This is a genomic window from Rhizobium sp. GCM10022189 (assembly GCF_042656325.1).
In the GTDB taxonomy this organism is placed as follows: Bacteria; Pseudomonadota; Alphaproteobacteria; order Rhizobiales; family Rhizobiaceae; genus Rhizobium.
The window spans coordinates 1-111602 of the sequence record NZ_JBHSOR010000013.1 but is presented as its reverse complement, the minus strand read 5'-3'; the positions used below and the strand labels follow the sequence as shown (position 1 = coordinate 111602).

110 protein-coding genes and 1 pseudogene (1 of these 111 running past the window's edge) are annotated in these 111602 nt (G+C 61.9%); 64 read left to right on the top strand and 47 right to left on the bottom strand.

The genetic code is table 11. The features are described 5' to 3' along the window. The 3 genes in view from ACFPWW_RS10325 to ACFPWW_RS10315 are tightly spaced (at most 25 nt apart) and all read right to left on the bottom strand, a layout consistent with a single transcriptional unit that may run on beyond the window. Nucleotides 1-351, bottom strand: the start of a protein-coding gene (locus tag ACFPWW_RS10325; RefSeq protein WP_377311551.1) for an ATP-binding protein. The gene continues 1026 nt to the left of window position 1, outside the view; only the first 351 of its 1377 coding nucleotides appear in the window; it begins with the start codon at nt 349-351; its stop codon lies off the left edge, out of view. A 25-nt stretch (nt 352-376) separates the two neighbouring features. Next, nucleotides 377-1078, bottom strand: a complete 702-nt coding sequence (locus ACFPWW_RS10320; protein WP_112572572.1) for a response regulator — start codon at nt 1076-1078, stop codon at nt 377-379. Further along, nucleotides 1079-1516: a MarR family winged helix-turn-helix transcriptional regulator gene (locus tag ACFPWW_RS10315; RefSeq protein WP_112572595.1), complete on the bottom strand. Its 438-nt coding sequence runs from the start codon at nt 1514-1516 to the stop codon at nt 1079-1081. It abuts the gene before it with no gap. 255 nt (nt 1517-1771) lie between these two features. Between ACFPWW_RS10315 and ACFPWW_RS10310 the strand changes: the two genes are divergently transcribed. Continuing rightward, nucleotides 1772-2287: a hypothetical protein gene (locus ACFPWW_RS10310; protein WP_377311550.1), complete on the top strand. Its 516-nt coding sequence runs from the start codon at nt 1772-1774 to the stop codon at nt 2285-2287. Here ACFPWW_RS10310 and ACFPWW_RS10305 read toward each other — a convergent pair. Both ACFPWW_RS10305 and ACFPWW_RS10300 read right to left on the bottom strand, forming a co-directional pair. After that, on the bottom strand, nt 2268-2534 hold the full coding sequence (locus ACFPWW_RS10305; protein ID WP_007824354.1) for a hypothetical protein: 267 nt from the start codon (nt 2532-2534) through the stop codon (nt 2268-2270). The two genes, ACFPWW_RS10310 and ACFPWW_RS10305, sit on opposite strands and share 20 nt — an antisense overlap. A 190-nt stretch (nt 2535-2724) precedes the next feature. Further along, on the bottom strand, nt 2725-3342 hold the full coding sequence (locus ACFPWW_RS10300) for a DUF1236 domain-containing protein (RefSeq protein WP_377311549.1): 618 nt from the start codon (nt 3340-3342) through the stop codon (nt 2725-2727). Between the two features lie 277 nt (nt 3343-3619). Here ACFPWW_RS10300 and ACFPWW_RS10295 point away from each other — a divergent pair, with 277 nt between their 5' ends. After that, a complete protein-coding gene (locus ACFPWW_RS10295; RefSeq protein WP_112572568.1) occupies nt 3620-4264 on the top strand; it encodes an MBL fold metallo-hydrolase in 645 nt (214 codons plus the stop codon). Nucleotides 4265-4266: 2 nt separating this feature from the next. Beyond that, on the top strand, nt 4267-4836 hold the full coding sequence (locus tag ACFPWW_RS10290) for a DUF1349 domain-containing protein (protein ID WP_377311548.1): 570 nt from the start codon (nt 4267-4269) through the stop codon (nt 4834-4836). Between the two features lie 45 nt (nt 4837-4881). Here the strand turns inward: ACFPWW_RS10290 and ACFPWW_RS10285 are convergent, their stop codons facing one another. From ACFPWW_RS10285 to ACFPWW_RS10270, 4 genes are all read right to left on the bottom strand, one after another. Beyond that, complete coding sequence (locus tag ACFPWW_RS10285; RefSeq protein WP_112572563.1) at nt 4882-5223, bottom strand: tRNA-binding protein; 342 nt, start codon at nt 5221-5223, stop codon at nt 4882-4884. Nucleotides 5224-5232: 9 nt separating this feature from the next. Further along, a complete protein-coding gene (gene proC / locus ACFPWW_RS10280; RefSeq protein WP_112572561.1) occupies nt 5233-6060 on the bottom strand; it encodes a pyrroline-5-carboxylate reductase in 828 nt (275 codons plus the stop codon). A gap of 1 nt (nt 6061) precedes the next feature. Next, nucleotides 6062-6562, bottom strand: a complete 501-nt coding sequence (locus ACFPWW_RS10275) for a YbjN domain-containing protein (RefSeq protein ID WP_112572559.1) — start codon at nt 6560-6562, stop codon at nt 6062-6064. 401 nt (nt 6563-6963) lie between these two features. After that, complete coding sequence (locus ACFPWW_RS10270; RefSeq protein ID WP_112572557.1) at nt 6964-7224, bottom strand: accessory factor UbiK family protein; 261 nt, start codon at nt 7222-7224, stop codon at nt 6964-6966. A 193-nt stretch (nt 7225-7417) separates the two neighbouring features. Here ACFPWW_RS10270 and lgt point away from each other — a divergent pair, with 193 nt between their 5' ends. The 6 genes from lgt (at nt 7418) to ACFPWW_RS10240 (ending at nt 13429) form a co-directional block, all read left to right on the top strand. Continuing rightward, a complete protein-coding gene (gene lgt / locus ACFPWW_RS10265; RefSeq protein ID WP_112572553.1) occupies nt 7418-8266 on the top strand; it encodes a prolipoprotein diacylglyceryl transferase in 849 nt (282 codons plus the stop codon). A gap of 19 nt (nt 8267-8285) precedes the next feature. Then, a complete protein-coding gene (locus ACFPWW_RS10260) occupies nt 8286-9386 on the top strand; it encodes a class I SAM-dependent methyltransferase (RefSeq protein ID WP_377311547.1) in 1101 nt (366 codons plus the stop codon). Between the two features lie 107 nt (nt 9387-9493). Beyond that, nucleotides 9494-10288: a peptidoglycan editing factor PgeF gene (gene pgeF / locus ACFPWW_RS10255; RefSeq protein WP_377311546.1), complete on the top strand. Its 795-nt coding sequence runs from the start codon at nt 9494-9496 to the stop codon at nt 10286-10288. Between the two features lie 5 nt (nt 10289-10293). Further along, nucleotides 10294-11445, top strand: a complete 1152-nt coding sequence (locus ACFPWW_RS10250; protein ID WP_377311545.1) for a M24 family metallopeptidase — start codon at nt 10294-10296, stop codon at nt 11443-11445. A 103-nt stretch (nt 11446-11548) separates the two neighbouring features. Next, nucleotides 11549-12391 (top strand): hypothetical protein, encoded by an 843-nt coding sequence (locus tag ACFPWW_RS10245; RefSeq protein ID WP_377311544.1) that lies wholly within the window; start codon nt 11549-11551, stop codon nt 12389-12391. A 105-nt stretch (nt 12392-12496) separates the two neighbouring features. Beyond that, the gene (locus tag ACFPWW_RS10240) at nt 12497-13429 is read left to right on the top strand and encodes a ribose-phosphate pyrophosphokinase (protein ID WP_112572543.1); all 933 of its coding nucleotides are present in this window, start codon (nt 12497-12499) and stop codon (nt 13427-13429) included. Nucleotides 13430-13674: 245 nt separating this feature from the next. On the opposite strand, the gene ACFPWW_RS10235 is transcribed toward ACFPWW_RS10240, so the two are convergent. Together ACFPWW_RS10235 and ACFPWW_RS10230 are read right to left on the bottom strand one after the other, a co-directional pair. After that, nucleotides 13675-15168, bottom strand: a complete 1494-nt coding sequence (locus ACFPWW_RS10235; RefSeq protein ID WP_377311543.1) for a hypothetical protein — start codon at nt 15166-15168, stop codon at nt 13675-13677. A gap of 58 nt (nt 15169-15226) precedes the next feature. Further along, on the bottom strand, nt 15227-18013 hold the full coding sequence (locus ACFPWW_RS10230; protein WP_377311542.1) for an EAL domain-containing protein: 2787 nt from the start codon (nt 18011-18013) through the stop codon (nt 15227-15229). Nucleotides 18014-18429: 416 nt separating this feature from the next. On the opposite strand from ACFPWW_RS10230, the gene ACFPWW_RS10225 reads away from it, so the two are divergent. The 5 genes from ACFPWW_RS10225 (at nt 18430) to ACFPWW_RS10205 (ending at nt 23606) form a co-directional block, all read left to right on the top strand. After that, nucleotides 18430-19041, top strand: coding sequence for a 50S ribosomal protein L25/general stress protein Ctc (locus tag ACFPWW_RS10225; protein ID WP_112572537.1), 612 nt, complete (start codon nt 18430-18432; stop codon nt 19039-19041). Nucleotides 19042-19227: 186 nt separating this feature from the next. After that, nucleotides 19228-21585 carry an EAL domain-containing protein gene (locus tag ACFPWW_RS10220; protein ID WP_113412159.1) on the top strand — a complete coding sequence of 786 codons (2358 nt, stop codon included), beginning with the start codon at nt 19228-19230 and terminating at the stop codon, nt 21583-21585. 26 nt (nt 21586-21611) lie between these two features. Then, nucleotides 21612-22334 carry a substrate-binding periplasmic protein gene (locus ACFPWW_RS10215; RefSeq protein WP_377311541.1) on the top strand — a complete coding sequence of 241 codons (723 nt, stop codon included), beginning with the start codon at nt 21612-21614 and terminating at the stop codon, nt 22332-22334. A gap of 94 nt (nt 22335-22428) precedes the next feature. After that, nucleotides 22429-23145: an aminoacyl-tRNA hydrolase gene (pth, locus tag ACFPWW_RS10210; protein WP_112572531.1), complete on the top strand. Its 717-nt coding sequence runs from the start codon at nt 22429-22431 to the stop codon at nt 23143-23145. Nucleotides 23146-23147: 2 nt separating this feature from the next. Further along, nucleotides 23148-23606: a GNAT family N-acetyltransferase gene (locus tag ACFPWW_RS10205; RefSeq protein ID WP_377311540.1), complete on the top strand. Its 459-nt coding sequence runs from the start codon at nt 23148-23150 to the stop codon at nt 23604-23606. Nucleotides 23607-23621: 15 nt separating this feature from the next. Here the strand turns inward: ACFPWW_RS10205 and clpS are convergent, their stop codons facing one another. Further along, complete coding sequence (clpS, locus tag ACFPWW_RS10200; RefSeq protein ID WP_112757023.1) at nt 23622-23933, bottom strand: ATP-dependent Clp protease adapter ClpS; 312 nt, start codon at nt 23931-23933, stop codon at nt 23622-23624. Between the two features lie 224 nt (nt 23934-24157). Here clpS and ychF point away from each other — a divergent pair, with 224 nt between their 5' ends. Further along, nucleotides 24158-25261: a redox-regulated ATPase YchF gene (ychF, locus tag ACFPWW_RS10195; RefSeq protein ID WP_112703935.1), complete on the top strand. Its 1104-nt coding sequence runs from the start codon at nt 24158-24160 to the stop codon at nt 25259-25261. A 77-nt stretch (nt 25262-25338) separates the two neighbouring features. Here the strand turns inward: ychF and ACFPWW_RS10190 are convergent, their stop codons facing one another. Continuing rightward, nucleotides 25339-26409: a hypothetical protein gene (locus ACFPWW_RS10190; protein ID WP_377311539.1), complete on the bottom strand. Its 1071-nt coding sequence runs from the start codon at nt 26407-26409 to the stop codon at nt 25339-25341. A gap of 92 nt (nt 26410-26501) precedes the next feature. On the opposite strand from ACFPWW_RS10190, the gene ACFPWW_RS10185 reads away from it, so the two are divergent. Both ACFPWW_RS10185 and ACFPWW_RS10180 read left to right on the top strand, forming a co-directional pair. After that, a complete protein-coding gene (locus tag ACFPWW_RS10185; protein WP_112572519.1) occupies nt 26502-26972 on the top strand; it encodes a MaoC family dehydratase in 471 nt (156 codons plus the stop codon). Beyond that, the gene (locus ACFPWW_RS10180) at nt 26969-27436 is read left to right on the top strand and encodes a MaoC/PaaZ C-terminal domain-containing protein (protein ID WP_377311538.1); all 468 of its coding nucleotides are present in this window, start codon (nt 26969-26971) and stop codon (nt 27434-27436) included. The genes ACFPWW_RS10185 and ACFPWW_RS10180 overlap by 4 nt, the downstream gene beginning before the upstream one ends. A gap of 45 nt (nt 27437-27481) precedes the next feature. Here the strand turns inward: ACFPWW_RS10180 and ACFPWW_RS10175 are convergent, their stop codons facing one another. From ACFPWW_RS10175 to petA, 4 genes are all read right to left on the bottom strand, one after another. Then, the gene (locus tag ACFPWW_RS10175; RefSeq protein ID WP_112572515.1) at nt 27482-28024 is read right to left on the bottom strand and encodes an adenine phosphoribosyltransferase; all 543 of its coding nucleotides are present in this window, start codon (nt 28022-28024) and stop codon (nt 27482-27484) included. 115 nt (nt 28025-28139) lie between these two features. Beyond that, the gene (locus tag ACFPWW_RS10170) at nt 28140-29012 is read right to left on the bottom strand and encodes a cytochrome c1 (protein ID WP_112572513.1); all 873 of its coding nucleotides are present in this window, start codon (nt 29010-29012) and stop codon (nt 28140-28142) included. Between the two features lie 25 nt (nt 29013-29037). Further along, complete coding sequence (locus tag ACFPWW_RS10165) at nt 29038-30324, bottom strand: cytochrome b (RefSeq protein WP_112572511.1); 1287 nt, start codon at nt 30322-30324, stop codon at nt 29038-29040. Between the two features lie 14 nt (nt 30325-30338). Beyond that, complete coding sequence (petA, locus tag ACFPWW_RS10160; RefSeq protein WP_112572509.1) at nt 30339-30914, bottom strand: ubiquinol-cytochrome c reductase iron-sulfur subunit; 576 nt, start codon at nt 30912-30914, stop codon at nt 30339-30341. 287 nt (nt 30915-31201) lie between these two features. Here petA and ACFPWW_RS10155 point away from each other — a divergent pair, with 287 nt between their 5' ends. Continuing rightward, a complete protein-coding gene (locus tag ACFPWW_RS10155; RefSeq protein WP_377311537.1) occupies nt 31202-32131 on the top strand; it encodes an endonuclease/exonuclease/phosphatase family protein in 930 nt (309 codons plus the stop codon). On the opposite strand, the gene ACFPWW_RS10150 is transcribed toward ACFPWW_RS10155, so the two are convergent. Then, nucleotides 32102-34000, bottom strand: coding sequence for an ABC transporter ATP-binding protein (locus ACFPWW_RS10150; RefSeq protein ID WP_377311558.1), 1899 nt, complete (start codon nt 33998-34000; stop codon nt 32102-32104). The genes ACFPWW_RS10155 and ACFPWW_RS10150 overlap by 30 nt on opposite strands. 162 nt (nt 34001-34162) lie before the next feature. On the opposite strand from ACFPWW_RS10150, the gene ACFPWW_RS10145 reads away from it, so the two are divergent. Continuing rightward, the gene (locus tag ACFPWW_RS10145; RefSeq protein WP_112563230.1) at nt 34163-34414 is read left to right on the top strand and encodes a CopG family ribbon-helix-helix protein; all 252 of its coding nucleotides are present in this window, start codon (nt 34163-34165) and stop codon (nt 34412-34414) included. Between the two features lie 67 nt (nt 34415-34481). Here the strand turns inward: ACFPWW_RS10145 and ACFPWW_RS10140 are convergent, their stop codons facing one another. Continuing rightward, a complete protein-coding gene (locus ACFPWW_RS10140) occupies nt 34482-36338 on the bottom strand; it encodes an ABC transporter ATP-binding protein (RefSeq protein ID WP_112563232.1) in 1857 nt (618 codons plus the stop codon). Nucleotides 36339-36723: 385 nt separating this feature from the next. Between ACFPWW_RS10140 and ACFPWW_RS10135 the strand changes: the two genes are divergently transcribed. Both ACFPWW_RS10135 and ACFPWW_RS10130 read left to right on the top strand, forming a co-directional pair. Then, nucleotides 36724-37185 (top strand): tRNA (cytidine(34)-2'-O)-methyltransferase, encoded by a 462-nt coding sequence (locus ACFPWW_RS10135; protein WP_377311536.1) that lies wholly within the window; start codon nt 36724-36726, stop codon nt 37183-37185. 193 nt (nt 37186-37378) lie between these two features. Further along, a complete protein-coding gene (locus tag ACFPWW_RS10130) occupies nt 37379-39025 on the top strand; it encodes a Na/Pi cotransporter family protein (RefSeq protein ID WP_112756018.1) in 1647 nt (548 codons plus the stop codon). Between the two features lie 2 nt (nt 39026-39027). Here the strand turns inward: ACFPWW_RS10130 and ACFPWW_RS10125 are convergent, their stop codons facing one another. Next, on the bottom strand, nt 39028-39288 hold the full coding sequence (locus tag ACFPWW_RS10125; protein ID WP_112563238.1) for a hypothetical protein: 261 nt from the start codon (nt 39286-39288) through the stop codon (nt 39028-39030). 135 nt (nt 39289-39423) lie between these two features. Between ACFPWW_RS10125 and hemF the strand changes: the two genes are divergently transcribed. The 3 genes from hemF (at nt 39424) to ACFPWW_RS10110 (ending at nt 41043) form a co-directional block, all read left to right on the top strand. After that, nucleotides 39424-40335 (top strand): oxygen-dependent coproporphyrinogen oxidase, encoded by a 912-nt coding sequence (gene hemF / locus ACFPWW_RS10120; protein ID WP_377311535.1) that lies wholly within the window; start codon nt 39424-39426, stop codon nt 40333-40335. Nucleotides 40336-40457: 122 nt separating this feature from the next. After that, the gene (locus tag ACFPWW_RS10115; RefSeq protein ID WP_112563242.1) at nt 40458-40733 is read left to right on the top strand and encodes a hypothetical protein; all 276 of its coding nucleotides are present in this window, start codon (nt 40458-40460) and stop codon (nt 40731-40733) included. A gap of 124 nt (nt 40734-40857) precedes the next feature. Beyond that, on the top strand, nt 40858-41043 hold the full coding sequence (locus ACFPWW_RS10110) for a DUF1059 domain-containing protein (protein ID WP_112563244.1): 186 nt from the start codon (nt 40858-40860) through the stop codon (nt 41041-41043). 2 nt (nt 41044-41045) lie between these two features. Here ACFPWW_RS10110 and ACFPWW_RS10105 read toward each other — a convergent pair whose 3' ends face one another. Genes ACFPWW_RS10105 through ACFPWW_RS10095 form a run of 3 tightly spaced genes read right to left on the bottom strand, consistent with a single transcriptional unit; the run spans nt 41046 to nt 43569 of the window. Beyond that, on the bottom strand, nt 41046-42302 hold the full coding sequence (locus ACFPWW_RS10105) for a CCA tRNA nucleotidyltransferase (protein WP_377311534.1): 1257 nt from the start codon (nt 42300-42302) through the stop codon (nt 41046-41048). After that, nucleotides 42299-42949 (bottom strand): CoA pyrophosphatase, encoded by a 651-nt coding sequence (locus ACFPWW_RS10100; protein WP_112563248.1) that lies wholly within the window; start codon nt 42947-42949, stop codon nt 42299-42301. Before ACFPWW_RS10100 ends, ACFPWW_RS10105 begins: the two co-directional genes overlap by 4 nt. Next, on the bottom strand, nt 42946-43569 hold the full coding sequence (locus tag ACFPWW_RS10095) for a DUF1285 domain-containing protein (protein WP_112563250.1): 624 nt from the start codon (nt 43567-43569) through the stop codon (nt 42946-42948). The genes ACFPWW_RS10100 and ACFPWW_RS10095 overlap by 4 nt, the downstream gene beginning before the upstream one ends. Before the next feature lie 160 nt (nt 43570-43729). Here ACFPWW_RS10095 and ACFPWW_RS10090 point away from each other — a divergent pair, with 160 nt between their 5' ends. Genes ACFPWW_RS10090 through ACFPWW_RS10070 form a run of 5 tightly spaced genes read left to right on the top strand, consistent with a single transcriptional unit; the run spans nt 43730 to nt 50983 of the window. After that, nucleotides 43730-44740, top strand: coding sequence for an AAA family ATPase (locus ACFPWW_RS10090; protein ID WP_112703944.1), 1011 nt, complete (start codon nt 43730-43732; stop codon nt 44738-44740). A gap of 13 nt (nt 44741-44753) precedes the next feature. Next, complete coding sequence (locus ACFPWW_RS10085) at nt 44754-45674, top strand: DUF58 domain-containing protein (protein ID WP_112703945.1); 921 nt, start codon at nt 44754-44756, stop codon at nt 45672-45674. Continuing rightward, nucleotides 45671-48490 (top strand): DUF4159 domain-containing protein, encoded by a 2820-nt coding sequence (locus tag ACFPWW_RS10080; RefSeq protein ID WP_377311533.1) that lies wholly within the window; start codon nt 45671-45673, stop codon nt 48488-48490. Before ACFPWW_RS10085 ends, ACFPWW_RS10080 begins: the two co-directional genes overlap by 4 nt. A 1-nt stretch (nt 48491) precedes the next feature. Continuing rightward, nucleotides 48492-50564 carry a hypothetical protein gene (locus ACFPWW_RS10075; RefSeq protein ID WP_112563258.1) on the top strand — a complete coding sequence of 691 codons (2073 nt, stop codon included), beginning with the start codon at nt 48492-48494 and terminating at the stop codon, nt 50562-50564. A gap of 2 nt (nt 50565-50566) precedes the next feature. Then, nucleotides 50567-50983, top strand: coding sequence for a GNAT family N-acetyltransferase (locus ACFPWW_RS10070; RefSeq protein WP_377311532.1), 417 nt, complete (start codon nt 50567-50569; stop codon nt 50981-50983). Here the strand turns inward: ACFPWW_RS10070 and ACFPWW_RS10065 are convergent. Then, a pseudogene (locus ACFPWW_RS10065) lies at nt 50984-51557 on the bottom strand (GNAT family N-acetyltransferase). It lies immediately after the preceding gene. Between the two features lie 211 nt (nt 51558-51768). On the opposite strand from ACFPWW_RS10065, the gene ACFPWW_RS10060 reads away from it, so the two are divergent. Continuing rightward, on the top strand, nt 51769-52758 hold the full coding sequence (locus ACFPWW_RS10060) for a glutathione S-transferase family protein (protein ID WP_377311531.1): 990 nt from the start codon (nt 51769-51771) through the stop codon (nt 52756-52758). 3 nt (nt 52759-52761) lie between these two features. Here ACFPWW_RS10060 and ACFPWW_RS10055 read toward each other — a convergent pair whose 3' ends face one another. Continuing rightward, nucleotides 52762-53241 carry an NUDIX domain-containing protein gene (locus ACFPWW_RS10055; protein WP_112703949.1) on the bottom strand — a complete coding sequence of 160 codons (480 nt, stop codon included), beginning with the start codon at nt 53239-53241 and terminating at the stop codon, nt 52762-52764. A gap of 68 nt (nt 53242-53309) precedes the next feature. Here ACFPWW_RS10055 and ACFPWW_RS10050 point away from each other — a divergent pair, with 68 nt between their 5' ends. From ACFPWW_RS10050 to ACFPWW_RS10035, 4 genes are all read left to right on the top strand, one after another. Continuing rightward, nucleotides 53310-54218, top strand: a complete 909-nt coding sequence (locus ACFPWW_RS10050) for a metallophosphoesterase family protein (protein ID WP_112563266.1) — start codon at nt 53310-53312, stop codon at nt 54216-54218. A gap of 160 nt (nt 54219-54378) precedes the next feature. Further along, the gene (locus ACFPWW_RS10045; protein ID WP_377311530.1) at nt 54379-54939 is read left to right on the top strand and encodes a hypothetical protein; all 561 of its coding nucleotides are present in this window, start codon (nt 54379-54381) and stop codon (nt 54937-54939) included. Between the two features lie 169 nt (nt 54940-55108). Continuing rightward, on the top strand, nt 55109-55621 hold the full coding sequence (locus tag ACFPWW_RS10040; RefSeq protein ID WP_377311529.1) for an RNA polymerase sigma factor: 513 nt from the start codon (nt 55109-55111) through the stop codon (nt 55619-55621). 5 nt (nt 55622-55626) lie between these two features. Further along, complete coding sequence (locus ACFPWW_RS10035; protein WP_112756000.1) at nt 55627-56466, top strand: anti-sigma factor family protein; 840 nt, start codon at nt 55627-55629, stop codon at nt 56464-56466. Nucleotides 56467-56469: 3 nt separating this feature from the next. On the opposite strand, the gene ACFPWW_RS10030 is transcribed toward ACFPWW_RS10035, so the two are convergent. Continuing rightward, entirely contained in the window at nt 56470-57450 is a 981-nt protein-coding gene (locus tag ACFPWW_RS10030) for a quinone oxidoreductase family protein (RefSeq protein ID WP_112755998.1), read from the bottom strand. A gap of 98 nt (nt 57451-57548) precedes the next feature. Here ACFPWW_RS10030 and ACFPWW_RS10025 point away from each other — a divergent pair, with 98 nt between their 5' ends. Further along, nucleotides 57549-57938: a winged helix-turn-helix transcriptional regulator gene (locus ACFPWW_RS10025; protein WP_112563406.1), complete on the top strand. Its 390-nt coding sequence runs from the start codon at nt 57549-57551 to the stop codon at nt 57936-57938. Nucleotides 57939-57947: 9 nt separating this feature from the next. Here ACFPWW_RS10025 and leuA read toward each other — a convergent pair whose 3' ends face one another. The 3 genes from leuA to ACFPWW_RS10010 form a co-directional block, all read right to left on the bottom strand. After that, nucleotides 57948-59672, bottom strand: a complete 1725-nt coding sequence (gene leuA / locus ACFPWW_RS10020) for a 2-isopropylmalate synthase (RefSeq protein ID WP_112563276.1) — start codon at nt 59670-59672, stop codon at nt 57948-57950. A 327-nt stretch (nt 59673-59999) separates the two neighbouring features. Next, nucleotides 60000-61214, bottom strand: coding sequence for a benzoate/H(+) symporter BenE family transporter (locus tag ACFPWW_RS10015; protein WP_112755996.1), 1215 nt, complete (start codon nt 61212-61214; stop codon nt 60000-60002). 162 nt (nt 61215-61376) lie between these two features. Further along, entirely contained in the window at nt 61377-61964 is a 588-nt protein-coding gene (locus ACFPWW_RS10010; protein WP_377311528.1) for an ATP-dependent Clp protease proteolytic subunit, read from the bottom strand. Nucleotides 61965-62120: 156 nt separating this feature from the next. Between ACFPWW_RS10010 and ACFPWW_RS10005 the strand changes: the two genes are divergently transcribed. Next, nucleotides 62121-62831: a hypothetical protein gene (locus ACFPWW_RS10005; RefSeq protein ID WP_377311527.1), complete on the top strand. Its 711-nt coding sequence runs from the start codon at nt 62121-62123 to the stop codon at nt 62829-62831. Between the two features lie 115 nt (nt 62832-62946). Beyond that, a complete protein-coding gene (locus ACFPWW_RS10000; protein WP_112563286.1) occupies nt 62947-63681 on the top strand; it encodes a DUF2076 domain-containing protein in 735 nt (244 codons plus the stop codon). Nucleotides 63682-63870: 189 nt separating this feature from the next. Here the strand turns inward: ACFPWW_RS10000 and queF are convergent, their stop codons facing one another. Both queF and emfA read right to left on the bottom strand, forming a co-directional pair. Continuing rightward, on the bottom strand, nt 63871-64335 hold the full coding sequence (gene queF / locus ACFPWW_RS09995; RefSeq protein WP_112563288.1) for a preQ(1) synthase: 465 nt from the start codon (nt 64333-64335) through the stop codon (nt 63871-63873). After that, complete coding sequence (emfA, locus tag ACFPWW_RS09990) at nt 64335-65249, bottom strand: CDF family cation efflux transporter EmfA (RefSeq protein ID WP_112563290.1); 915 nt, start codon at nt 65247-65249, stop codon at nt 64335-64337. Before emfA ends, queF begins: the two co-directional genes overlap by 1 nt. A gap of 256 nt (nt 65250-65505) precedes the next feature. On the opposite strand from emfA, the gene ACFPWW_RS09985 reads away from it, so the two are divergent. The 4 genes from ACFPWW_RS09985 (at nt 65506) to ACFPWW_RS09970 (ending at nt 67569) form a co-directional block, all read left to right on the top strand. Then, nucleotides 65506-66000, top strand: a complete 495-nt coding sequence (locus ACFPWW_RS09985) for a MarR family winged helix-turn-helix transcriptional regulator (protein ID WP_112563292.1) — start codon at nt 65506-65508, stop codon at nt 65998-66000. After that, nucleotides 65997-66677, top strand: a complete 681-nt coding sequence (locus tag ACFPWW_RS09980) for a GNAT family N-acetyltransferase (protein ID WP_112703961.1) — start codon at nt 65997-65999, stop codon at nt 66675-66677. Before ACFPWW_RS09985 ends, ACFPWW_RS09980 begins: the two co-directional genes overlap by 4 nt. A gap of 105 nt (nt 66678-66782) precedes the next feature. Continuing rightward, nucleotides 66783-67304: a hypothetical protein gene (locus tag ACFPWW_RS09975; protein WP_112755983.1), complete on the top strand. Its 522-nt coding sequence runs from the start codon at nt 66783-66785 to the stop codon at nt 67302-67304. A gap of 100 nt (nt 67305-67404) precedes the next feature. Beyond that, nucleotides 67405-67569: a DUF1328 domain-containing protein gene (locus ACFPWW_RS09970; RefSeq protein WP_007824505.1), complete on the top strand. Its 165-nt coding sequence runs from the start codon at nt 67405-67407 to the stop codon at nt 67567-67569. Nucleotides 67570-67632: 63 nt separating this feature from the next. Here the strand turns inward: ACFPWW_RS09970 and ACFPWW_RS09965 are convergent, their stop codons facing one another. Both ACFPWW_RS09965 and ACFPWW_RS09960 read right to left on the bottom strand, forming a co-directional pair. After that, complete coding sequence (locus ACFPWW_RS09965) at nt 67633-69822, bottom strand: anthranilate synthase (protein WP_112563297.1); 2190 nt, start codon at nt 69820-69822, stop codon at nt 67633-67635. Nucleotides 69823-70066: 244 nt separating this feature from the next. Next, the gene (locus tag ACFPWW_RS09960) at nt 70067-72295 is read right to left on the bottom strand and encodes a TonB-dependent hemoglobin/transferrin/lactoferrin family receptor (protein ID WP_377311526.1); all 2229 of its coding nucleotides are present in this window, start codon (nt 72293-72295) and stop codon (nt 70067-70069) included. A 280-nt stretch (nt 72296-72575) separates the two neighbouring features. Between ACFPWW_RS09960 and ACFPWW_RS09955 the strand changes: the two genes are divergently transcribed. After that, nucleotides 72576-73493, top strand: coding sequence for an extensin family protein (locus ACFPWW_RS09955; RefSeq protein WP_377311525.1), 918 nt, complete (start codon nt 72576-72578; stop codon nt 73491-73493). A gap of 85 nt (nt 73494-73578) precedes the next feature. Here ACFPWW_RS09955 and ACFPWW_RS09950 read toward each other — a convergent pair whose 3' ends face one another. Continuing rightward, nucleotides 73579-75258 carry a formate--tetrahydrofolate ligase gene (locus ACFPWW_RS09950; protein WP_377311524.1) on the bottom strand — a complete coding sequence of 560 codons (1680 nt, stop codon included), beginning with the start codon at nt 75256-75258 and terminating at the stop codon, nt 73579-73581. A 522-nt stretch (nt 75259-75780) separates the two neighbouring features. Between ACFPWW_RS09950 and ACFPWW_RS09945 the strand changes: the two genes are divergently transcribed. Next, nucleotides 75781-76506, top strand: a complete 726-nt coding sequence (locus ACFPWW_RS09945) for a helix-turn-helix transcriptional regulator (RefSeq protein ID WP_377311523.1) — start codon at nt 75781-75783, stop codon at nt 76504-76506. A 46-nt stretch (nt 76507-76552) separates the two neighbouring features. Continuing rightward, nucleotides 76553-77032 carry a diguanylate cyclase gene (locus ACFPWW_RS09940; protein WP_112563307.1) on the top strand — a complete coding sequence of 160 codons (480 nt, stop codon included), beginning with the start codon at nt 76553-76555 and terminating at the stop codon, nt 77030-77032. Here ACFPWW_RS09940 and ACFPWW_RS09935 read toward each other — a convergent pair. The 3 genes from ACFPWW_RS09935 to ACFPWW_RS09925 all read right to left on the bottom strand — a co-directional run bounded on the left by ACFPWW_RS09935 (nt 77029) and on the right by ACFPWW_RS09925 (nt 80042). After that, entirely contained in the window at nt 77029-78150 is a 1122-nt protein-coding gene (locus ACFPWW_RS09935; RefSeq protein ID WP_377311522.1) for a DUF2333 family protein, read from the bottom strand. The genes ACFPWW_RS09940 and ACFPWW_RS09935 overlap by 4 nt on opposite strands. 142 nt (nt 78151-78292) lie before the next feature. Further along, on the bottom strand, nt 78293-79366 hold the full coding sequence (locus tag ACFPWW_RS09930) for a hypothetical protein (protein WP_112563311.1): 1074 nt from the start codon (nt 79364-79366) through the stop codon (nt 78293-78295). A 64-nt stretch (nt 79367-79430) separates the two neighbouring features. Further along, nucleotides 79431-80042 (bottom strand): thymidine kinase, encoded by a 612-nt coding sequence (locus ACFPWW_RS09925; RefSeq protein ID WP_112563313.1) that lies wholly within the window; start codon nt 80040-80042, stop codon nt 79431-79433. A gap of 235 nt (nt 80043-80277) precedes the next feature. On the opposite strand from ACFPWW_RS09925, the gene ACFPWW_RS09920 reads away from it, so the two are divergent. The 5 genes from ACFPWW_RS09920 (at nt 80278) to ACFPWW_RS09900 (ending at nt 84521) form a co-directional block, all read left to right on the top strand. Further along, nucleotides 80278-81234, top strand: coding sequence for a choline ABC transporter substrate-binding protein (locus ACFPWW_RS09920; protein WP_112563315.1), 957 nt, complete (start codon nt 80278-80280; stop codon nt 81232-81234). 77 nt (nt 81235-81311) lie between these two features. Next, nucleotides 81312-82157 carry a choline ABC transporter permease subunit gene (choW, locus tag ACFPWW_RS09915; RefSeq protein ID WP_112703971.1) on the top strand — a complete coding sequence of 282 codons (846 nt, stop codon included), beginning with the start codon at nt 81312-81314 and terminating at the stop codon, nt 82155-82157. Then, the gene (gene choV, locus ACFPWW_RS09910; protein WP_377311521.1) at nt 82154-83200 is read left to right on the top strand and encodes a choline ABC transporter ATP-binding protein; all 1047 of its coding nucleotides are present in this window, start codon (nt 82154-82156) and stop codon (nt 83198-83200) included. Before choW ends, choV begins: the two co-directional genes overlap by 4 nt. Before the next feature lie 139 nt (nt 83201-83339). After that, nucleotides 83340-84089, top strand: a complete 750-nt coding sequence (locus tag ACFPWW_RS09905) for a HugZ family protein (RefSeq protein WP_112703973.1) — start codon at nt 83340-83342, stop codon at nt 84087-84089. 114 nt (nt 84090-84203) lie between these two features. Further along, on the top strand, nt 84204-84521 hold the full coding sequence (locus tag ACFPWW_RS09900) for an ArsR/SmtB family transcription factor (RefSeq protein WP_112703974.1): 318 nt from the start codon (nt 84204-84206) through the stop codon (nt 84519-84521). Between the two features lie 155 nt (nt 84522-84676). Here the strand turns inward: ACFPWW_RS09900 and ACFPWW_RS09895 are convergent, their stop codons facing one another. Next, nucleotides 84677-86650 carry a PhoX family protein gene (locus ACFPWW_RS09895; protein ID WP_377311520.1) on the bottom strand — a complete coding sequence of 658 codons (1974 nt, stop codon included), beginning with the start codon at nt 86648-86650 and terminating at the stop codon, nt 84677-84679. Nucleotides 86651-86897: 247 nt separating this feature from the next. On the opposite strand from ACFPWW_RS09895, the gene ACFPWW_RS09890 reads away from it, so the two are divergent. Continuing rightward, complete coding sequence (locus ACFPWW_RS09890) at nt 86898-88226, top strand: aspartate aminotransferase family protein (protein WP_112563327.1); 1329 nt, start codon at nt 86898-86900, stop codon at nt 88224-88226. Nucleotides 88227-88464: 238 nt separating this feature from the next. Here ACFPWW_RS09890 and ACFPWW_RS09885 read toward each other — a convergent pair whose 3' ends face one another. Both ACFPWW_RS09885 and ACFPWW_RS09880 read right to left on the bottom strand, forming a co-directional pair. After that, entirely contained in the window at nt 88465-89376 is a 912-nt protein-coding gene (locus ACFPWW_RS09885) for an HD-GYP domain-containing protein (RefSeq protein WP_112563330.1), read from the bottom strand. A 108-nt stretch (nt 89377-89484) separates the two neighbouring features. Continuing rightward, nucleotides 89485-89829 carry a hypothetical protein gene (locus ACFPWW_RS09880; protein WP_377311519.1) on the bottom strand — a complete coding sequence of 115 codons (345 nt, stop codon included), beginning with the start codon at nt 89827-89829 and terminating at the stop codon, nt 89485-89487. 134 nt (nt 89830-89963) lie between these two features. Between ACFPWW_RS09880 and ACFPWW_RS09875 the strand changes: the two genes are divergently transcribed. The 4 genes from ACFPWW_RS09875 (at nt 89964) to ACFPWW_RS09860 (ending at nt 93375) form a co-directional block, all read left to right on the top strand. Beyond that, nucleotides 89964-91067 (top strand): branched-chain amino acid ABC transporter substrate-binding protein, encoded by a 1104-nt coding sequence (locus ACFPWW_RS09875; RefSeq protein ID WP_377311518.1) that lies wholly within the window; start codon nt 89964-89966, stop codon nt 91065-91067. A 117-nt stretch (nt 91068-91184) separates the two neighbouring features. Further along, nucleotides 91185-92882 carry an adenine deaminase gene (gene ade / locus ACFPWW_RS09870; RefSeq protein WP_377311517.1) on the top strand — a complete coding sequence of 566 codons (1698 nt, stop codon included), beginning with the start codon at nt 91185-91187 and terminating at the stop codon, nt 92880-92882. An 18-nt stretch (nt 92883-92900) separates the two neighbouring features. After that, nucleotides 92901-93146: a DUF4160 domain-containing protein gene (locus tag ACFPWW_RS09865; RefSeq protein WP_377311516.1), complete on the top strand. Its 246-nt coding sequence runs from the start codon at nt 92901-92903 to the stop codon at nt 93144-93146. Continuing rightward, a complete protein-coding gene (locus tag ACFPWW_RS09860) occupies nt 93127-93375 on the top strand; it encodes a DUF2442 domain-containing protein (protein ID WP_112563339.1) in 249 nt (82 codons plus the stop codon). Before ACFPWW_RS09865 ends, ACFPWW_RS09860 begins: the two co-directional genes overlap by 20 nt. On the opposite strand, the gene ACFPWW_RS09855 is transcribed toward ACFPWW_RS09860, so the two are convergent. Beyond that, entirely contained in the window at nt 93376-95025 is a 1650-nt protein-coding gene (locus ACFPWW_RS09855) for an alpha-glucosidase family protein (protein WP_377311515.1), read from the bottom strand. 371 nt (nt 95026-95396) lie between these two features. On the opposite strand from ACFPWW_RS09855, the gene ACFPWW_RS09850 reads away from it, so the two are divergent. The 5 genes from ACFPWW_RS09850 to ACFPWW_RS09830 are packed head-to-tail and all read left to right on the top strand — an operon-like array spanning nt 95397 to nt 100851. Then, nucleotides 95397-96977, top strand: coding sequence for a peptide ABC transporter substrate-binding protein (locus ACFPWW_RS09850; RefSeq protein ID WP_377311514.1), 1581 nt, complete (start codon nt 95397-95399; stop codon nt 96975-96977). 48 nt (nt 96978-97025) lie between these two features. Next, a complete protein-coding gene (locus ACFPWW_RS09845) occupies nt 97026-97949 on the top strand; it encodes an ABC transporter permease subunit (RefSeq protein WP_112563345.1) in 924 nt (307 codons plus the stop codon). After that, a complete protein-coding gene (locus tag ACFPWW_RS09840; RefSeq protein WP_112563347.1) occupies nt 97946-98863 on the top strand; it encodes an ABC transporter permease subunit in 918 nt (305 codons plus the stop codon). Before ACFPWW_RS09845 ends, ACFPWW_RS09840 begins: the two co-directional genes overlap by 4 nt. A gap of 1 nt (nt 98864) precedes the next feature. Continuing rightward, nucleotides 98865-99872: an ABC transporter ATP-binding protein gene (locus tag ACFPWW_RS09835; protein ID WP_377311513.1), complete on the top strand. Its 1008-nt coding sequence runs from the start codon at nt 98865-98867 to the stop codon at nt 99870-99872. Then, complete coding sequence (locus ACFPWW_RS09830) at nt 99865-100851, top strand: ABC transporter ATP-binding protein (RefSeq protein ID WP_112563351.1); 987 nt, start codon at nt 99865-99867, stop codon at nt 100849-100851. Before ACFPWW_RS09835 ends, ACFPWW_RS09830 begins: the two co-directional genes overlap by 8 nt. 34 nt (nt 100852-100885) lie before the next feature. On the opposite strand, the gene ACFPWW_RS09825 is transcribed toward ACFPWW_RS09830, so the two are convergent. Next, the gene (locus ACFPWW_RS09825) at nt 100886-101404 is read right to left on the bottom strand and encodes a hypothetical protein (RefSeq protein ID WP_377311512.1); all 519 of its coding nucleotides are present in this window, start codon (nt 101402-101404) and stop codon (nt 100886-100888) included. Between the two features lie 316 nt (nt 101405-101720). Here ACFPWW_RS09825 and ACFPWW_RS09820 point away from each other — a divergent pair, with 316 nt between their 5' ends. Next, nucleotides 101721-102632 carry a sugar kinase gene (locus ACFPWW_RS09820; protein ID WP_113412203.1) on the top strand — a complete coding sequence of 304 codons (912 nt, stop codon included), beginning with the start codon at nt 101721-101723 and terminating at the stop codon, nt 102630-102632. A gap of 89 nt (nt 102633-102721) precedes the next feature. Here ACFPWW_RS09820 and ACFPWW_RS09815 read toward each other — a convergent pair whose 3' ends face one another. After that, nucleotides 102722-102913 carry a DUF2735 domain-containing protein gene (locus tag ACFPWW_RS09815; protein ID WP_112563355.1) on the bottom strand — a complete coding sequence of 64 codons (192 nt, stop codon included), beginning with the start codon at nt 102911-102913 and terminating at the stop codon, nt 102722-102724. A 428-nt stretch (nt 102914-103341) separates the two neighbouring features. Between ACFPWW_RS09815 and ACFPWW_RS09810 the strand changes: the two genes are divergently transcribed. Both ACFPWW_RS09810 and ACFPWW_RS09805 read left to right on the top strand, forming a co-directional pair. After that, on the top strand, nt 103342-104382 hold the full coding sequence (locus ACFPWW_RS09810) for a glutamine synthetase beta-grasp domain-containing protein (RefSeq protein ID WP_112703981.1): 1041 nt from the start codon (nt 103342-103344) through the stop codon (nt 104380-104382). A 241-nt stretch (nt 104383-104623) separates the two neighbouring features. Further along, entirely contained in the window at nt 104624-105805 is a 1182-nt protein-coding gene (locus ACFPWW_RS09805) for a glycosyltransferase family 4 protein (protein WP_377311511.1), read from the top strand. Nucleotides 105806-105808: 3 nt separating this feature from the next. Here the strand turns inward: ACFPWW_RS09805 and ACFPWW_RS09800 are convergent, their stop codons facing one another. After that, the gene (locus tag ACFPWW_RS09800; RefSeq protein WP_377311510.1) at nt 105809-106822 is read right to left on the bottom strand and encodes an alpha/beta hydrolase; all 1014 of its coding nucleotides are present in this window, start codon (nt 106820-106822) and stop codon (nt 105809-105811) included. A gap of 165 nt (nt 106823-106987) precedes the next feature. On the opposite strand from ACFPWW_RS09800, the gene ACFPWW_RS09795 reads away from it, so the two are divergent. Beyond that, entirely contained in the window at nt 106988-107431 is a 444-nt protein-coding gene (locus ACFPWW_RS09795; protein ID WP_377311509.1) for a MarR family winged helix-turn-helix transcriptional regulator, read from the top strand. Between the two features lie 52 nt (nt 107432-107483). Here the strand turns inward: ACFPWW_RS09795 and der are convergent, their stop codons facing one another. The 3 genes from der to ACFPWW_RS09780 form a co-directional block, all read right to left on the bottom strand. Next, complete coding sequence (gene der, locus ACFPWW_RS09790) at nt 107484-108908, bottom strand: ribosome biogenesis GTPase Der (protein ID WP_112563364.1); 1425 nt, start codon at nt 108906-108908, stop codon at nt 107484-107486. Between the two features lie 15 nt (nt 108909-108923). After that, nucleotides 108924-109607, bottom strand: a complete 684-nt coding sequence (locus tag ACFPWW_RS09785; RefSeq protein WP_112703986.1) for a tetratricopeptide repeat protein — start codon at nt 109605-109607, stop codon at nt 108924-108926. Between the two features lie 102 nt (nt 109608-109709). Then, nucleotides 109710-110306 (bottom strand): NnrU family protein, encoded by a 597-nt coding sequence (locus tag ACFPWW_RS09780; RefSeq protein ID WP_377311508.1) that lies wholly within the window; start codon nt 110304-110306, stop codon nt 109710-109712. A gap of 128 nt (nt 110307-110434) precedes the next feature. Between ACFPWW_RS09780 and ACFPWW_RS09775 the strand changes: the two genes are divergently transcribed. Then, nucleotides 110435-111424 carry a polysaccharide deacetylase gene (locus tag ACFPWW_RS09775; protein ID WP_377311557.1) on the top strand — a complete coding sequence of 330 codons (990 nt, stop codon included), beginning with the start codon at nt 110435-110437 and terminating at the stop codon, nt 111422-111424. Nucleotides 111425-111602 lie beyond the last annotated feature (178 nt).

The window sequence follows — 111602 nt, the reverse complement described above, 5'->3', positions numbered from 1 at the left end:
CGGCGGCAGGTCTCCGTCCGGCTCGACCGAAATCTGCAGGTTGAGCTGGTCGCGGGCAATGCGGGTAATTTCGCTATAGTCCGCATCCTGCGGATAGGTGTTGATGACCTCGATGATGGCGGCGATGTCGCGGGTCACGCCGAGCGACAGACGCTCCGTGACCATCTGCCAGTGACGTTCCATGAACACGGCGGCGACGACCGACTGCAGAAGCACCATCGGAATGATGATGATGAGCAGCGAACGCGTATAAAGGCCGGTCGGCAATCGCCGGCGCAGCCAGCGCACCAGGGAGCGCCAGCCGGGTGCAGGAGAGCGGTCTTCCCGCCGCAAGCTGTCGAATGTCACCATTTGCGCCGGTCCCGCACCTGTCGTTTCAGTCGATGCTCAGCCTGTAGCCGATACCGCGCACCGTCTGCAGCCAGACCGGGTTGGCAGGATCGTCCTCGATCTTGCGTCGCAGGCGGTTGATCTGCACGTCGATGGTACGCTCGCCGACTTCGGCATCGTCTCCGATCAGCTCGTGGCGCGGGATCGTATCGCCGGCGCGGCGCGCGAAAAGCAGCATGATTTCCTGCTCGCGATCCGTCAGGCGAATTATTTCGGCCGCCTTCTTCAGCTCCTTGCGCGTCAGCGAGAACGTGTAGGGGCCGAACATGATCTGCTCGATCTTCGGCGTATCGCCGCTGCTGTTGCGCCGCAGGATATTGTTGACGCGCAGCACGAGTTCGCGTGGATCGAAAGGCTTGGAGAGATAGTCGTCGGCCCCGGCCTCGAGACCGGCGATGCGGTTGTCGGATTCGGCAAGCGCCGTCAGCATGATGATCGGCACGTTTTTCACGGCTCTCAGCCCGCGCGTCACGTCGATACCGGATTCGCCCGGCATCATCACGTCCATGATGATGAGGTCGAAATCGAGCCCTGCCAATTTGCGCTGCGCCTCCGCCCCGTCGGAGGCAACGGTCACGCGAAAGCCGTTTTCCGTCAGGTAGCGGTTCAGCAGTGCGCGGATACGCGTATCGTCGTCGACGACGAGAAGATGCGCCGCATCATCGGAAATGCCTGTTTTCACCGCCATTCAATCCGCCTTCTGTCTGTCTCTCATGCCTCGGAGGAATGCCTTTACGCCCTCTCGCGCCTGAGGGGTAGCTCCCTCGAATGCCCGTTCAATACGGCGCGATTGCGGCTCGGCTAGCGCCAGCGCCAGCTCCCTGCCCGATTTGGTGGGATAGAGCTTGCGCTGCCGGCGATCCTCCGGGCCGGCCACCTGCCGAATATAGCCTGAATCGATCAATTGTTTCAGCACTCTTGCAAGGCTTTGCTTGGTGATCTTCAGCGTGTCGAGCAGGTCGGCGACGGTCATGCCGGGATTGCGGTTGACGAAGTGCACGACGCGATGATGCGCGCGCCCAAAGCCGCTCTTTTCCAGAATGGCGTCGGGATCGGAGACGAAATCTCGATAAGCGAAGAAGAACAGCTCGATGATCTCGAAATCGATGATCCCGGCATCCTCCATCGGCGTGGCCAGCGGCTCAGGCTTGCCTGCTTTCGAGCTCATCTGTCGTGGCACCCGGCATTTCCTTTCTCTTGGCGCGAGCCTTGCGAAGCCCCGCGGACCTTATGGGCTTCAATAACCTGTTCTCATGCGCCGTCAGCTTCCCCCGGACATTGCGCAAGCCCGCACGGGCCGTCCCTTCCCCGGAAACTAAGGCCCGTCCGGCAAATCTCCAACGCACGCGCAATTTCCCCTGGCGTCAGTGGATAGAACGTAATGGGGACAACAATCAACAGACATGGTGCAACCGCGCCTGGGCCGCCAAGACTGGCTTCGATTTTCGAAAGGCTTGACCTGCGGCCGCTCCTTGTGGCGCAACGGCGAGAGGATGGGCGCTTCTCCCGGGCAAACCGCGTTCACGCGGCTGAAATTACGGGATACGCTGCGGCGAAGATGCTCGATCATCGCGGCCAGGTGTCGGGGCAAATGGCGTCGATCTCCTCTTCGCCCCAATATCGCCTTGTCGGGGGTGGCGCCGTTCACGCGCCGATCCCGCATTGCTTCCTGACCGGTTCGGCCGCGGTATTCATTCCCGTATCCGAAACCGGTCCGTATCGCCTCACGCCGGCGACAATCTCCGAAACGCCGGGAAACGAACGAAGGATGGAAATCTCATCGGCCGCGGTGATCGCCGCCGATCAAACCATCCGTCAGTCATGCCGGCCCGAAACATGCGTCTGCCGGGCCGTTTCGTCGCCCAGCGTCCGGGCCTTCAGCGTGCCTTGGCCATGACCAGGCCGGCAACCGTCGAAAGGATGCCGCCGCCGATCAGCCCGCCGATACCATCGGCGATCAGTCCGGTCATTGCCGCTTCCCCGCCAACCATGCTGAGCAGCATGCCGCCGCCAATGCCGCCGATGGCGCCTGCAATCGTGCGCGCAACGACATTGATCGCCTGCTGTTTCAGTGCCGCGCTGGCGACATTGCCGCCGACGGCCCCAGCAACCAGTTGTGTGATGAGCGGAAGTAGCGCTTCCATGTTTTTCTCCTCTGGCGATCTCCCCGATCGCCGACTCATGCCATCACCGGATGGCATGTTAGTATATTATCATATTTGCGAGGAGAAGTAGAGGATTCTGGCAACCCATGCGAGCGCTCGGCGGATCGTCGCGGAAAGGGCAAAGGCGGCCGGACGGCCGCCTTTGCCCTGGCTTTATTGCCCCCTGGCTTTATTGATAGACGTAGACGATGCGGCGCGTGCCCGGATCGACCAGCACCGGCCGGTCGTTGATGCGGACATAGCGATACTCGTAATCCGGAACCTCCTGGAAGGTCACGTCGGCGGGCACTTCGGCACCGACCACCACGTCGCCGCCAAGCTGCACGGCCTGCCCCGGCGTGCTGTCGATATAGGTGCGGACCTCTTCCGGCGGCGTGATCGCCTCGACCGAGCCGACCGGGCCGATCAGTTCGTCGTCGGGTGCGGGCATCGGCTCTGCCGGCAGAACGCCGGAGGTCGTCTCGTAGGTCACGACAGGCACGCCGAGATCGGCGCGATGCTGTTCCACGATGACGGGCGAGCCGCCCTGATCGACCTGCAGATATTCGGCATAGACCCAGCCGCGCACGCCGTTCACATCGACGCGGCACCAGCGGCTGCCTTCGATGCAGCCGTCAAGCACGGCGGTCGAGCCGCGCGTGGCAAGGCCGACGGAAGGATATTGCGGGCCGGGACCGGAGCGAATGTTCAGGTCGTTGATGGAGGTCGCCACCATCTCCGCCTGAGCAAGGCCTGCACTCGCAGCCAGAAAGGCACCGGCCAGCAGAAGGTTTCTCTTCAGGGTCATTGTAAGGTCTCCTGTTGCGATGGGCTGACAACGCACGGGCCACGCGCTTGTTCCGCCGCAAAAGCCACGGCTGAACGATGGCGCAAAGAAGGCGGCGACAAGCATCTGAAATCGCTACGAAATCCCTCCACGGCCAGCGCCACGCCGCGATCCGGAAGCCGATAACTTCCTGTTTCAGCCTGTCGTCTGCGCGTGAACCGGCCGAAAATTCCGGCTGCCTTCGGCCGCGTTTGCGCCTATAGAGACAGGCAATCGAAAGACGTAAAACGAGGCATTCATGGGCATGCTCCAGGCCGGCATCATTCCGGTGACACCCTTCCAGCAGAACTGCACCATCCTCTTCGATCCCGATACGAAGGAGGGCGTGGTGGTCGATCCCGGCGGCGACGTGTCGGTGATTGCAGGCGTGATCGAGGAGAACGGCTTCAAGATCAAGGAAATCTGGCTGACCCACGGCCATCTCGATCACGCGGGCGGCGCGAAGGAGCTCAAGGAAAAGCTCGGTGTCGATATCGTCGGCCCGCATGAGGACGACCTGCCGCTTCTGCAGCGCATCGAAACCCAGGCCGAGAAATATGGCGTGCCGGGCCTGCAGAACGTCACGCCCGACCGCTGGCTGAAGGATGGCGACAAAGTCTCCTTCGGCTCGCACGAATTCGAGGTCTACCACACGCCGGGCCATGCGCCGGGCCACGTCATCTATGTCAACCGCGCCCAGAAATTCGCCCATCTCGGCGACGTGCTCTTCAACGGTTCGATCGGCCGCACCGACCTTCCCGGCGGCAACCATCGCCAGCTTCTCGATTCCATCCGCGACAAGGTCCTGCCGCTCGGCGACGATGTCGGCTTCATCTGCGGCCACGGACCGGGCAGCCGCATCGGCGACGAGCGTCGCGAAAATCCTTTCCTGCGGGAGATCTGAGCATGAGGCACATGAGCTGGCTGAACCCGCCGCCCTTCTTTGAAGAGCGCGACGGCGCGCTCCATGTCCGCTCCGGTGACAGGACCGATTTCTGGCAGGGCACCTATTACGGCTTCCACCGCGACGACGGCCATTTCCTTCACGAAAGCCGCAGGGGCGACTTCACCGCCGAAGTCACCTTCTCGGGCAATTATGAAGCGCTCTACGACCAGGCCGGCCTGATGATCCGCGCCGATGAGGAACACTGGATGAAATGCGGCATCGAATATACCGATGGCGCCAGGCATTTCAGCACCGTCGTCACCAACGGCAATTCCGACTGGTCGGCTTTCCGGATCGGCCATGATTTCGACGCCATTTCGGTTCGCGCCACCCGCAACGGCGACGCGCTCTTCATCCAGTACAGCACGGATACGATGGACGAATGGCGCATGGCCCGCCTCGCCTGGTTCGATCCCGCCTTTGAAGAGGTGCTGGTCGGCCCCGTCTTCTGCTCGCCGCAACGCGCCGGCTTCGAAGCCGTCTTCCACGATTTCCTGCTGAGCGATCCGCTCTCGCGCGACATCCACTGAGGCCAAGCCCGTGGCCCGCGCCGACGATTGCCCGGCCTGAGCGGCCTACATCAGTTTCTGGCCGTTCGGCAGCGGCCGCTCGACTGCTGCAAGCACGATATCGCCCTTCTCGTCGGCAAAACCGAGCGTCAGCACTTCGGACCGGAACGGTCCGATCTGGCGCGGCGGAAAATTGACGACGGCAAGCACCTGCCGTCCGACGAGCCGTTCCGGCGAATAATGGACCGTGATCTGCGCCGAGGATTTCTTGACGCCGATCTCGGGGCCGAAATCGATCACGAGTTTGATCGCGGGCTTGCGCGCTTCCGGAAAGGGATTTGCCTCGATGACGGTGCCGACACGGATATCGACGCGCTCGAAATCGGCAAAGGTAATCTCTTCAGCCATGATCGTCTCTCAGCTGGCGAGTTCTTCAGCGCGCTTGCGGGCCGCCGCGAGCGCCTTGTCGAACAGCGGCTGCATGGCGTCTTCAGCCATCAATACGGAAAGTGCCGCCGCCGTCGTTCCGCCCGGCGAGGTCACGTTCTGGCGCAGGCGCTGAGCGTCGTCGGGGGACTGGTGCAGCAGCTCACCAGCCCCCGCGACAGTTTCCCGCGCAAGACGCATGGCAAGGTCCGCCTGCAGGCCAAGCTTACGGCCCGCTTCTGCCATACACTCGACGAGATAGAACACATAAGCCGGCCCGCTGCCCGAAAGCGCCGTCACGGAATCGATATCGGCTTCGGCAGGCACCCATTCCACAGGGCCGGAGACGCGAAGAAGGGCATTGACGCCATCGCGCTGTTCGGCGCTCACACGCGCATTGGCAAAGGCGCCGGTCACGCCGCGCCCGACCATGGCGGGCGTGTTCGGCATCGCACGCACCATGGCCGCTTCGCCGAGATGTTTTTCGAGGAAGGCCAGCGTCTTGCCGGCTGCGACCGAAACGACGACCGTCTGCGGCCCGACGGCACCCCTGACCGTGGGCAGCACGGCTTCCATGACCTGCGGCTTCACCGCCAGGAACAGGACCCCGGCCTTGAGATTGGCCGGAGCGGACGTGACATGTGTGGCGCCGGCATCGGCAATGGTCGACATCATCGCCGGCGACGGGCCGGGATCGACCACGACGACGGCAGAACCCGGAACTCCGCTCTTCAGCCAGCCGGAGAGCATGGCGCCCCCCATATTGCCGGCACCGACGAGAACGACCGGATTGGCGGCGGAAAAGATGGTTGCAGGCATGTCAGGCCTCGCCAACTGTTTCGAAAAGAACGGCCTCCATCGCCTTGCTGGCCTCCATTCCGGACCAGACGACGAACTGGAACGCCTGATAATAGGCCTCGCAGGTATCGAGTGCACTCGAAAGCAGCACCTCGACCTGGCGGTTTGTCGGCTCGGCGCCGCCGGCCAGCAGCAGCGACTGGCGGAAGATGACGACATCTTCCTGGCGCCACAGGTCGAAATGGCCCATCAGCACCTGTCCGTTGATCGCCGAGAGCAGCTTCACCACCTCGTTGACCCTGATATCGGGAACCTTGATGTCGAAGGCGCAGCCGAGATGCAGCGCTTCGAATTCCTCCATCCAGGAGAAGGAGACGTGATAGTCGGCCCAGCGTCCTTCGACCGTCATCGCGATCTCGTCTTCGCCGGACCGCTCGAATGCCCAGTCATTGCTAGACGCCACGTACTCGATCATGTCGACCGGGTTCGACTGGCGTTCGACTTCCAATTCCATAAGGCTCATGCAGCACCTTCTTGACCGGAATGAATGCGGCCCAACTTCGTGAAAAACACAAAACAAGACACACGCAACACCGGAAACCACCACCTGGGATGATCGCTGAACCGCTGCCAGACTAACGCAGTGAACCTGCCCGGAGCTTACCAATTCGCTTCGAATCATCATTTAAAATCAGTGTATAATGACCCTCGCGGCCTGCCAGCCCCTCTCACGGAAATTTGGCCGGGCCGGTTGTGGAAAGCACTTAGGGAATCAGATTCAGCGGGGGAGGTAAAAGACTCTGCCCATTGGCTTTTTTGGCAGTGTCCACAGGTGGAAAATCGCACCTGATTTTTTTATCGAAGATGCGGCATGTAACATATGGGCCACGCCGCACCTTATACAGCAACTTCTTTCGACGGAGGCTACTTGCCCTTGGCGGCGAGCTTGGCTTCGAGCGCGGCGATGCGGGCGGCCAGCGCCTCGTTTTCGTCACGCGCCTTGATGGCCATTTCGCGCACGGCTTCGAACTCCTCGCGCTTGACGACGTCCATGCTGTTCAGCCAGCGTTCGGCATGAGCGTTGAAGGCCGTTTCGATCTCCTTGCGCACGCCCTGCGCAGCACCCGCAGCATCGGTCATCAGCTTGGCGAATTCATCCATGATGCGGTTCGTTCCGGTCGTCATGGCGTATTTCTCCCTTCGCACGACGTGAATGTCAGGCCTTTCGGCCACTGAAAATGGAGGTAGGGCTTCGCCGTTAAGGATGCAAGCGCTTTGCACGGGATAAGCCCCGGCGCACGGGTCCGTGACGAACAATGCACTTGACCCCCGCAGATCGCGGAGCCATGTTCCGCGCATCTCAACGGGTGGGAAAACCTTGCCGATAGCCGCTGATCTTCTTGCTATAATGCCTTTCCCTAATATCGATCCGATCGCTTTTTCGATCGGCCCGCTGGCGATTCACTGGTACGGCCTGGCCTATGTCGCCGGCATCCTCCTTGGCTGGGCCTACGCCCGCCGCATCGCCGCAAACGATACCCTCTGGCCGAACGATACGTCGCCCATATCGCGGCCCCAGCTCGACGACTTCATCGTCTGGGCCGCCCTCGGCATCGTTCTTGGCGGCCGTATCGGCTATATCCTCTTTTACGATCTCGGCGCCATTATCGAAGACCCGATCCGCGCCGTGCAGATCTGGAACGGCGGCATGTCCTTCCATGGCGGCCTGGCCGGCACGACGATCGCCATGATCCTCTTTGCCCGCCGCAACAGCATCCCGATCTGGAGCCTGTTCGATATCGTCGCCACGGTCGTGCCCTGCGGCCTGTTCTTCGGCCGCATCGCCAATTTCATCAACGGCGAACTCTGGGGCCGGCTGACGGATGTGCCCTGGGCGGTCGTCTTCCCGACCGGCGGCCCCTTCGCACGCCATCCGAGCCAGCTTTACGAAGCGGGCCTCGAAGGCATCGTCCTGCTTCTCGTCCTTGCCGCGCTCGTCTACGGCGTCAAGGCGCTGAAGAGCCCCGGCCTCATTTCCGGCGTCTTCGTCTGCGGCTATGCGCTGTCGCGCATCTTCGTCGAATTCTTCCGCGAGCCGGATGCGCAGCTCGGCTATCTGCTCGGCACCGGCTGGCTGACGATGGGCATGGTTCTGTCCTTCCCGATGATCCTGCTCGGCCTCTGGGCGATCTTCCGCGCCCGCCAGGCAGCTGCCCTGCAGCATTGAAACGACCGGGACGACCGCAATGACCACCGCTTTGGGCGAAAAGATCAAAACGATCATCCAGGCCAACGGGCCGATCAGCGTCACCGACTATTTCTCGCTTTGCCTTGCCGATCCCGAACACGGTTACTACCGCACCCGCGAGCCCTTCGGCCGTTCCGGCGATTTCGTCACAGCGCCTGAGGTCAGCCAGCTTTTCGGCGAAATGATCGGCGTTTTCGTCGTCCACGCCTGGCAGCGCCACGCGACGCCCGCCGGCGTTCGCCTCATCGAGATCGGCCCCGGCCGCGGCACGATGATGGCCGACATGCTGCGGGTGATTTCGCGCATCGCACCGCCGCTCTTCGACAACATGAGCGTCCATCTCGTCGAAACCAGCGAGCGCCTGCGCGATGTCCAGAGCCAGACGCTCGAACCGTATGACGGCAAGATCAGCTGGCACGGCGGCTTCGACGAGGTCCCGCCCGGCTTCACGCTGATCGTCGCCAACGAACTCTTCGACGCGATCCCGATCCGCCAGTTCGTGCGCACGCAGACCGGGTTCCGCGAGCGCATGGTCGGCTTGGATGCAGACGGCGAACTGACCTTTGCGGCCGGCGTTGCCGGCATCGATCCGGCGCTGCTGCCGGAGCCCGCTCAAAGCGTGCCGCTCGGCACCCTGTTTGAGATTTCGCCCGCGCGTCAGGCCGTCATGAGCGCCATCTGCGAAAGGCTGCGCGCCTTCAGCGGTACCGCACTTACGATAGACTACGGGCACCTCGTCACCGGTTTCGGCGACACGCTGCAGGCCGTGCGCATGCACGAGTTCGATCCGCCGCTCGCCCATCCCGGCGAGGCGGACCTGACGAGCCATGTCGATTTCCAGCAGCTTGCGGAAACGGCGGCTTCCGCCGACGTCCACATCAACGGCGCATTGCACCAGGGCGACTTCCTGACCGGCCTCGGCATTCTCGAGCGCGCCGCAGCCCTCGGCCGCGACCGCGAGCCGCGCACGCAACAGATCATCCAGGGCGCCGTCGACCGGCTCGCCGGTGCGGGCGAAGGCCGCATGGGCGAGCTCTTCAAGGTGCTCGCCGTCTCCCATCCGCCGATCGACCTGATGCCGTTCCGCCCGGTGGATTGACAGCCAGCCTTACGCTCGCCAACATCGGCCGCAAAATGACAATGCTTCGCCGGGCGAGAACCGGCGAAGACGACGTCGATCCCTCTCCAAAAGACCCGGAATATCACATGACAGATGCGGCCTCCCCGGCACCGATCGAAAGCGCGCTGCTGAACGAAGCGGCCGGCGGGACGATCCGCCATGGCTATTTCACCCGCGCCGGCGGCGTCTCCGAAGGCATCTATCGCGGCCTCAATGTCGGCCTCGGCTCGCATGACGAGCGCGGCAATGTCGAAGAAAACCGCCGGCGCGTCGCCGCCTGGTTCGATCTGCCGGTCGAGCGGCTGGCGACCGTCCATCAAGTCCACTCCCCCGATGTCGTCACCATCGGCAGGCACTATAACGGCGACAGGCCGCAGGCCGACGCCATGGTCACGGCAACCCCCGGCATCGCGCTTGGCGTGCTGGCGGCCGATTGCGGCCCGATCCTCTTTGCCGACCCGCAAAACCGCGTCATCGGCGCCGCCCACGCCGGTTGGAAGGGCGCGCTGACCGGCGTGCTCGAAAACACCATCGACGCCATGGTGGCCCTTGGCGCCGACAGGAACAATATCGTCGCCTGCCTTGGCCCCTCGATCAGCCAGGCGAATTATGAGGTCGGCCCGGAATTCGTCGAACGTTTCCTTGCCCACGACCCGGCCTACGAACGCTACTTCATCCCCTCGCCGTCGGCAGGCCACGCCATGTTCGACCTGCAGGGACTGACCGTCCGGCGGCTGAAAGACGCCGGGGTGCACGCCGAAAGTCTCGGCATTTGCACCTATCCCGACAGCGAGCGCTTTTTTTCCTATCGCCGGACCACACATAAAAAGGAGCCGGATTACGGCCGCCAGATTTCGGCGATCAGCATCAGGGAGACGTAGGCAGCATGGCACTTCATTTCGAACGGGCTGAATTCGCAAGCCGGCTGACCCGCCTGACCGACAAGATGAAGGAAGAAAAGCTCGACGCGCTGCTGCTTTTTGCGCAGGAGAGCATGTACTGGCTGACCGGCTACGATACGTTCGGCTATTGCTTCTTCCAGACCCTGGTGGTCAAGGCCGACGGCACCATGGCGCTGATTACCCGCTCGGCCGACCTGCGTCAGGCGCGGCACACATCGGTCATCGAGGACATCCATGTCTGGGTCGATCGCGTCAATGCCGATCCGACGATGGACCTCAAGAACCTGCTCGTCGAAATGGACCTGCTCGGCGCCCGCATCGGCGTCGAATACGACACGCATGGCATGACGGGCCGCGTCGCCCGGCTGCTCGACGCGCAACTGACGACCTTCGGCCAGCTCATCGATGCCTCCTACCTCGTCAGCCGCCTGCGCCTCGTCAAGAGCCCGACCGAAATCGCCTATGTCGAACGTGCCGCCGTTCTGGCGGACGACGCGCTGGACGCAGCGGTCCGCCTGACCGGCCCCGGCGCCGACGAAGCCGAAATCCTCGCCGCCATGCAGGGCGCGATCTTCACCGGCGGCGGCGACTATCCGGCCAACGAGTTCATCATCGGCTCGGGCGCGGACGCCCTGCTCTGCCGCTACAAGGCCGGCCGCCGCAAGCTTGACGCCAACGACCAGCTGACGCTCGAATGGGCCGGCGCTTACGCGCATTATCATGCCGCCATGATGCGCACGATCGTCGTCGGCGAGCCGACGCATCGCCACCGCGAACTCTACAATGCCTGCCTGGAAACGATCCAGGCGATCGAGACCGTGCTGAAGCCCGGCCACACTTTCGGCGACGTCTTCGACATGCACGCCAGGATCATGGACGAGCGCGGCCTCGCCCGCCATCGCCTGAATGCCTGCGGCTATTCGCTCGGCGCCCGCTTCTCGCCCTCCTGGATGGAGCACCAGATGTTCCATGCCGGCAATCCGCAGCCGATCGAGCCCGGCATGTCGCTCTTCGTGCACATGATCATCGCCGATTCCGACACGGGCACGGCCATGACCCTCGGCCAGACCTATCTGACGACCGGTGAAGCCCCGCGCGCGCTTTCGCGGCACTCCCTGGACTTCATCGGCGCCTAGGGCGCTGACATCACTGGCAAGAATCCGGAATTGACAGACGGGTCCCCCCACCCGCATAAATTCGCACGGGGCTGATGCGAATGTGGGAAGGACGAACCGAGGGATGACGCGAGTTGCGACTGCGCCCACGCTCCTGATCTGCCTTGCCTTGCTTTCTGCCTGCAACACGACCGACGCGTTGACGCTCACGCCGCCCATGGAGATCGGCGATTCTTCCGTCAATCGTTCGTCTGCCCCGGTCACGCAGAGCGAAGCCGAACGCATGGCCGGAGAACCGCAGCAGACATTCCCGGCAGCCCCTCGCCGCAACGGCTATACGCCGGCCTTTAGCGAACAGGGTTCCCCGACCCAGCCCAACTATTCGGCACAGGCCTACCGGCCCGGCACCGGCGCCCCGCCGACGACGATGCAGGCTCAGGCCGATGCAATCGCCCGCGACGGCTCTTCACCCGCCGCTTCCGGGCCGATCGAAGGCCAGGCCCTGCCCCCGCCCTCCGCCGCCGGACAGCCGACGGCGCCGCAGCAGCAGACGCAGACGGCGGCCCTCGATCCTTCCGTCTCTTCCTCGACCTCGGCACGCGGCAACACGGTGCGGTTCCTGCCGATCATCGGCGCGCCGGTCCAGGCCGTCACCCCGCTGTCGCGCCAGCTTGGCACGGAAGCCCGCGCGCATGGCCTGGCGATCAAGAGCTCGAACGACACCAGCAGCGACTATATCCTCAAAGGCTACCTCTCCGCTTTTGGCGACGCGGGGAAAGTCACCGTGGTCTATGTCTGGGACGTGCTTGACAATGCCGGCGCCCGGCTGCACCGCATTCAGGGACAGGAAAGCGTGCCGACGGCCGCCGCCGATCCCTGGGCCGGCGTGCCCGCCTCGGTCATGCAGCAGATCGCCTCCAAGACGATCAGCGAGTTCACATCCTGGCGGCAGAGCCAGGGCGGTTAGTCACAAGCTTTTTATAAATATAAAAGTATGTGACGCCTTAGCCCTTGCATTCACCGGGAAGCTGGCTAAAAAGCGCGGCTATCAGCGCATAACAGGCGGACCAAGATGAAGGTTTTCGCAGGCAATTCGAACCGGCAACTCGCCGAAGCGATCTGCAACTATCTCAATGTTCCCTTAGGGAAAGCCAGTGTCCGAAGGTTTGCCGACCAGGAAATCTTCGTCGAAATCCAGGAAAACGTGCGCGGCGAGGACGTCTTTCTCGTACAGCCGACCTCCTTTCCTGCCAACGACCATCTGATGGAACTGCTGATCATGATCGACGCCATGCGTCGCTCGTCGGCCCGCCGCATCACGGCCGTGCTCCCCTATTTCGGCTATGCCCGCCAGGATCGCCGCGCCTCCGGCCGCACGCCGATCTCCGCCAAGCTGGTCGCGAACCTGATCACCGAAGCCGGCGCCGACCGCGTCATGACGCTCGATCTCCACGCCGGCCAGATTCAGGGCTTCTTCGACATACCCACGGACAACCTGTTCGCCCTGCCCGTTCTGACGCGCGACATCAAGAGCCACTACGACCTCAGCAACGTCATGGTCGTCTCGCCCGACGTCGGCGGCGTGGTGCGCGCCCGCGCGCTTGCCAAACGGCTGGACTGTCTTCTGGCCATCGTCGACAAGCGTCGCGATCGGCCGGGTGAATCCGAAGTCATGAACATCATCGGCGACGTCACCGGCAAGGATTGCCTGCTGATCGACGATATCGTCGATTCCGGCGGCACGCTCTGCAACGCGGCCGACGCGATGCTGGCCAAGGGCGCGTCCAGCGTGACCGCCTACATCACCCACGGCGTTCTTTCCGGCGGCGCCGTCACCCGCGTCACCTCCTCCAAGCTGCGCGAACTCGTCATCACGGATTCGATCCAGCCGACCACGGCCGTCCTTTCGGCCCACAACATCCGCGTCGTGACGACCGCCCCGCTGATTGGCGAAGCCATCAGCCGCACGGCCCAGGAAGAATCGGTCTCGAGCCTCTTCGACTAAAAAGGAGCCGGCATTCGACCGGCGCTTTTTGATTTTTGAGCAGCCGTTCGCTGCCGTTTGTTGCTGATCCGCACTGTACTGCCCCGCCAGCGGTTGGCTATTGACGGTCACAGCGCCATCTTCGTTCAAAACGATAGCCCGTTCCAACCCGCCGTCTAAACGGCTGGTCTTGGCAAAACCCTTGATGCGGGATGAAAAAAGCCGGCACGAAGCCGGCTTTCACTGCAGCTTGCAATTCCGGGTGTTTATTGCGGCTGAGCCTGCCCCTGATCCGGTTCTGCGGCATCCGGCCCCTTGATCTGCTGGCCGTTGATCGCCACCGACCCGTCGCCGGCAACGCTGATATCCCAACGCGAGCGGCCATCCGGATCGGTCTTGGCAAAGCCCTTGGCCATCATCATGCCGAAGGAGACCTGCTGGAGGTTCGGATCGCTCTTGGCAAGCTCCTGGATGGCGGCGATCGACTTGTCGAGATCGCGCGCCAGGACCGAAGCTTGGAGCGAATAGTCCTTCTGCGTATCGACGCGACCCTGCAGCCTCCCGGTGACGTCGATATCGTAGACATCCGAGACCGCGGTAAACTTCGGCAAGTCGACGACGAGAATGCCGTCATGGAAAAGCTTTTCGGCCGCCTGCTTGCCGCTTTCCTCCGAATTGCTGCCGGCCGAGAAATCGATCTTCATGAACTCGTCGCTGAAAGCGGCAAAATCCATGTCGGGCACGGCGATCTGCATATCGATGCTCTTCGGCAGGAAGGCGTGGTAGCTCGCCGGCACGACAGGGCTATCGAGCGTCACCTCTGCGGCGTTCATGCCGAAGGCAAACCGGACGGTGTCGCTCGGCCCGGCGATCGAGAAATTATAGCCGAAGGCCTTAGCGCCACCGTTACCCGCGGCAGTACCGACCGTCAGGTTGTTGGCGGTGATCGATTCATTGAGCGAGGAAAATAGCGGGAAGGATGCCTTGAGCACCGATTTCAGCTTTTCGCCATCCTCCTTGCTCAGTTCCTTCTCGTCCATATGCTCCAGGATGAAGAATACGATATCGCGGATTTCCTTCGCCGGCAGGCTGGCGACATCGGCGTTGACGTCTATCGAATCCGCCTTGATGTTGACCGGTGGCATCGACGGGTTGGTGACCGTCTCCGACAGCGCGGAAAGCGAGCCATTGGTCTTGAAATCGAGACGACCGTTGCCACTGGCGCTGTCGGTCGAATCGAGCCGATAGTCCATGCCCGCAAACGTCATGTCGACCTGGTCCGTATCGGACTTTGACGTGAGACGGATGTCGGTGGCCTTGAAATTGCCGGAGCGGAGATAAGCGATCGCAGGATCGAAAACGCCGTCATAGACCATCGAGGCTATCGAATAGGTAAAATCCGTGGCCTTGTCATCCGGTCCCTTCAAGCTGCCGGAAATATTGAAGCTGTTATTGCTTTCGAGGTTCCACAGACCGCTGTCGAGCGGCGTGGCAAAAACCGACCATGGGGTCAGGCCGTTCACCACGACCTTGGTCGTGTCGATCTTGCTGAGCAGCTTGGCAAGGTCATATATGATCTCGTAGCGGCTACCTGCCGGGTTGACGGTTACGAAACCGCTCTTTGCAAATTCGTCCGGCAACACGTTCGTCAGGTCGTCGCGAAGCTTGTTCGCCCCATCCTGATTGATCTCCGCCCCCTGCGCTGCCCCGAACAGCGATAGGGCGACAAGGCTCGTCGTCGTGACAAGTTTGAGACGCATCCGTACTCTCCTCAGCCGCTTTTGATGCGGCCATAGGAAGATCGGATAGCTTCCGGTGTCAAGCCGCAGTGTTGAGCGCAGCCGCCTGTTTTTCCATTCGTGCCGGACGGCCGAAGTAGTAGCCCTGGGCCTCGTCGCAGCCTTCGGATGTCAGCAGCTCGAGCTGGCTCAGCGTTTCCACGCCTTCTGCCAGCACGGGGATCGACAGGCCGCGCCCCAGCGCCAGGATCGACCGGATGACCGCCTTTGCTTGCTGGCTGGTCTCGACTTCGTTCATGAAGCTGCGATCGAGCTTGATCTTGTCGAAGGGGAACGAGCGAAGGGTTTCGAGCGACGAATAGCCGGTGCCGAAATCGTCGATGGCGATCGCAACGCCCTGCTGCTTGAGCGCACGCATGGCAACTAGTGCCTTGCTCTTGTCGACGATGATCGACGACTCCGTGATCTCCAGTTCGAGCCGCGATGCCGGCAGGCCGGTTTCCTCAAGGATGGAGCGCACCAGCTCGGCGATATTTGCATGGGCGATCTGGATGGGCGAAATATTGACGGCGATCTTGACGTCGTCCTTCCAGCTGACCGCCTCCCTGCACGCCTCGCGAAGCACCCATTCTCCGATCGGGACGATCGCGCCGCATTCCTCGGCGATCGGAATGAAATCGGCGGGCGGTATGTTTCCGCGTTCGGGATGGTTCCACCTGAGCAGCACTTCGTAGCCGGTCGTCTTGCCGGTCGCGACCGATTTCTGCACCTGATAGTGAAGGTACATCTGGTCGCGTTCGATCGCCGCCCAAAGGTCGCGCGCCAGCCTTCTCCGGTCGCGCGATACTTCGTCCATGGACTCGTCGTAGAAGCAGACATTGTGCCCGACCTCGTGTTTTGCGCGATACATGGCCAGATCGGCATTTGCGAGCAGGGTTTCGGCATCTTCGCCGGCGTCGGGGTAAAGCGCGACGCCAACGCTGGCACCTGGGACGATGTGGTGCTCCTCGAACTCCATCTTTTCCGTAAGCGCGGCCTCCAGCCGGGCAACGAAATCGTCAAGCTCTGCCCGGTCGCCGAAGCGCTTGACGGCCGCGAACTCATCGCCGCCGAGCCGGGCGACCAACTCCTCGTCGCGCAGGATGCCGTTCAACCGCGCGGCCAATGTGCTCAACACGAAATCGCCGGCGACATGGCCCATCTGGTCGTTGATTTCCTTGAATTTATCGAGATCGATGCCGATCACCGCAACCTTGGCCGACAGCCTCTTGGCAATCGTCAGCTGATGCGAGAGATAGTCGTTGAAGGTGGGACGGTTCGGCAGGCCGGTCAAAGCATCGTGCTTGGCCATGAACGCGATCTTCTCTTCGCGCGCCAGCCGTTCGGTAATGTCTTCGAACGTCGTGACCCAGCCGCCATCGGCCAGAACGTTGAACGTCGCCAGAATTGACCGTCCGCCCGTCGTCTGATGCACCAGCGTCTTCTGGCCGGAGCGCATCGTCGCCATATGCCTGCGATAATGGTCGGTCGCCCTCGCCTCTGTGGCCTCTCCGTCGCCGAAGGCGATCTGATAGCCGTTGCGAACGATCTCGTAATAGGCAAGACCCGGGCGAATGAAATTCTCGGGGAAGCCGAAGAGCTGGCTATACCGGGCGTTTGCCAGGATCAGCCGCTCGTTGCGGTCGAACATCGAAATGCCCTGGCTCATGTTCTCCAGCGCCAGATCGAGGTTCCTCGATACTTCCTTGATACGGTCGCCGTCGATCTTGGCTTGCGTAATATCGCGGGTAATCTTCACATAGCCGATGAGGCGACCATCGTCATACACGGGCTGGATGACGACATGCGCCCAGAACGAGGATCCGTCCTTGCGAAAACGCATCCCCTCCGCCTCGTGCCGGCCGTTGGCGAGAGCGGCTTCGAGCGCGCGCTGCGGAAGGCCGTTGCGCTGGTCCTCCTCGGAGTAGAACCGGGCGAAATTCTGCCCGACGATATCGGCGGCGCTATAGCCCTTCGCGCGCTCCGCCCCCACGTTCCAGTTGGTGACGACCCCTGCGGGGTCGAGCATGTAAATGGCGTAGTCCGTCACGCCCTGCAGCAGCAGTTCGAACCTGGTCTCGCTTGCGCTCGCCTGCTTGGCGGCGCGAAAGGCGATGATGGATGCCGACATGCCCGAGGCAAGCATCGAAATCGACACGACGAGAATGGTCACGAGAAGCACCGACTTCGAAAGCGCCTGCGGTTCGATCGTGCCTGGCCCGCCCTCGACAATCGTCAGCGCCCCCATCGCGGTGAAATGCATCAGCACGATGCCGAGCGACAGCACCGACGCCGCAGCAAGAATGCTCCGGTTCGTTCCCTTCCAGTTCCGTGTGAGCGTATATCCCCAGATCGCCATGGCGACCGAGATGACCAGCGCAACAACGACGAGACGCTGATCCCAGACGATGGTTCCGGGAACCTGCAAGCCGGCCATGCCGATGAAATGCATGGCGGCGACGCCGACGCCGAAAGCCAGGCCCGCGGCAATATTGGACTGGGAAGGCGGAAGCGATACGGCGGCAAGGCCGGCCACGAAGGTGGAGGTAAAGGCCGCGCCGAGCGAAATCAGCGTCGGATCGCGACCATAACCGACGACAATGCCCGGATCGTAGGCAAGCATGGCGACGAAATGCGTCGACCAGATGCCGAAACCGCCTGCTGCCCCCGCCACGCAAAGCCAGATCCAGCGCGGCATGCCTTTTGACCGGCCGGCGCTTCTGAGGAACAGGATCGTTCCGAGATTGGATGCGAGGCAGAGGGCGCCAGCCAGAAGAACCAGTGTCCAGTCGTGTTGGTATGTCAGGCAGTATACGATCGCAAACATGAGAAAACCCGTTCTTTTCAGGCCCGACATCGGTCTGGCCGCGTTAAGGAACGGATAATCCGGGGCCTTTGCAGGTAAAGTGGAACCTTCTGTTCGACTCTGTGATTAACGGCCAACCAACGAAGGCTTATCAGCGGTTTTTGCAACCGGCCGCAAAATACCAGGGATTGTATCTTGCGGCCTTTCGGATGTAAGAGCGGCGAGGCGCCGCCGGGCCGATACCGCCAGGGGCATTGCTGATCCCGGCAGGCCCGTCACCGCTTGCGTTTGCGTGACACTTATATTATAGGCCACGCGTCCGCGTAGACACCCTTGGAGGCAACGCGGATGAGGATGGGCTTTGCCCGCCTCCGGTCCGCCGGCACAAGGCTTCAGGCCCGCTGCGGACTCTCCAAATAACCTCGAAAGGACTAGCCATGAGCCACGAAACGTACGAGCTCAAGGCCGAGGCGCGCGAACGGGTTGGTAAGGGGTCCGCCCGTGAACTCCGCCGCAACGGCTTTATTCCCGCTGTCATCTATGGTGACAAGCAGGCCCCCATTTCCATCGCTATCAACACCAATGAGGTGACGAAGCGCATTCATGCCGGTGGCTTCATGACCACCGTTGCGACCATCGACGTCGACGGCAAGAAGTACAAGGTTCTGCCGAAGGACTACCAGCTCGATCCGGTCCGCGACTTCACGATGCACGTCGATTTCCTGCGCGTATCCGGCAACACCCAGGTTACGGTTGAAATCCCGGTTCACTTCGTCAACGAAGAAAAGTCCCCGGGCCTCAAGGTCGGCGGCGTTCTCAACATCGTTCGTCACGAAGTCGAAGTTCACTGCCCGGCCGACGCGATCCCGGAATTCTTCACGGTTGATCTCTCCGGCCACAAGATCGGCGACAGCATTCACATTTCGGAAGTCACGCTGCCGAAGGGTGTCACGCCCGTCATCGCCGATCGCGACTTCACGATCGCCACGATCGTTGCTCCGGCTGCCGGCATCGACGAGACCGCTGCCGAAGGTGAAGCGGAAGCCTGATCGCTTCTACCAATTTGTAAAGCATAAGCCCGTTTTCCGTGAGGAAGACGGGCTTTTTCATTGCCGAAAAAGGCTCATTTCAGCAACATTTAACACATTCATGGAAGCATGCTCCGGCTGGTTGCGAAGTTCCCGCCCTGCTGCGTGACCGCAGAATATTCCGACCCCCGTGGAGCAAACGGAACCATGAATAATTCCGTTGAGAACAGATTTTTTGCGATTGTTTGCGGCGCGCTGCTTGTTTTTGTAGCTCCCCTTTTTGTTCTTTTTCTTTTCCTTTCCTCCGAACGTGCCGACAAGGAAATACGCGACCATATTTCCGTTCTTCTTGTCGCCAATGCCCAGGCGCTCGCCAAGCCGCTTTGGGATCTCGATGCCGACAGCGTCACCCAGATCAGCGCGACGGTCGTTTCGCAGGGCGCCATCGTCAAGGTGGAAGTCCGCGATCAGTCGGGCCAGCTCGACGTCAGCCAGTCGACCATTCCGCGCTCCTTCGACGGCAAGCTGGTTCAGGTTTCCCGCGCCATCATCTACAACACCGTCGACGGTCCGAAGAACCTCGGCAGCATTTCCGTCTTCTATCCGGCGCTCGGCCTGTTTTCCGGCCTGAAGCAGGAAGAGGTCGTCTTCATCTCCATCTTCATTTTCGCGGTGCTGGCCGTTTTTGCGACCGCGCTCATCGGCAACCGCATCTTCGTCATCCAGCCGCTGATGCGCCTGACGGCTGCGATCGAGGCGACCCGCCAGCTCGGCTCGCGCCACCATGTCGACTGGCAGTCGAACGACGAGATGGGCCGCCTCGCCCAGAGCTTCAACGAAATGCAGACGAAGCTCGAAAACGAGGAAACCGAGCTGAAGCTCGCCCATCGCCGCACCACCGACATCTACAACCTGACGCCCGCCATGCTTTTCTCCCTTGACGAGGAAGACCGCATCACGGCCGTCAGCGATTACTGGCTGCTGGCGACCGGTTATCACCGCGCAGCCGTCATCGGCCGGAACTTCTCCGATCTCGTCACCTCCTTCACCCGTGACAAGTTCGTCAAGCGCAAGAGCCAGCGCGAGAACGGCACCGGTGAGGTCACCGTCAAGTTCATCTGCATGGACGGCCGCATCATGGACGTCCTCATCATGGAAACGGCGCTCACGACGCAAGGACAGGAGGGCCAGTCGCTCTCCGTCATGACCGACGTGACGGAACTGAAGGCCTCCGAGGACCGCAACCATCGCCAGGCGATATCGGATCATCTGACCGGCCTGCTGAACCGCCAGGGTTTCGAAGCCGTGCTCGACAGCAAGATCGCGGCCGCCGATGCCGCCGACCAGGAACTCGCCTGCCTCTTCGTCGATCTCGACCGCTTCAAGTGGATCAACGACAATATGGGCCACGCCGCGGGCGACGCCGCCCTCATCGAGCTCGTGGAGCGGCTGAAGACGCTGCTTGCGCCCTCCGACGAGGCGGCCCGTCTCGGCGGCGACGAATTTGCCATCCTGCTGCCGGCCAAGAATGCCGAGAAGCGCGCCCGCGCCATGTGCGACCAGATCGCTTCGATCTTCGAGACGCCCTTCGGCCCGGATATGCATCTCAGCGCCTCCGTCGGGATCGCCATCTATCCTCGCCACGCCGCGACCGCAGCCGAGCTGCTGCAGAAGTCCGACATGGCCATGTATGCCAAGAAGCGCGACGGCAAGAACGGCGCCCAGATCTTCGACAACAGCATGCTCGATCACGCCCGCCGTCGTGCCGAGATCGAAGCCAATATCGAAGCCGGTCTCGCCGACGACTGGTTCGAGGCCTATCTGCAGCCGATCGTCAACCTGAACGGCCGCGGCATTGCCGGTTTCGAGGCGCTGATGCGCCTCAACCATCCGCAGAAGGGCCTCATGCCGCCGGCCGAGATCATCAGCGTGGCCGAGGAGACCGCCAGGATCGTCCGCGTCGGCAATGTCATCATGGAAAAGGCGATCGCCAACCTGGCAAAGATCTCCCGCCTGCCCGGCATGCAGGACACCTATCTCGCCGTCAACTTCTCGCCGCTGCAGTTCGAGCCGGCGCTCGCCGCCCGCCTTGCCGCCATTCTCGGCCGTCACGGCATCCTGCCGGACCGGATCGTCGTGGAGATCACGGAAGCCGTGCTGATGCACGACAACCCGCAGATCCGCACGATCGTGACGGAATTGCGCCGCTTCGGCTGCCGCATCGCGCTTGACGATTTCGGCACCGGCTATTCCTCGCTGAGCTATCTCAACCGCTTCCCGGTCGATATCATCAAGATCGACCAGTCCTTCACCCGCGCCATCAACGATGCCGACGATGACGTGCGCCAGAAGAGCCGCATGCTGATCGAAGGCATCACCACGCTGTCGCACAAGATGAACTGCACCGTCATCGCCGAAGGCATCGAGACGGAGGAAGAGTGCGGAACGCTGCACCAGATGGGCCTCGACTACGGCCAGGGCTACCTGTTCCACCGTCCGCAGAATGCCGCCAGGCTGATCGAAGAATTGAGCAGCTCACCGCCGAACGTGGCGCGCGCTTCATGAACTGACGAGATACGGGAGGTATCGCGATGAAAAGGCTGCTGCTTCTTGCACTTCTTGCCCTACCCTCTTTTGCCGCGCCTGCCTCCGCCCAGACGATAACCTTCGTCACCGAGGAATACGCGCCTTTCAACTACCGCGACGGCAAGCTCATCAAAGGCGCGACCGTCGAGCAGGTCGAAAAGATCATGGCCGATATCGGCGTCGGTTACACGATCGACGTGATGCCCTGGGCGCGCGCCTTCAGCCTTGCCCGCTCCACGCCAATGACCTGCGTATTCGCAACCGCCCATAACGCGGCGCGCGACAGCCTGTTCAAATGGGTCGAGCCGCTTCTCGTCGACCGCAACATCCTGATCGCCCGCCAGGATTCGGACGTCTCCGCCGGCAATCTCGAAGAGGCGAAGAAATACGTCGTCGGCACGCAGCGCGACGACTATACCGAGGTGACGCTGAAGGAAAACGGCTTCACCAAGCTTGACGTCGCCAGCGATTTCAACGCGACGCTGCGCAAGCTGCTCGGCGGCCGCATTGACATGATGCCGATTTCCGAACTCTATTTCGACAAGCTGAAGGCCGACCAGCCGCTGAAAATGGTGACTGTGCTCTCCTCCCAGCCGATGGGCATTGCCTGCGAAAAGAACTTCCCGGACGATCTTCTCGCCCGCATGCAGGCCTCGCTGGACAGGCTGATCGCCAGCGGCGAGCAGAAGCAGATCTTCCTGAAATACGGGCTGCATCTGCTGAAATGATCGGGCGCCTGCCGTTCACGCCCGCCATTGCCCCTTGACTTTGACGGCGTTTCGCGGTGGTGAACGCCAACAGCTCTTGCAAGGAAGACAGGCCATGCTGATCATCGCGGGTCTCGGCAATCCCGGCGCGAAATATGCCGGCAACCGGCACAATATCGGCTTCATGGCGGTGGATGCCATCCATCGCCGCCACAGCTTTTCGCCCTGGTCGAAGAAGTTCAAGGCGGAGATATCGGAAGGTGAGCTGGCCGGTGAGAAGGTGCTGCTGATCAAGCCGCAGACCTTCATGAACCTGTCGGGCGAAGCGGTCGGCGAGGCCATGCGCTTCTACAAGCTGCAGCCTTCCGACCTCGTGGCGATCTACGACGAACTCGACCTGCCGGCCGGCAAGGCGCGGCTGAAGACGGGCGGCGGGCACGGCGGCCACAACGGCATCAAGTCGCTCGACGCCCATTGCGGCAGGGAATACCGCCGCCTGCGCCTTGGCATCGGCCATCCCGGCGTCAAGGATCTGGTGCACAACCATGTGCTCGGTGACTTCGCCAAGGCGGACCAGGCCTGGCTGGAGCCGCTGCTCGACACGCTCGCCGACAATGCCGAGATGCTGGTGCGCAACGAGGATTCCCAGCTGATGAACAAGATCGCGCTGGCGCTCGGCGGCAAGCCGGAAGAGGAAAAGCCGAAACCGGAAAAGAAGCCCGCGGCAAAGTCCCACATTCACCAGGCGCGCAACCATAGCCAGCAGAAACTTCCGGCAACCGGCCCCATGGCCGAAATGCTGAAGAAGATGTTCGGCAACAAGGGGGAGTGAGCGTGGCGGAAAGCGACGCCTTCGCCGTTCGGCCGGCAACCTCCGCCGACCTCGAGGGCCTGCTCGGCCTCTACCGGTATCTCAACTCTACCGACCCGGCCCTCGCAGCCGAGGTGGCGCAGGAACGCTTCTCAGCCATTCTGGCCCAGCCCGGCATGACGGTTTTCATCGGCTTTGCCGGCAAGACGGCAGCCGCGACCGTGACGCTGGTCGTCGTCCCCAACCTGACGCGCAACGGCGCCTCCTATGCGCTCATTGAAAATGTCGTCACCCATGGCGAACACCGCAGGCAGGGTTATGCCGGCAAGCTCATCGGCCATGCGATCGAGCAAGCCTGGAAGGCCGGCTGCTACAAGGTCATGCTGCTGACCGGCTCGAAGGACCCGGCCACGCATCGCTTCTATGAGAGTTGCGGTTTCCTGCAGGACAAGACCGGCTATCAGATCCGCCGGCCTGCCTAGAACCCGTGGCCGGCCCTATTCCTCGGGCTCGGTGGTGAACATCAGCGGAAAGCCCATCTCCTTGGCAAGGTCGATGGCCTCTTTCGCCTTTGTCTCCGCGATATCCTTGGTGCAGACCACGACCACGCAGGAGCCGAGCTTGTGGGCCGTCATCATCACGCGGTAGCCGGCATCCTCGCTCATGCGGAAGACCGCCTTCAGCACGACGATGACGAATTCGCGCGGCGTGTAGTCGTCGTTGACGAGAATGACCTTGTAAAGCTTCGGCCTGTCCAGCTTGGGCTTCGTTCTGGTCTTGGGTTTTAAGGCAATGTCGTTGTCAACCATCGGAAATCCGCCCGTTGATGACATGGGAAGGGGTTTGGATCTGACTAAGCTTTTTCGATTGCAGAATTTCGACACCCGGTATCAGGCAAATCCCGCCACGGCAAGAATAGTGCCACGCGGCTGCGACGGCAAGGGAGCGGCGAGAAAAGCGCTCCAAGACTTGACCGCTCCCCTCCTTTATCCCATAGCCACGGCCAAGGAATTCTAAACAGCAGGTTTCAGCCATGGGCTTCAAATGCGGTATCGTCGGTCTGCCGAATGTGGGCAAATCGACCCTCTTCAATGCGCTCACCAAGACGGCGGCGGCACAGGCGGCGAACTATCCCTTCTGCACGATCGAACCGAACACCGGCGAAGTGGCCGTTCCCGACGCGCGCATGCAGACGCTTGCCAATGTCGCCAAGTCGAAGGAAATCATTCCGACCCGCATCAACTTCGTCGACATTGCCGGCCTCGTGCGCGGCGCCTCGAAGGGTGAAGGTCTCGGCAACCAGTTTCTCGCCAATATCCGCGAAGTCGATGCCATCGTCCATGTGCTGCGCTGCTTCGAAGACGGAGATATCACCCATGTCGAAGGCCGCATCGACCCGGTCGCCGACGCCGATACGATCGAGACCGAGCTGATGCTCGCCGACCTCGACAGCCTGGAACGCCGCACCGAGCAGACCCGCAAGCGCGCCACCGGCAAGGACAAGGAATCCATGGCCATGCTGCCGGTCATGGAAGCCTCGCTGAAACTGCTTCAGGACGGCAAGCCCGTCCGCACGCTGCTGTCCAGGCTCGATGCCGAAGAGACCCGCATCCTCAAGGGCCTGAACCTGTTGACCTCGCATCCGGTCCTCTACGTCTGCAACGTCGCGGAAAGCGATGCCGCAACCGGCAACAAATACACCGAAGCCGTCGCCGCCATGGCGAGAGAACAGGGTGCGGAAACCGTCATCATCTCGGCTGCGATCGAGGCCGAGGTTGCCCAGCTTCCGGACGAGGAAGCCAAGGAATTCCTTTCGGCTCTCGGACTCGACGAAGCCGGCCTCGACCGCCTGATCCGCGCCGGCTACAAGCTGCTGAACCTCATCACCTATTTCACGGTCGGGCCGAAGGAAACGCGCGCCTGGACGATCGAGCGTGGCACCAAGGCGCCGCAGGCGGCCGGTGTGATCCACTCGGATTTCGAGCGCGGTTTCATCCGCGCCAATACCATCGCCTATGACGATTATATCCAGTTCGGCGGCGAAGTCGGCGCCAAGGAGGCCGGCAAGGCGCGCGACGAAGGCAAGGAATATGTCGTCCAGGATGGCGACGTCATCCACTTCCGCTTCAACACCTGACGCACAAGCATGCCGCGCAAAAACGTGCAGCGGTTTTGCGATGACGACATGCGCCAGACAAAAACGAAGGCTGCCGCTCAACCGGGCGGCAGCCGTTCCACCATGCCCGAGGGCAAGGCGCGCAGCACGATGCGCCGGAGCGGCATCCAGCCCGTGCCGATGACAAGCACGATCACGCCGACGACAACAAGCGTCCCGAAGATGTAGGTGTCGACGGTCGCGCTCCCCTGCCGGAAGATTCCGTAGATCGCCAGTCCCAGCGTCAGCAGGCCCGACGTCACGAAAGCGCGCCGGTCGATAACCAGGCCGATCAGCATCAGGAGCGCGACGATGGCAACGACGACAGGCGTCTTGAACGAGTTTGCGTCCATGATATCCAGCCAGCCGCCATCGAGCGAAAGCAAGGCCCGGATGCTGTAAAGCAGGGCCGGTGCCGCCACGAGATGGAGCCAGAAGGCGACATCCGATCGCGTCGTGCGGCGGAACCTGTCGCTGAGATCGAAGCCGAGCGCGGCGGCGAACAGGCCGACAGCGCAGGCAAACAGGATGACCGACACGAGCGTCGGGTGGTTGAGGATAAAGGCATCGTCGCCGCTCGCCCATTGCAGCAGGCGGAAGGCGAGCGCAAGCACAAGGGCAAGGCCGGAGAAAATCGTGAGCGCAAGCGCAAGCGGCACACGGTAGCGCAGATAGAAAAGCCCCATGATGACGGGGAAGGAGACGATGAACGTATCGATGCCGTCACCGGTCAGCCACAGATCGGCATTGGACGGAAAGACCGACAGCATCATCCGGAAGGTCCAGGCAAAGGCCGCCAGCGTCAGCACCACGGCCGGCAGGGCCAGGCGCTGACGTTTCACGAGGATTTCCGCCAGAACCAGGATCGCCGGCAGAACCGCATAAAGCGAGGCGAGCCCCCAGAGGCCGGCAAGCGCAATCAGGATGCCGATGGTAATCAGCACGTCGTGGAAGCCGCGCACGAAGCGCGGCGTCTCCGTATCCGACCAGGCGGCATCGGCGAGCGCGCCGGCACGCGCCTCGACGATCACGCCCCGTGCCTCCAGGAACGGCACGAGCCGCGCCCCGGCCTCCGCGGTAATCAGCCCCTCGCGCGCCGCCTCGTCCAGTATCGATCTCAATTCAGCCATGCCACCGCCCCCATGCAATTGCCCTATGGAATCATTGAGCCCGCGCGAATGCTATTGTAAGCAGAGAACCCTGCCTATGATGGGAGATGGCGATGCCTGCAGAAAAGCTCGCTTATGAAGATTTCCAGCCCGGCCGGCGCTTCCCGCTCGGCCCGAAGGCGGTGACGGCACCCGAAATCATCGAATTTGCCAGGGAATTCGACCCGCAGCCCATGCATCTGGACGAAGAAGCCGGTCGCGCCAGCATCCTCGGCGGACTTGCCGCCTCCGGTTGGCACACGTCGGCGATGTTCATGCGCATGATGGCCGACAGCTACGTGCTCAACTCCCTCTGCGAGGGCGCTCCCGGCGTCGATTTCATGGAGTGGCGCAAGCCCGTGCTCGCCGGCGATACGCTGTCGGGCCATTCGACCGTGCTGGAGGCGCGCGCGATGCGCTCGCGGCCCGGCCTCGGCATCGTCAAATTCCGCCATGAGGTGGAAAACCAGCGCGGCGAACTGGTCTGCCTGACGGAAAATTCCGTGATCTTCGGGATGCGCAATAGCCCGGAGGCCGGCGCATGAGAATGACCGAACTCTACGAGACAGGCGACAGGACCGAGATCGGCTCCTACCTCTTCACCGAGGAAAGGATCCTCCGCTTTGCCCGCAAATACGATCCGCAGCGCTTCCATACCGACAAGGGTGCGGCCAGGAACACCATGTTCGGCGCGCTCTGCGCCTCCGGCTGGCACACGACGGCCGCCTGGATGCAATGTTTCCTCAGATACTGGATGGCGGAGATTGGCCGGCTGAAGAGCGAGGGGCTGGAGCCGCCGAACCTCGGCCCCTCGCCCGGTTTCCAGAAGCTGCAATGGCTGAAGCCGGTCTTCGTCGATGAGACGGTCAGCTATTCCGTGACCTTTCTCTCCGGTCGGCCGCTTGCATCGCGGCCGGGCTGGCATCTCAACACCATCCACTGCGAAGGTGTCAATCAGGACGCTATTGCGGTCATCCGCTTCGAAAGCACGGTGCTGGAATTCGAATAGCCGGCGCTGCGGCGATGCCGCCGCATTTGCCCCGAACGACGATCGTCAGTGGCCGGAAAATTCCACCAGCGTGTGCACATCGACGCCAAGATCCTCCAGCTTCCTGCGGCCGCCGAGATCCGGCAGGTCGATGACGAAGCAGGCGCCGACCACTTCCGCGCCGATCTGGCGCAGAAGCTGTGTCGCGCCGACAGCCGTGCCGCCCGTGGCGATCAGATCGTCGACGAGGATCACTTTCTCGCCCGGCTGGACGGCATCGCGGTGCATCTCCATCTCGTCCACGCCATATTCCAGGCTATAGGCGATGCGCACCGTGTCATGCGGCAGTTTGCCCTTCTTGCGGATCGGCACGAAGCCCGACGAAAGCTGATGCGCAACCGCGCCACCGAGGATGAAACCCCGCGCCTCCATGCCGGCAATCTTGTCGATCTTCAGGCCGGCATAGGGCTGCACGAGCTCGTCCACCGCGCGGCGGAAGGCGCGCGGATTGCCGAGCAGCGTCGTGATGTCGCGAAAGATGATGCCGGGCTTGGGGTAATCCGGAATGGAGCGGATGCTGGCCGCAAGCTCCGAAAGCGTATTGTTCATCGAAAATCCGTATCTGCGAGGGGCATGAAACCCCGGCACACTATCAATTGCGCCGGATCAAACCAAATAAAAAAGGCGGCCGCGAAGCCGCCTCTCCGAAGCAATGAAAGATCGCTTAGTGGTCGATCCGCGAATAGACCGAGCGCTTGGTCAGGTAGATCAGCACGGTGAAGATCAGCAGGAAGACCATAACCATGAAACCGGTGCGCTTGCGCTCTTCCAGATGCGGCTCGGAAGCCCACATCAGGAACGAGGAAACGTCCTTGGCATACTGATCGACCGTCTGCGGCGAACCGTCGTCATAGGTGACCTGGTCGTCGGAGAGCGGCTTCGGCATGGCGAAGGCAGCGGCGGCGTGGAAATACGGGTTATAGTGCGCGCCAGCCGGAACCTGGAAGCCGGCCGGCGGCTCCTCATAGCCGGTCAGCAGCGAGTAGATATAGTCCGGGCCGCTTTCCTGGTACTGGGTGAAAATGTCGAAGACGAACTGCGGGAAACCGCGCTCGACTTCGCGTGCCTTGGCAAGCAGCGACATGTCCGGCGGCGCCGCACCGTTGTTGGCGGCAGCTGCCGCTTCCGCATTCGGATAAGGCGACGGGAAGTGGTCGGACGGAACCGCCTTGCGGGTGAACATTTCGCCGTTGGCGTCCGGGCCGTCCTGGACTTCGTAATTGGCGGCGAAAGCCTTGACCTGCGCGTCCGAATAGCCGAGCTCGCCCAGCATGCGGAAGGGCACGAGGCTCATCGAGTGGCAGGCGGAACAGACTTCCGTATAGACCTTCAGGCCGCGCTGCAGCTGACCCTTGTCATAGTGGCCGAACGGGCCGGCAAAGGTCCAGTCGATCTCCTTGGGCTCCTTCAGCGGGTAGTGCGGGGTGGCGCTTTCCTCGTGATGGGCGGCCGGAGCCGCCGCCTCCTGAGCAAGAGCCATGCCGCCAAGGCCGGCCGCGACAGCCAGCGAGAGAATGCTTGCAACAAGCTTTTTCATATTTCTATCCTTCCCGTCCGCTTGCTCAGGCCTTGGCCGCCGCAGCGGTCTTGGCCGCTGCCGTCTTGTTGCGCTTTTCGAGCACCGCTTCGGTGATCGAATTCGGGATACGGCGCGGTGTTTCCACCAGACCGAGAACCGGCATCGCAACCAGGAAGAAGGCAAAGTAGAGAAGCGTGCAGAACTGCGAGATCATGACGTAGACACCTTCAGCAGGCTGCGAACCGAGCCAGCCGAGGATGATCGCGTTGATCACGAACAGCCAGTAGAACAGCTTGAACCACGGACGGTAGACCGCCGAGCGGACCTTCGACGTATCAAGCCAGGGCAGGAAGAACAGCACGATGATGGCGCCGAACATGACCAGAACGCCGCCGAGTTTGGAGTCGATCGGGCCGACATTGAAGGTGATCGAGCGCAGCATCGCGTAGAACGGCAGGAAGTACCATTCCGGAACGATATGGGCCGGGGTCTTCAGCGGATCGGCCGGAATGTAGTTGTCGGCATGGCCGAGATAGTTCGGCAGGTAGAAGACGAAATAGGCATAGACGATCAGGAAGACCGAGACGCCGAGCGCATCCTTGAGCGTTGCGTAAGGCGTGAAACGAACCGTATCCGTCTTGGTCTTCACCTCGACGCCGGTCGGGTTCGTCTGGCCGGTGACGTGCAGAGCCCAGATATGCAGCACGACGACGCCGGCAATCATGAAGGGCAGCAGGTAATGCAGCGAGAAGAAGCGGTTGAGCGTCGGCTGATCGACGGCGAAGCCGCCGAGCAGGAACTGCTGAACCCACTCGCCGACCAGCGGGAAGGCCGAGAAGAAACCGGTGATGACGGTCGCACCCCAGAAGGACATCTGGCCCCAGGGCAGAACGTAGCCCATGAAGCCGGTTGCCATCATCAGCAGGTAGATGACGACGCCGAGGATCCAGAGGATTTCGCGCGGCGCCTTGTAGGAGCCATAGTAAAGGCCACGGGCGATATGCAGGTAGACGGCGACGAAGAAGAAGGAAGCGCCGTTGGCATGCAGGTAGCGCAACAGCCAGCCATGGTTGACGTCGCGCATGATCTTTTCAACGGAGTTGAAGGCGATCGTGGTGTCGGCGGCATAGTGCATGGCGAGCGTAACACCCGTCAGGATCTGCACGATCAGCATGACCGCGAGCATGGCACCGAACGTATAGGCGTAGTTCAGGTTCCGCGGAACCGGGTAGGCGACGAAGCTGTCATAGACCATGCGCGGCAGCGGAAGGCGCGCATCGACCCACTTTTCCAGGCCGGTTGATGGTTCGTAGCTGGAATGGCCACTCATAAATCAGTCTCCCCTCAACCGATCTTGATCTTGGTGTCGGACACGAATGAAAAGGTCGGGATCGCCAGGTTCTGCGGCGCCGGACCTTTGCGGATGCGGCCGGCCGTGTCGTAGACCGAGCCATGGCAGGGACAGAACCAACCATTGTACTCGCCTGCCTGACCGAGCGGGACGCAGCCGAGATGGGTGCAGGTACCGATCATGACGATCCAGTTTTCCTTGCCCTGACCGCCCGAACGGTCGGCGCCCGTTGCCGGGGCGTCGGCAGGAAGGTTCGCGTTGCGCGCGATCGGATCCTTGAGTTCCGACAGCTGAACGTCGGCTGCGGCCTGCACTTCTTCGGGCGTGCGGTTGCGGATGAAGATCGGCTTGCCGCGCCACTTGACGGTCAGCGACATGCCGGGCTCGAGGCTCGCCACATCGACCTCGATGGAAGCCAGCGCCAGCGTCGACGCGTCCGGACGCATCTGATCGATGAACGGCCAGGCAACCGCAACGGCCCCGACCGCACCAGCCATGCCGGTGGTGAGATAAAGAAAATCACGGCGAGTGGGCTCTGAGGCCTCGCTTGTCGTTACGTGTTCGCTCACGGCTTAACCATCCTCTGCGCAATTGTCGCGGAATTCCGCCCTGCCCCTCCAGAGGCGGCGAATCTATCAGAACATATTTCGGCCATAGATTCCCCACCAATCCGGCGCGTTCTATGCTTGATCGCAAATTATGTCCAGCCTTGACAAGGGGATGGGGGCACAATGTCGCGGGAAATTTCAGTGAATTTTTTAAGGCAATCACTGACTTGCAAGTTGGTTGCGTTGCAACAAAGAAGGGGTCGTGTTAGGCGCTGCTGAGTTTGCCATACGAATCTGGATTTGCGCCGATGAGGCATACCGTTTTCTGCGTATTGAGCGTCCTCATCACCATCGTCCTGGCCCTCGTTTCGCTCCGTTACGTCACCGGTTTCTGGCTGCTGTCCTTCGTCTACAGCTTCCAGATCCATCTGAGCCTCATCTGCGCCGCCGGTGCGGTCGTCGCCCTGTTTTTCAAGCGGCACTGGTACGGCTTCCTGATGCTGGCCGTGGCGACCTTCCTGAATATCCACGGCGTCATCATGCTGCGCGAATTCGTCGGCAGGACGCCGCAGCAGGATGCCCCCCGGCTTTTCCGCCTCATGTCCTTCAACGTCGAGATCGACAACTGGATCAACAACGAAAAGATCGCCGATGCCGTGCTGGCATCGGGTGCCGACGTCGTCGATCTCATGGAGGCAGTGCCGATCTTCCCGCAGCTGCCGCGGCTGCGGCAGATCTATCCCTACCGCATCGGCTGCGACACGATCGAGGTCTGCGATACGCTGATCCTGTCGAAACGCCCGTTCGCTCATTATGAAATTCAGGATCTCGGCAATCTCTGGAAGCGGCGGCTCGTGTCGGCATCGATCGATTTCGACGGAACGCCGGTCGATTTCTTGTTCACGCACCTCACCAAGCCCTATTTCGACGATTTTCAGAACGAAGAGCTGGTCGATCTGAAAACCGCCATGCAGAGCCATACGGGCGCGCTGGTCGTTGCCGGGGATTTCAATTCCTCGATCCTGGCGCCGACGATCCAGGAACTGTTGCGCGGCACCGGGCTCACCACGGCCTTTCCCGAACCGACGACCTGGCCGGTCGTCGCCGGGCCGTTCGGCATCAGCATCGACCACATCTTCGCAAGGCCGCCGCTGCTCATCCGCTCCACGAGCCGGCTGGAGGACAGTCTCGGCTCGAACCACTACGGCCTAATCAGCGATTTCGTTCGCGAATACTGAGCGCGTTTGCTCGTCCCCGGATGCCAGGAAGCCGCCGGACTGGCGCGCCCAGAGTTCGGCATAGAGCCCGCCCTGCCTCAGAAGCGCATCATGCGTGCCTTCCTCGATAATCCTGCCGCGATCGACCACGACAAGCCTGTCGAGTGCGGCGATCGTCGAAAGCCGGTGGGCGATTGCCAGCACCGTCTTGCCTTCCATCACGCGGTTGAGGTTCGACTGGATCGCCTCTTCCACTTCCGAATCGAGCGCCGACGTCGCCTCGTCGAGAACGAGGATCGGCGCGTCCTTGAGCATGACGCGCGCAATGGCGATGCGCTGGCGCTGCCCGCCCGAAAGCTTGACGCCGCGTTCGCCGACATGCGCGTCGAAACCCGCCCGCCCCTGCTGGTCCCGCAGCCGCTCGATGAAGTCGAGCGCCTCGGCGCGTCTGGCGGCTTCGAAAAGACGTTCCTCGCCGGCATCGGGCCGGCCGAACAGAATATTGTCGCGCACGGACCGGTGCAGCAGCGAGGTATCCTGGCTGACCATGCCGATCTGCATGCGCAGCGATTCCTGCGTCACACCGGCAATATCCTGCCCGTCGATGAGGATGCGCCCGCCTTCGAGATCGTAGAGACGCAGAAGAACATTCACGAGCGTCGACTTGCCCGCACCCGAGCGGCCGATGATGCCGACCTTTTCGCCGGGGCGGATCGTCAGCGAGAAATTGTCGATGACCGCATTCTCCTTGCCGTAGTGGAAGGAAACGTTCTCGAAGCGGATCCCCGGCTGCTTGATGACGAGTTCCCTGGCATCGGGACGGTTGACGAGATGCAGCGGCTGGGAAATCAGCTCGGCCGCATTCTGGATGGTGCCGAGATTGCGCATGATGCCGTTGAACTGCGTCATCAGTCGGCCGAGCAGGAAGTTCAGCCTCAGAACCAGCGTCAGCGAAAAGGCAACCCCGCCCGAACTGATCAGCCCGCGCAGCCACAGATCGACGCTGATGCCGGCCATGGTGACGATCATCAGGCCCGACAGCAGCGCCATGGACGCGCGCACCCCGGTGATGAAGCGCGTGAACTGCAGCACCGTGTCCTGATAGGCGTTGAAGCCGTCGAGCATGTAGCGGTCGCTCTCCTCGTCGCGCGCGAAGAGCTTCAGCGTCTGGATATTGCTGTAGGCATCGACGATACGGCCGTTGAGCAGCGAGGCGGCTTCCGCGGTTTCGCGCGAATGGAAGCGAATGCGCGGCACGAAATAGCGGGCAAGCACGCTGAAAGCCGCCAGCCAGAACAGAACCACCGCCGCCAGCGAGAAATCGAGCTGCCCGACCAGAACCAGCGTCGTGACGGCATAGATGCCGACGAACCACACGCTTTCCATCAGCGACGTGACAAGATCGCCCGTCGCCTGCCCCGCCGACCAGACCTTGGTGACGATGCGGCCGGAAAAATCGCTCTGGAAGAAGGCAAGCGACTGGCGCGACACATGCAGATAGGACTGCCAGCGCGCCAGGTTGTAGAAACCCGGCGTGATGACCTGCTGGTCGATCAGCGCGATCAGGAAGGCGACGACGAAACGAACGATGCCGATCAGCGCCAGCATGCCGAAAAGCTCGCCGCCGTGGGCGGCCAGAAGCGTGCTCCAGCCGGCGCCGGGCTTGATCGTGCTGAGAATGTCGACGAGCCGACCGACGAACCAGAAGAGCGCGGCCTCGATCGCCGCCGACATGCCGCCGAGCACCAGCATGGCGAGGAACGGCCATCTGGCCTGGCCGATATAGAACCAGATGAATCCGAACGTATTGCGCGGCGGCTGAAGATTGTCGCGGGCGCGGAAAGGATCTATCCAGGTTTCGAACAGGCGAAGGATCGGAGTGAGCAGCATCACCGCGATATAGGCCCGTTCAGAATTGCGGCAAAGAGAATATAGGCCAGCCGCAACCTTATATTTTCGTAATGAACGGTAATATCGGCGTCATCTGCATTGATACGGGTGGAAGCAGCCACAATCTCATGCCATGATCGCGTCTTACCGGAGACCGCAGATATGGAAACGAAAACGCTCAATGCGCATCTTCCGCTTCCCCTTGCGGAAAAGCTCGATGCCCTGGCGGACGCGCTGGACGTGCCGCGCGACAGCATCGTGACGGAAGCAATCGCAAGCTGGATCGAACGGGAAGAGCGCCAGCGCATCTTCACGCTGCAATCGCTCGCGTCGAATTCGATCATCGTGGTGGAGCATCATCGCGTCATCGACTGGGCCGACAGCCTCTGCGCCGATCGGGTGCGCACGATCTGAACGGCAGATCATCTTTTCAACCGGATGAAAGACAGGCCCTTCCCACTTATGCGGGAAGGGCTGTTTCTTACTCGGCTGCCACTTCCGCCTCTTCCTCGTGGTCGGCAAGGAAGCCACCGGACTGGCGGTTCCACAGGTCGGCATAGATGCCGCCGTGGCTCACCAGCTCGCCATGCGTGCCGCTTTCGATGATGCGGCCCTTGTCGAGCACGATCAGCCGGTCCATTTCCGTCAGCGTCGACAGGCGGTGGGCGATCGCGATGACGGTCTTGCCTTCCATCAGCGCGAAGAGGTTTTCCTGGATCGCCGCTTCCACTTCGGAATCGAGCGCCGAGGTCGCCTCGTCGAGGACCAGGATCGGCGCGTCCTTCAGGAAGACGCGGGCGATGGCGATGCGCTGGCGCTGGCCGCCGGAAAGCTTCACGCCGCGCTCGCCCACCTGTGCGTCGAGCCCCTTGCGGCCCTGCATGTCGACAAGCCCTTCGATGAACTCCCAGGCATTTGCCCGCCTTGCCGCCTCGATCACGTCCTCATCGCTCGCCTCCGGACGCCCATAGGCGATATTGTCGCGGATCGAGCGATGCAGGAGCGACGTATCCTGCGTCACAACGCCGATCAGCGCACGAAGGCTGTCCTGCGACACTTCGGCAATATCCTGCCCGTCGATGGTGATGCGCCCCGCCTCCAGATCGTAGAAACGCAGAAGCAGGTTCATCAGCGTCGTCTTGCCGGCACCCGAGCGGCCGACGAGGCCGACCTTCTCGCCCGCCCTGATATCGAGCGACAGGTTGTCGATGACGCCCTTGCCCTTGCCGTAGTGGAAGCCGATGCGTTCGTAGTGGATCGCACCTTTCTTCGCTGTGAGCTGCGGCGCACCCGGCTTGTCGACGATATCGTGCTGCTTCGACATCATCTCCATGCCGTCATAGACGGTGCCGATGTTCTCGAAGAGGGCCGAGACTTCCCACATGATCCACTGCGACATGCCGTTGACGCGCATGGCAAGGCCGATGGCGATGGAAATCGCGCCGACCGAGATCGTGCCGTTCAGCCAGAGCCAGATCGACAGGCTGGAGATGATGAACAGCGAGACGCAATTGTTCATGTAGACGCTCATATGGAACAGCGTCACCTTGCGCATCTGCTGGTGCACCGTATCCAGGAAGCCGTCCATGCTCTCCTTGGCATAGATCTCTTCGCGCCCCGCATGGGAAAACAGCTTCACGGTGGCAATGTTCGTGTAACTGTCCACCACGCGGCCCGTCATCAGCGAGCGCGCATCCGCCTGCTGTGCCGCAATCTTGCGAAGCCGCGGCACGAAATAGGCGACGATGCCGATATAGACGCCGAGCCACGCGAGGATCGGCAGCATCAGCCGCCAGTCGGCGGCCGCGATGATGACGATCATCGACAGGAAATAGGTCACGACATAGACGAAAACGTCGAGGATCTTCATGACCGTTTCGCGCACCGCAAGCGATGTCTGCATGACCTTGGTGGCAACGCGTCCGGCAAACTCGTTGGCGAAGAAGGACATGCTGTGGCGCAGCAGGAAGCGGTGCATCTGCCAGCGCGCGATCATCGGATAATTGCCGAGCATCATCTGGTGCATGATGAGCGAATCGAGACCGGCGACGAGCGGCAGGCCGATCAGCACCAGGGCACCCATCCAGATGAGCTTGTGGCCCTCGTTCTGCAGGAAGGTCGCGCGGTCGGCATTCGTCAGCCAGTCGACGATATCGCCGAGAAACTGAAAAAGCGCCACTTCGCCGACGGCGATCAGGGCCGTCAGAAAGGCCATGAGCGCAAGCCATCCCGCGGCAGGCTTGGTATAGTGCCAGCAGAAGGCAAAAAGACCCTTCGGGGGAGCAACCGGCTCCGCGCTCGGAAAGGGGTTAAGTCGCTGTTCGAACCAGCCAAACATGAAAATCGCTCCGGAACTTCCGCATCCCGGCCCCGGCTTCGCACCCGCAAGGGCGCATGCAAGCTCATATGGGAACCGGAGGCTCAAGGGGCGAGGCCGTGGCGGCCGCGCAATGAATCAAATGGGCAATGGGGAAAAGAAAAGCGCCTTATACGCGCCAGGTCGCCAAGCGTGGCATCACGGGCGGGAGGCGCATCAGCACAAATGTATCCATGTCGGCGCTCCCTGTTGGCGATTGAAGACATGCACCGATAACGCGAAAATGCCTAAATTTCCAGCCCCGCCTTACGGGAAAATGATGCTTGAACGGTCAAAAAGCGCCTTGTTGCTTCAAAATCACAGTTCGGATAGGCCATTTTCCCATCACGGCAACGGACAACTTCCCATGGCAGACCTCAGACTGGCGCTCTACCAGCCCGATATTCCGGGCAATACCGGCACGATCCTGCGGCTTGCCGCCTGCCTGGGTTTTGCGGTCGATATCATCGAGCCCGCCGGCTTCGACATTTCCGACCGGAACCTGAAGCGCGCGGGCATGGACTATCTGGCCGCAGCAGCCCTCACCCGCCACGTCAATTGGGACCGTTTCGAGGAATGGCGCGCGGGGACCGGCCGCCGCCTGGTCCTCGCCACCACGAAAGCAGCGCAGCGCTACACGGATTTCGCCTTCCGTCCCGACGATATCCTGCTCTTCGGCCGCGAAAGCGCCGGCGCACCCGACCACGTGCATGAACGCGCCGACGGCCGTATCCTGATTCCCATGGTGGAAGGCCAGCGCTCGATCAACCTTGCCGTCTCCGCCGCGATGATAACGGGCGAAGCCATGCGCCAGACCGCCTGGTCCTGAACCGGCGCCGATGCCGATCCCTGGCGGCCCATATGTCGCAAACCGCGCTTTGAATCGACGCAAAAGCGCCTATATTAATTAGCCAGGCAATCAATGAACCTGCGTAAGCAGCGAGATTCCAATGATTTGCTCGACTGCGGAAACGCGGGGGGGGCGAGAAGACCTTCTCAAGAAGAAGAACAAGACCGGGGCCATGGAATCCACGATCGTCATGATCAATCTCTTCGGCGCGATTGCGCTTCTGCTCTTCGGCCTGGCCCAGGTCAAGGACGGCGTCACACGCGCCTTCGGCGCGCGCCTGCGGACTGGACTTGCGACAGGCACGGCAACCGGGCCTCGATCCATCCTGTCGGGTTTTCTCGCCACCGTCGCCCTGCAGAGTTCGACGGCGACGGCCCTGATGACGGCCTCTTTCGTGGAGCGCGACCTCATCAAGCCGCGCATGGCGCAGATCGTGCTGCTCGGCGCAAATGTCGGAACCGCCGTCACCGCCTGGATCGTCGCGACCGGCATCGAATGGCTGTCGCCGCTGCTCATCCTCGGCGGCATCGTGCTTTATCGCGGAAAATCGACCACGCGCCATGGCGGCGGCGCCGCTCTGATCGGCATCGGCCTGATGCTGCTCTCCCTGCATCTGCTCAGCAACGCGACGGAACCCATGCGCACGTCGCCGGCGCTGGCTGCGTTCATCGGCCTGCTCAGCGATGCCTGGCCCGTCGCCCTGGCCTTCTCTGCGGCACTTGCCTTCGTTTCGTCGTCGAGCCTTGCCGTCGTCGTCCTGATCCTGTCGCTTGCCTCGACCGGCATCGTATCGCCGGAACTGATCATCGTTCTCGTGCTCGGCGCCAATCTCGGCGGCGCGATCCCGCCGGTCGTGGCCACGCTCTCCGGTCCGGCTTCGGCAAAGCGGGTGACGCTCGGCAATCTCATCATCCGCGCCGCCGGCTGCCTGGTCGCGCTGCCCCTCGCCGGCTATGCGGCGCCGCTGCTCGAAATGCTGCCCTTCGGCCCGGCCAAGCTGCCGGTCGATGCGCACCTGATCTTCAACCTCCTTCTTGCTGGCGTAGCCTGGCCCTTTTCGCGGATATTGGCCGCCCTGACCGCCCGCCTCGTGCCCGATGACGCGCAGCCGGACCAGAGTCCCAAATTTCTCGACATGCACGAACTGTCGACCCCTGTCGTGGCCCTTGCCAGCGCAACGCGCGAGGTGCTCGGCGTCGGCGATCTGATCGAACGCATGCTGCTGCGCGCCTCGGACGCCTTCGAACACAACGACATGTCCAAGCTCGCCGAAATCCCCGCGCTCGAAAAGCGGGTCGATCTGCTGCAGCAGGAGGTCAAGATCTATCTCTCCAAGCTCGGCCGCAGCGGCCTCAGCGACGAGAACGCGCGCCGTTCCATCGTCATCATCGACTACGCCATCAATCTCGAGCATATCGGCGACATCATCGAAAAGGGCCTGCTGGAACAGGTCGGCAAGAAGGTCTCGCTCGGCCTGAAATTTTCCGAGGACGGCTACAGGGAATTGCGCCGGCTGTTTGACCTGACGATCGACAACCTGCGCGTGGCCCAGACGATCTTCGTCACCCGCGACTTCAACCTCGCCAGACAGATGATGGAAGTGAAGGTCGAAGTGCGCCGCATGGAAAAGCAGTCGGCCGAGCGGCATCTGGAGCGCCTGCGCGACGGGCGCGCCGACAGCCTGCAGACGAGTTCGCTCCATCTCGACATGCTGCGCGACCTGAAGCGCATCAACGCGCACATCGTTTCGGTCGCGCATCCGATCATGGACGAAAGCGGCCTGCTGATCGAAAGCCGCCTGCGCAAGGCGGCGGAATAGGCTCAGTCGGCGGACGGCAGGCGGCGCATGGTGAATTCGATCTGGTCGCCTTCCAGCTGGCGCCAGCTTTCCACCTCGGTCCAATAGGCGGCTTTCGGATATTCGTCGAACCATTCGCGCGCCTTGGCGCGGGCCTCGATAAGTCCCATCCGGTACGTTTCGCGGACGAAATGATCCCTCTCCCGGGCGGACGCTTCTGCCCGATGCCTTGCGATCCTGCGCTTCAAGCCTTCGAAGGGCGGAGGCCCCGGAATTTTTGCCATAAAACCTACCTCTGAACGAAAAGGTAGTATCGAAATTCCCCCTTTGCGAGTCGAATCTTGCAGGTGCTCGCCTCTGCTGGCGGGCAAGTGCTGCACCTGCTAAACCAGAAGCGCAATCAGGAAAGAGCGAATCGCATGGAAAGACCGGAACTGCCGATCGGCCTGCCCGAAGACATCGAGGACAAGAAGGCCGCCGCCCGCGCATGGTTTGAAGGGTTGCGCGACACGATCTGCGCGTCCTTCGAGGCGCTGGAGGATGAACTCGAAGGCCCCCTCTCCGATCAGGAGCCCGGCCGTTTCGTCGCCAAGGACTGGTCGCGGGACAACGGGGCCGGCGGCGGTGGCCGCATGTCGATGATGGAGGGCCGCGTTTTCGAGAAAGTCGGGGTGCACACCTCCACCGTCTTCGGCGAATTCGCACCGGATTTCCGCGGGCAGATCCCCGGCGCCGCCGAGGATCCGCGCTTCTGGGCGTCAGGCATTTCGCTGATCGCCCACCCCGTCAATCCCAACGTGCCTGCCGTTCACATGAACACCCGCATGGTCGTCACCACCAGCCGCTGGTTCGGCGGCGGCGCCGACCTGACCCCGGTGCTCGACCGCCGCCGCACGCAGGAGGACGAGGATACGCAGCTCTTCCACAAGGCCATGGAAATCACCTGCCGCAACCACGCGGTCGCCGATTACGATGCCTACAAGAAATGGTGCGACGACTATTTCTTCCTCAAGCATCGCAACGAGGCGCGCGGCGTCGGCGGCATCTTCTACGACTGGCTGCATTCCAGCGAGGAGGCCGGCGGCTGGAATGCCGATTTCGCCTTCACGCGCGATGTCGGCCGGGCCTTTTCCATGGTCTATCCGAAGATCGTCCGCTCGAACTTCAACAAGGAGTGGACCGAGGCGGACCGTGACGAACAATTGATTCGCCGTGGCCGCTATGTCGAGTTTAATCTGCTCTATGACCGTGGGACGATCTTCGGCCTGAAAACCGGCGGCAATGTCGAATCCATTCTCTCGTCCCTGCCGCCTGTCGTGCGCTGGCCCTGAGCCGCGAGAGCCTGCTGATAAATTTGAAACACTATTCCGGTAAAATCGCGTTGAAAGGCCTTCATCAGAACTGAGTGCGTCCTAAGTCAGAACCTGTGCGTTACAATCGGAGGAGGATTGTCATGACGGTACAAAGCGGCTCGCCTGCTTCTGCAGATATCCAGGAAACGTCCCGCGCGATCGAGGCGCCCGAGTTTCTAACGCGCATCGCCGAAGGCTTGAGAGCGAAAAGCGGCTCCGATCTGCCGCTCTCATGCTTTGTCGAGCAGGTTAAATTGCAGCTTGCGGGCGGCAAGACTCCGGAAGAACTTCAAGAGCAGGCAACAGGTGCTGCCAACAGCAACAGGCCTGCCCAGCTTTCGGACACCTACCTGGCCTGGGCAATGCCCCACCAGTAAACAGAGCCTTTCGGCCGACATCCAGGTCGGCCGAAGCTTTCTCCCCGGAACCTTCTCCATTGCCGCACATTCCTCAATCGCGCGAAAGCGCGATGGTTTTGCATTTCAGAGACAGGAGAAGACCATGCGACTTTTCGAATGCGGTACGCTCGTTCCCGGATGCGATTGGCACACCAGAGCCGACAACGACGCTGAAGTCGTTCGCCGCGCCGTCGAACATATGAGGACTGCCCACGGCGAAACGATCATTCGCGAAAACATGGTGGACAATATCAAGGCCCGCATCCGCGACGAAGCGAACGCGGCCTGATTTCAACCTGCGATCTCCGTAAGCCGGGCGAGCAACGCCGCCCGGTCGGAGACGAAATTCTCTTCCACCCACTGGTTTTCCAGGGTCGACAGGATTTCGCCGACCTTCGGGCCGGCCGGTATGCCTGCGGCCATCACATCGGCGCCGTTCAGCGGAAACTGCGGCTTCTTCCAGAGGCGCGCATGGTCCAGAAGCTTCGAAAGCCGCGCCGAACGGCTCATCTCGTCGAAGCTGCCGCCCTCTGCCTTGCCCCGCGCGACACCGAGCGCCAGCTTCAGCCGCACGACGATGCCCTCGGTGCCGTTTCGATAGAGCAGCCGCTCGAACCCGGCCGCCGAAATCTCGTCATTGACGGGTGCTGCCTTGGCCCAGGCCTTGAAATAGGCCGCTTCCGCATTCGAAAGCTTCAGGCGTGCCGCAAGCGCCTCAAGCCGCGCCGCATCCGGCGGGACGATGGCAGCGACTCGCAGCAGGGGATCGGGCGCCCAGCCGAGCGCCTTCTCGGTGGCGACGAGCGCCGGAATGGCGTCGATGCCCCATTTTTCCGTTTCCGGCAGGATTTCCGTGAGCACCGCGACTTGCCGCATCCATAGCAGCGCCCGGCCGGGATCGTCGGCGGCAAGCAGCTTGCGCAGTTCGGACCAGACCCGTTCGGCCGACAATGTCTTCAGCTTCGACCTTGCTGCCGACGACGCTTTCAGCCCTTCCGCATCGGGCCGGCCGGAACCGTACCAGGCAAAGAAACGGAAGAAGCGCAGGATGCGCAGATAATCTTCAGCGATCCGCGTCGCCGCATCGCCGATAAAGCGGATGTTGCGCTTCTCGATATCGCCAAGCCCGCCGACCAGATCGATCACCTTGCCGCTGGCATCGGCATAGAGCGCATTGATGGTGAGATCGCGCCGTTCCGCATCGGTCTGCCAGTCCGTGCTGAAGGCAACCTTGGCGCGGCGCCCGTCCGTCTCCACGTCGGTGCGCAGCGTCGTCACCTCGAAGGGCCTGCCGTCGATGACGAGGGTCACGGTGCCATGGTCGATGCCTGTCGGGACCGCCTTGATGCCGGCCGCCGCCGCCCGCTCCGTCACCGCGTCGGGCAGAAGCGTGGTGGCGATATCGATATCGGCGACCGCAAGCCCCATCAGGCTGTTGCGCACGGCGCCGCCCACCACGCGCCCCTCCCCGCCATCGGCGTTGAGCAGCGCAAAAACCCGGCCGAGCGCCGGGTCCTGAAACCATGCCTGGTCGGCGACTGAGGTCATGCATAGAGCCTTTCGTAGAGCGTGCGGACGATGCCGGCGGTGATGCCCCAGATCATCCGCGTTTCATAGGGCATGCGGTAGAAATGCCGGTCGATGCCATCGACCATGCGCTTGTCGCGCGTATGGTTGGCGGGGTTCATCAGGAAGGAAAGCGGCACTTCGAACACGTCGTCCACTTCGACTGGATTGAGCTGCAGCGAAAACCCGCGCCGCACGACACCGAGAACCGGCGTAATGCGAAAGCCCGTGGACGAGAGGTAATTCGGCAGCCGCCCGACCGTTTCCACGAACTGGCCGGCAAGTCCGATTTCCTCTTCGGTTTCGCGGATCGCCGCCATCTCCGCAGACAGGTCGTCGGGATCGATCGAGCCGCCCGGAAAGGCGATCTGGCCGGAATGCTTGCGCAGCGTCGATGTCCGCTGGGTGAAGATCACCTTGGCCTCGTCGCCGTCGTCGACCACCGGCACCAGCACCGCCGCGTCCCGCAATTTCAGCGTCTCGACGAAGGCCACGATATCGGGATTGAGCACATGATCGCCATGGTCGCGCCAGGCGTGATCGACGGGCGCACCGACCTGGTGGAGCGCGCGGCGGCGGAACTCGGCTGCCGAAAACGGCGGATAGGTCGTGCTGATCGCGTCACTCATCGGGAAGCTGCTTCCAGTTCGTCGGCCGGCATGATCGGAAAAGTCTCGCCGCCCGAACGGATGACGAACATGTCGCGGCCGGCGATCGCGGCCACCTCGCCGAGTTCGACCAGTTCGTACATCACGGCGCGTGACACCAGGGCTTCAAGCCGGCCCCGCACATGCAGGTAGGGCTTCAGTTCGCTGTCCTTCCCGTGATCGGGAAAGCGCAGCGGATGATCCCTGCCGGCCTCTATGACATCGCCGACATTGGTGCGGAAGGTGAGAACCTGGTGCCCGTCCCGCGTGCTGGCATTCATCTCGACGGCCACAAAAGGCGCGTCGACGACCCGGATGCCGACCTTTTCCACAGGAGTTACGAGATAGGTCCTGCCGTCGTCATCCCTGCGTAAAACGGTGGAAAAGAGCTGGACCAAAGGCATTCGGCCGATCGGCGTGCCCATGTAGAACCATGTGCCGTCCGCCCGGATTTCCATGTCGATGTCGCCGCAAAAGGGCGGATTCCACTTTTCGACAGGCGGCAATCCGCGTTTTTTGCCGGATTTCGCCTCGGAAGCGCGCGAAATCAGCGCGGCAAGCCCCGCTGCATCCGCCATCTGCTTCATTTCCTCGGCTGCCATTCTTCCGTCCCGGTTTGCTTTTAACAAAATCAAGTCACGAGATAGTCATTTGAAACAAACTTGTCAGCCCGCAACATCTTCATAACTGTATCGGGTATGAGGCACGCCTATTAAAGTCAGACGATTCGCAGCCGAATGATTTCAGCCGTTGGAGATGCCCATGGGTATGATCAAGACCGAAGCCAGCCTCGATGAACAGGCGATTGTCGCCGCCGCAGAAAGAGCGCTATCCGATATCGCCGCCATCCGTGCGGAAGTCTCCAAGGTTATCTTCGGTCAGGAAAGCGTGGTTGAAAACACGCTTCTCGCCGTTCTCTCCGGTGGTCATGCCCTGCTCGTCGGTGTTCCCGGCCTCGCCAAGACAAGGCTGGTGACGACGCTCGGCGAAGTTCTCGGCCTTGCCGCCAACCGCATCCAGTTCACCCCCGACCTGATGCCATCGGATATTCTCGGCTCCGAAGTCATGGACCAGGACGAAAGCGGCCGCCGCTCTTTCCGCTTCGTCAAGGGTCCGGTCTTTGCCCAGCTTCTGATGGCCGACGAAATCAACCGCGCCTCCCCGCGCACCCAGTCGGCGCTTCTGCAGGCGATGCAGGAATATCATATCACCATTGCCGGCCAGCATTTTGACCTGCCTTCGCCCTTCCATGTTCTCGCGACACAGAACCCGCTGGAACAGGAAGGCACCTATCCGCTTCCCGAAGCCCAGCTCGACCGCTTCCTGCTGCAGGTCGACGTCCACTATCCCGAGCTTGCCGCCGAGCGCCAGATCCTGCTGGAAACCACGGGCCTGACCGAAGCCCGACCCCAGCCGGTCATCGATGCCGCGCGCCTGTCGGAAATCCAGACGCTCGTGCGCCAGATGCCGGTCAGCGATACTGTCGTCGATGCCATTCTTTCGCTGGTGCGCTCCGCCCGTCCCGGCCAGGGCAACGCCTCCACGGACAAGCATGTCGCCTGGGGTCCCGGCCCGCGCGCCGGCCAGGCGATGATGCTCTGCGCCCGCGCCCGCGCCCTCTACGAAGGCCGTCTGGCGCCCTCGCTCGACGATATCTACGCGCTGGCCGAACCGGTTCTCGAGCACCGCATGGCATTGACCTTCGCCGCCCGCGCCGAGGGCATGTCGGTACGCGACGTGATCGCCGGACTGGTCAGGCAGGCAAAGGGATAAGGAAGCGCAGCGCGTGGCATCCATCGGACAGATCGTCAACCCGACGTCAGGCAATGATGCCCTTTCCCGCGCAAGGCAGCGGGCCGCCCTCGTGCCGGATTGCCTGGTCGAAGCCAGGCGCATCGCCAACACCGTCATTGCCGGCTGGCACGGTCGCCGCAAGCGCGGCATCGGCGAGAATTTCTGGCAGTTCCGTCCCTATAGCGAGGGCGAGAGCCTCTCGCGCATCGACTGGCGCCGCTCCGCCCGCGACGACCATACCTATGTGCGCGACCGCGAGTGGGAAGCCGCCCACACGATCTGGCTCTGGGCCGACATGTCGCCCTCGATGATGTACAAGTCGAGCTATGGCAGCGTGTCGAAGGAAAGCCGGGCGCTGGTCGTCATGCTGGCGCTCGCCGAAATCCTCGCGCGCTCCGGCGAGCGCATCGGCTGCCCCGGCGTGATGGAGCCGATCTCCGCCCGCAACGCGGCCGAAAGGCTCGCAGCCGCCCTGATGCATACGCCGCTCACCGGTGGCCTGCCCGAAACCGTGATGGTGCGCGGCTGGAGCGATCTCATCCTCATCGGTGATTTTCTCGATGACGCCTCTGCCATCATGGCCCGCCTCGGCCCGCTTGCCCGTCGCGGCCTGCGCGGCCACGTGGTCGAGATCGCCGATCCGGCCGAGGAAATCTTCCCCTATAACGGCCGCACCGAATTCACCGACCCGGAAACCGGCGAAAGGCTGACCTCCGGCCGGGCCGAGGCACTGCGCGAAGACTATCGCAACGCCTATCTTGCCCGGCGCGAAAGTCTCGGCCAGTCGCTGCGCCATCTCGGCTGGACCTTCGTCAGCCACCGCACCGATCATCTCGCCTCCGAAGCGCTGGTCGCCGTCCATATGTATCTTTCCGGCATGCCGGCAAAGGCAACACATGGAGGACAGTTTTGAGCGCGCTTCCCTTCGCTTTCGCCTATCCCGCCATCCTCGGCGCGCTGATTGCCCTTCCCGTCATCTGGTGGCTGCTGCGGCTCACCCCGCCGCGCCCGCAGGCGGAGGTCTTCCCGCCGCTGAAAATCCTCGCGACCGTGCTGAAACGCGAGGAAACGCCGGCGCAAAGCCCCTGGTGGCTGACGCTGCTGCGCATGCTGCTTGCGGCCGCCGTCATCCTGGCGATCGCCGATCCTGTCTTCAATCCGCGCACGAGTTCGCTTGCGTCCGGCGGCCCGCTCGTTCTCTTCATCGACAATAGCTGGGCTTCGGCCCCCGATTGGGAGCGCCGCGTTCAGACGGCGGACGCGCTGATCGACGATGCCGAATCCGCAGGCGCCATCGTCTCGATCGCCTTTAGCGCCGATCCGAGCAACGACGCCACACCCGGCACAGCCTCGGCCGCCCGCGAAAAGCTGCGCGCCGCCGAACCCAAGCCGCTCGTGCCGGATCGCCAGCGGGCGTTCGAGGCCCTGCGCGCAGCACTCGACGGCACCCGCCCCGGCACGCTTGCCTTCCTGACCGACGGCGCGGCCAGCAGCGATGCCGACGGCATCGTCCGCCAGCTCTCCGACCTCCAGCCCGCCGAACTGCGCGTGATCGAAGGCGATGCGGCCCAGACGATCGCAATCTCGGGCGCCGCCAATACGGCGGATGCCATGACGGTCAAAGTGACCCGCCTCGGCTCCAGTGGTGCAGCCTCCGTCCCGCTCAACGCGCAGGACGCCCAGGGCCGCGTGATCGCCACCGGCAGGGCCGATTTCGCGCCGGGCCAGACAGCCGTCAATGCCGGCATTTCCGCCCCCTTCGAGATGCGCAACGATTTTGCCCGCGTCAGCATCAATACCGGCGCCACGGCAGGCGCGGTGCATCTGCTCGACGACGCTTTCAAGCGCCGCAGGGTCGTGCTTCTGTCGGGCGAAAGCGGCGACGAGTTCCAGCCGCTTCTGTCCCCGCTCTACTACATCCAGCGGGCGCTCGAGCCCTATGCGGATCTCGTGCGGCCGACCGATGCCAATCTTTCTGTCGCCATCCCGAAGCTGCTCGCCAACAATCCCTCGGTCATCATCATGGCCGATATCGGCCGCCTGCCGGAGGATACCTACGCGCCCTTGCAGCGCTGGATATCGAATGGCGGCATGCTGTTGCGCTTTGCCGGCCCGCGCCTTGCCGCCGCACCGGCCGACGATCCGCTGATCCCGGTCATCCTGCGCCAGGGCGAACGTGCGCTTGGCGGCAGCCTGTCGTGGAGCGAACCGCAGGCGCTCGCCGATTTCCCGGCCTTCGGCCCCTTTGCCGGCATTCCGCGCCCGACCGACGTGACGATCAACCGTCAGGTCCTGGCGGAACCGACGCCCGATCTTGCCGAGCGCACCTGGGCCAGCCTTGCCGACGGCACGCCGCTCGTGACCATGAACAGGATGAATGCCGGCCAGATCGTGCTCTTCCATGTGAGCGCCGAAGCAACCTGGTCGAACCTGCCGATCTCGGGTACCTTCGTCGAAATGCTGCGCCACCTCGTCCAGATCTCGCGTTCCGGCGGTGTGACATCGGAATCGTCGGGCAGTGTGCGCGTTGCCGAAACCCTGCCGCCCTTCCGCATGCTGACGGCCAAGGGCACGCTCATCACCGAGACCGGCAATGCCCGTCCGCTGATCCCGAACGCCAAGGCCGCACCCGTTGCCAATTTCGACAATCCGCCGGGCCTTTACGGCTCCGAGGACGGCTTTGCGGCGCTGAACGTCCTGCCCGACAATGCCGAATTGAAGCCGCTCGACATGACTGGCGTCAATGTCGTGCGCGCCGGCCTCGTCGGTGGTGAAAGCTGGTCGGCCAAGCCGCTGCTCTTCTTCGTCGCCTTCCTGCTGTTGCTGGCCGACAGCCTGATCGTGCTCTTCATGAACGGCGCCTTCTCGCGGATGCGGCCGCGCGCCCGCACCCTGGCAACGATCGCCATTGCGCTTTCGGCAGGCCTCATGCTGCGGCCGGACCTCCTGCATGCCGACGATACCCAGCCCGGTGACGACATCATCATGCAGCGACTGGACAATACCCATCTCGCCTATGTCGTGACCGGCGAGCAGGATGTGGACGATATTTCCGAAGAGGGGCTCAACGGCCTCACGAGGTTCCTGACCTACCGCACGACGCTGGAGCCGGCCCCGCCCGTCGGCCTCGACCTCAACAAGGACGAGCTCTCCTTCTACCCGATCATCTACTGGCCGATTTCTGCGGCCGCACCGATGCCGTCCAACGCCGCCATCAGCCGTATCGACGCCTATATGCGCAATGGCGGAACGGTGCTTTTCGATACGCGCGACCAGATCGACTCGCTCGAAGGCGGCAGCGACACGACCGCCAACGGCCAGCGCCTGCAGCAGATCCTCGCCAATCTGGATATTCCGCCGCTGGAACCCGTCCCGCACGACCATGTGCTGACCAAGTCCTTCTATCTGCTGTCCAGCTTCCCCGGCCGCTACGCCGGCAGCCCGCTCTGGATCGAGGCGCGTCAAGGCAGCCAGAACCAGAACAACGCCAACAGGCCGGCCGCCGCCGCAGACGGCGTCTCGCCGATCCTGATCACCGCAAACGATTTTGCCGGCGCCTGGGCCGTTGACGACAATGACACGCCGCTGCTGCCGACCGTGCCGCCGGACGAAACGCAGCGCGAATATGCCTTCCGCGCCGGTGTCAACATCATGATGTACATGCTGACCGGCAACTACAAGACGGACCAGGTCCACGTGCCCGACCTGCTCGAACGGCTGGGGCAGTGACATGACCCTCGATTATTCGCCCTTCCTGCCCTGGCCCTATCTCGCGGCACTGACCGGCATCGTGCTTCTGATTGCCGCCTTCGCGATCTGGCGCGGCATCCGCGGCGCGTGGGTGCGCACGCTCGCAGCGCTCGCCCTGCTCGCGGCACTCGCCAACCCGGTCCTGCTGCAGGAAGACCGCGACCAGCTTTCGACCATCGTCCCCGTCATCGTCGACCGCAGCCAGAGCCAGCAGACGGCCGATCGCATGACGATGACGGACGAGGCGCTTGCCTCGCTGAAAACGCAGCTTTCGCGTTTCCCGCAGATCGAGCCGCGTTTCGTCGACGTGAACGAAGATCGCAATTCCGACATGCCCTCGACCCGCCTTTTCGAGGCCCTGTCCGCTTCGATCGCCGATGTGCCGCCCTCGCGCGTCGGCGGCGCGATCATGCTGACGGACGGCGAGGTGCATGATGTGCCCGGCGTTAACCAGGCGCTCGGCTTCGACGCGCCGATCCATGGCCTTATCACCGGCAAGCCGAACGAGTTTGACCGCCGCATCGAGGTTATCAAGGCGCCCCGCTTCGGCATCGTCAACGAAGAGCAGCAGCTCGTCCTGCGCGTCTTCGACGACGGCCCGAGCCCCGGCGGCCTGGCAAATGTTACGGTGCGCCTGAACGGCGACGAGATCGCCACCCTGCAGGCGACGCCCGGCCAGGATACGCCCTTCTCCTTCAAGGTGACGCGCGGCGGCCCGAACGTGCTGGAATTTTCCGTCGCCGGCATTTCCGGCGAAGTGACGGATGCCAATAACCGCGCCGTGCACATCATCGACGGCATCCGCCAGAACCTGCGCGTCCTTCTGGTCTCGGGCGAGCCGCATGCCGGCGAGCGTGCCTGGCGCAATCTCCTGAAGTCCGACGCCTCCGTCGATCTCGTGCATTTCACCATCCTGCGGCCACCGGAAAAACAGGACGGCACGCCGATCAACGAACTGTCGCTGATCGCCTTCCCCACTCGTGAGCTCTTCGTCGACAAGATCAAGGATTTCGACCTGATCATCTTCGACCGCTATCAGGACCGCGCCAACGTGCTGCCGATGCTCTACTACGACAACATCGCGCAATATGTGGAAAATGGCGGCGCGCTGCTGATCGCCGCCGGTCCCGAACATGCAAGCCCGGAATCGATCGCCATGACGCCGCTCGCCTCCGTGCTGCCGGCGGAGCCGACCGGCCGGATGATCGAGCAGGCCTTTTATCCCCGTCTTTCCGAACAGGGCCGCAAACACCCCGTCACCCGCGGGCTGGACGGCTCCGGCGACGAACCGCCGCATTGGGGCCGCTGGTTCCGCAGCGTCGATGTCGACCGGCCGCAGGGCCAGACGGTCATGGTCGGCGCCGACAACCATCCGCTGCTGGTATTGAACCGTGCCGGCCAGGGCCGTGTCGCCATGCTGCTCTCCGATCAGGGCTGGCTCTGGGCGCGCGGCTTTGAAGGTGGCGGCCCGCACGTCTCGCTCTATCGCCGCATCGCCCACTGGCTGATGAAGGAGCCGGCGCTGGAGGAAGAGGCCCTGACGGCGCGCACCTCCGGCCGCACGCTGGAAATCACCCGCCAGACCATCGGCGACGCGCCGGGCGACGCAGTCGTGCGCTATCCCTCGGGCAAGACCGAGAACCTGCCGCTGACGCAGACCGAGCCCGGCCTCTACAAGGCCGAAAAGCGGATGGACGAAATCGGCCTCTTCGAAATCCGCAACGGCGACCTGACGACGCTTGCCCATGTCGGCGCCGTCGATGCTCCGGAGTTCAAGGCGATGATTTCGACGACATCGGCACTGAAGCCGATCACCGACAAGACCCGCGGGCTTGTCACCCGTGTCGTCAACAGCGCGGGCGCCATCTCGGTTCCGCCGATCCTGCCGGTGCGCGGCCAGGTGCGCGTGGCCGACACCGACCGCATGGCGATCCGCATGACCAACGAGACCGTATTGAAGGGCATCAACACCTTGCCCCTCTTTGCGGGCTTCGCCGGTGTCGGCATCCTGCTGCTTGCCTTCGGCGCCATGTGGTGGCGTGAAGGACGCTGACGGTGCCTGAGTTCGAGCTCACCGCCTCCCCCTCGCCGGAAGAGCTCGCCGTCATCACCGATGGCCTGACGGCTTTCAACACGGCCGATGTCGGTCCGTCCCAACGCCAGCCGCTTGCCGTGCTGATCCGCGATACCGACGGAAAGGTCTCCGGCGGCCTGTCCGGCTTTACCGCATGGGGCTGGCTCTTCGTCCAGATGCTCTACATTCCCGATATGCTGCGCGGCAGCGGCATGGCCGGCAAGATCCTTGCGAAGGCGGAGGAGGAAGCCGCCGCCCGCGGCTGCCGCGGCGCCTGGATCGATACGTTCAATCCGCACGCGCTCAGCGCCTACCAGCGCCAGGGTTATGAGGTCTTCGGCGAATTGCCGGATTTCCCGGAAGGGCGCACGCGGACTTTTCTCAGGAAGATATTGTGATCATTTCCGCCAGGCGATCTTGCCCTTCAGCCGCGCATGGGCATCTTCCGCGATCGGCACGACAAGCACGCGGCCCGGATCGACGGGACCCGGAAACGTCAGGGCGCCATAGGCGACCTTTTCGAAGCCGAGCGGGCAGTAATAGGGTGGATCGCCGACGAGGATGACGGCTTCCGAACCCTTGCGTCTGGCGGCCTCGACCGCGATGCGCACCAGTTCCCGGCCGATGCCCCTGCTCTTGTGCGATGGCCGCACGGCGAGCGGTCCGAGCAGATGGCCCTTCACCGTTCCCGCCAGAACCGGCGTCATCCTGACCGAAGCGATCGTCTCGCCGTCATCGGCACAGATGAAGGAGAGCGAAAGGTCGTGCGGACCCTGCTCGCGGATACGTGCCGCGGCACGCGTGTGCCGGCCGGGGCCGAATGCTTCTTCGTTGATGAGTTCGATAGCGGCGTCGTGAGACGCATCCTCGGTGAGGTAGACGAGATCGTGCTTGTACATGAGCATGGGAACAGAGACCGGATAGACGCAGATATGTGGGTTCGCGAACACGCCGTCAGGCGTTCGGGAGCATCAGCGTCGTCGCAGGCCTCTGAGAATAGACATCAAGCAGGATTCCAGAATTTTGTGAGGAAGGCGGATAGCAGGAAAAATTTCCGCCGTCCATCGCAAAAATTCGGCCGGAAATGACCCGACCGAGACGCAGTGTTCAATCTTTGCCCGCCTGCAAAAAGTCTCGTCCTGCGATATCTATGCGGCAACGATCAATTTCAGAGGTGAAAAGCATGGGCATGCTGGTGGATGGCGTCTGGCATGACGTCTGGTACGACACGAAGGAAACGAAGGGCCATTTCAAGCGCCAGCCCTCGCAGTTCCGCAACTGGATCACGGCCGACGGCGAGGCCGGCCCGAGCGGCAAAGGCGGCTTCAAGGCAGAAGCCGGCCGCTATCACCTCTATGTCTCTCTCGCCTGCCCCTGGGCACATCGCACGCTGATCTTCCGCAAGCTGAAGAAGCTCGAAGAGCTGATCTCGGTTTCGGTCGTCGATCCGCTGATGGTGGAAAACGGCTGGGAGTTCAAAGTCGGCGACGGCGCCACCGGCGACCCGCTCTTCGGCTCCAGGTTTCTCTGGGAAATCTATGTGAAGGCCGATCCGCACTATTCCGGCCGCGTGACCGTTCCCGTGCTGTGGGACAAGAAGACGAACGCGATCGTCAACAACGAGTCGGCTGAAATCATCCGCATGTTCAACAGCGCCTTCAACCACCTGACGGGCTCGACGGCGGATTACTACCCGGAAGAGCTGCGGGCCGGCATCGATGCGCTGAACGACGTCGTCTACGACACCGTCAACAACGGCGTCTACAAGGCAGGCTTTGCCACCACGCAATCGGCCTACGAGGAAAATGTCGTCAAGCTCTTCGAAACGCTGGACATGCTCGACGACCGTCTGGGCAAGGGCCGCTACCTTTTCGGCGACCGCCAGACCGAGGCCGACTGGCGGCTCTTCACCACGTTGGTGCGTTTCGACCCGGTCTATGTCGGTCACTTCAAATGCAACATCCGCCGCATCGAGGACTACCGCAATCTGCCGGGCTACCTGCGTGACCTCTACCAGACGCCGGGCGTCGCCGAGACGGTAAACCTGCGCCACATCAAGGAGCACTATTACCGCAGCCACAAGACCATCAACCCGACCGGCATCGTGCCCGTCGGTCCGGCGCTCGATCTCGACCGGCCGCACGGCCGCGACAAGCTCGCAGCCGCCGCCTGAGCCTCACCAGTAATGCGCCGGCTCCGCCTCGCCGCGGAGTTCGGCCAGCCTTCGCAGCGTCGCTTCGGTCGTCTCCGCCGGCAGATTGTCGATCTCGAAGAAGCCGCTCTCGGCAATTTCCCAGTCGGGCGGCCGCGGCGCCGTCTGTTCCACGATAGCGCGGTAGAAGACCACATGGTCGCGCCGGGTGATATTGGTGTTGAAATAGACGTGAAAGAGCTGCGGCTTGCCGACGATCCTGAGATTGCCCTCCTCCCGCAATTCCTTGATCAGCGCTTCTTCCGCCGTCTCGTTGCGCTCCAGCCCGCCGCCCGGCATGTGCCAGCCGCCGGTATAGCCGTGCCGAACGAGAAAGAGGCGTCCCTGCCCGTCGAAACAGGCTGCCCGGACCCCGATCGTCATGCCGCGCACGAGGGAAAAATACACATGCAGCAACCGCAACAACACTTTCGTGTGAAGGGGCCATCTTTGTTTGTCTGCCATGGGTTCTTTCAGGTTCTCATCGCGCGGATGTGTTTGAATTGTAAATAAGCTGGTCTATGTGTCGTTGCATGTTCAAGCTCGCGCATATCTCAGACGTCCATCTCGGACCCCTGCCCCGCCTTTCCATTCACGAACTTTTCTCAAAACGTATTACGGGCTTTGTGAACTGGCACCGCAACCGGCGCAAGCATCTTTTCGGCAGCACGCTCGATCTGCTGCTGGACGATATCCGCTCCCATAAGGCCGATCATCTGGCCGTGACCGGCGACCTCGTCAACCTCGCAAGCGGCATCGAGATCCGCACCGCCGCAGCCTGGCTGCGCGAACTCGGCGATCCCGCCGCCACCTCGGTCGTACCCGGCAACCATGACGCCTATGTGCCGGGCGCCTACGAGAAGTCGATGCGCGCCTGGTACGACTACGTGCGCGGCGACCTTGCTCCGCCGGAATGGGAGGAAGACCGGCACATTTTCCCTTACCTTCGCATCCGCGACAAGGTCGCAATCGTCGGCTGCTCGACCGCCGTCGCCACGCCGCCTTTTGCGGCCTCCGGCTTTTTCGGCGCGCGCCAGGCCCGCGAGACGGTCAACATGCTGCGCGCGGCCGGCGAGGCCGGCCTTTTCCGCGTCGTCATGATCCACCATCCGCCGATCCGCGGCGCGACCTCTTTCTACAAGCGCATGATCGGCATCCGCCGTTTCGCCGCCGTCGTTTCGACCGGCGGAGCCGAACTCGTGCTGCACGGCCATACTCATCTCAACACGCTCCACTGGCTGCGCGGACAGACTGGCCCGGTGCCGGTCGTCGGCATCGCCTCGGCCTCGCAGGGGCCGGGCGGCATCAAGCCTCCCGCCGCTTACAATCTCTTCTCCATTTCCGGTTCTCCCGGTGCCTGGGAAGTCAAGGGCGAACGTTTCAGCATCAATGACACTGGCGATGGCATGAAACGGGAAAGCGCAGATATTTTCGCACTTTAGCGGCGGTTTCGGAATCAATTCCGGCAGTCGTTGAATCACTATGTGAGGAGCGTTCGCCAGCCTCGCCGGCATCAGCAATAAAGGCCCGCGGGGCTCTTGGTATTTTTAGGCGTCGGCGTACAATTCAGCAACCACAGCGCTTCAAAACGGAGTACGCCCGATGACTTCTTCTCTTCATCGCCTGTGCAGACTTTCGCTTGTTTCCGTCTTTGCTCTCGGTCTGGCTACGTCCGCCTTCGCGGTCGGAGGCGGGAATGACGACACTTCCCCGCCGCAGAAAACCCAGACGACCAAGACCTGCACCAAGGGCAAGGTGTGGGATGCAAAGAAGAAGGAATGCGTCGACCCGAAGAAGCAGAGCTTCAACGATGACGAGCTCTTCAATTTCGCCCGCGAATTCGCCTATGCCGGGCAGTATGAGAACGCCATCACGGTGCTCAATCTCGCCAGCAACCAGAACGATCCGCGCATCCTGAACTATCTCGGTTACGCCAATCGCAAGGCCGGCCGCATGGAACTCGGCATGTCCTACTACAGGAAGGCCCTGCAGCAGGACGAGAATTACATCCTCGCCCGCTCCTACATGGGCATGGCGCTTGCCGAGCAGGGCGACATTCAGGGCGCCCGCGTCCAGCTCGTCGAGATCCGCGATCGCGGCGGCGAAAATACCTGGGCCTATCGCGCTCTGCTGCAGAGCCTGAACGGCTACAGGACATATTGAGACAAGCTCCGCGGGATATGGTGCGGAAATCCCCTGGGAAGGGATGGATGAATTGAACCCCGCGCTTGCGAAATACAGGCGACTTGCTCCATAAAAGCCGCCTGCATGGCCGGGGTGCATACGAAGCAGCTATGAATTTCGGCCAATGTGAATGCTTCTTGGAAAGACCATGCGCCAACCCGCAGCCACCACCGATATCCGGCGTGATCTCGTCGGTCTCCTGCCCCGCCTCCGCCGCTTTGCCATCACGCTCGCGGGAGAGACGGCTGCGGCCGACGAACTGGTTCAGGCCGTCTGTCTGCGCGCCATTTCCAGGGGCAATCAGTGGAACGGCGAAGGCCGGCTGGAAAGCTGGATCTATACGCTGGCCCGCCAGCAATGGGCGGAAGACAGCCGCAAGCGCAAGCCGCGTCCGGTGGCCCGAGGCAACGTGACCGATATCCGCGACGCCATTCGCGACCGCACGGCAGTCGTCGATACCGACGCCCTGCACCGCATGCTCGCTGAAATGCCCGAGGGCGTCGCCAGCATCTTCCTGCTGATCGACGTGGAAGGCCACAGCTATCAGGCGGCCTCCGAAATCATGGGCATCGCAATCGGCAACATTGCCGGTCAGCTTGCGACGGCGCGACTCCATTTCGCCGCATTGTCCGGCCACAATCCGCCCGTCCACAGGTACTGACTGATTTGCTCGATTTCAAAAAACAGCCGCTCGAAGCCCAGCTCGCCGCCCTCCTCGACGGCGAAACCACGCCGGAACAGAAGCTGGAACTGGAAAGCCGGCTGGCAACGGACGAAAACGCCCGCAAGATCTACGACAAGCTGCGCCACGGCGTCGATTTCGGCCGGCGCAAGCTGGACGACATGCTGAAAGAGCCCGTTCCGCTGGCACTTGTCCGTTCCATCAAGAGCACGCAACCGCCGAAGACGCCGATCGCCCAGCGCAACGCGCGCCCGCAGCTCAAGCTCGCGCCGAACGGCCGCCAGGCGCTTGCGGCGGCCCTCATTCTCTTCGTCGTCGGCGGTGGCATCGGCTATTTCATCGGCAATGCACCTGATGCGGACGAGGCCGCGCCGGTCGCAGCGAGCCCGCAGGTCAACACCAATGACTGGCTGGGGGATGTCACGGCCTTCCAGCGTCTGCTCGTGCGCCAGCCGCGTCACCTTGTCGAGGTGCCGGCCTCGCAGGCCGAAGAAATATCCTCCTGGCTGACGACCGCGATCGGCGTTCCGTTCCGCGTGCCGGATCTTTCCGCCGAATCCTGGACCTTCCAGGGCGCCCGCGTGATCCTTGGCGACAACCGCCCCGTCGGCCAGCTCGTCTATTCCAATACCGATGGTGACATTATCTCGATCTGTTTCCGCAAGGATGCGCAGCCCCCGGAAACGGAGGACTTCAAGGAGACGATCCGTGACGAGATCGGCCTCGTGACCTGGCACAATGCGGGCACGTCCTATGTGCTGGCCGGCCCCTCCGCCGAAGCCACGCTCGGCCAGCTCGCCATGGAAATCGCCGCCGCCATCTGACGGTTAGGGCACCAGAACGACTTTTCCGCTGACCCGCCGCTCCTCGAGCGCACGATGTGCCCTTGCGGCCTCATCAAGCGAAAACCGGCCGCCATGCACGATTTTCAGCGCGCCCGATGCGGCAAGATCGAAGAGGATGCCGAGATCAGCTCTCCATCTGTCCGCCGCAATCAGCGGCAGGAGTGAAAAGCCCTTCAGCGACTGGTTGATATCCAGCATCGAGCGAATCGCGGAAAGCTCCAGCGAGAACCGGCCCATAGCCGCAAACAGCATTTCGCCGGCGGGAGCAAGTGCAGCCACAGACGCCCGCGCGATCTCACCGCCGACCGTCTCGTAGATGACATCGGCTCCCTGCCCTCCAGTCCTCGCCCTGACAGCGCCCGCCCACTCTGCGGCGGTGTAATCGACGGCGAGGTCGGCGCCGAGTGAGAGCGCGGACTGCCGCTTCGCTTCACTGCCGGCTGCGGCAATGACCATGCCAGCCCCCTCGAACCTGGCGAGCTGCAGCAACAGAGACCCAACCCCGCCGGCGGCAGCATTGACAAGCACCACCTTTTCCTTCGGCGGGCTGCGACGCACCATGTGCAGCGCCGTCAGGCCCTGCACCATTAGCGCCGTCGCATCCGCAAAGGAAAGGCCATCCGGCAGACGCATTGCCGCTGCGGCTTCCGCAGCCACATATTCCGCATATCCGCCGAAGCCACGCCCGATTGCAAAGAGCGGCACGGCGACGCGTGCGCCAATCAGCGACGGATCGGTATCCGTCCCCAGTTCCTCCACGATTCCAGCCACTTCCACACCGGGAAAGGCAGGCAACGGCGGAGAGACGGCATAACGATCCGCCCGCATCAGAACCTCGAAGAAATTGACGCCGGCGGCATGGACACGCACAAGCACCTCTCCGCGCCCGGGCCTCGGGATCGGCACTTCTACGGTTTCGAGAACGTCAGGCGGACCGAAGCGGCGGAACTGGACGAGTTTCATTGACAGACCTCACGTTTGATGGCGTGAAGCAGGCTGTAGCACTCGATTTACGGATCAAAATACACACATATCAGTGCCATACCCACCAGGAGGTGACCATGCCCGAGCCCATGAAAAGATTGCCAAGACTGCCTGTGGAACGGGCCTTGAAGGTCATTTCCGGGCGATGGAAGCCCGTGATCCTCTATCATGTCTTCTCAGGACCGAAGCGGCTTTCGCAGCTCAAGCGCATGATGCCCGAGATCACCCAGAAGGTGCTGATCCAGCAATTGCGGGAGATGGAGGAGCACGGGCTCATACGCCGGGAAATCTTTGCGGAAGTGCCGGCACGGGTGGAGTATACGGCAACCGAACTCGGGCTCGGGCTGGAACCGATCCTCCTTGCTCTCTGCCGGTGGGGACAAAACCACGCGCAAGCACAGGGCGAGCTCGATGAACTCGCCGATTGCATTGTCAGGCCGCGCCACCCCGAGGCGATCGCGGCCTGATCAGAATGTTCAGGCCTTGCCGGCCTTCACCTCGAGCACGCGGTTGGCAGCCGACACGATCGCTTCGAGCGATGCGGCGACGATGTTGGTGTTGATGCCCGCACCGAAAAGCTTGCCGCCCGGATAGGATGTCTCGACATAGGAGATGGCGGCGGCATTCGAGCCGTGCTGCAGCGAGTGCTCCGAATAATCCTCGACCGACATCTCGATGCCGAGATAGTGCGACAGCGCATTGATGAAGCCGTCGATCGGGCCGTTGCCGCGGCCTTCGATACGCTTGATCTCGCCCCTGTCGGTAATCTCGGCCGCCACGATCCGCTGCCCCTTGTGCTCCGTATCGGGATAGGTGTGGTGGTCGACGAACTTGAGGCGGGCGCCCGGCTGGGTCACGTAACGCTCGATGAAACGGTCGTGGATACGCTTGGAGGGAAGCTCCTTGCCCTCTTCGTCGGTGATGCGCTGGATGTCCTCGCGGAATTCGACCTGCAGGTTGCGCGGCAGGTTGAGCCCGTAATCCTGCTGCAGGATATAGGCGATGCCGCCCTTGCCCGACTGCGAATTGATGCGGATGATCGCCTCGTAGGAACGGCCGACATCGCGCGGGTCGATCGGCAGGTAGGGCACTTCCCAGACCGGATGGTTGGCGACCTGCGCCGCCTTCATGCCCTTGTTGATCGCGTCCTGGTGCGAGCCGGAGAAAGCCGTATAGACCAGTTCGCCCACATAGGGGTGACGCTCGGCGATCGCCATCTGGTTGGAATATTCGAAGACTTCCTTGATGCGCTCGATGTTGGAGCAGTCGATTTCCGGATCGACGCCCTGCGTGAACATGTTGAGCGCCATGGTGACGACATCGACATTGCCGGTGCGCTCGCCATTGCCGAAGAGCGTACCTTCGACACGGTCGGCGCCGGCCAGCAGCGCCAGCTCGGCCGCGGCAATACCGGTGCCGCGGTCATTATGCGGATGCAGCGAGATGATCAGGTTTTCCCTGTTGTCGAGGTTGCGGCACATCCATTCGATCTGGTCGGCATAGACGTTCGGCGTCGCCATTTCGACGGTCGAGGGCAGGTTGATGATGAGCTTGTTGTCGGGCGTCGGCTTTACGACCTCGATGACGGCATTGCAGATTTCCAGCGCCACATCCAGCTCGGTGCCGGTAAAGCTTTCCGGCGAATATTCGAAACGGTAGCCGCCGCCGGCCTTGGCCGCCATGTCGGTAATCATCTTGGCGGCATCGACGGCGATCTGCTTGATGCCCTGCACATCCTTGCCGAAGACCACGCGGCGCTGCAGTTCGCTGGTGGAATTGTAGAAATGCACGATCGGCCGGTTGGCGCCCTGCAATGCCTCGAAGGTGCGCGTGATCAGCTCGGGGCGGCACTGCACCAGCACCTGCAACGATACGTCGTCGGGCACGTTGCCCTCTTCCACGCACCAGCGGGCAAAATCGAAATCGGTCTGCGAGGCCGACGGGAAACCGATCTCGATTTCCTTGAAGCCCATTTCCAAGAGCAGGTGGAACATGCGCGCCTTGCGGTCATGGCCCATCGGATCGACGAGCGCTTGGTTGCCGTCGCGCAGATCGACGGAGCACCAGATCGGTGCCTTGGTGATGGTCTTGGTCGGCCAGGTGCGGTCAGGGATATTCACCTGCGGATAGGGCCGGTATTTGACGGCGGCGTCGGGCATGCCCTTGGCGCCTGCGGAGGATCGGCTGGTGTTCGTGTCCATTGTCTTGTCTCCTCGTCCCGGCATTTGCCCCGCCTCTTAGCCGATCATATCTGGCTTGGCGACAGCAAATGCGGACCTTTGATCGGTCGTTTGGTCAATTTTGAAAGTGAGTCGCGAGGAGCGATGGCCGGGCGGGCTTTCGGCCGCCGGGCGCTCCTCAAAGGACCCGGCAACCGCGCGTAAGGCCGAGGAGAAGAAGCGAGGTAAGGGCGCGCGTATTGTCACGCAGGGCCGTGCGGCCGCGTGCAATCGTCTCGGAAATCCGTGCGCCTGTATTCTTCATGACCGCGCTTATAGCCTCCGCCGGAAATTCCGGCAACCCCTCGCCTATATTTTCCTCGCCTGCACGATCCGGGACAGAGCGAGCATCAGCCCGCCCGCGACCAGCCCCCAGAAAGCGCCGGAAATGCCGCCGAAGGAAACGCCCGATGCCGTCACGAGGAAAGTGATCGCCGCCGCCTCGCGCGATTCCGGTGCCTGGAACGCCGCCATCGCCGAACCCGAGAATGCGCCGACAAGTGCAAGACCGGCCACGGCTTCGATCAGGATGGGCGGCGCCAATGCGACAAAGGCAGTCACCGCCCCCGCAAGCAAACCGAGGACGACATAACCCACGCCCGAAATCAGCGCTGCCCAATAGCGCCGCGAAGGATCGGCATGCGCGTCCTGCCCGGCGCACATCGCCGCCGTGATCGCCGCGAGATTAACCGCATGTCCGCCGAAAGGGGCCGCCAGCAGCGAGAAGACGCCGGTCACGGCAAAGAGCGGCCCAGGCTTCGGATCATAGTGATTGACCTTCAGCACCGCGATGCCGGGAATATTCTGCGAGGCCATCGTCACGATGAAGAGCGGCAGGGCGATCGATACGAAACCGGCAAGATTGAAGACCGGGTGGACAATGTCGATAACCGGCACCAGCGACTGCTTGAGCGAGGCAAGCGCGCCTTCCGGAATATCGACGCCGAAGGCGAGCACCAGCGCGAAGGCAACCAGGGCCGCCGGCACTGCCCAGAGGCGCTTGAAGGCGCCAACCACGATCCAGGTCAGAATAATCGGCAGACCAAGCAGCGGATTGAAGGCAATCGCCTTGACCGGGGCAAAGCAGAGGCCGAGCAGAACGCCTGAGAGCATGGCATTGGCAAGCGGCGCCGGGATGGCGGCCACCGCCCGCCCAAGCGGCTTGAACAGCCCGGCAATGACGATCAGCAGGCCGCAGAGGATGAAGGCCCCGACAGCCGCGTTGAAACCGCCATCGATCGTGCCGATGCTCGCCAGCAGCGCCGCCCCCGGCGTCGACCAGGCGATGCTGACCGGCAGGCGCGTAACGGCGCTGAGCACGACGGCACAAAGCCCCATGGAGACCGACAGCGCCATCAGCCCCGAAGCGGCCTGCACATCGGTGGCGCCGACTGCCTGCAGCCCGTGCAGCACGACGGCAAAAGAACTGGTGAACCCGACAAAAGCCGTCAATAGGCCCATAAAGAGGCTTTGAACGGAAAAGTCCTTGAGCATGATGCGACTCCGGCTGCGAAGAGTGCGCATGGAGCAGCATAAGCCGGAAGCGCGCAAGCCGGATTGCCGCCGGAAATGTTCGCTGAGCCGGCAATCCCCCAAGGATTGCACGGGCGCTACGCCAGCAGATATGGAAACGCCCCGCCTGCAACTGACAGACGGGGCGTGGATTTGGTCCTTATCGGCGAAAAATCAGATTTCGCTCTGCGACGTGACGATGCGCGAAACGAGGCCGTAGGAAACGGCATCTTCGGCTGACAGCCAGTAGTCGCGATCGATGTCCTTGGCGATCTTTTCTTCCGACTGGCCGGTGGCCTTCGAGAAGATCTTGATCAGGCGCTCGTTCATCTTGATGATTTCGCGTGCCTGGATCTCGATATCCGAAGCCATGCCGCGCGTGCCGCCGGAGGGCTGGTGCAGCAGGAAGCGGGTGTTCGGCAGGCAGATGCGGCGTTCCTTCGGAGCGGCGGCATAGATGAGCGCGCCGGCCGAGGCGACCCAGCCCGTGCCGATCATCCAGACCTTCGGCTTGATGAACTTGATCATGTCGTGGATGGAATCGCCAGACTCGACGTGGCCGCCGGGCGAATTGACGTAGATGCGGATATCGTCGTCATTGGCGGCGGCAAGCGCCACGAGCTGGGTGCAGACCTTCTGCGCCAGTTCCTGCGTGATCGGCCCATAGATGAAGATCGAACGCGACTTGAAAAGGTTCGCCTCCGTTTCCTTGCCGAGCGGCAGTTCCTTCGTCTTGTCGTCCTGTTCTTCTTCGTCGTTCATTCGAACCTCTCTCACGTCCAATGCGGTTCCTCGCAGATAGTGCGACTCAATGCGTAAAACAATGCGGGAAAAAGGGGAAGCAGGAAGCGGTGAAGATATTCTTATGACAAACGGACGATATGATCGCATCCTGAGAAAAGACCGGGAGAACGCAAAATGACCTCCTCTCTCCTGCGTGCGGCGGTGCGCAACAATGCTTTCTGGTGCGACGCCGTCTGCAAGGCGCTGGGTTTGCCCGGTGAATTCACGGCGACGGTCTGGTTCCACCGCCGCGGCACGCCGCCCTTCTATCCCGATGTCGTGACCCTGACCGAGGCGGATGGCGAAACGACCGAAGCGATTGCGACGCTTGTCAACGACGATACGCGCGATTGGGCGGTCAAGGACAGCTACGCCGCTCTTGATCTTGCGCCGCTCGGCTTCAGGATGCTTTTCGAAGCGGAATGGATCGGCATCCGCAATCCGGTCTCCGCCCCCTCGCCGATCACCTGGCAGCGCGTGAGGAACGCCGCCGATTTTTCACGCTGGGAGCAGGAATGGGAAAAGGCGAACGGGCCGGTGACGCAGAAGATCTTCGCCGAACCCCTGCTCGCCGACCCCGAAATCGCCTTCCTGCTCGCCTTCGAAAACGGCAGGCCGCTCGGCGGCGGCATCCTCAACCATCACGCCGGCGCTGTGGGGCTTTCCAACCTGTTTGCGGAAGGCGGGCGCGGCGAAGACATTCGCCGCGGGCTGATTGCGCAGGCCGCCGCGCTCTATCCGCGAGAGCCGCTTGTCGGTTACGAACATGGCGACGATCTGGACGAGGCACTGCGCACCGGCTTCGAGCTTCTGGGCACGCTGCGCGTCTGGCTGAGGGAGGCCTGAACTTACGAAAATGTAAGTTGCCCAGGCTTTGAAATGCCCCAATCGCTTCCTAACTCAGCCTTATGCGGCCCTCCCGCCGAAGCTCGAAGCCGCGGAACTTTAGAGGAGACATGACATGTCACCGGAAGAACGCCAATTGCTGACCGCCCTCTTCGATCGCGTCCGCACCGCAGGCGCAACGCCGCGCGATCCGGAAGCCGAAGCGCTGATATCGGAAGCGACCCGCGCGCAGCCCTCCGCCGCCTACTATCTGGCGCAGGCCGTCATCGTGCAGGAAAAGGGCCTGGAGGCCGCCGCCAACCACATCAAGGAGCTTGAAGAGCGCGTCCGCCAGCTCGAAGCGGGCGAAGGCGATCGCCGCCAGGCCGAACAGGGCGGCTTCCTGAGCTCCATTTTCGGCAGCACCCAGACCCAGCAGCCGGCACCCGCCCCCGGTCCGTGGGGTGGCGCGCCAAGAGAGGGCTACGAGCAGCCTCGCGGCTACGACAATAGCCGCCAGATGGCGCAGCAGCCCTCCGGCCCCTGGAGCCAGCAGGCCTATGCGCCCTCCGCCGGCGGCAGTTTCCTGCGTGGCGCACTCGGCACGGCGGCCGGCGTCGCCGGCGGCATGCTGCTTGCCAATTCGCTCTCCGGCATCTTCGGCAACCACATGTCCTCGCTCGGCTGGGGCTCGCCGTTCGCCGGCGCCAATCCGTTCGGCAATGCCGGCGGCCCGGTCGAGGAAACCGTCATCAACAATTATTACGGCGACAACAGCCAGGCCGACGATAACGACAATATCCAGCAGGCCGATTACGACGACAACGACGATTCCATGGATGATTCCGGCGACGACACGATGGACGTTTGAGGCTGATGGCTGAGCCTGGGTGACGGGGGAGGTATTGAACCGCCGCACCGTTGCCCGGCCCCTCCCTTTCAGGGCGTTCGCCGCCGCAATCGATCAACAGCAATTCCAGAAAAAGTGCCCTGCGGTTTTTCCTCCGCAAGCGCGCTCAAGAAGGAGCCATCGATTGCTCGGGCGGCACCCGGCCGCGGCTCACCCACGTCCGCGATAGGTCGCAACGCCCTGATCCGGCAGCCATACGCCTTCCGGCGGCTTGCCGGTCTGCCAGAAGACGTCGATCGGAATGCCGCCGCGCGGATACCAGTAGGCGCCGATGCGCAGCCATTTCGGGTCCAGAAGCTCGACGATGCGCTTGGCGATATAGATCGAGCAATCCTCGTGGAAGGCGCCGTGGTTACGGAAGGAATGCAGGAACAACTTCAGCGACTTCGATTCCACCAGAAATTCGTTCGGGATGTAATCAATGACGATATGGGCGAAATCCGGCTGTCCGGTCATCGGGCAGAGCGAGGTGAATTCCGGTGCGGTGAAACGCACGACATAGTCGGTGCCGGCATGGCTGGCCGGCACTTTTTCCAGAACCGCCTCTTCGGGGCTCTTTGCGGTTTCCGTCTGCTGGCCCAGCATCGAAAGGCTGGAAACGTCTGTCGTGGGCATTATGCCTCCTTGATCACTTTGACGCGGATGCCATGGGCCTTTTCGCCCTCCGGCTCCACATGAATGGCAATGGTCGCGCCCGCATGCGCCGCGCGGATGGCATCTTCAAGGCGGTCGCAAATATCATGCGCTTCGCGAACCGTCATCCTGGCCGGCACGACAAGATGAAAATCGACGAAAGTCACCGAACCGGCGCGTCTGGTCTTCAGGTCATGCACGCCGATCGAGCCGGCCGCATGGGTGGCGATCGCCTGCTTGATCGCCTCCTCCTCCTGCTGATCGACCGCCTGGTCCATCAGGCCGCCGATCGATTGCGAGATCACCTTCCAGCCCTGATAGAGAATGTTGAGCGCCACGAGAATGGCGAGGACGGGGTCGAAGATCGCATATCCGGTGGCGAGCGCCAGAAGCAGGCCAACAAGAACGCCGACGGAAGTCAGCACGTCCGACATGATGTGCTGCCCGTCCGCCGTCAAAGCCGCGGAGCGATGCTTCCGCCCGGTACGGATCAACAGCTGCGCCCAGACGGCATTGACGACGCCGGCGGCAAAGTTGATCGCAAGGCCGAGCACCGGTGCGGCGAGCATGCGCGGGTCGGCGAGATGGCCGACCGCCTCCTGAACGATCAGCAGCGCGGCGACGACGATCATCACGCCCTCGGTCACGGCCGAGAGATATTCCGCCTTGTGATGGCCGAACGGATGGTCGTGATCGGCCGGCTTCTGCGCATAACGGATCACGAAGAAGGCGATGAAGGCCGCCACCACGTTGACGAAGGATTCCAGCCCGTCCGACAGCAGCGCCACCGAACCCGTAACCCACCAGGCGACCATCTTCAGCCCCATGACGCCGAGCGACAGGGGAATGCCCCAGAACGCCAGTTTCCGAACCGTGAGATTGCCTTCTTCGTTCATGTCGTCCCCCTGCGGATGCGAATGAATTGCAGCATTTAAGCCATTGAAACGCAAAACCGCCCGCGCGGGAATCGCGCAGGCGGCCAATGCCGGTGATATGGGCAATCAGGCCCGAAAAGTCAAAGCCTTTGCCACATGTCGCACAAAAGGCAGGCCCGTCCCGTGCGAATGGCAAGAACCGGCCCGCCTGCATGATTGACGGCAACTCCATAAGCATTTATATAACCTGTTATGTAACTGACGTGAGGAACCCGCCTTGGTCGAGGATGTCGTGAAATCGCTGGGCTATTTGTGCCTTGGCAGCCGCTTCCGCCGGATCGGCGAACGCCTGCAGGCCGACACGCAGCAGGTCATCGAGGAACTGGGCGTCTCCATCCAGGCCGCGCAATATCCTTTCCTCGGCGCCATCGATAGGCTCGGCCCGCTGACGATCGGCGAACTGGCCCAGGCCGTGGGCATTACCCAGCCCGGCGCCACACGCACCGCCGCCCAGCTGATGGAACTCGGCTTCCTCGACATGCAGTCCTCCGCCGAGGATCAGCGGCGCAGGGTCGTTTCGCTGACCGCCAAAGGCCAGGAACTCGTCGATTATTCCAGGCAGAAGGTCTGGCCGCGTATCGCAGCCGCCGTCGCCGATCTCTGCCGGGATCTCGACGGCCCGCTGCTGGAACAGCTTGCCGCGATCGAGGACGGCCTTGCCGAAGCGCCGCTCACCCGCCGCGCGGGCGCCGTACAGGAGAAAACCCCATGAGCCATATTCTCGACCGACCGATCTGGAACGCGCTGCATACGGCGCATGCCGATCTCGCTGAGGGCGGCGAACGCGCCAGGCGCTATCCGCCCTCCATCGTGCCTTTCGCGGCTGCCGCCGACGATACGCGCGAAAGCCTCGAAGCGCTGGAAAACCTGCCCGCGGCGGACGAGGTCATGGCCATCGTCGAAGCCGGCCCCATCACCGTGCCGCAGGGCCTGACGGTCCTCACGGACGGAAAGCTGGTGCAGATGATCGCCGAGCGTCCCTACGAGCGCATTTCCGACAGCCGCCTGCAGCCGTTGACCCCTGACGATGCGGAGGAAATGCTGGCGCTCGCGACGCTGACCAGGCCCGGCCCCTTCACGCTCGGCGCCCAGAAACTCGGAACCTTCTGGGGCGTCAAGATCGACGGCCGCCTCGTCGCCATGGCCGGTCAGCGTCTGCGGCTTCCCGGACATGGCGAGCTCAGCGGTCTCTGCACCCACCCCGATTTTCAGGGGAAGGGTCTCGGCACCCTGCTCTTCCGCTATGTCGCCGGCGAGATTTCCGCCAGGGGCGATACCGTGTTCCTGCATGCCTATTACACCAACACGTCCGCCATCGCGCTCTACAAGACGCTCGGCTTCAAGCTGCGGTCGGAGCTGAACTTCCGCGTCGTCAGGCGCAGCGCCTAGCCCGGCCAAAAGGTCACAGCCGCCTGCTTTCGCCATCTGCGCCATGATAGCGACCCAATTGCATGGTGTTGACGGCCTGGCAGTCAACTGGGGACCGCATGAGACATGCATTGGATCAATCGCTACATCGACCAGCCGTTGCTTGACGGTGCGGCCCGTTTCTTGCGGGCCTGGCACATCCGCACCGGCCTGTCGCCGGAACGGCTGGAGCCGCTCTGGAATATTGCCGTGACGGGCCTGCTGATCTTCGCAGCCAGCCGTTTTCTCGCCGGCCCGGCGCTGCTTCTGTGCTATGGCGGCCTCGTCATGCTGGCCCTCCCCTCCGCCTGGACGCTGTTCACCGGCCGCGATGCCGACGGCTACGATGTCGCCGCTTACAAGCGGCTGAGGACCAAGGCCTTCATGAAACGCGAGGCGGAATGGGCCGTCAGGCTCGCCATCCTTTTCACCGCCGCGTGCCTTCCCTTCGTCACGCGTTCCAGCGACCCGTCGGCCGCCTGTTTCATGATCGGCGCCAGCCTCTGGTTCGTGCTGACGGGGCCGGCAAGATCCTATCTTGCCGCAGCAGAACCGCCCATGCCGCGCGATGGCGACCGGTCTTTCAAGGCCGATCTGCAGTTCGGTTGAGAAGATTTAAATCGGCGCGAAATCCAATTGTCGCAGCGACAATGGAACGAACGGCTCACGCTTCCGTTATCCTTGCCAGCAACCGCTTAAGGAGATCGCGATGCTGTATTATGCTCTGGTATTTCTCGTCGTAGCCCTGATTGCAGGCGTCCTTGGATTTGGCGGCATTGCCGGCGCATCCGCTTCGATCGCCCAGGTCCTGTTCTTCATCTTCCTGGTGCTGTTCGTCGTATCCATCGTCGCCCGGCTCATGCGGCGCGTCTAGACGAACATTTCCAACGCAAAACCCGCCGTTTCCGGCGGGTTTTGCCCATTCTGGAGACCGGCGTCAGGCGGCCTTGGTCTTGGCCCGCCGCGCCAGGTGCGCCACCACATTCTCGATCATCCGCATGCCGGCATCGCCGCCGAGCGTCATGATCGATTCCGGATGGAACTGCACGGCCGCGATCGGCTCCTTGGCATGTTCGATGCCCATGATCGTGCCGTCTTCGCTCTCGGCGGTAATGATGAACTCCCGCGGCAGCGTCGAGGGATCGGCAAAGATCGAGTGATAGCGGCCGACCGTCACTTCCTTGGCAAGGCCCGAGAAGACGATGCCCGGCTCCAGCACGCGGATGCGCGACGGCTTGCCATGCATCGGCAGCGCCAGATGGCGAAGCTCGCCGCCATAGGCTTCGGCCAGCGCCTGCAGGCCGAGGCAGACACCGAAGATCGGCAGGTTGCGGGCGCGGGCCTTCTTGATCGTCGCCTTGCAATCGAAATCCTTCGGATTGCCGGGACCGGGCGACAGGACCACGAGATCCGGGTTCAGCCTGTCGAAGACTTCCTCCGGCACCGGCGTGCGCACGGTCGAGACGGTGGCGCCCGTCTGGCGGAAATAGTTCGCCAGCGTATGCACGAAACTGTCTTCATGGTCGATCAGCAGGATGTTGACGCCCTTGCCGACGGAGGCGACGTCGCGCTGGGTCTTGCCGGAATTGCCCGTCTTGGCATCGCGGATTGCGGAAAGCATGGCAGAGGCCTTCAGTTCGGTTTCGGCTTCTTCTTCCTCGGGGATGGAATCGTTCAGCAGCGTCGCGCCGGCGCGCACTTCGGCAATACCGTCCTTGATGCGCACGGTGCGCAGCGTCAGGCCGGTATTCATGTCGCCGTTGAAGCCGACCATGCCGATCGCCCCACCATACCACGCGCGCGGGCTCTTCTCATGCGATTCGATGAAGCGCATCGCCCAGAGCTTCGGCGCGCCCGTCACGGTCACGGCCCAGGCGTGGCTGAGGAAGCCGTCGAAGGCATCCATGTCGTCGCGAAGACGGCCTTCGATATGGTCCACCGTATGGATGAGCCGCGAATACATCTCGATCTGCCGGCGGCCGATGACCTTGACCGAACCCGGCTCGCAGACGCGGCTCTTGTCGTTTCGGTCGACATCCGAGCACATGGTGAGTTCGGACTCGTCCTTCTTGGAGTTCAGGAGCTTCAGGATCTGCTCGCTGTCGGCGATCGGATCGTCGCCGCGCTTGATCGTGCCCGAGATCGGGCAGGTCTCGATGCGGCGGCCCGAAACGCGCACGAACATCTCGGGCGAGGCCCCGACCAGATATTCCTGGTTTCCGAGATTGATGAAGAAGGAATAGGGCGACGGATTGATCGCCTTCAACCGCTTGGAAATGTCGGAAGGCTTGCTTTCGCAGCGCTCCATGAACTTCTGCCCCGGCACGACTTCGAAGAGATCGCCCTTGCGGAAGCTCTCCTTCGCCTTGACGACCAGTTCGGCATATTCCCCCGGCCGATGATCGCTCTTCGGCGGAATGGCATCCGTGCGGACAAACGGCTCGGCGGCAATGTCCCCCGCCTTGCCCTCGGTCGTCTTGCCGTCCTTGGCGAAATCGTAGCGGTCGATCCAGGCCTTGGCGGCGTAGTTGTCGACGACGAGGATTTCGTCCGGCAGGTAGAGAACCATGTCGCGCTGGTCGGCGGGCCGCTCCAGTTTCAGGTTGATCGCGTCGAACTGGAAGGCAAGGTCGTAGCCGAAGGCGCCGTAGAAGCCGATGCTGGCATCGGCCTGCGAATGGAAGAGATCGGTGATGGCGCGAAGCACGGTAAAGACCGTCGGCATCTTGGAGCGCTCTTCCTCGGTGAAGACGCGGTCCGGCATCTTCACCGTCAGGTCGAGCCGGCGCGCGGTCGATGCGCCAGTTTCCAGCTCGCTGACAGTTTTCAGCCGCTCGGCAATGAAGCCGAGGATGACTTCGCCGCGCTCGTTATAGGCCTCGATCCAGACATTGCGGCCGAAAGAGGAAATGCCGAGCGGCGGATCGACGACGGCCGTATCCCAGCGCGTATAGCGGCCCGGATATTCGTAGTTCGAGGAAAAGACCGCGCCGCGCCGCTCGTCGAGCTTGTCGACATAGGACGAAACCGCGTCGGCATAGGGAATGGCCCGCCTCTGCCGGGTGACGGTGATGCCGCCCTTGGTCTCGTAGATTTCCGCACCATCATCCCGCAGGATCGTTACCATAGTTCCACTCCGTTCTCGGCCCGGACGAAAGGCGGCCTTTGAAACAAAAAAGCCGCCTCGAAGTTTCGGGCGGCTCGTTCGTCGTCTTTGGACACGATTGGTCGAGGCCGCCTCAGCGAGCCCACCACCAAACTGCAATGTTCAAGGACTTCTTCATGAGCGAAATTGTTAGCCTGAGATGGAGCCAAGCGCAAGAGGCGATCACCTCACGAAAAAGGGCGGCCCGAAAGCCGCCCTCGGGATGTTAGAAGCGTTGGGTCAACGTGACCTTGAAGGTTCGTCCCGCCTCCGAATAATATTCGATCGGTTGCGCAGGCGAGTCAGAAAGCGTCTGGGTATTTACCGCTTCGTAATACGTCTTGTCGAAGACGTTGTAGACACCGGCCCGAAGCGTCATACCCTTTATCTGTTCGGGCTCCCACCATGCAGTCAGATCGACAACGCCATAGCCCGGCGCATCGAACGTATCCGGGTCGCCGTCATCCTTTGCTCCGGTCGAAGCGTTGAGCGTGACATCCGTACCCCAGGTTTCTGTTGCATAGCCGGCACTGGCAATGGCCTTGAACGGCGTGACCGAGCGAATGACTTCGTTTGTCTGCGTGTCGATACCGTTCATGTAGCTGATGCCGGCAGAGACATGAAAACCGTTGTCGAAGGTCTTATGCGCATTGGCTTCGATACCGTAGATGCGCACACGGTCGCGGTTGAAATACGACGTGATGCCGAGCGGATATGTCCCGGTCGTGTCTGTGAAGGTCTCTGTATCGATGAAGTTGCGGTACTTGTTGTAGAAGAGACCGACGTGACCACCGAGATCGCTGTCGCCGAAATTCGCACCGACTTCGATGCCCTGACTGGTTTCCGGCTTCAGGTCAGGATTTCCGAGGCTGAGGTAACTGCCCGGCGCACCGTAGTCGAGATAAAGTTCCTCAACATCAGGCGCGCGGAAGCCCATCGACCACTGCGCATAGATCTCGACGTCCGGACGCGGCTCGAAGGCAGCACGGAGCTTGGGCGAGAACTGGCTATCGCTCTGACCTGCCGGCAAACCGCTGTAAGCCGGGTTTTCTTCATAGGCTGTCGTCTGCTTCGGGCTGTAATCGTACCAATCGAAACGGACACCGGGGGTCAGCGAGAACGGGCTGTCTCCGACAGAGATCTTGTCGTCAATGAAAAAGCCGACCTTGCTTCCATCGACGTCAGGCATGTCCGATTGGTTCGTATGCAGGAAGTTGCAGGTATTGAATGGCGGGAATGGCCCGGGACCGCAACTGTCCACGCCGGAGGAATACTGGTTTGCCTTGGAGAAGGAAATATCCAGACCCGCGGTCACCTTGTGATCGAACCCGCCAGCTTCAAAGCTCTTCTCGGCATTTCCCGCAAAACCGATCGCCCGCTGTTCGAATTCGTTGTCACGCTTGTAGACGCCAATCGGCGTCGAGCTGCGAATACTGTCGTCGCCGACATTCTTGACGATATCCTGCCAATAGAAGACCGCGTTGGCCCGATCGATCAGGCTGTCGGCATCAGTCGCTTCATATTTATAGTCCAGCGAAACGCGATCGCGCCTGGCGTCATTGAACGTATTACGGTTGCCCGGACGATAGGTGCCGGTCAACGTCTGTCCCGTCATAAGATCGATATCGCGATCCTTGTCATAATGTTCGGCTGTCAGCCCGAACGTGTGGCCACTATCCGTATACTGGCGAACCTTGAAGAGAAAATTCTTCGAGCGGTAGTCTTCCGGGTTCTCTTCGCTACGCGTTGCGCCATAGCCGCCAACGTCCCCGTTGTTTTCGGATTCATGCCCCTTCCGATAGTCGCCCTGGAACAGCACGGCAGTGTTGTCGATGCGCTTTGCAACAGCGGCGGAGCCGCCGAAACTGCGATCCTTGCTGTCATAGCCGAACTTGAAAATACCGCCCCACGTCGCGTTCGGATCGATGAGATCTTCCGGCTCCAACGTACGCAGGATCAGTGCGCCGCCGAGAGCGCCCGAACCCGCGCGGCTTGAATCGCCTCCCCTCAAGACATCCACAGTGGATAGCGAATCGAAATTGAACGTGTTGATTCCTCCTTCAGCACCGCGCGCGCCGTCGTCGATATACGGGATCGGAATACCATCGATTGTCGTCAGGACACGGCTCTGTTCGAGGCCGCGGATGTTTACGCTTTCGTTATTGACGTTGAAGAAAACGCCCGGTTCTGTCGTGCGGCCGAGATCCTCGATGCTGGTGATCTGCTTCTCGTCGATCTGTTCGGCGGTCGTCTCCGAGACGACCGGGCTGTCTGCCGGACTACCGGCATCCTTCGTGGCCCGCTTGCCTTTCAGGACGATGGGCGCCAGCACCGTGGGCTTTTCGCCCGTTGTGGCGGCCGGCGTGGTGCTCTGCGCGAAGACCTGTGAAATCGGAAAAGTGAATACGGCTGCTGTGCAGACCAACAGCGCGGAACGCCAACGTCCAAGAACCATGAAACCAACCCTTGAGTGATTAATAACCGGGCTGGCTGGTCGGCATCAAATGCGCGAGGGGCTGGCTAGGCACGTGGAACGGCCCCAACGGCCGCCTTCTTTTTGCCGCATAAAAAACATGACTTTTATTGTCAATATATTCCGCCGTCTTATGTTGAATATTACCGTCAAGTTTTAACGATCTATGCAAACGTTGCGCAATTGCAACGAATCCGCCGCTCTTGCGTTTCCTCTCCGCTCGATCAACGACGGGAAACGACGTGTGAGAGAATTTCGGAAGATGGCGGTTCTTCTCGCCGCACTCGCCCTGCTCCCCGGTGCAAGACTGCCGCGAACCGGGCCGGTGCCACAGGCAAAACCGGAAGCGGCAACCGAAGCGCCGGCGGTCCCGCTACCGGAAGAGAAGCCGGAAACCGGGAAGGCTCCCGCGCCTCAGCCGGAGGAATCCGGGCAGAAGCCCGAAACGCAGCCGTCAGCATCCGACGTGCCGACGCCGCAGCCCAAACCCGGCCAAGCCCCTGCCGCCCCGCCCGCCGGAAAGGACGCGTTACCGGCTGCCGCCCCGCCGCAATATCAGGGACCGCCAAGACCGGGGGAACAGACGCTTGAGGAGCAGCATCTGACCATCGAACCCGAAAGCGATGCGGACCATGCCGAATGTACCAAAGACCTGCAGAGCCTCGGCGTCGTCTTCCGGGAAACGCCGCGCATCGACGGCGGCAACGGTTGCGGCATCGACAGGCCGATCATCGTCTCCGAGGCCCTGCCCGGCATCACGCTGAAGCCCGAAGCAACGCTGCGCTGCCCGACGGCTCTCGCGCTTGCGCGATGGATGAAGGGAAACGTCATTCCCGCAGCATCCGTCGCGCTGCCGGAAAGCGGCCGTATCATTACCGTCAATCAGGCCTCCGCCTATATCTGCCGGCTGAGGAACGGCGCCGACACCGGCAAGATTTCCGAACATGCCCGCGGCAACGCCATCGATATCGCAAGCTTCGGCTTCGAAAAGGGCGAACCTGTCGCAGTGCGCTCACGCCGTGAGGACTCGACGCTCACAGGCGCCTTCCAGCGCACCGTCAGCGCCGCCGGCTGCCTCTATTTCACGACGGTGCTCGATCCGGAAAGCGATGCTGCCCACGAGACCCATTTCCATCTCGACGTGATCGAGAGAAAGGGAGGCTTTCGCTATTGCCACTGAAATTCGGCAGGAAGGTCAAAGACCTGGCCGCAAAATCGCAACCCCGCTGCGAAAGCCTTGAACCGGATCGTGAGACGGCTGCCGATCAGAACAGCCCTTCGATATAACCCTGGTCGTTGAGGTAAATCCGCTCCGCCGCCGGTGATTTCGGCAGGCCGGGCATGGTCATGATCTCGCCGGTAATGACCACGACGAAGCCGGCCCCCGCCGACAGGCGCACCTCGCGCACCGGCACGATATGTCCTTCGGGTGCGCCGCGCAGGTTTGGATCGGTGGAGAAGGAATATTGCGTCTTCGCCATGCAGACCGGCAGCTTGCCGTATCCCTGCTCCTCCCAGGCGGCGAGCTGGTCACGCACCGCCTTGTCGGCCGTCACCTCGCCGGCATGATAGATTTTCGAGGCGACGATCTCGATCTTTTCGAACAGCGGCAGGTCGTCGCCATAGAGCGGCTCGAACTTCGCCTGTCCGGATTCGGCAAGCTCCACCACCTTGTAGGCAAGATCCTCGATGCCGGCAGAACCTTCCGCCCAGTGGCGGCAGAGGATGGCTTCGGCGCAGTGGCGGGCGACATATTCCTTGACCGCGGCGATTTCGGCATCCGTGTCCGAGACGAAATGGTTGATCGCAACCACGACAGGTACGCCGAAGCGGCGCACATTGGCGATATGGCGGCCGAGGTTGGAACAGCCGCGGACCAGCGCCGGAACGTTCTCCGCGCCGAGGTCGTCCTTCTTCACGCCGCCATTCATCTTCAGCGCCCGGACGGTGGCAACGATCACCGCGACGCTCGGCTTCAATCCCGCCTTGCGGCACTTGATGTTGAAGAATTTTTCCGCGCCGAGATCGGCTCCGAAGCCCGCCTCGGTCACGACATATTCGCCGAGCTTCAGCGCGGTCTTCGTCGCGACCACCGAATTGCAGCCGTGGGCGATATTGGCGAACGGCCCGCCATGCACGAAGGCGGGATTGTTTTCCAATGTCTGCACGAGGTTCGGCTGCATGGCATCCTTCAAGAGCACGGCCATGGCTCCGTCGGCCTTCAGGTCCCGGGCATAGACCGGTGTCCTGTCGAAGCGGTAGCCGATGATGATGTCGCCGAGGCGGCGTTCCAGATCCTTGAGATCGGTTGCAAGGCACAGGATCGCCATGACTTCCGAGGCCACGGTGATATCGAAGCCACCCTGACGCGGAAATCCGTTCGATACGCCGCCGAGTGACGAGACCATGCTGCGCAGCGCCCGGTCGTTCATGTCCATCACCCGCCGCCACGTGACGCGGCGCAGGTCGATATTCTCTTCGTTACCCCAATAGATGTGGTTGTCGATCATGGCCGCCAGCAGATTGTGCGCCGAGGTGACCGCATGGAAATCGCCGGTGAAATGCAGGTTGATGTCTTCCATCGGCACGACCTGCGCATAACCGCCGCCTGCCGCTCCGCCCTTCACGCCGAAGCAGGGACCGAGCGAGGCCTCGCGCACGCAGACGATCGCCTTCTTGCCGATGCGGTTCAGCCCGTCGCCGAGACCGACCGTGGTCGTCGTCTTGCCCTCGCCCGCCGGCGTCGGGTTGATCGCCGTGACGAGGATCAGCCTGCCGTCCTTCCTGCCCTCCTGCGCGGCGATGAACTCGGCGCTGATCTTGGCCTTGTCGTGACCGTAGGGAACGAGCTGCTCCGGCGGAATGCCGAGGCTGGCGCCGATCTCGAAGATCGGTTTCTTCGTTGCCGCGCGCGCGATTTCGATATCGGATTTGATGGCAGCCATGGATCAGGTCCCCGTTCTCTCGGCGCGCGACGGACTCGGCGTTTATTTCACAATCGGATAGCGAAATATGCCCGGACTGTGAATAGCGCCCCGCGCTATACCCTTGTTTATCAGGCAGCGGCGATCCCGGGAGGCATCCACGAAGCGGATCGGTTCCGCCCCGATGTCCCCCGTTGCCTTCACTGCGGCAGTAAATCGCAGTGACACCGTTGCGGAATGTCATATCGTCGCATCCGGTCTTCGGCTATCGTGTAAGGACGGAAGCGGAAGCTTGCCGCCAGCGCCTTTCGGAGGTGATTCTTCCCTCTCGGGCCTGACGAAGCTCACCGGCCCGGTCGCCGAGGAAGTAAAAACACGCAGTTCGTCTACCACAACATCTCATAAATCAACTTAAACGCGTTTTTCGTCTGGTTAATTTTTCACGAAATGAATTAATCAGTGTGTGCTAAGTCAATTAGGGCTAGCATGCAGGCGGATTTATGTATTTGATAGCGATAACATGGGGACTTGCGGGGGCATATAATGTCTTACATGACTACCTCTGAAAGGCAGTCATTGCTATCGAACGAATTGGCCGTGGCGCGCACGCGCGGCCTTTTCGCACAAGCGCTCGGACGGGTGGCGGCCGCGTTCGGCTTTGAGCATGCCACGCTCTTGCACGCGCCGGCGGCGGAAGATTTGCTTCTCAAGCCGCTGATTATCGAGAGTTCGCTGCCGGTTTCCTACGTCAGGGATTTCGATCGCGCCCATATGCTGCGCGCCTGTCCCTTCGCCGCGCGGCTGCGGGAATCGGCCGTGCCGCAGGTCTGGCACCTCAACGATCCCGGCCATGCCCAGTCTTTCCCCGCCGGCATCAGGAACCTGATGCTGCAATACGGCATGACCGCCGGCATTGCCATGCCGATCAACTCCGCCGACGGGCAGCGCCTCGTCTTCTGGTTCAGCGGCGAACGCGCGGCGCTGGGCCAGAGCGAGATCAACGAACTGGCGATGATCATACTCCACGCGCTCGATACCTATAACAGCGTCAAGCGCAACGAGGAGAGCGCCCATAGCGCGCTCTCGGCGCGCGAACTCGAAGTCGTGCGGTGGACGGCGCAGGGCAAGACCTCGATCGAGATCGGCCAGATCCTGGCGCTCTCCGATCACACGGTAAATGCCTATATGACCAACGCAATTAAAAAACTCGATTGCGTCAACCGCACCCAGTTGGTAGCAAAAGCTATCCGATTGAAGCTGATCAACTGAGGAATCAGAAGAGAATCAGCGCGTCGTCCCCCACTAGGGAGAAACCGTGCCTCTTCGTTTCGAACAGCCCGCAGTCGAGCATCGGCCGCAATCCCGCACCCATATCGGCATTACCGATGCCGAAGCGGTAACGATGTTCGCCGCCTACCGCCTCTTCGGCTTCTGGCGCATGAACCTCGAGACCGGACATTTCTTCGCCAGCGAAGACGTACACCGGATCTTCGATCTTCCCTACAGCGAGGGTCCGGTCAACCTGACCGAACTCATGTCGCGCATCCACGAGGAAGACCGCCTGCTGATTGCCGAAACCTTCGAGCAGGCGAGCCTTTATCGCGTCGGCTTCCACTATGTCTATCGCGTCGAAAACGGGCTTGGCGGCTACAAGATGGTACGCACCGTCGGCCAGTTCCGCGACGACGCCAGCGGCGGCGGCATCGTCGGCATCACCTACGAATTCGTCGAGAAGCTGCGCATCGTCGGCTTCGAGGACAGCGATGCCGCACCGGTTAACGGCAAAGGGGCCTAGCGGTCCAGCACCGAGCGGATTTCGACGAGGTTCGAACGCACCCTCAATATATAGAAGCCCATCGTCGCGAGATGGCTCGGCATGATCCAGCCGTCCTCGCGCCCGTTGGAAATGATGGCCGGCTGGATGCGCAGCGCGGCCTGGAACTGCCGCGTCGTGCCCGCCCAGATCGCTCCGAGATTCCGCTCCGACACAACCTGAGAGAAATCTGCCTGTGCGGCCGAAAGAATCGCGTAATAGGCGTATAGCTGACCATAGGCGAACCAGAATCGGTCGTCGGCCCTGGTGTCGAACCAGCCGCGATTATGGTGTTCCGAGCGCTCGGCCAGCATATCGGAAGTGGCGCCGAGATCGTTCGCGATCCGGTCGATGAACTGCATCAGGTTGTCGGCGCGACCGTCGAAAACTGCGTTGCAGGCAGCGAGATCGGTGTTGAACTTGCGCAGATCCCTGATGGCTGTGCGGTAGAAGGCTGGCGTCGGCGTTTTCAGGCCGAAGGGATCGAGCCCGAAATACCAACTGAATTCGTCGAACTGCAGATTGCCGCGCGCGCTTTGCAGATCATTGTTGATACCGGACGTGCCGCGCACGCGCCCAAGCGTATCGACCAGCTCCGCCGAAGTCCGCCGGACGGCCTGATTGATGCCGCGCTGGAAGGACGCCTTGTTGTCGAGGAAGGGCGTGTGGTCCCAGTCGATGCCGAAGAAGCCCATCTTGTAGAGCACCATCGACGAAATCCAGGCATTCTGGTTGACGTTGAAATCCGTCAGATCGGCCGCGACATCGACGATGGCCGAGCGCTGGCAGGTCTTGGCGGCAGTCCCGTCCGCCGCCGGAACCTCCTGCCCTGCAGCCACCTTGCGGTCCGAAAGGCGATATTGATCGACGAAGTTCGTGTTGAAATTCGACCAGATCTGCGTCTGCCAGATGAAATAGCCGTAGAGAACGACGAGAAGCGCCACGAACGCGATGATCGGCAGCCGGATCATCCAGGTCCGCCGCGCATACCATCCGTGCGCGGCCATGAAGGGCCAGATGGCCCAGGCGGCAAAAAGGCGAACCCAGCGGCCGATCGTCTGGCCGATCAGTCTGAAAAAACCGGCAATCCGGTCGAGCATCGTCGTCTCCTGTCAGGCGGCGAAAACAGGGATATCCCTTCCATCCACATATGCGCTCGATCGCCCAAGCACAACAACGCACAAGGATATTTCGGCCGGACGGCGCTTTGGCCGGCTGCGGCCGCAAGAGGCGCGCGGCCTGTCAGGAGCGCAGCGAACGCAGGAACCCAAACCCGAACACGGGAGATTTTCGCACCATATCGATCAGCGGCGCGTCCGAAGGCTCCTCGGCATAGGCGGGAAACTTCCGGGCAAATTCCTGGTCGGCGCGGCTCTTTCGCTGGACCAGATCCTGGGGCACCAGCATGCCCTTTTCGAAAAGCGCGATGGTTTCGGCAATATTCGGGAAAAGCTCCGGCTTGATCCGCGCCTTCATGCCCGGACGGTCGGTATCGACCTGCGCCTGATAGATGATGAGCCGCTCTTCGGTATCGACCGAGAGCTTGCGGATGAGCGCGTTGCAGCCGGCGATACGGCCGTTCAGCCTGTCGACGAAGGCCTGGAACATGCCGATGAAGCGCTCGCGCCGCTGGCTTTCGTCGCGCATCGCATGTTCCTCGACGGAAATGCGCTCGGCTTCCGCCTTCAGCGCCAGCCGCTCCGCCTCCATCTGCTCCCAATGCGCCTTGTTGCCGTAAACGCCGATGCGGCCCTGCGCGTTCAAAGCCTTGGCGTTGAGTTCCTTCATCCGCATCCGCGCGATGTCGATCTCGTCGACGAGCCGCCGCCGGCGCTCGACAATGTCGATGAGACTCTGCTCGGCGCTCTTGTGACGCTCGACGAGGGAGCGCCTCTGCTCCTGCAGCAGCGTCGCCAGCAGGTCGGATTTCGTCAGAAGATCGAGCAGTTGGTCCACGACCGGCGCCTCGCGCACCCGCGCGCTGTGCATGCGCCACATGCGCTGGCGGGAAAACCAGCCGGCCATCTTTTCGCGCCGCGTCAGCCCGCGAAAACTGTCGAGATCGGCCGAAACCTTCGCCGTCAGCCGGTCGAGCGAGAAGACGAGTTCCGCAAGCAGCACGTCGAGCGTGGCGCTGTCGTTGAGGAAGGCCTGGAAACGCGCATTCTGCTCCAGGAAAATCTCGTCGGAGGAACGCGAACCGTCGCCATCGAAGCCGGTGATGCAGGCAGCGCAATAATCCGCCTCGCCGGCCATGGCCTCGGCAAGGTCACGGGCCGCATCATACTGGCTGTCGAAAGGCGGGCTCTTGCGCACCGGGCACTCCCAGGGAATCTGCAGATTGCAGACTAGTCATTTGCCGCTTCAAAGAAAACAGGCATCAGCCCGCCGAGACGGCCTCGGCCACCCATTCGCCGTTCATCGCGTCGTCCCAGTGGCGGCGGCACAGCGAAACGTATTTTTCGTTCCCGCCGACTTCGATCTGCGCACCTTCGTGCAGCACCTTGCCTTCGCCGTCGAGGCGCACGACCATCGTGGCCTTGCGCCCGCAATGGCAGATGGTGCGAACTTCCCGCATCTCGTCGGCAATCGCCAGCAGCTCCTGCGAGGCCGGGAAAAGCTTGCCCTGGAAATCCGTCCTGAGCCCGTAGACCATGACGGGAATGCCAAGCCTGTCGACCACGCGGGCAAGCTGCCAGATGTGGTCGCGGGTCATGAAATGCGCTTCGTCGACGAAAATGCAGGAGATCGGCTGCCCCTCGCGGCTAAGCTCCCGAACCAGCGCATAAAGATCGCTGTCGCCCTCGAAAGGGATGGCCTCCGCTTCGAGCCCGATGCGCGAACCGATGACGCCCCTGGCAACCCGATCGTCGAAGGCCGCAATCAGGAGAACCGTGCGCATGCCGCGTTCCTGGTAGTTGTAGGAGGCCTGCAGCAGCATGGTCGACTTGCCGGCATTCATTGTCGAGTAGTTGAAATAGAGTTTTGCCATCGGATTCTCCTTATCTGGCTTCTTGGAAGCTCGGGAATGCAAAGAAAAGCCCCGGCAAAACGATAGTCACAGGAAATCCCGGCGGCGAAATCGCCAAAAGCCTTGAAATCCAAGCTCTCCCAAAAAATGCCGGGCGTCGCAATCGCATAGTCCGGAACGCCGCAAACGCGCCGAGATCGCTTGTAAAACTGGTCTATTGATGGTTGGCTTGGGAACGTAAGACTGGGAGTCTAAAATGAAAACAACAAGCGCATTCAAACTCATCACCGCAACTGCAGTCGCTGCCCTCTCCGCTGCGACCGCCGCCTTCTCCGCAGATCCGGAAAGCTGCTCCACCGTCCATCTGTCGGACATCGGCTGGACGGACGTTACGTCCACCACGGCGACCGCAGCCCTGCTTCTCAAGAAGCTCGGCTATGAGACCGACATCAAGGTTCTCTCCCTGCCGGTCACCTATACGTCGATGAAGAACAAGGACATCGACGTCTTTCTCGGCAACTGGATGCAGTCCCAGAAGGCCGATATCCAGCCCTATCTCGACGACAAGTCGGTCGAGTCCTACGGCCCGAACCTGGTCGGCGCCAAGTACACGCTGGCGACAAACGCCAAGGGCGCCGAACTCGGCATCAAGGACTTCAAGGATATCGCCGCCCACAAGGACGAACTCGACGGCAAGATCTACGGCATCGAGCCCGGCAATGACGGCAACCGCCATGTCATCGACATGATCGACAAGAATACCTTCGGCATGAAGGACATGGAACTCGTCGAATCCTCCGAGCAGGGCATGCTGGCCCAGGTCGCCCGCGCCGAGAAGGAAGGCAAGCCGGTCGTCTTCCTCGGCTGGGAACCGCACCCGATGAACACCAACTTCAAGATGACCTACCTGTCGGGTGGCGACGACACGTTCGGGCCGAATTTCGGCGGCGCTGAAGTCTATACCAACGTGCGCGCCGGCTATATCGAAGAATGCCCGAACGTCGGGACATTCGTGAAGAACCTCAAGTTCTCCCTGAAGATGGAGAACGAGATCATGAACAAGATCCTGAACGACGGCGAAGATCCGGAAAAGGCAGCGGGCGAATGGCTGAAGGCCAATCCGTCCACGGTCGAGCCCTGGCTTGCCGGCGTCAAGACGCGCGACGGCAGCGGCGACGGCCTCGCAGCCGTCAAGTCCGGCCTCGGCCTCTGATGAAATGAACGGGGCGGACCTGCCGCCCCGTTTTCGTTTTCATCCCGATCTTCGTTCTCAAGAGACAGGCGCGCTTCGTGAATTGGATCACCGACTCTAAAATTCCTACCGGTCCTTGGGCCAAATCTTTCTTCGATTGGCTAACGACGAACGGCGAATGGTTCTTCAGGCAGCTGTCAGCCCTATTGTCGGCCGTCATCAATGCCCTGCTGTTTGTCTTGCAGAAGCCCGATCCGCTGATCGTCATCCTCGCCATCACCCTGATTGCGTGGTGGCTTCGGCGATCGATCATCGTCGCAGCCTTTACCTGTCTTGGACTTCTGCTGATCATGAACCAGGGCTACTGGAAAGAGACGACGCAAACGCTGGCGCTCGTACTCGCGGCAACCTTCGTCAACATGGTGCTCGGCATTCCGCTCGGCATTGCCGCTGCCCGCCGCCCCTGGGTCTATGCCATCATGCGCCCCATTCTCGATCTCATGCAGACCATCCCGACATTCGTCTATCTCATTCCGGCTCTTATCCTTTTTGGCCTCGGCATGGTGCCGGGCCTGATCGCGACCATCATCTTCGCAATCCCTGCGCCTATCCGACTTACACGCCTCGGCATTATCTCGACGCCTCCTTCCCTCGTCGAAGCCGCTGTCGCCTTCGGGGCCACGCCGATGCAGGTTCTGCGCAAAGTAGAACTGCCTTTTGCAATGCCACAAATTATGGCCGGCCTGACACAGTCGATCATGCTGTCGCTCTCCATGGTCGTCATCGCCGCCCTCGTCGGCGCCCCCGGTCTCGGCGTGCCGGTTGTCCGCGCGCTCAACACCGTCAACATCGCCCAGGGCTTTGAATCCGGTTTCTGCATCGTCATCCTGGCGATCATTCTGGATCGAATGCTCCGTAAATCAGGCGAAGGAGACGGCGCATGACCGCGGTCAGTTTCAAGGACGTCAGCATCATCTTCGGCGACCGGCCGGAAACCGCGCTTGCCATGGTCGATAAGGGCCGCACGCGCGACGAGATCAGCGCCGAGACCGGCCTCGTTCTCGGCGTCGCCAATGCCTCGCTGACGATCCAGGAAGGCGAAATCCTCGTCTTGATGGGCCTTTCCGGCTCCGGCAAGTCGACGCTCCTGCGCGCCGTCAACGGGCTTGCGCCCGTCGTGCGCGGCGACGTCGCCGTTTCGACGGCAACGGGGCCGGTAAACCCCTACAAATGCAATGCCAAGGCGCTGCGCGACCTGCGCACGCATACGGTCTCCATGGTGTTCCAGCAGTTCGCCCTGCTGCCGTGGCGCACCGTTGCCGAAAATGTCGGTTTCGGCCTCGAGCTCGCCGGCATGAAGGATGCGGAACGCAAGAACCGCGTCAGCGAACAACTCGAACTCGTCAACCTGACGAAATGGGCCGACCGCAAGGTCAACGAGCTCTCCGGCGGCATGCAGCAGCGCGTCGGCCTTGCCCGCGCCTTCGCCACCGGCGCGCCGATCCTTTTGATGGACGAGCCGTTCTCAGCACTTGATCCGCTGATCCGCACACGCCTGCAGGACGAGCTCCTGGAATTCCAGCGGCGGCTGAAGAAGACCATCCTCTTCGTCAGCCACGATCTCGACGAGGCCTTCCGCATCGGCAACCACATCGCCATCATGGAGGGCGGGCACATCATCCAGTGCGGAACGCCGCAGGAAATCGTCAAGAACCCTGCCGATCAGTATGTCGCCGATTTCGTGCAGAACATGAACCCGATCAACATGCTGATGGCCTCCGACATCATGCAGCCCGGACTTGGCGATGCGGCAATCGGCATGTCGGTCAGCGCCACCGCGCGCCCGACGACGCCGCTCGTCGATGTCCTCGATGCGCTGTCGAGGCAGCCCGGCAGTATCGGCGTGGTCGATAACGGCCAGATCGTCGGCACCATCTCGGCACAGGATGTCGTCACCGGCCTCACGCGGCACAGGCGGAAGGAATGAAGCATGCCCGCGCAAAGTGTGCAGCGGTATGCGGCCACGGCATGCGTGAAACCGAGATCTGAAGCGTGGCAAGCGGATCTTGAAGACCGCGACACGCTTTAGACTTGATCCGCTCACTCCGCTTTGCAACATGGCGGATATGAAAGAACCGTCCTCAACACTGCGCGAAACCGACGACGAAGCCCGCAAGCTGGCCCGCACCCTCCTGCGCTCCGCCCGCTATGCGGCCCTCGCCGTTCTCGATCCTGAAACCGGCTTTCCCTTCGCAAGCCGGGTTCTCCTCGGCACCGATATTGACGGCGTGCCGGTCATTCTCGTTTCCGCGCTCTCGGCCCATACGAAAGCGCTCGCCGCCGACCCCAGGGCCTCGCTCCTGACCGGCGAGCCCGGCAAGGGCGATCCGCTCGCCCATGCGCGCCTGACCACGCAATGCCGTGCCGAACAGGTGGAGCGGGACACGCCCCTCCATGCGCGCATCCGCAGCCGTTTCCTCAGCCGTCACGCCAAGGCGAAACTCTATATCGATTTCCCCGATTTCCGCTTCTTCCGCCTCGTCCCGCACACGGCCAGCCTCAATGGCGGTTTCGGCCGTGCCTACGTGCTTGATGGCGGCGATCTCATGATTCACTGTGCCGCAAATGACGAGATCGCTGAAAAAGCTGATGCCGCAGTGCAAGATTTAGTAGCGCGCCATCCGGATCTGGTCTCGGCGCTGGCATCCCGGCTAAAGGCGCCCGAAGCAGGCCCCTGGCGCATATCAGGCGTCGATTCCGCAGGTTTTGATATGATTTCAGGTGACTTATTGTTGCGTTGCGAGTTCGACATACCCGCTGAGGATTTAGATCACATTTGTTCAAACATATCTAAAATAGCATACCTGATACCTTAAATTTAGGTATATACAATCTTCAAGCCCAATTGCTAGTTTTCGTCGTCAGTCAAAGAACCGTCTGACGGCCTGTGCCTGTACGGATGATGTACGTTTCGCATTAGGAAGAAAAATATGGAAACCTCTGATTTGGCCGAGCACACCAATGTGGCGGCAGCTTTATTATCGGCCATGGCCAACCCCAAGCGTTTGCTGATCCTCACCAGCCTGGTAAAGGGAGAGGTGCCTGTCGGCGTTCTCGCCACCCAGGTCGGCCTGAGCCAGTCGGCGCTCTCCCAGCATCTGTCGAAATTGCGCGCTCAGAAGCTGGTCAAGACCCGTCGTGACGCACAGACGATCTATTATTCCAGCAACTCCGAACCGGTCATGAAAATCCTTGCAACACTCGAAGAGATTTACGTGGCCCCGAGCCGGAGCAGGTCTGCAGCCTGATGTTAGCGCTGACATGATGTCGGCATAGGCAGCGTTCCAGAGAAATCTTTCCGCGGACGCCGCTTACCCCTTTTCAGCGCGTGAAGCATTAGAGACCGGCAATTCTTACGAATTGCCGGTCTTGTTTTTGCGTCAGATGTCGCGCAGGAGCGGGCTCAGCTGCCGACCACCGCATTGTTGCCGCGTCTCAGCACGACAAGCGAAGGACGGGCCGGCACGCCCGGCTTGAAGTCCGGCCAGCTGGTGCCGGCATCGTCCATCGACGTCGCGTCCTCATTGTCGGCCATGCGCAATTCGCCCGGATGCTGGACCGAGAGGAAGACGCTGGAACCGTCCGGGGTGAAGGTCGGCGAGCAGGTTTCCGAGCCGACGGGCGCGATATAGATGAGTTTCGGCAGCGCGCGGCCCGGACCTTCCGTATCCATCACATAGACGGAATCGGCAATGCCTTCCGGCGGCGGGCCGTCGGTCGTCACCCAGAGGCGGCCGGCCGGATCGACGGCAAGGTTGTCGGGATCGGTGAACCAGCCGGCCGCGGTCGTCGCCGGATGGAACATCGCCTGGTCTTCGGGCTTGGCCGGATCGCCGCAGAGAACGAAGACATCCCATTTGAAACTTTCGGCCGCGTAATCCGGCATGTCGGGGCCGCCGGGCGTCACCAGTTCCAGCAGGTGCCCGTGCGGGTTCGGCCCGCGCGGATTGGCGACGTTGACCTGTTCCTTCTCGTCGTCGCCCTCCCCCTTCGGCAGGCGATCCTCGTTCTCGGTCATGGCAACATAGAGCTTGCCGGTGCCGAGATGCGGGATGAAGCCTTCCGGGCCGTCCATCGGCGTCGCGCCGACGAGATCGGCGGCAGCGCGCGTGGCCAGAACCACGTCTGCCTGCGTCTTGAAGCCGGCTTCCGCCGTCAGCGGGCCTTCGCCGGCAGTAAGCGGGATCCAGCGCATCGTGCCGTCGCTCTCGAACTTGGCGACCGACAGCGTGCCGTGGTCGAGCAGGTCCTTGTTGGCGGCGCGATCGCCCGGGTTCCACGGATCGCGGGTGACGAAGCGGTAGATATATTCGAAATCGTCGTCATCGCCCATGAAGACCACGACGCGCCCGTCAGGGGCGACGCAACATTGCGCGCCTTCATGCGTCATGCGCCCGAGCGAGGTGCGCTTGACCGGCTTTGCCGTCGGATCGAACGGATCGATTTCGACGACCCAGTCGAAACGCATCCACTCGTTCGGCTCTTCCTCGAACTTGAAACGCGGCTCGACCCGGCTGACGGAATAGATGTCGTTCTCGTCCTCGTCCCAGCCCTGGCGTTCGACCAGTTCCTGGTTCGGCAGCGTCTTGTAGTCGCCGGCAAAAACGTCCATCGCGCCTTCTTCGCCTGAAAGCATCGTGCCCCAGGGCGTGATGCCGCCATTGCAGTTCGAGATCGTGCCGAAGACGACCGTGCCGGTCGGATCGGCCTTGGTCTTCAGGCGGTCGTCGCCGGCAGCCGGGCCGGCAATGCCGATTTCCGTGCTCATGTGGATACGGCGGTTATATTTGCCGTCCTTGACCACCTGCCACTGGTCGCCGTCCTTGCGCACTTCGAAGATGGAGACGCCGACGGCGGCCATGACCGCACGGATCTGGTCCTCGGTCATCTTCTCGCGGTAGTCGTCCGCCGCCAGACCGGGAAACATCAGGTAGGGCGTCGCATATTCATGGCTGACGACCATCAGGCCGTGGTCCGAGCTTTTCTCGCCCCAGGGCAGCGGCAGGAACTGCGTGAAGTCGTTGTTGTAGCCGAACTGGCGCTCGGCCGCCTTGCCGTCGAGCTTGCTGACGTCGAATTCCGGGCTGTCGGCAAAGAGCGCGTCACCCCAGCGCACGAGGATCTGGCGCTCGTAACCTTCCGGCCAGTGGTCGGCGGTGTCGCGCACACGCTTCAGTTCGGGGAACGTGAGCGTCGATTGGGCGGCCTCCGCCTTCGTTGCTTCGAGCGCCGGCGCAAAAGCGGCCGCCCCCATGGCTGCAATAAAGCCCTTCAGAACGGTGCGGCGGCGAACGCCTTCTTCGAGAATGGTGCCGTAGCTCGGCGCAAATGCGCGCCGCGGATTGGGACGCGGTCTGGTCTTCTGGCGGTCCGTCATGACTACCTCCGGTAAAAACGGTTGAATTTCAAGGAAATGAATGAAATGCCCTCGGCCATTGCGGCCATCGGTTTTTGTAGCAACGCCGGGCGAAGGATTGATGACGCCTGACGTGTCGCAGAACGGCAGCTGGCGGCGTTTCTGCGGCTTGACGCTTTTCCGGGCGCTGATAATTTGACCGGGCAGTAAAAATAATCGGCGCCAAGCCTAAAACGGGAACGGCCACCCCAACGGTCAGGAGAACAGCATGTCCAACCGCCTCAATGCAACGCCAAACGACCTTCGCGCCTTCTGGATGCCCTTTACCGCGAACCGCCAGTTCAAGAAGGAACCGCGCCTCTTCGTGAGCGCGAAGGATATGTATTACCAGACCCATGACGGCCGCCAGGTGCTGGACGGCACGGCTGGCCTCTGGTGCGTGAATGCCGGACACTGCCGCCCGAAGATCACGGAAGCGATCCGCGAACAGGCGGGCGAGCTTGACTACGCTCCCGCCTTCCAGCTCGGCCATCCCAAGGCTTTCGAGCTTGCCAACCGCCTGGTCGATATCGCCCCCGAGGGCCTGGACCACGTGCTTTACACCAATTCCGGTTCTGAATCGGTCGAGACGGCGCTCAAGGTGGCGCTCGCCTATCACCGCGTGAAGGGCAACGGTTCGCGCTTCCGCCTGATCGGCCGGGAACGCGGCTATCATGGTGTCAATTTCGGCGGCATCTCCGTCGGCGGCATCGTCACCAACCGCAAGATGTTCGGCACGCTCCTGACCGGCGTCGATCACATGCCGCACACCCACCTGCCCGGCAAGAACAACTTCACGCGCGGCGAACCCGAGCATGGCGGCGATATCGCCACCGAACTCGAGCGCATCGTTACCCTGCACGACGCCTCCACCGTCGCCGCCGTCATCGTCGAGCCGGTCGCCGGCTCCACAGGCGTGCTCATCCCGCCGAAAGGCTACCTGCAGAAGCTGCGCGAAATCTGCACCAAGCACGGCATCCTGCTGATCTTCGACGAAGTCATCACCGGCTTCGGCCGCCTCGGCGCGCCCTTCGCCGCCCAGTATTACGACGTCAAGCCCGATATCATCACCACCGCCAAGGGCCTGACCAACGGCGTCATCCCGATGGGCGCCGTCTTCGTGACCTCGGAAATCCACGATGCCTTCATGAACGGCCCCGAGCACATGATCGAGTTCTTCCACGGCTATACCTATTCCGGGAACCCGATCGCTTCGGCCGCCGCCATTGCGACGCTCGACACCTACAAGGAAGAAGGCCTGCTGACCCGCGCAGCCGAACTTTCCGACTACTGGGCCGATGCGCTGCATTCGCTGAAGGATTGCCCCAACGTCATCGACATCAGAAACACCGGCCTGATCGGCGCGATCGAACTCGACCCGATCGCCGGCGAGCCGACCAAACGCGCCTTCACGGCCTTCCTCAAGGCTTACGAGAGCGGTCTCCTGATCCGCACCACCGGCGACATCATCGCGCTGTCTCCGCCGCTGATCATCGAGAAGAAGCACATTGACGAGCTCTTCGGCAAACTGCGCACGATCCTGCAGAACAATATCTGAATTCGATCGTTCCAGTTGAATTCAAGGGCGGGGCTGCGGCCTCGCCCTTTCCTTTGTGCCGACCTCGATCGCGTTATCGGTCTCCGGCGTCACGGATTTCCTGCAGGCAGGGCAAGCCAGCCCAATGGAGATCCCATGCCAGCACTTGCCCTTGGGAAAGGCGCTCGCCGGGCGATAGCGGCATCCGGCCTGCGTTGGATCGCATGCCCGCAGGCCCTGTCCGATCAAAGAGAAACGTTCAGGAAACGGAGGCCACCGACAGGCAGAGCGCAAATTTCTTGACGAGCCGGCGGTCGAAATGCCCCTCATTGGCAAGCATCCAGGTCAGCGCCTCCTTCGCGCTCCAGGGCGCCTTGTAGGGGCGCACAGAAGTGATCGCGTCATAGACGTCGCAGATCGCGGCAAGCCGTGCGTGCAGGCTGATCTGGCCGTGGGACAGTTTGCGCGGATAGCCCTTGCCGTCGATCCGTTCGTGATGGTTGAGACAGACGTCGAGAACGATCTGCGACATGCCTTCCTGGCGGGACAGGATCGCATGCCCCTTCTCCGGATGGTCGCGGATCAGCTGCATCTCCTCCTCGCTGAGGCGCCCTTCCTTGTTGAGCACCTCAAGCGGTATTTCCAGCTTGCCGACATCGTGCAGCAGGCCTGCCGTGCCGAGCGTCTGCACCAGCTCCTCGTTCAGCCCGAGGTGGCGGCTGAAAAGGATCATCAGGGCGCTGACCGACAGCGAATGCAGAAACGTGACTTCGTCCTTGGATTTCAGCCGCGTCACGCTCATGAAAACCGCGGGGTGGTCGTCCATCGATTTCGAGACGGAAGAGATCACCGGCTCAACCTGGTCGATAGTGCTGGCATCCCCCTCCCGCAGCCGGCCGAAGACATTCTCGAGCACCTGCACCGACTTCTGGATGGTTTCCCGCGCCGCCTTGACGTCGATCTCGATCCTGCGGGAGGCATCGCTGACATCGAGGCCCTTGGTGGTGTTGATGACCACGCCCGCGTCGGCGCACTCGTTCAGTTTCAACGTATCACTCTCGTGACGGAGTAAGAACCGCCGCCTGGATAGAAAAGGATCGTTCCAGATGCCTTCGATCATCTCGATAAACATGCCGGTTCGCACTTGTCTGGCTTCGATACGCTTCAGCATCCGGATATCTACTCCCGCCAAATCCCAATATCGACAGACTGCATATCTGTTGCACTGCAACAATATATCCAGGAACAATAGTTCTACTATGATTCTTGGAATCAATTATTAATTTGACTTGGACATTTGAACATCATCGGGAAATCTTGCGCCTGTTCCTCCGCGTACTGCTTGACGGCCGATGCGATAGGCTGCGGAAAGCGGGATGGCTTTCGGCTCTCCGTAAATGTGCGCCTTCATGCGATCGGCAAGAGATGACCGGGCAATATCGAAGCGCCGCGGTGTCACATGCACGGGGCACGCCGCCGACCGAAAATTGCGGGAAATGGACTGAAACAACAAAAAATCGGGCGCAATCTTTCCAAAATTGGCGAAAACCGGCCCGATCTTGTTAAGATCTTGCGGAATCTCACCGAAATTCCTAGAAATCTTGCCATGCGCCGAGCGAGCCAAACATGGCCGCACAGCTCATTGACCACGCGGTTTTTCCTCATCCTTGGCATGGTCCCGGCGGGATCACTGATGACGAAACGATCTGCGTGGCAAACAACCGGTGGTCGAAACGACCCCATCCAAGGAGACAGAACATGACCTTGAAAACCCTGACGGCGACGCTCATCGCCTCGCTGGCATTCGCGCCGCTTGCGCATGCAGATATCACCATCGGCCTGATCGCGCCGCTGACCGGCCCGGTGGCCGCCTATGGCGACCAGGTAAAGAACGGCGCACAGACCGCCGTCGATGAAATCAACAAGAATGGCGGCATTCTGGGCCAGAAGGTCGTCCTCGAGCTCGCCGATGACGCCGGCGAACCCAAGCAGGGCGTTTCGGCCGCAAACAAGGTTGTCGGCGAAGGCATCCGCTTCGTCGTCGGCCCGGTCACGTCCGGCGTCGCCATTCCGGTTTCCGACGTTCTGGCCGAAAACGGCGTTCTGATGGTCACGCCGACCGCCACCGCGCCTGACCTCACCAAGCGCGGCCTGACCAACGTTCTGCGCACCTGCGGCCGCGACGACCAGCAGGCCGAAGTCGCCGCAAAATACGTTCTCGAACATTTCAAGGACAAGCGCGTCGCCATCATCAACGACAAGGGCGCCTACGGTAAGGGCCTTGCCGATGCCTTCAAGGCAACGCTGAACGCCGGCGGCGTCACCGAAGTCATCAACGACTCCATCACCCCCGGCGACAAGGACTTTTCGGCGCTGACGACCCGCATCAAGGCCGAGAATGTCGATCTCATCTATTTCGGCGGTTATCACCCGGAAGGCGGCCTGCTCGCCCGCCAGCTGCATGACCTCTCGGTCAACGCCCAGATCGTCGGCGGCGACGGCCTCTCCAACACCGAATTCTGGACGATCGGCACGGATGCGGCAGCCGGCACGCTCTTCACCAACGCCTCCGACGCCACCAAGAGCCCGGATTCCAAGGCGGCTGCCGATGCGCTCGCCGCCAGGAAGATCCCGGCCGAAGCCTTCACGCTCAACGCCTATGCCGCAGTCGAAGTTCTGAAGGCCGGCATCGAGAAGGCCGGCAGCGCCGACGATGCGGAAGCCGTCGCAGCAGCCCTGAAGGGCGGCGAAGAGATCCCCACCGCCATCGGCAAGCTCACCTATGGCGAAACCGGCGACCTCTCCTCGCAGAGCTTCTCGCTCTACAAGTGGGAAGGCGGCAAGATCGTCGCTGCCGAGTAATCGCAACGAACGAGACACGGGACCGGGCGCCATCGGCGCCCGGTTTCGTTTGCGGGCATCAAATCCGCAAACAGATGCGCTATAACTTGCGGAATCGATTGCATCGCGAGGATAGTCATGACCGCCAAGCTCGAACGTCTCATCGATCAGGGTGTGGGCCGCATTCCCGCCGATATCGTCCTGAAAGGCGGGCACTTCTTCGATCTGGTGACGGGCGATCTCGTGCAGTCGGACATCGCCATCGGCGGCGACCGCATCATTGGCACCTGCGGCACCTATGGCGGCGAGACCGAGATCGATATTTCCGGCAAGATCGTCGTTCCCGGCTTCATCGACACGCATCTGCACATCGAATCCTCGCTCGTCACGCCGCATGAATTCGACCGCTGCGTCCTGCCCTACGGCGTTACGACCGCCATCTGCGATCCCCATGAGATCGCCAACGTGCTCGGCAGGGACGGCATCGAATTCTTCCTCGCTTCGGCGCTGGAAACGATCATGGATATCCGCGTCCAGCTTTCCTCCTGCGTGCCGGCCACGCATCTGGAAACATCCGGCGCCGACCTGCCCGTCGAAAGCCTCCTGCCCTACCGCGATCATCCCAAGGTTATCGGCCTTGCCGAATTCATGAATTTCCCGGGCGTGATCCACAAGGATCCGGTCTGCATGGCAAAGCTCGACGCCTTCCAGGGCGGCCATATAGACGGGCATGCGCCGCTTCTGTCGGGCAACGATCTCAACGGTTATCTGTCGGCCGGCATCCGCACCGAACATGAATGCACGAGCGCTGCCGAAGCCCTGGAGAAAATCCGCAAGGGCATGCATATCCTTGTGCGCGAGGGTTCCGTTTCGAAGGATCTGCACGCGCTGCTGCCGATCATCACCGAGCGCCTTTCGCCCTATCTGGCGCTCTGCACCGATGACCGCAACCCGCTTGATATCGCCGAGCAGGGCCACCTCGATTACATGATCCGCACGGCAATTGCCGAAGGCGTCGAGCCGCTGGCGATGTATCGCGCCGCCTCCATATCGGCCGCCCGCGCCTTCGGCCTGCGGGACCGCGGCCTCGTGGCCCCCGGCTGGCGGGCCGATCTCGTCGTGATCGACAGTCTCGAAAACTGCCGGGCCGATATGGTCTTTTCGGCCGGCCGCCATGTCACCGACGCGCTCTTTGCCACCCGCAAGCCGGTCGCTCCCGTCGGCCTCGACAGCGTCAAGGCGCGGCCGGTCAACGCGGCCCATTTCGGCGTGCCGGTTTCGGAGGGCGAAACGCCCGTCATCGGCGTCATGCCCGGCAAGATCATCACCGAGCACCGCCGCTACCGCCTGCCGGCCAACGGCAACCAGACGGGCATCGATCTTGGCCGCGACATCGTCAAGGTCGCCGTCATCGAGCGCCACGGCAAGAACGGCAACCATGCCAACGGTTTCGTCCAGGGTTTTGGCTTGAAGAAGGGCGCGATCGCCTCCACCGTCGGCCATGACAGCCACAATATCTGCGTCGTCGGCGTCAACGAGGATGACATGGCGCTCGCCGCCAACAGGCTCGGCGAGATCAAGGGCGGCTTCGTCGTCGTCGAGGACGGCAAAGTCACCGGCGAGATCGCCCTGCCCGTCGCCGGCCTGATGAGCCTCGAGCCCTACGAAACGGTGCGCGACACGCTGCATCGCCTGCGCAAGGCCGCCTACGCCCTCGGCACGACGCTGGAAGAGCCCTTCCTGCAGGTCGCCTTCCTGCCCCTGCCCGTGATCCCGCATCTGAAGATCTCGGACAAGGGAATGGTCGATGTCGATCGCTTCACGCTGATCGGCTGAACCCGGACGGAGTACCCGATGCCATTGGTCTTCACGTTCGGAAACCTGAAGTTCTTTTTCTATTCAAACGAGGGCGATCCTCGCGAGCCAATCCATATTCATGTTAGCGGCCCGAACGGCGAAGCTAAGGTCTGGATACAGCCCGCAATCGGCATTGCCGACAGCAAAGGCTTCAATCCACGCGAACTTGCTGTTATCATTCGGGAAGTCATCAAGAACCAATCCGCCATCGAAAGGGCGTGGGATGAACATTTCCGCAACTGATGTGACTTTCGATGAAAATACGATGTGGGTCGCGCTCGATGACGGGCGCACTCTGGGCGTACCGTTGGCATGGTTTCCGCGCCTGTTGAATGCGACGCCGGAACAGCTTCGCACTGTCGAGATCAGCTCGATGGGCCTTCACTGGACTGATCTTGACGAAGATATCTCGATCAATGGCCTATTGGCCGGACGCGGCGATCAGACGGTCAAGCGCCCTACCGCCGCCTGATCACCGAACTCTCGCGCAAAAAGCATCCAGTGCCGAGAGTCTAACGACATCATTGTCGGCTGCCGCCTGGAAGCCAGGCATCGCCAGAGCAGCAACGAGCTTAATCCCGGCGGGAAAGCGAAACTCTGCAGGCTCACGCGTCAGGTTAAAAACGAAAAGTAGCTTCTCGTCATCTTTCTCGCGAACAAACGCTAGCAGATCCTTATTGGTGCCGACGAATTCCATGCTGCCGTCGAGCAGCGCGGGCTGGCTTTTGCGGAATTCCAGCGTGCGCCGGTAGTGGTGCAGAACCGAACTGTCGCTGTTTTCCTGCGTATCGACGGAAAGTGCCGCCTGTTCATAAGGCACCGGCAGCCAGCTCTTCTCTGCGCTGGTGAACCCTGCATGCGCCTTGCCGGCCTCCCAGGGCATCGGCGTGCGGCATCCGTCGCGGCCCTTGAAGGCCGGCCAGAAGCGGATGCCGTAGGGGTCGCGCAGGTCCTCGAAGGCAAGCTCCGCCTCCGGCAACCCCAGTTCCTCGCCCTGATAGAGGCAGATCGAACCGCGCAGGGCCGCAAGCACCGAAATCGCCAGCTTGGCGATCACCGGCCGCTCCTCCTCCGTCAGCGCGAAACGGCTGACGTGGCGGTTGACGTCGTGGTTGGAGAAAGCCCAGCAGACCCAGCCGTCCCTGACCATACGCTGGAAGCTCTCGACGCAGTTGCGGATATGGGCGGCCGTGAAGTCCGGGCCGAGCAGATCGAACGTGTAGCACATGTGCAGCTTGTCGCCGCCGCTCGTATAGGCAGCCACCGTCTTCAGCGAACGCGCGCCGTCCCCCACTTCGCCGACGGTCGTGCGCCCTTCGTACTGATCGAGCAGAGCCCGGAAACGCCGGAGGAATTCAAGGTTCTCCGGCTGCGTCTTGTCGTAGAGATGGTTCTGCATGCCGTAGGGATTGCTGTCGGGCGCATCGAGGCCGGCCTGATCCGGATCGGACACATGCGGCGGATTGTCCCGGAGCAGCCTGTCGCAGAAGTAATAGTTCACCGTATCGAGCCGGAAGCCGTCGACGCCGCGGTCGAGCCAGAATTTCACCGTCTTCAGCAGCGCATCCTGAACCGGCTTGCTGTGGAAGTTCAGGTCCGGCTGCGATGTCAGGAAGTTGTGCTGGTAATATTGCCGGCGCACGCCGTCCCATTCCCAGCCCGGCCCGCCGAAGATCGACAGCCAGTTGTTCGGCGCCGTTCCATCGGGCTTCGGATCGGCCCAGACGTACCAGTCGGCCCTGTCGTTCGCGCGGCTGGAGCGGCTCTCGATAAACCACGGATGCCGGTCGGACGTGTGGGAAATCACCTGATCGATGATGACCTTGATGCCGAGCCTGTGCGCCTCGGCCATCATCTCGTCGAAATCGTCGAGCGTGCCGAAAATCGGGTCGACGTCGCAATAGTCCGAGACGTCGTAGCCCATGTCGGCCATCGGCGATTTGAAGAAGGGAGAGAGCCAGATCGCGTCGACGCCGAGGCTTGCAATATGGGAGAGCCGCCGGGTTATCCCCTTGAGATCGCCGAGCCCGTCTCCGTCAGTGTCCTGAAACGAGCGCGGATAGACCTGATAGATCACCGCGCCGCGCCACCAATCCGCATTCCCGCCCGTCTGCAATGCCATTGCCCGCCGCCTCCTGCGTCATTTTGCCCGCAACACTTAAAGCATGTCGCGCAAGACCGTGCAGCGGTTTTGCGATCACAACATGCCGGACAAGACTTAAAGCGTGGCGCGCGAATCCGGAAGATCGCTTCACGTTTTAAACCAGTTCAGCAAAAACAATGCTGGCGGCATGGCCGGCCGCAAAGAGAGGCCGTCGCGATCCGGCAAAGGGGAGACGCTTATAGGCTTGTCCACACCCTAATGCTACCCACCGGTTTAGGGGTTGCAACGCCAAACCTTTGCGTTAAGGTGCCGTTGACCTGCACGTAACAGGTCCAACCGGGAACAAATGACTAAAGAAAAGGCGAAAAGCCTAGAAAGGTGGACAAACTATGTCCTTTTTTACGAAAAAATTTCTCGCGTCCGCAATGGTTGGCTCATTGCTCGCATTTTCGGCCCACGCGGCCACAATCAACATCCATAATGGTGGCGACCCCACCTCGCTGGATCCGCAAAAACTCTCCGGCGACTGGGAAAACCGTATTGCCGGCGATATCTTCGAAGGCCTCGTCACCGAAGACGCCAAGGACAACCCGATTCCGGGCCAGGCCGAAAGCTGGACCATTTCCCCGGACGGCAAGGTCTACACGTTCAAACTGCGCGACGGCATCAAGTGGTCGGACGGCCAGCCGGTGACGGCAGGCGATTTCGTCTTCGCCTTCCAGCGCCTGATCGACCCGAAGAACGCTGCCGACTATGCCTATCTGCAGTTCACCATCAAGAACGCGGAAAAGATCAACAAGGGCGAGATCACCGATCTCAACGAGCTCGGCGTCAAGGCGATCGACGACAAGACGCTCGAAATCACCCTTGAAAACCCGACCCCCTATTTCATCAACGCGCTCATGCACTACACGGCCTATCCGCTGCCGAAGCATGTCGTCGAGGCCAAGGGTCAGGACTGGGTCAAGATCGGCAACATCGTCACCAACGGCCCGTACAAGCCGGTCGAGTGGGTGCCGGGTTCGCACGTCACGACTGTCAAGAACGACCAGTATTACGGCGCCAAGGATGTGAAGATCGACGGCGCGAAGTTCTTCGTGCTTGAAGACCAGGAAGCCGCGCTGAAGCGCTACCGCGCCGGCGAATTCGACATCATGACCGACTTCCCAACCGACCAGTATGAATGGATGAAGAAAAACCTGCCGGGTCAGGCGCACGTGTCTCCGTTTCTTGCCAGCTATTATTATGTCGTAAACGCCCAGAAACCGCCCTTCAACGACAAGCGCGTGCGCCAGGCTCTTTCGATGGCGGTCAACCGTGAGGTAATCGGTCCGAAAATCCTCGGCACGCAAGAACCACCAGCCTATTCTTGGGTTCCGCCGGGCACGGCAAACTATGGCGAACCAGCGTACGTTTCCTGGAAGGATCTTCCTTACAAGGACAAAGTCGAAGAAGCCAAGAAACTGTTGAAGGAAGCCGGTTTCGGCCCGGACCACCCGCTAAAGGCGCAGCTCCGTTATAACACCAACGATAACCACAAGCGTGTTGCGGTTGCGATCGCCTCTATGTGGAAGCCACTCGGCGTCGAAGTTGAACTCTATAACGCCGAAACTAAAGTGCATTACGACGAAATGCAGCGCGGTCAGGTAGAAATCGGTCGAGCCGGCTGGATCGCCGATTACAACGATCCGGATAACTTCCTGAATCTGCTTACAACTGGCGTATCGATGAATTACGGTCGCTGGAGCAATGCCGATTACGACAAGCTGGTCAAAGAAGGAAACGCCGAAAGAGACATCGGCAAGCGCGCTGAAATTTTGAAGAAAGCCGAACAGTTGGCTCTCGACGATAGCGCTGCCATTCCGCTTTACTACTACGTCTCAAAGAATGTCGTCTCGCCGAAGGTCGAAGGCTTCGTCGACAATATTCAGGACATCCACCGCACGCGCTGGCTGTCCATCAAGGAATAAGGATGAAAGGCTCTTCCCGGCTGGTCCGGGAAGAGCCGCTCCACGACCATGATCAAATACGCCCTCCGTCGATTGCTGTCGACGATCCCCGTCCTGTGGATCGCCGTCACAGCCTGCTTTTTCGTTTTGCGCCTTGCCCCCGGCGGCCCCTTCGATGGCGAAAGGCCATTGCCGCCGGTGATCCTGAAAAATCTTGCGGCCCACTACAATCTGGATAAGCCGCTCGTCCAGCAGTACCTGATCTATGTCGGCGACCTGCTGAAAGGCGACCTCGGCCCCTCCTTCGCGAGCGAGGACTTCACTGTCGCCCAGCAGATCATGATCGGTCTGCCCTATACGTTCACCATCGGTACGGCTGCCTTCCTGATCGCCATCATCGTCGGCGTGGCCGTCGGCTGTCTTGGGGCGCTCTATCAGAACAAGGCGCCGGACTATATTCTGAGTGCTCTCATTCTGGTGGGCGTCGTCCTTCCGAACTTCCTGATCGCCCCGATCATGCAGCTGATCTTCGGCATCCGCCTCGCCTGGTTTCCGGTCGGCGGCTGGGGTGACGGCTCGATCAAGTTCCTCGTCCTGCCGATCGTCGTTCTGGCGCTGCCGCATGCCGGCCGCATCTCGCGCATCACCCGCGGCTCGATGATCGAGGTGATGAACCAGAACTTCATCCGCACCGCCAAGGCCAAGGGCATCGGCCCGCGCCTGACGGTCATGCGCCATGCGCTGAAACCCGCCATGATGCCCGTCGTCTCCTATCTGGGTCCGGCGGCAAGTTATCTTCTCACCGGCTCGCTGGTCGTCGAGAGCATCTTCGGATTGCCCGGCATCGGCCGCTATTTCGTCAACGCGGCGCTGAACCGCGATTACGGCATGGTTCTCGGTACGGTCATCTTCTACATGGTGCTGATCGTCTTCCTGAACCTTCTGGTCGATATCGCCTACGCCTGGCTGGACCCGAAAGTGAGAAACAGATGATCCTCAATCCCGCAAAAAGAGAGCTGCTTGCAGCCGAATTGCTGGAAGCCGAAGGCCTGTCTCCGGAAGGCCGCTCGCTGACCAGGGATGCGCTGCGCCGCCTCTCGCGCAACAAGGCTGCGGTCGTATCGATCGGCGTTCTGGTTCTCCTGATCCTTGCCGCCTTCCTCGGCCCGAATTTCATTCCCTTCAACTACGAGGACCCGGATTGGGCCGCCTTCCGCACGCCCCCGTCCTTCGAAAGCGGCCATTATTTCGGCACCGACCCGAACGGCCGCGACCTGCTTGCCCGCGTGCTCTACGGCACCCGCATCTCGCTCGCCGTGGCGCTGACCGCAACCCTCGTCTCGGTCGTCATCGGCGTGCTCTATGGCGCGATCTCGGGCTATATCGGCGGCAGGCTGGACTCCATCATGATGCGCTTCGTCGATATCATGTATGCGCTTCCCTACATCCTCTTCGTCATCCTGCTGATGGTGATCTTCGGCCGCAACGTCTACCTGCTCTTTGCGGCGATCGGCGCGCTCGAATGGCTGACCATGGCCCGCATCGTGCGCGGCCAGACCCTGTCGCTCAAGCACCGCGAATTCGTGGAAGCGGCCCGCGCCTCCGGTCAGAAGCCGTTCAAGATCATCACCAAGCACATCATCCCGAACCTCGTCGGCCCCGTCGTCATCTTCGCGGCGCTGACAGTGCCGGAGATCATCGCAACCGAAAGCTTCCTCTCCTACCTCGGCTTCGGCGTGCAGGAACCGCTGACCTCGCTCGGCACCCTGATCGCCGAAGGCACCGATGCCATGGAAAGCATGCCCTGGCTGCTGATCTTCCCGGCAAGCTTCCTCGTGGCCCTGCTGCTCAGTCTGCTCTTCATCGGCGACGGGCTGCGCGATGCGTTCGACCCGAAGGATCGATAGGATGAATCAAGAAAAACAGAACGATACCCTTCTCGAACTGAAGGACTACTCGATCACCTTCGAGACCCCCGAGGGTCAGGTGACGGCGGTCTCGAACATGAACCTCACGGTTCGCCGCGGCGAGCGCATCGCCATCGTCGGCGAATCCGGCTCCGGCAAGAGCCAGACCTTCCTCGGCATCATGGGCCTGCTTGCCAAGAACGGCAAAACCAGCGGCCAGGCCCTGCTCGAAGGCAAGGACGTGCTGGCGCTGAAGCCGCGCGAACTCGACCAAGTCCGCGGCAAGGACATGGCCATGGTCTTCCAGGACCCGATGACGGCGCTGAACCCGTCTCTGAGGATTTCCCGGCAGCTGACGGAACAGCTTGAGATCCACCGCGGCTTCACGGCGAAAGCAGCCTCGGCCACGGCGCTCGACATGCTGAAGCGCGTCGGCATCCCTGACCCGACGCGGCGCTTCAACCTCTATCCGCACGAGCTTTCGGGCGGCATGCGCCAGCGCATCGTCATTGCCATGGCGCTGCTCACCAAACCGAAGCTCCTGATCGCCGACGAGCCGACGACCGCGCTCGACGTGACGATCCAGGCGCAGATCCTCGACCTGTTCAACGACCTGACGGCCGAGATGAACACGGCGCTCGTCATGATCACCCACGACCTCGGCGTCGTGGCCGGTCTCGCCGACAAGGTCGCCGTCATGTATGCCGGCCGCATTGTCGAGGAAGCCCCGGTTGACGAACTCTTCGAAAACCCGGCCCATCCCTATACGGCGGCCCTGCACGCCTCGATCCCGCGCCCGGACCAGGATGTCGACGACCTCGTCGTCATCCCCGGCCGGCCGCCGAACCTGCAGCACCTGCCGAAGGGCTGCAATTTCTCGCCGCGCTGCTCGCAGGTTCAGGACGATTGCATCGACCGCCCGCCGCAGCTTCAACCGCAGGCCGCAAACCACTGTGCCGCCTGCTTCCACCCCTTCCCCCGCCGCGAGGAGTTGCTCGTCAATGGCTGATCGCTCGCTTCTGAGGGTCGAGAACCTGACGACCCAGTTCGAGATCCCCTCGAAATCGCTCTTCAAGCCGCCGGTCATGCTGACGGCCGTCAACAATGTCAGCTTCGATCTCGCCGAAGGCCGCACGCTCGGCATCGTCGGCGAATCCGGCTGCGGAAAATCCACGCTCGGCCGCTCCATCCTGCGGCTCCTGAAGTCGCAGAAGGGCCGCATCCTCTGGCAGGGCCGCAACCTGCTCGACCTGTCGGACGAAGAAATGCGTGCCGCCCGCCGCGACATGCAGATCATCTTCCAGGATCCGATCGCCTCGCTCGATCCGCGCATGACGGTCGGCGACATCATCGCCGAGCCGCTCACCGTCTTCGAACCGAAGCTGACCAAGGCCCAGCGGCTCGAGCGCGTGCGCGAGATCATGGCCGCCGTCGGCCTCGTGCCGGAAATGATCAACCGCTATCCGCACGAATTTTCGGGCGGTCAGGCGCAGCGCATCGGCATTGCCCGCGCCGTCGTCACCAAGCCGAAGCTCATCATCTGCGACGAACCGGTTTCGGCCCTCGACGTGTCGATCCAGGGCCAGGTCATCACGCTGCTGCGCAAGCTGCGCAAGGAGTTCGGCCTGACACTGATCTTCATCAGCCACGATCTCTCCGTCGTGCGCCTGATCTCGGACGACGTGCTGGTTCTCTATCTCGGCAAGGTGGTCGAGGCCGGCGATTGCGCCACGGTCTTCGAACATCCGGCCCATCCCTACACGCAGGCGCTGTTTTCGGCCGCTCCGATCCCCGATCCGAAGCTCGCGCGCCTGCGCAGCCGCATCCGCCTGCAGGGAGACCCGCCCTCGCCGCTCAACCCGCCGAAGGGCTGTGTCTTCTCGCCGCGCTGCTGGAAGGCGACGGATATCTGCCGCACCGAAATGCCGCCGACGGAACTGGTCCGTCCCGGCCAGACGGCCGCCTGCTATCATATGGACCGGCCTTAGTATCGCTTCGCCAATCCTCCCCTGGAGGATTGGCTCACGCGGCCTCCAGCTCTCTCAGCTTCTTGATGATGTGGTCGCCAAGTTGCCGAGTGGTTTTCGGCGATCCGGTGCCGTTCAGCAAATCGACCTGAATATCAGCCGCAATCTTTCTGAGGATAGGCTTGGCGACCGGTTCGGTTACCCCATCTGTTAAAACCTCTATCGACCCATTTTCGTATTGTCTGATCAAATGTGGACCAAACATCGCCCGAGCAATGACGACCATCTCGCTGAGTGGTCGGACAAGCCGCTCCTCTGGCGGTCGGTAGGTTGGGAAGATCAGTTTGCCGGTTGACTGACGCATCAATGCCCGAGCTTCATTAACCGGCTTATCCATCAGGATTTCGATAGCAAGCTCGTCGGTGTTGATACGCAAAACAACGACACGATCGACTTGGTCGAATGTCTGCTGATTGAAGCTGACATGGGTGCTCGATGTAATCGTCTTGACAGAAATTCTTTCACCTTCAGCGCTGACAACATCATAGCCGCGCTGGTTCACCTCGGTGGCCATTTGCCCGTATGTAAACATCGCGGTGTAAAGTTCACCGATCCGACCGGTCAGATGATTGAGCTCAGCTGCGGGGCACTCCCCATGAAAGCTCTTTCTGGAACCATTCGAGTGCTTGTCCCAACGACTGTATGATCTGAAATTGCCTTAATGCCATACCCACCCCCGGTTATTACGATCATCACTCCGGGCAGTTAAGGAAGAGTTCCGGTGGGATGCCTGGGTGCAGCCTGCTTAGGCCACTTGTGGTAACTCGCCGCTTGTCTCCTCCCGCCTCTTCGCGTATCCGCAAAGACGGAAAAAATCCGGGAGGATGGCTTTGAGCGGACGGTTTCTGTCGATCGGCGAATGCATGGTGGAACTCTCGCAGGCGGGTGAGGGCCTGCTGCGCAAAGGCTTTGCCGGCGATACTTTCAACACCGCGTGGTACGCCCGTGCCTGCCTGCCTGCCGCCTGGTCGGTCGATTATTTTACCGCGCTCGGCGATGATCCGATGTCCGACGAAATGGTCGCCTTCATGGGCAAGGCCAGCATCGGCACGGGCCTCATCCGGCGCATCAAGGGCAAGACGCCCGGCCTCTATATGATTAACCTGAGGGACGGCGAGCGCTCCTTCAGCTATTGGCGCGACAGCTCGGCCGCCCGCAGCCTCGCCGCCGACCCCGACCGGCTGCGCGAAGCGGTGGAAAGCGCCGATGTCGTCTATTTCTCCGGCATCACGCTCGCCATCCTCTCCCACGACGATGCCGAAACGTTGCTGGCCGAAATCCGCCGCGCCAAGGCCGTCGGCAAATTCGTCGTCTTCGACCCGAACATCCGTCCCCGCCTCTGGTCGAGCTACGACGTCATGCACACGACGATCAGCGAAGGCGGCCGCGCCTCCTCGCTGGTCATGCCGAGCTTCGACGACGAGGTTGCCCATTTCGGCGACGCCTCCATCGAGGCCACGATCGAGCGCTATCGCGCGCTCGGCGCCGCCCATGTCGTCGTCAAGAACGGCGCGGAGGGCGCGACACTGAGCTTCGCCAGCGAGAAAGTCCACGTGCCGGCCGAAAAGGTCAAAAAGGTCGTCGATACGACGAGCGCCGGCGACAGTTTCAACGGCGCGTTCCTTGCACATTATCTGGAAAACCGGGACGCCCCGGCAGCCGCCCGCTTCGGGGCCAAAATCGCCGCCCGCGTCGTCAGCGAGCATGGCGCGCTCGTGCCGAAGGAAAAGCTCGGCCTCTGACATCGTCGTTGAAGCCTGCGCATGTCGCTTGTCGCGCGGCCACGCGCAGGCTCGCCCCCGCCTAAGCGGTCATTGATCGTCGAGCCGCATCAGGAATTGGGCTTCTTGTCTTCGGCACGCACGGCTTCGTCGTGATACCAGCAGCTGTCGAGTGCGGCATCGCACACATCGGCAGCCTCTCGCTCCATCGTGCGAAAACGCTCGAAGCGGCTTCGGGCCTGAACGGCCTTGATGGGAAACTGGTAGATCGTCGCGGATTCGCGATGGAAACCGATTGCCATGAGATAGCCTTTCTTCAGCTCGGCCTATCAACATTCACGGTCTGTATAGTAGCACAATGCACATAGTTTATGCAAACTGCACAAAATAACGGCAATGTCGCAATAATAAACGATCGCCGCAACATTTCCTGATTAAGCTTGCGCTGATTTGTCCAAAACTTCATCCATCCCGCTCAACGCCGGAATTTTCATCTGGTTCCAACGCGAAAAATGCCCGTCGCAAAGCGGGATAGGCGCGCGCCGGACGGTCTCGGCCACCGGCCGCAGCCGCTGCCAAACGGCACCCGCGAGGTGATTCGTAAATTTTTTGTGTCACTCGCGCGATCTGGCACGCTACGTGCTTTACTTTAGGCATCCCCTGGCGGGTGGCCGCACCCTTGCGTCTACTGCCTCAGGATTTGCTCACGTTCGCAGCAGAGAGAGTAGCGATGACAAAGTATAAGCTCGAGTACATTTGGCTCGATGGGTACACTCCGGTACCGAACCTGCGTGGCAAGACGCAGATCAAGGAATTCGATGATTTCCCGACGCTCGAACAGCTCCCGCTCTGGGGCTTCGACGGTTCATCGACGATGCAGGCCGAAGGCCGCAGCTCCGACTGCGTGCTGAAGCCCGTCGCACTCTATCCCGATCCGGCCCGTACGAACGGCGTCCTGGTCATGTGCGAAGTCATGATGCCGGATGGCGTCACGCCGCATGAATCCAACAAGCGCGCCACGATCCTCGACGACGAGGATGCATGGTTCGGCTTCGAGCAGGAATATTTCTTCTACGAAAACGGCCGTCCGCTCGGCTTCCCGGAAAGCGGCTACCCGGCTCCGCAGGGTCCCTACTACACCGGCGTCGGCTTCAAGAACGTCGGTTCGGTTGCCCGCGAAATCGTCGAAGAACACCTCGACCTGTGCCTGGCCGCCGGCATCAACCACGAAGGCATCAATGCCGAAGTGGCCAAGGGCCAGTGGGAATTCCAGATTTTCGGCAAGGGCTCCAAGAAGGCCGCCGACCAGATCTGGATGGCACGCTACCTGCTCCTGCGCCTGTGCGAAAAGTACGGCATCGACATCGAGTTCCACTGCAAGCCGCTCGGCGACACGGACTGGAACGGCTCGGGCATGCACTGCAACTTCTCGACCAAGTTCATGCGCGAAGTCGGCGGCAAGGCCTATTTCGAAGCGCTGATGGCGCAGTTCGACAAGAACCTGCAGGCCCATATCGACGTTTACGGCCCGGACAACCACATGCGCCTGACCGGCAAGCACGAAACGGCTCCGTGGAACAAGTTCTCCTACGGCGTTGCTGACCGTGGCGCCTCGATCCGCGTTCCGCACTCCTTCATCAAGAACGATTACAGGGGCTATCTCGAAGACCGCCGCCCGAACTCCCAGGGCGACCCCTACCAGATCGCTTCGCAGGTTCTGAAGACGATCTCGGAAGTCCCGACGTCCGGCTTCGCTTCGGCCGCAGCCTGAGTTTCATAGCGGCGCCGGCCTCCCCGCCGGCGCCGCTGCTTTTTTGCCCCTCGGCTCTCTGCCCGTCGTTCCGACATAATTGCCGGCCTCGCCTGCCGTAAGTTCCTGTATATGCTCATACAGGGCTGTAATATTTCCATCATGCACTTCCGCCAGAATAGGCACGCGGGAATCGCCATTCCGGAACCCCGCCAGGGGTTGTGCGTTGCCAGAACCATGCGACGCTGATGGAAATGGAAGCATGCTGCAACGTCCGTCAAATTCATATAGCGGCGAAAGCTGGGCTCGTGCCGCAGCCGCCGGCGCCATGCCGGAACGGCTGGTGATCGTGACGGACGCCTGGCATCCGCAGGTCAACGGCGTTGTCCGCTCGATCGAGAACACCAATCGCGAACTGGCCAGGATGGGCGTCGAAGTCTCGATGGTGACGCCCGAGCGCTTCGCAAGCGTGCCCTGCCCCACCTATCCCGAGATCCGCCTGTCGATCGCCTGGTACAGCCGCGTTGCCCGCGAGATCGAAAAGCACAATCCGTCCTACGTCCACATCGCGACGGAAGGCCCGCTCGGCCTGACGGCGCGCCGCTGGTGCATCAGGAAGCGCATGCCCTTCTCCACCAGCTACCACACGCGTTTTCCCGAATATGTCTCGGCCCGCCTGCCGATCCCTGAGAGCTGGCTCTATGCCTTCGTGCGCTGGTTCCACAATGGCGGCGCCGGCTGCATGGTCGCAACCCCGAGCCTTGCCCGCGAACTCTCCGCCCGCGGGCTCAAGAACCTGATGCCCTGGAGCCGCGGCATCGATGCCACGCAATTCCATCCGATGCCCCTCGAAGAAAATCCCTTCGGCCTTCCCCGCCCGATCTTCATGACGGTCGGCCGTGTGGCATTGGAAAAGAACCTGCCGGCCTTCCTCGACCTCGACCTGCCCGGCTCGAAAGTGGTGGTCGGCGACGGCCCTGCGCGTGCCGAACTCGAGGAACGTTATCCCGACGTGCATTTTACCGGCGTGAAATTCGGCGAGGAGCTGGCGAAAGCCTATGCGCAGGCCGATGTCTTCGTCTTTCCGTCGCTGACGGATACGTTCGGCAACACCATCCTGGAGGCTCTGGCCTCGGGCGTGCCGATCGCAGCCTATCCCGTCACCGGCCCGCTGGACATTATCGGCGAGGACAGCCAGGTCGGCGCGCTGGACGAGGACCTGCGGGCGGCCTGCCTCGCGGCTCTGTCGGGCTCGCGGGAGAAGGCGCGCGAGCTTGCCATGCAATACTCGTGGGAAGCGGCGACGCTGCAGTTCATCAACAATATCCGCGCCGCCAATGGCGTCATCACGCCGAAATGGAAGAAGGCATGGCAATATGCCACAAAGTCCCTTCCAAGAAGGAAGCCCGGCGATAGCGCCGGGCCTCTTGCATCCTCCGACTGACCCTTACTTCTGAAGGGCGGCCCGCAGCGTGGTGTTGGCGACCGAGATCGCGCTGCGCACGGCCGGCGTCTCGGCGATTGCGTTCAGCAGCACGAAATCGTGGATCGTGCCGTTGTAACGGATCGAGGTGACCCTCACGCCGGCCTGGGAGAGCTTGCGGGCATAGGCCTCGCCCTCATCGCGCAGCACGTCGTTCTCATCGACGATGACGAGTGCCGGCGGCAGACCGTTCAGCTGTTCGAGCGAAGCCTGCAGCGGCGAAGCGGTCGGTTCCTTGCGCTTGGCTTCGTCGGGCAGATAGGCATCCCAGAACCACTTCATGGCTTCCTTGGTCAGCCAGGGGCCATTGGCGAACTGGTTGTAGGAACCGGTGTCGAAATTGGCGTCGGTGACGGGGTAGAAGAGCACCTGCTGGTCGATGGCCGGACCGCCGCGTTCCTTGGCAAGCAGGGTGACGGCGGCCGTCATGTTGCCGCCGACACTATCGCCGGCAACGGCAAGGCGGCTCGCATCCACGTTGAACTCCTTGGCATGTTCGGCGACATATTTCGTGGCGGCGTAAGCCTGCTCGATGGCAACGGGGTAGCGGGCTTCCGGCGAGCGGTCGTAATCGACGAAGACGACGGCCGCCTTGGCGCCGTTGGCGATTTCGCGCACCAGCCGGTCATGCGTATCGGCATCGCCCAGCACCCAGCCGCCGCCGTGGAAATACATCACCACCGGCAGCGTGCCCTTGGCGCCTTCGGGACGCACGATGCGCAGCTTGACGCTGCCGGTCGGGCCGGCCTTGATGACCTTGTCTTCCTCCTGGGCGGCGAGCTTCTTCACGTCGCCCTTCTGGGCGCCGGCAAGGATGTCGCGGGCATCGGCGGGCGAGAATGTGTAGATCGGCTTGGAGCCTGCCAGGCTATCGATGAATTTCTGCGTTGTCGGTTCCAGCACGGGATCGGCAAACGCTCCAACGGCGGAAGCTGCCAGGATTGCTGCTGCGGAAACTGCGGTCTTGATGCCAGACATTGTCGTATCCTCTTGGGGTTCATTGCGTTCGTCCTGAACACGCCATTTATATCGCACGCGACTGATTATCGCGCGATATAAATGATTGCATAGCTGCCATGCGTTAAAAGCGTATGCGATTATTTATCGCACGATATAATATCTGCGGGTTCTGGAGATTGAGCCATGTCGGACCAGCTGAAACTCGATACGTTCATCTGCTTTGCCGTCTATACGGCAGGCCACGCCTTCAACCGCGTCTACAAGCCCCTGCTCGACGAGCTCAGCCTCACCTACCCGCAATATCTGGCCATGGTCTGTCTCTGGGAAGAAGACGGCCAGACCGTCGGCGGCCTCGGCGAAAAACTGTTCCTGGAATCGAGTACGTTGACCCCCCTCCTCAAGCGCCTGGAAACGGCAGGCTACATCCGCCGCGAACGCAGCAGCAAGGACGAGCGCGTCGTCCTGCTTCGCCTGACGGAGGAAGGCAAACGGCTGCAGGAAAGGGCCGAGACCGTGCCCGGCTGCATCATCGACGCCAGCGGCCGTGATGCGGACCAGCTGGCACGGCTGCAGGCGGAGATCGTCGCCCTGCGGGAAGCACTGAATAGAAGCGCATCTTCAAGCTAGGCATGTCCGGCAGGCCCACCCCGGCTTGCGCAGCCTGCCCCAGGAGGCGGACTTAGGTCCGCTTCTTCCTGCCCTCATAGGGATTGTCAGGCGACCGGTAGTGAATCCGGATCGGCACGCTCGGCATATCGAAATCGGCACGCAAGCCGTTGATCAGATAGCGCGTATAGGATTCCGGCAATGCGTCGGCGCGGGTGCAGGACACCATGAAGGCCGGCGGGCGGGCCTTTACCTGCGTCATGTACTTGAGCTTGATGCGGCGGCCCGAAACGGCCGGTGGCGGGTGCTGCACCTGCTGCTGCTCCAGCCAGCGATTGAGCTTGGCGGTGGAGATGCGCTTGTTCCAGACGCGGTCCGTATCGATGATCGACTGCATCAGCTTGTCGAGACCCCAGCCGGTCTGGCCGGAGATCGGCACGGCGCGGATGCCGCGCGCCTGCGGCAGAAGCCGGTCGGTCTTTTCGCGCAGGTCCGCCAGCACCGCCTGGCGATCCTCGATCATGTCCCATTTGTTGAAGGCGAGAACGGCCGCGCGTCCCTCGCGCAGCACGAGATCGACGATGTGCAGATCCTGCTTCTCGAAAGGGATTGTCGCGTCGAAGACGATGACCACGGTCTCGGCGAAGCGGATGGCGCGCAGCGCATCGGCGACCGAAAGCTTTTCCAGCTTCTCGATTACCTTGGCCTTGCGGCGCATGCCGGCCGTGTCGAACATCTTGATGGTGCGGCCGCGCCATTCCCACTCCACCGAGATGGAATCGCGCGTGATGCCGGCTTCCGGCCCGGTCAGCAGCCGGTCTTCGCCGAGAAAACGGTTGATGAGCGTCGACTTGCCGGCATTCGGGCGACCGACGATCGCCACACGCAGCGGCTTGCTGTCGTCGTAGACGGGCTCTTCGTCATCCTCGTCCTCTTCGCCCGACGCCTGCGGCAGGTCCACGTCGGTAACGGCCACGTCCTCCTTCGGCGGAAAGGCGATATCCTCGCCCACCGCCGCGACGATGGCATCGCGCAGATCGAGCATGCCCTGCCCGTGTTCGGCCGAAATCGGCACGGGTTCGCCGAGCCCGAGCGAAAAGGCGTCGTAGAAACCGCTGTCGGACCCGCGCGCCTCCGACTTGTTGGCGACGAGCACGACGGGTTTGCCGCGGCGGCGCAGCATCTCGCCGAGCGCCGTATCGACCGGCGTCAGCCCGGTCTTGGCATCGACGATGAAGAGCGCCAGATCGGCCTCGTCGATTGCCGCCTCCGTCTGCTGGCGCATGCGGCCCTGCAGGCTCTCATCCGTCACATCCTCGAGGCCTGCCGTATCGACGATCGTAAAACGCAGATCGACAAGCCGCGCTTCGCCCGGCCGGCGGTCGCGCGTCACGCCCGGCGTGTCGTCGACAAGCGCAAGCTTCTTGCCAACCAGGCGGTTGAAAAGCGTCGACTTGCCGACATTCGGGCGACCGACGATGGCGACCGTAAAGCTCATTCTTTTCCCTTAAGCTCAGCCCTGCGCGGCGGGCGCCTTGCCGGATGCGGTGATGAGATCAAGCATCATATGGGCGCGATTGGCAACAGCGCGCGGGCTGTCGACATCGTCGACGATCGATTGGAACCACTGGCGCGCCTGCGCCATGTTGCCGGCCTTGTAGGCGGCAAGGCCAAGCGCCTCGCGCGCCGAATGGCGGAAGGCGTTGCCCGGCACGGCCATTTCCTCGACGGCGGCGGAAACCTGCTCATAGGTGCCGTTCTCGATCAGCAGCCAGCCGGCGCGCATCTTGGCGGCATCCTGCACCGCAGCCGGAACGGACTTGTCCTTGGCAATTTCCTGGAAGGACGAGATGGCGCCGGCATTGTCGCCCTTCTGCGCCAGAACGGTCGCGGCACGCATGCGCGCCAGAACCGGGTATGCGCCGTGGCCTTCCTTCTCGAGCTTCTCGAGCGCGGCCAGCGCCTCGTCCGTCTTGTTCTCGTCGGCCAGCTTCATCGCCGCCAGGAACTGGTCGCCGGCGCCGGAAGACTGGCTGTCGTCCCAATATTCATAGGCAACCTTGCCGACGGTTCCGAGCACGATGAGAACGGCGATAGCAATGATATAGCGGCCGAACCGGCGCCATGCGCCCTTCATCTGGTCGGAACGCAGTTCCTCATTGACTTCACGAATGAAGCTGTCGTCGTTGAATGCCATTCTCGTCTCCGGCCGGGTAGTGCCCATACATAGTGCAAAACGCACATTGTCGGGCCTTCTACTCCATTTTGCGGCCGTTGTAAGGGGGATATCGCAGAATCGTCACGAAGCGAGCATCGGCAGCGGCGCGACGCCGATCAGCCATTCGTGAACGCGCCAGATCATCAGCGCCCAGACGACCGCGCCGATGATGACGGCGTAGAGGTCGTATTTGGCCGAGACGAAGACCGGCAGCGTGATCTCGTCGCGCCGCTGACGCCGCTTCAGCGAGATGCGCATCACCACGCCCCAGGCGAGGAACGCCGCAAACAGCAGCACCGAATAGGCCTCGCCGTTCGACAGGAGATGGGCCAGCGCCCAGATCTTTACCGACAGCACGATCGGATGTTTCGTCTTCGTCTTGATATGACCGGCCGGCAGGAAACCCGCCACCAGACAGATGACAGCGATCAGCATCAGCGTGACGGTCAGATGCGCCATGCCCATGGGCGGATTGTAGAGCAGGCCGATCGGCTCGCTGCGGGCCGCGCCGAAGGCGTAGATCACGAAAACCAGCGTCAGGATGCTCGCGGCCGAATGGATGGCGATCCAGGCCGGCCTGCCGATCCCGTCGATCATCGCCTGCCGGAAGCCCGGCACGACGACGCGGATCAGGTGAACGCCGAGGAAGAGAATGAGGCTGAGGACGAGCAGAGCCATGATGATCTTGTTTTCCCGTTTCTTGGTCAGCCATGGATTACCGGTCCCGGACGAAAAATGAAAGCAAGACCGCAGCTTCGCCGCATTTCTGTAACAGGAAAACCGCAATGCAAATTGTCGCGGTGCCCATGTTTCGTTCGATTTTTCCTGCTTCCCTCGCCTTGTCCCTGATTGTTCCTGTCGCTGCCGGTGCAGCCGACAAGCCGAAACAGCTCGTCATCATCTCCTTCGACGGCGCCCATGATAATGCGCTCTGGCAGAGGAGCCGCGAAATGGCGGCCCGGAACGGCGCACATTTCACCTATTTCCTCTCCTGCACCTTCCTGATGAACGAGGCGGCCAAGAAGGCCTACGAGGCCCCGCACCAGAAGCGCGGAAAATCCAACGTGGGCTTTGCCCAGAGCGACGACGAGATCCGCCAGCGTCTCGGCAATATCTGGCACGCCCATCTGGAAGGCCATGACATTTCCAGCCATGCCTGCGGCCATTTCGACGGCCGCCAGTGGAGCGAGGCGGACTGGTCGGCGGAATACGCAACCTTCAGGACAACGCTGAAGAACGCCTGGAAAAGCGTCGGCCTCGATGAGCCGGCCGGCTGGCAGGATCTCGTCGATCACGGCATAAAGGGTTTTCGCGCGCCCTATCTTTCGACCGGCGGCGGCGCGGATATGATCGCGGCCGAGAAGAAGGCCGGCTTCACCTATGACGCAAGCCTCGTCACGAAAGGACCCGCAATGCCCGTCGAGGAGGACGGCATCCTCCGCTTCGGCCTGCCGCTCATCCCTGAAGGCCCGGCGGAAAAGCCCATCATCGGCATGGACTACAACCTCTTCGTCCGCCATTCCAGAGGCGAGGAGGATGCCGCCGACAGCGCCGCTTTCGAGGAGCGCGCCTACGCCGCCTTCAAGGAAGCCTTCGACAAACAATATGCCGGCAGCCGCATTCCCCTGCAGCTCGGCTTTCATTTCGTGGAAATGAACGGCGGCGCCTATTGGCGCGCGCTCGACAGGCTGGTCAGCGACGTCTGCCACAGGTCGGACGTTGCCTGCGTCAGCTATTCCGAAGCGATCCCGATGATCGAGACGCGCGGCAGGCTGCAGCAGACTTCCGGGTTGTAATGAACCGGCACATTTGAATATCCCCCAATAAAAAAAGCCACCATATCGGTGGCTCAGACCGCTGACAAACCCGTCGATTTTTTCGGCGGGTTTTGTTTTTGAAGGTTTGGTTGTTTCCGGTTTGGCCGTGAGGCAGACGAAGTTGGCGGCCTTTTGCCTTCATGTCATGGCTGGTTTG

Bases quoted from the DNA above. Each gene is read 5' to 3' on its own strand.
- ACFPWW_RS10320 (WP_112572572.1), bottom strand. From the start codon at position 1,078: ATGGCGGTGAAAACAGGCATTTCCGATGATGCGGCGCATCTTCTCGTC.
- ACFPWW_RS10315 (WP_112572595.1), bottom strand. From the start codon at position 1,516: ATGGAGGATGCCGGGATCATCGATTTCGAGATCATCGAGCTGTTCTTC.
- ACFPWW_RS10310 (WP_377311550.1), top strand. From the start codon at position 1,772: ATGGGGACAACAATCAACAGACATGGTGCAACCGCGCCTGGGCCGCCA.
- ACFPWW_RS10305 (WP_007824354.1), bottom strand. From the start codon at position 2,534: ATGGAAGCGCTACTTCCGCTCATCACACAACTGGTTGCTGGGGCCGTC.
- ACFPWW_RS10300 (WP_377311549.1), bottom strand. From the start codon at position 3,342: ATGACCCTGAAGAGAAACCTTCTGCTGGCCGGTGCCTTTCTGGCTGCG.
- ACFPWW_RS10295 (WP_112572568.1), top strand. From the start codon at position 3,620: ATGGGCATGCTCCAGGCCGGCATCATTCCGGTGACACCCTTCCAGCAG.
- ACFPWW_RS10290 (WP_377311548.1), top strand. From the start codon at position 4,267: ATGAGGCACATGAGCTGGCTGAACCCGCCGCCCTTCTTTGAAGAGCGC.
- ACFPWW_RS10285 (WP_112572563.1), bottom strand. From the start codon at position 5,223: ATGGCTGAAGAGATTACCTTTGCCGATTTCGAGCGCGTCGATATCCGT.
- proC (WP_112572561.1), bottom strand. From the start codon at position 6,060: ATGCCTGCAACCATCTTTTCCGCCGCCAATCCGGTCGTTCTCGTCGGT.
- ACFPWW_RS10275 (WP_112572559.1), bottom strand. From the start codon at position 6,562: ATGAGCCTTATGGAATTGGAAGTCGAACGCCAGTCGAACCCGGTCGAC.
- ACFPWW_RS10270 (WP_112572557.1), bottom strand. From the start codon at position 7,224: ATGACGACCGGAACGAACCGCATCATGGATGAATTCGCCAAGCTGATG.
- ACFPWW_RS10260 (WP_377311547.1), top strand. From the start codon at position 8,286: ATGACCACCGCTTTGGGCGAAAAGATCAAAACGATCATCCAGGCCAAC.
- pgeF (WP_377311546.1), top strand. From the start codon at position 9,494: ATGACAGATGCGGCCTCCCCGGCACCGATCGAAAGCGCGCTGCTGAAC.
- ACFPWW_RS10250 (WP_377311545.1), top strand. From the start codon at position 10,294: ATGGCACTTCATTTCGAACGGGCTGAATTCGCAAGCCGGCTGACCCGC.
- ACFPWW_RS10245 (WP_377311544.1), top strand. From the start codon at position 11,549: ATGACGCGAGTTGCGACTGCGCCCACGCTCCTGATCTGCCTTGCCTTG.
- ACFPWW_RS10240 (WP_112572543.1), top strand. From the start codon at position 12,497: ATGAAGGTTTTCGCAGGCAATTCGAACCGGCAACTCGCCGAAGCGATC.
- ACFPWW_RS10235 (WP_377311543.1), bottom strand. From the start codon at position 15,168: ATGCGTCTCAAACTTGTCACGACGACGAGCCTTGTCGCCCTATCGCTG.
- ACFPWW_RS10230 (WP_377311542.1), bottom strand. From the start codon at position 18,013: ATGTTTGCGATCGTATACTGCCTGACATACCAACACGACTGGACACTG.
- ACFPWW_RS10225 (WP_112572537.1), top strand. From the start codon at position 18,430: ATGAGCCACGAAACGTACGAGCTCAAGGCCGAGGCGCGCGAACGGGTT.
- ACFPWW_RS10220 (WP_113412159.1), top strand. From the start codon at position 19,228: ATGAATAATTCCGTTGAGAACAGATTTTTTGCGATTGTTTGCGGCGCG.
- ACFPWW_RS10215 (WP_377311541.1), top strand. From the start codon at position 21,612: ATGAAAAGGCTGCTGCTTCTTGCACTTCTTGCCCTACCCTCTTTTGCC.
- pth (WP_112572531.1), top strand. From the start codon at position 22,429: ATGCTGATCATCGCGGGTCTCGGCAATCCCGGCGCGAAATATGCCGGC.
- clpS (WP_112757023.1), bottom strand. From the start codon at position 23,933: ATGGTTGACAACGACATTGCCTTAAAACCCAAGACCAGAACGAAGCCC.
- ychF (WP_112703935.1), top strand. From the start codon at position 24,158: ATGGGCTTCAAATGCGGTATCGTCGGTCTGCCGAATGTGGGCAAATCG.
- ACFPWW_RS10190 (WP_377311539.1), bottom strand. From the start codon at position 26,409: ATGGCTGAATTGAGATCGATACTGGACGAGGCGGCGCGCGAGGGGCTG.
- ACFPWW_RS10185 (WP_112572519.1), top strand. From the start codon at position 26,502: ATGCCTGCAGAAAAGCTCGCTTATGAAGATTTCCAGCCCGGCCGGCGC.
- ACFPWW_RS10180 (WP_377311538.1), top strand. From the start codon at position 26,969: ATGAGAATGACCGAACTCTACGAGACAGGCGACAGGACCGAGATCGGC.
- ACFPWW_RS10175 (WP_112572515.1), bottom strand. From the start codon at position 28,024: ATGAACAATACGCTTTCGGAGCTTGCGGCCAGCATCCGCTCCATTCCG.
- ACFPWW_RS10170 (WP_112572513.1), bottom strand. From the start codon at position 29,012: ATGAAAAAGCTTGTTGCAAGCATTCTCTCGCTGGCTGTCGCGGCCGGC.
- ACFPWW_RS10165 (WP_112572511.1), bottom strand. From the start codon at position 30,324: ATGAGTGGCCATTCCAGCTACGAACCATCAACCGGCCTGGAAAAGTGG.
- ACFPWW_RS10155 (WP_377311537.1), top strand. From the start codon at position 31,202: ATGAGGCATACCGTTTTCTGCGTATTGAGCGTCCTCATCACCATCGTC.
- ACFPWW_RS10150 (WP_377311558.1), bottom strand. From the start codon at position 34,000: ATGCTGCTCACTCCGATCCTTCGCCTGTTCGAAACCTGGATAGATCCT.
- ACFPWW_RS10145 (WP_112563230.1), top strand. From the start codon at position 34,163: ATGGAAACGAAAACGCTCAATGCGCATCTTCCGCTTCCCCTTGCGGAA.
- ACFPWW_RS10140 (WP_112563232.1), bottom strand. From the start codon at position 36,338: ATGTTTGGCTGGTTCGAACAGCGACTTAACCCCTTTCCGAGCGCGGAG.
- ACFPWW_RS10135 (WP_377311536.1), top strand. From the start codon at position 36,724: ATGGCAGACCTCAGACTGGCGCTCTACCAGCCCGATATTCCGGGCAAT.
- ACFPWW_RS10130 (WP_112756018.1), top strand. From the start codon at position 37,379: ATGGAATCCACGATCGTCATGATCAATCTCTTCGGCGCGATTGCGCTT.
- ACFPWW_RS10125 (WP_112563238.1), bottom strand. From the start codon at position 39,288: ATGGCAAAAATTCCGGGGCCTCCGCCCTTCGAAGGCTTGAAGCGCAGG.
- hemF (WP_377311535.1), top strand. From the start codon at position 39,424: ATGGAAAGACCGGAACTGCCGATCGGCCTGCCCGAAGACATCGAGGAC.
- ACFPWW_RS10115 (WP_112563242.1), top strand. From the start codon at position 40,458: ATGACGGTACAAAGCGGCTCGCCTGCTTCTGCAGATATCCAGGAAACG.
- ACFPWW_RS10110 (WP_112563244.1), top strand. From the start codon at position 40,858: ATGCGACTTTTCGAATGCGGTACGCTCGTTCCCGGATGCGATTGGCAC.
- ACFPWW_RS10105 (WP_377311534.1), bottom strand. From the start codon at position 42,302: ATGACCTCAGTCGCCGACCAGGCATGGTTTCAGGACCCGGCGCTCGGC.
- ACFPWW_RS10100 (WP_112563248.1), bottom strand. From the start codon at position 42,949: ATGAGTGACGCGATCAGCACGACCTATCCGCCGTTTTCGGCAGCCGAG.
- ACFPWW_RS10095 (WP_112563250.1), bottom strand. From the start codon at position 43,569: ATGGCAGCCGAGGAAATGAAGCAGATGGCGGATGCAGCGGGGCTTGCC.
- ACFPWW_RS10090 (WP_112703944.1), top strand. From the start codon at position 43,730: ATGGGTATGATCAAGACCGAAGCCAGCCTCGATGAACAGGCGATTGTC.
- ACFPWW_RS10075 (WP_112563258.1), top strand. From the start codon at position 48,492: ATGACCCTCGATTATTCGCCCTTCCTGCCCTGGCCCTATCTCGCGGCA.
- ACFPWW_RS10060 (WP_377311531.1), top strand. From the start codon at position 51,769: ATGGGCATGCTGGTGGATGGCGTCTGGCATGACGTCTGGTACGACACG.
- ACFPWW_RS10055 (WP_112703949.1), bottom strand. From the start codon at position 53,241: ATGGCAGACAAACAAAGATGGCCCCTTCACACGAAAGTGTTGTTGCGG.
- ACFPWW_RS10050 (WP_112563266.1), top strand. From the start codon at position 53,310: ATGTTCAAGCTCGCGCATATCTCAGACGTCCATCTCGGACCCCTGCCC.
- ACFPWW_RS10045 (WP_377311530.1), top strand. From the start codon at position 54,379: ATGACTTCTTCTCTTCATCGCCTGTGCAGACTTTCGCTTGTTTCCGTC.
- ACFPWW_RS10040 (WP_377311529.1), top strand. From the start codon at position 55,109: ATGCGCCAACCCGCAGCCACCACCGATATCCGGCGTGATCTCGTCGGT.
- ACFPWW_RS10030 (WP_112755998.1), bottom strand. From the start codon at position 57,450: ATGAAACTCGTCCAGTTCCGCCGCTTCGGTCCGCCTGACGTTCTCGAA.
- ACFPWW_RS10025 (WP_112563406.1), top strand. From the start codon at position 57,549: ATGCCCGAGCCCATGAAAAGATTGCCAAGACTGCCTGTGGAACGGGCC.
- leuA (WP_112563276.1), bottom strand. From the start codon at position 59,672: ATGGACACGAACACCAGCCGATCCTCCGCAGGCGCCAAGGGCATGCCC.
- ACFPWW_RS10015 (WP_112755996.1), bottom strand. From the start codon at position 61,214: ATGCGCACTCTTCGCAGCCGGAGTCGCATCATGCTCAAGGACTTTTCC.
- ACFPWW_RS10010 (WP_377311528.1), bottom strand. From the start codon at position 61,964: ATGAACGACGAAGAAGAACAGGACGACAAGACGAAGGAACTGCCGCTC.
- ACFPWW_RS10005 (WP_377311527.1), top strand. From the start codon at position 62,121: ATGACCTCCTCTCTCCTGCGTGCGGCGGTGCGCAACAATGCTTTCTGG.
- ACFPWW_RS10000 (WP_112563286.1), top strand. From the start codon at position 62,947: ATGTCACCGGAAGAACGCCAATTGCTGACCGCCCTCTTCGATCGCGTC.
- queF (WP_112563288.1), bottom strand. From the start codon at position 64,335: ATGCCCACGACAGACGTTTCCAGCCTTTCGATGCTGGGCCAGCAGACG.
- emfA (WP_112563290.1), bottom strand. From the start codon at position 65,249: ATGAACGAAGAAGGCAATCTCACGGTTCGGAAACTGGCGTTCTGGGGC.
- ACFPWW_RS09980 (WP_112703961.1), top strand. From the start codon at position 65,997: ATGAGCCATATTCTCGACCGACCGATCTGGAACGCGCTGCATACGGCG.
- ACFPWW_RS09975 (WP_112755983.1), top strand. From the start codon at position 66,783: ATGCATTGGATCAATCGCTACATCGACCAGCCGTTGCTTGACGGTGCG.
- ACFPWW_RS09970 (WP_007824505.1), top strand. From the start codon at position 67,405: ATGCTGTATTATGCTCTGGTATTTCTCGTCGTAGCCCTGATTGCAGGC.
- ACFPWW_RS09965 (WP_112563297.1), bottom strand. From the start codon at position 69,822: ATGGTAACGATCCTGCGGGATGATGGTGCGGAAATCTACGAGACCAAG.
- ACFPWW_RS09960 (WP_377311526.1), bottom strand. From the start codon at position 72,295: ATGGTTCTTGGACGTTGGCGTTCCGCGCTGTTGGTCTGCACAGCAGCC.
- ACFPWW_RS09955 (WP_377311525.1), top strand. From the start codon at position 72,576: ATGGCGGTTCTTCTCGCCGCACTCGCCCTGCTCCCCGGTGCAAGACTG.
- ACFPWW_RS09950 (WP_377311524.1), bottom strand. From the start codon at position 75,258: ATGGCTGCCATCAAATCCGATATCGAAATCGCGCGCGCGGCAACGAAG.
- ACFPWW_RS09945 (WP_377311523.1), top strand. From the start codon at position 75,781: ATGTCTTACATGACTACCTCTGAAAGGCAGTCATTGCTATCGAACGAA.
- ACFPWW_RS09935 (WP_377311522.1), bottom strand. From the start codon at position 78,150: ATGCTCGACCGGATTGCCGGTTTTTTCAGACTGATCGGCCAGACGATC.
- ACFPWW_RS09925 (WP_112563313.1), bottom strand. From the start codon at position 80,042: ATGGCAAAACTCTATTTCAACTACTCGACAATGAATGCCGGCAAGTCG.
- ACFPWW_RS09920 (WP_112563315.1), top strand. From the start codon at position 80,278: ATGAAAACAACAAGCGCATTCAAACTCATCACCGCAACTGCAGTCGCT.
- choV (WP_377311521.1), top strand. From the start codon at position 82,154: ATGACCGCGGTCAGTTTCAAGGACGTCAGCATCATCTTCGGCGACCGG.
- ACFPWW_RS09905 (WP_112703973.1), top strand. From the start codon at position 83,340: ATGAAAGAACCGTCCTCAACACTGCGCGAAACCGACGACGAAGCCCGC.
- ACFPWW_RS09900 (WP_112703974.1), top strand. From the start codon at position 84,204: ATGGAAACCTCTGATTTGGCCGAGCACACCAATGTGGCGGCAGCTTTA.
- ACFPWW_RS09895 (WP_377311520.1), bottom strand. From the start codon at position 86,650: ATGACGGACCGCCAGAAGACCAGACCGCGTCCCAATCCGCGGCGCGCA.
- ACFPWW_RS09890 (WP_112563327.1), top strand. From the start codon at position 86,898: ATGTCCAACCGCCTCAATGCAACGCCAAACGACCTTCGCGCCTTCTGG.
- ACFPWW_RS09885 (WP_112563330.1), bottom strand. From the start codon at position 89,376: ATGCTGAAGCGTATCGAAGCCAGACAAGTGCGAACCGGCATGTTTATC.
- ACFPWW_RS09875 (WP_377311518.1), top strand. From the start codon at position 89,964: ATGACCTTGAAAACCCTGACGGCGACGCTCATCGCCTCGCTGGCATTC.
- ade (WP_377311517.1), top strand. From the start codon at position 91,185: ATGACCGCCAAGCTCGAACGTCTCATCGATCAGGGTGTGGGCCGCATT.
- ACFPWW_RS09865 (WP_377311516.1), top strand. From the start codon at position 92,901: ATGCCATTGGTCTTCACGTTCGGAAACCTGAAGTTCTTTTTCTATTCA.
- ACFPWW_RS09860 (WP_112563339.1), top strand. From the start codon at position 93,127: ATGAACATTTCCGCAACTGATGTGACTTTCGATGAAAATACGATGTGG.
- ACFPWW_RS09855 (WP_377311515.1), bottom strand. From the start codon at position 95,025: ATGGCATTGCAGACGGGCGGGAATGCGGATTGGTGGCGCGGCGCGGTG.
- ACFPWW_RS09850 (WP_377311514.1), top strand. From the start codon at position 95,397: ATGTCCTTTTTTACGAAAAAATTTCTCGCGTCCGCAATGGTTGGCTCA.
- ACFPWW_RS09845 (WP_112563345.1), top strand. From the start codon at position 97,026: ATGATCAAATACGCCCTCCGTCGATTGCTGTCGACGATCCCCGTCCTG.
- ACFPWW_RS09840 (WP_112563347.1), top strand. From the start codon at position 97,946: ATGATCCTCAATCCCGCAAAAAGAGAGCTGCTTGCAGCCGAATTGCTG.
- ACFPWW_RS09835 (WP_377311513.1), top strand. From the start codon at position 98,865: ATGAATCAAGAAAAACAGAACGATACCCTTCTCGAACTGAAGGACTAC.
- ACFPWW_RS09830 (WP_112563351.1), top strand. From the start codon at position 99,865: ATGGCTGATCGCTCGCTTCTGAGGGTCGAGAACCTGACGACCCAGTTC.
- ACFPWW_RS09825 (WP_377311512.1), bottom strand. From the start codon at position 101,404: ATGGCCACCGAGGTGAACCAGCGCGGCTATGATGTTGTCAGCGCTGAA.
- ACFPWW_RS09815 (WP_112563355.1), bottom strand. From the start codon at position 102,913: ATGGCAATCGGTTTCCATCGCGAATCCGCGACGATCTACCAGTTTCCC.
- ACFPWW_RS09810 (WP_112703981.1), top strand. From the start codon at position 103,342: ATGACAAAGTATAAGCTCGAGTACATTTGGCTCGATGGGTACACTCCG.
- ACFPWW_RS09805 (WP_377311511.1), top strand. From the start codon at position 104,624: ATGCTGCAACGTCCGTCAAATTCATATAGCGGCGAAAGCTGGGCTCGT.
- ACFPWW_RS09800 (WP_377311510.1), bottom strand. From the start codon at position 106,822: ATGTCTGGCATCAAGACCGCAGTTTCCGCAGCAGCAATCCTGGCAGCT.
- ACFPWW_RS09795 (WP_377311509.1), top strand. From the start codon at position 106,988: ATGTCGGACCAGCTGAAACTCGATACGTTCATCTGCTTTGCCGTCTAT.
- der (WP_112563364.1), bottom strand. From the start codon at position 108,908: ATGAGCTTTACGGTCGCCATCGTCGGTCGCCCGAATGTCGGCAAGTCG.
- ACFPWW_RS09785 (WP_112703986.1), bottom strand. From the start codon at position 109,607: ATGGCATTCAACGACGACAGCTTCATTCGTGAAGTCAATGAGGAACTG.
- ACFPWW_RS09780 (WP_377311508.1), bottom strand. From the start codon at position 110,306: ATGGCTCTGCTCGTCCTCAGCCTCATTCTCTTCCTCGGCGTTCACCTG.
- ACFPWW_RS09775 (WP_377311557.1), top strand. From the start codon at position 110,435: ATGTTTCGTTCGATTTTTCCTGCTTCCCTCGCCTTGTCCCTGATTGTT.